Annotated in this window: 95 protein-coding genes and 1 tRNA gene (1 of these 96 running past the window's edge); 42 read left to right on the forward strand and 54 right to left on the reverse strand. The window is 68.3% G+C overall.

The features are described from left to right. From H7A85_RS14160 to H7A85_RS14170, 3 genes are all read right to left on the reverse strand, one after another. Window positions 1-344, reverse strand: a 344-nt coding sequence (locus H7A85_RS14160) for a DNA cytosine methyltransferase (protein WP_182086609.1), incomplete at its 3' end; no start/stop codon positions are given. 127 nt (window positions 345-471) lie between these two features. Continuing rightward, window positions 472-546 (reverse strand) — tRNA-Val (locus H7A85_RS14165). Window positions 547-618: 72 nt separating this feature from the next. Further along, window positions 619-987 carry a response regulator gene (locus tag H7A85_RS14170; protein WP_182086610.1) on the reverse strand — a complete coding sequence of 123 codons (369 nt, stop codon included), beginning with the start codon at window positions 985-987 and terminating at the stop codon, window positions 619-621. 164 nt (window positions 988-1,151) lie between these two features. Between H7A85_RS14170 and H7A85_RS14175 the strand changes: the two genes are divergently transcribed. Both H7A85_RS14175 and hisN read left to right on the forward strand, forming a co-directional pair. Further along, entirely contained in the window at window positions 1,152-2,054 is a 903-nt protein-coding gene (locus H7A85_RS14175) for an N-formylglutamate amidohydrolase (RefSeq protein ID WP_244631198.1), read from the forward strand. Between the two features lie 91 nt (window positions 2,055-2,145). Next, window positions 2,146-2,922: a histidinol-phosphatase gene (hisN, locus tag H7A85_RS14180; RefSeq protein WP_210270262.1), complete on the forward strand. Its 777-nt coding sequence runs from the start codon at window positions 2,146-2,148 to the stop codon at window positions 2,920-2,922. On the opposite strand, the gene H7A85_RS14185 is transcribed toward hisN, so the two are convergent. Further along, complete coding sequence (locus tag H7A85_RS14185; protein ID WP_182086613.1) at window positions 2,912-3,964, reverse strand: alpha/beta hydrolase; 1,053 nt, start codon at window positions 3,962-3,964, stop codon at window positions 2,912-2,914. The genes hisN and H7A85_RS14185 overlap by 11 nt on opposite strands. A gap of 569 nt (window positions 3,965-4,533) precedes the next feature. On the opposite strand from H7A85_RS14185, the gene H7A85_RS14190 reads away from it, so the two are divergent. Continuing rightward, window positions 4,534-4,998, forward strand: coding sequence for an Hsp20 family protein (locus H7A85_RS14190; RefSeq protein WP_182086614.1), 465 nt, complete (start codon window positions 4,534-4,536; stop codon window positions 4,996-4,998). A gap of 56 nt (window positions 4,999-5,054) precedes the next feature. Here H7A85_RS14190 and H7A85_RS14195 read toward each other — a convergent pair whose 3' ends face one another. Beyond that, a complete protein-coding gene (locus H7A85_RS14195; RefSeq protein ID WP_182086615.1) occupies window positions 5,055-6,104 on the reverse strand; it encodes a low specificity L-threonine aldolase in 1,050 nt (349 codons plus the stop codon). A gap of 327 nt (window positions 6,105-6,431) precedes the next feature. Between H7A85_RS14195 and gltB the strand changes: the two genes are divergently transcribed. The 3 genes from gltB (at window position 6,432) to H7A85_RS14210 (ending at window position 13,554) form a co-directional block, all read left to right on the forward strand. Further along, window positions 6,432-11,150 carry a glutamate synthase large subunit gene (gene gltB, locus H7A85_RS14200; protein ID WP_182086616.1) on the forward strand — a complete coding sequence of 1,573 codons (4,719 nt, stop codon included), beginning with the start codon at window positions 6,432-6,434 and terminating at the stop codon, window positions 11,148-11,150. Window positions 11,151-11,389: 239 nt separating this feature from the next. Then, a complete protein-coding gene (locus tag H7A85_RS14205; RefSeq protein ID WP_182086617.1) occupies window positions 11,390-12,844 on the forward strand; it encodes a glutamate synthase subunit beta in 1,455 nt (484 codons plus the stop codon). Window positions 12,845-12,903: 59 nt separating this feature from the next. After that, on the forward strand, window positions 12,904-13,554 hold the full coding sequence (locus H7A85_RS14210; protein ID WP_182086618.1) for a ceramidase domain-containing protein: 651 nt from the start codon (window positions 12,904-12,906) through the stop codon (window positions 13,552-13,554). Between the two features lie 75 nt (window positions 13,555-13,629). Here the strand turns inward: H7A85_RS14210 and H7A85_RS14215 are convergent, their stop codons facing one another. Then, window positions 13,630-14,400 carry a L,D-transpeptidase gene (locus H7A85_RS14215; RefSeq protein WP_182086619.1) on the reverse strand — a complete coding sequence of 257 codons (771 nt, stop codon included), beginning with the start codon at window positions 14,398-14,400 and terminating at the stop codon, window positions 13,630-13,632. Between the two features lie 242 nt (window positions 14,401-14,642). Here H7A85_RS14215 and H7A85_RS14220 point away from each other — a divergent pair, with 242 nt between their 5' ends. Together H7A85_RS14220 and H7A85_RS14225 are read left to right on the forward strand one after the other, a co-directional pair. Next, a complete protein-coding gene (locus tag H7A85_RS14220) occupies window positions 14,643-15,053 on the forward strand; it encodes a MerR family transcriptional regulator (RefSeq protein WP_182086620.1) in 411 nt (136 codons plus the stop codon). A 929-nt stretch (window positions 15,054-15,982) separates the two neighbouring features. Beyond that, window positions 15,983-16,480, forward strand: a complete 498-nt coding sequence (locus tag H7A85_RS14225) for an MmcB family DNA repair protein (RefSeq protein ID WP_182086621.1) — start codon at window positions 15,983-15,985, stop codon at window positions 16,478-16,480. 13 nt (window positions 16,481-16,493) lie between these two features. On the opposite strand, the gene H7A85_RS14230 is transcribed toward H7A85_RS14225, so the two are convergent. From H7A85_RS14230 to H7A85_RS14245, 4 genes are all read right to left on the reverse strand, one after another. Beyond that, the gene (locus H7A85_RS14230) at window positions 16,494-17,066 is read right to left on the reverse strand and encodes an ActR/PrrA/RegA family redox response regulator transcription factor (RefSeq protein WP_182086622.1); all 573 of its coding nucleotides are present in this window, start codon (window positions 17,064-17,066) and stop codon (window positions 16,494-16,496) included. Window positions 17,067-17,141: 75 nt separating this feature from the next. Beyond that, a complete protein-coding gene (locus H7A85_RS14235; protein ID WP_182086780.1) occupies window positions 17,142-18,530 on the reverse strand; it encodes an ActS/PrrB/RegB family redox-sensitive histidine kinase in 1,389 nt (462 codons plus the stop codon). A gap of 69 nt (window positions 18,531-18,599) precedes the next feature. Beyond that, window positions 18,600-21,080 (reverse strand): ATP-dependent helicase HrpB, encoded by a 2,481-nt coding sequence (gene hrpB / locus H7A85_RS14240; RefSeq protein WP_182086623.1) that lies wholly within the window; start codon window positions 21,078-21,080, stop codon window positions 18,600-18,602. A 39-nt stretch (window positions 21,081-21,119) separates the two neighbouring features. Continuing rightward, the gene (locus H7A85_RS14245) at window positions 21,120-21,794 is read right to left on the reverse strand and encodes a DUF1345 domain-containing protein (protein ID WP_182086624.1); all 675 of its coding nucleotides are present in this window, start codon (window positions 21,792-21,794) and stop codon (window positions 21,120-21,122) included. Window positions 21,795-21,956: 162 nt separating this feature from the next. On the opposite strand from H7A85_RS14245, the gene H7A85_RS14250 reads away from it, so the two are divergent. Next, window positions 21,957-22,745, forward strand: coding sequence for an SDR family oxidoreductase (locus tag H7A85_RS14250; protein WP_244631199.1), 789 nt, complete (start codon window positions 21,957-21,959; stop codon window positions 22,743-22,745). Window positions 22,746-22,770: 25 nt separating this feature from the next. Here the strand turns inward: H7A85_RS14250 and H7A85_RS14255 are convergent, their stop codons facing one another. The 6 genes from H7A85_RS14255 to dnaK form a co-directional block, all read right to left on the reverse strand. Beyond that, window positions 22,771-23,346, reverse strand: coding sequence for an NADPH-dependent FMN reductase (locus tag H7A85_RS14255; RefSeq protein WP_182086625.1), 576 nt, complete (start codon window positions 23,344-23,346; stop codon window positions 22,771-22,773). Beyond that, window positions 23,343-23,966, reverse strand: a complete 624-nt coding sequence (locus H7A85_RS14260) for a methyltransferase domain-containing protein (protein WP_182086626.1) — start codon at window positions 23,964-23,966, stop codon at window positions 23,343-23,345. Before H7A85_RS14260 ends, H7A85_RS14255 begins: the two co-directional genes overlap by 4 nt. Before the next feature lie 51 nt (window positions 23,967-24,017). Next, window positions 24,018-24,668, reverse strand: coding sequence for a phospholipid methyltransferase (locus H7A85_RS14265; RefSeq protein ID WP_244631200.1), 651 nt, complete (start codon window positions 24,666-24,668; stop codon window positions 24,018-24,020). A gap of 41 nt (window positions 24,669-24,709) precedes the next feature. After that, window positions 24,710-25,873, reverse strand: a complete 1,164-nt coding sequence (dnaJ, locus tag H7A85_RS14270; RefSeq protein WP_182086627.1) for a molecular chaperone DnaJ — start codon at window positions 25,871-25,873, stop codon at window positions 24,710-24,712. Window positions 25,874-26,240: 367 nt separating this feature from the next. Then, window positions 26,241-28,430 (reverse strand): methyl-accepting chemotaxis protein, encoded by a 2,190-nt coding sequence (locus H7A85_RS14275; protein ID WP_182086628.1) that lies wholly within the window; start codon window positions 28,428-28,430, stop codon window positions 26,241-26,243. 157 nt (window positions 28,431-28,587) lie between these two features. Then, the gene (gene dnaK, locus H7A85_RS14280; protein WP_182086629.1) at window positions 28,588-30,513 is read right to left on the reverse strand and encodes a molecular chaperone DnaK; all 1,926 of its coding nucleotides are present in this window, start codon (window positions 30,511-30,513) and stop codon (window positions 28,588-28,590) included. Window positions 30,514-30,990: 477 nt separating this feature from the next. Between dnaK and H7A85_RS14285 the strand changes: the two genes are divergently transcribed. The 3 genes from H7A85_RS14285 to H7A85_RS14295 are packed head-to-tail and all read left to right on the forward strand — an operon-like array spanning window position 30,991 to window position 33,415. After that, the gene (locus H7A85_RS14285; protein ID WP_182086630.1) at window positions 30,991-31,866 is read left to right on the forward strand and encodes a hypothetical protein; all 876 of its coding nucleotides are present in this window, start codon (window positions 30,991-30,993) and stop codon (window positions 31,864-31,866) included. Next, window positions 31,863-32,258, forward strand: coding sequence for a phage holin family protein (locus H7A85_RS14290; protein ID WP_182086631.1), 396 nt, complete (start codon window positions 31,863-31,865; stop codon window positions 32,256-32,258). The genes H7A85_RS14285 and H7A85_RS14290 overlap by 4 nt, the downstream gene beginning before the upstream one ends. Then, window positions 32,255-33,415, forward strand: a complete 1,161-nt coding sequence (locus H7A85_RS14295; RefSeq protein ID WP_182086632.1) for a DUF3618 domain-containing protein — start codon at window positions 32,255-32,257, stop codon at window positions 33,413-33,415. The genes H7A85_RS14290 and H7A85_RS14295 overlap by 4 nt, the downstream gene beginning before the upstream one ends. Before the next feature lie 104 nt (window positions 33,416-33,519). On the opposite strand, the gene H7A85_RS14300 is transcribed toward H7A85_RS14295, so the two are convergent. The 3 genes from H7A85_RS14300 to H7A85_RS14310 all read right to left on the reverse strand — a co-directional run bounded on the left by H7A85_RS14300 (window position 33,520) and on the right by H7A85_RS14310 (window position 38,148). Next, window positions 33,520-36,165 carry a transglycosylase domain-containing protein gene (locus H7A85_RS14300; protein ID WP_182086633.1) on the reverse strand — a complete coding sequence of 882 codons (2,646 nt, stop codon included), beginning with the start codon at window positions 36,163-36,165 and terminating at the stop codon, window positions 33,520-33,522. A gap of 194 nt (window positions 36,166-36,359) precedes the next feature. Then, entirely contained in the window at window positions 36,360-37,181 is an 822-nt protein-coding gene (locus tag H7A85_RS14305; RefSeq protein WP_182086634.1) for an alpha/beta hydrolase, read from the reverse strand. Window positions 37,182-37,317: 136 nt separating this feature from the next. Continuing rightward, window positions 37,318-38,148: a MipA/OmpV family protein gene (locus tag H7A85_RS14310; RefSeq protein ID WP_182086635.1), complete on the reverse strand. Its 831-nt coding sequence runs from the start codon at window positions 38,146-38,148 to the stop codon at window positions 37,318-37,320. Between the two features lie 228 nt (window positions 38,149-38,376). Here H7A85_RS14310 and H7A85_RS14315 point away from each other — a divergent pair, with 228 nt between their 5' ends. Both H7A85_RS14315 and H7A85_RS14320 read left to right on the forward strand, forming a co-directional pair. Continuing rightward, window positions 38,377-39,354 (forward strand): tripartite tricarboxylate transporter substrate binding protein, encoded by a 978-nt coding sequence (locus H7A85_RS14315; RefSeq protein WP_182086636.1) that lies wholly within the window; start codon window positions 38,377-38,379, stop codon window positions 39,352-39,354. Between the two features lie 70 nt (window positions 39,355-39,424). Beyond that, complete coding sequence (locus H7A85_RS14320; RefSeq protein ID WP_182086637.1) at window positions 39,425-39,772, forward strand: arsenate reductase; 348 nt, start codon at window positions 39,425-39,427, stop codon at window positions 39,770-39,772. Window positions 39,773-39,779: 7 nt separating this feature from the next. On the opposite strand, the gene H7A85_RS14325 is transcribed toward H7A85_RS14320, so the two are convergent. From H7A85_RS14325 to H7A85_RS14335, 3 genes are all read right to left on the reverse strand, one after another. Beyond that, window positions 39,780-40,520: a 16S rRNA pseudouridine(516) synthase gene (locus H7A85_RS14325; RefSeq protein WP_182086638.1), complete on the reverse strand. Its 741-nt coding sequence runs from the start codon at window positions 40,518-40,520 to the stop codon at window positions 39,780-39,782. Next, window positions 40,517-41,440 carry a methyltransferase gene (locus H7A85_RS14330; RefSeq protein ID WP_182086639.1) on the reverse strand — a complete coding sequence of 308 codons (924 nt, stop codon included), beginning with the start codon at window positions 41,438-41,440 and terminating at the stop codon, window positions 40,517-40,519. The genes H7A85_RS14325 and H7A85_RS14330 overlap by 4 nt, the downstream gene beginning before the upstream one ends. 238 nt (window positions 41,441-41,678) lie before the next feature. After that, on the reverse strand, window positions 41,679-43,067 hold the full coding sequence (locus tag H7A85_RS14335) for a dipeptidase (RefSeq protein ID WP_182086640.1): 1,389 nt from the start codon (window positions 43,065-43,067) through the stop codon (window positions 41,679-41,681). A 504-nt stretch (window positions 43,068-43,571) separates the two neighbouring features. Between H7A85_RS14335 and polA the strand changes: the two genes are divergently transcribed. From polA to H7A85_RS14405, 14 genes are all read left to right on the forward strand, one after another. Continuing rightward, complete coding sequence (polA, locus tag H7A85_RS14340) at window positions 43,572-46,481, forward strand: DNA polymerase I (protein WP_182086641.1); 2,910 nt, start codon at window positions 43,572-43,574, stop codon at window positions 46,479-46,481. Window positions 46,482-46,710: 229 nt separating this feature from the next. Further along, window positions 46,711-47,409, forward strand: coding sequence for an orotidine-5'-phosphate decarboxylase (gene pyrF / locus H7A85_RS14345; protein WP_182086642.1), 699 nt, complete (start codon window positions 46,711-46,713; stop codon window positions 47,407-47,409). A 27-nt stretch (window positions 47,410-47,436) separates the two neighbouring features. After that, window positions 47,437-47,733 carry a DUF1330 domain-containing protein gene (locus H7A85_RS14350; protein ID WP_182086643.1) on the forward strand — a complete coding sequence of 99 codons (297 nt, stop codon included), beginning with the start codon at window positions 47,437-47,439 and terminating at the stop codon, window positions 47,731-47,733. Next, the gene (locus tag H7A85_RS14355; protein WP_182086644.1) at window positions 47,730-48,299 is read left to right on the forward strand and encodes a GNAT family N-acetyltransferase; all 570 of its coding nucleotides are present in this window, start codon (window positions 47,730-47,732) and stop codon (window positions 48,297-48,299) included. Before H7A85_RS14350 ends, H7A85_RS14355 begins: the two co-directional genes overlap by 4 nt. Window positions 48,300-48,414: 115 nt before the next feature. Then, the gene (phaZ, locus tag H7A85_RS14360) at window positions 48,415-49,941 is read left to right on the forward strand and encodes a polyhydroxyalkanoate depolymerase (protein WP_182086645.1); all 1,527 of its coding nucleotides are present in this window, start codon (window positions 48,415-48,417) and stop codon (window positions 49,939-49,941) included. Between the two features lie 103 nt (window positions 49,942-50,044). Beyond that, complete coding sequence (locus tag H7A85_RS14365; protein ID WP_182086646.1) at window positions 50,045-50,476, forward strand: DUF2852 domain-containing protein; 432 nt, start codon at window positions 50,045-50,047, stop codon at window positions 50,474-50,476. 130 nt (window positions 50,477-50,606) lie between these two features. Then, window positions 50,607-51,374, forward strand: coding sequence for a SprT family zinc-dependent metalloprotease (locus H7A85_RS14370; RefSeq protein ID WP_182086647.1), 768 nt, complete (start codon window positions 50,607-50,609; stop codon window positions 51,372-51,374). 89 nt (window positions 51,375-51,463) lie between these two features. After that, window positions 51,464-52,153 (forward strand): phosphoribosylanthranilate isomerase, encoded by a 690-nt coding sequence (locus H7A85_RS14375; protein ID WP_182086648.1) that lies wholly within the window; start codon window positions 51,464-51,466, stop codon window positions 52,151-52,153. Continuing rightward, complete coding sequence (gene trpB, locus H7A85_RS14380; RefSeq protein WP_182086649.1) at window positions 52,150-53,373, forward strand: tryptophan synthase subunit beta; 1,224 nt, start codon at window positions 52,150-52,152, stop codon at window positions 53,371-53,373. Before H7A85_RS14375 ends, trpB begins: the two co-directional genes overlap by 4 nt. Beyond that, window positions 53,370-53,834 carry a hypothetical protein gene (locus tag H7A85_RS14385; RefSeq protein WP_182086650.1) on the forward strand — a complete coding sequence of 155 codons (465 nt, stop codon included), beginning with the start codon at window positions 53,370-53,372 and terminating at the stop codon, window positions 53,832-53,834. The genes trpB and H7A85_RS14385 overlap by 4 nt, the downstream gene beginning before the upstream one ends. Then, window positions 53,831-54,184, forward strand: a complete 354-nt coding sequence (gene cutA, locus H7A85_RS14390; protein WP_182086651.1) for a divalent-cation tolerance protein CutA — start codon at window positions 53,831-53,833, stop codon at window positions 54,182-54,184. Before H7A85_RS14385 ends, cutA begins: the two co-directional genes overlap by 4 nt. Continuing rightward, on the forward strand, window positions 54,181-55,008 hold the full coding sequence (gene trpA / locus H7A85_RS14395) for a tryptophan synthase subunit alpha (protein WP_182086652.1): 828 nt from the start codon (window positions 54,181-54,183) through the stop codon (window positions 55,006-55,008). Before cutA ends, trpA begins: the two co-directional genes overlap by 4 nt. A gap of 93 nt (window positions 55,009-55,101) precedes the next feature. Next, window positions 55,102-56,007 (forward strand): acetyl-CoA carboxylase, carboxyltransferase subunit beta, encoded by a 906-nt coding sequence (gene accD, locus H7A85_RS14400; RefSeq protein WP_182086653.1) that lies wholly within the window; start codon window positions 55,102-55,104, stop codon window positions 56,005-56,007. 8 nt (window positions 56,008-56,015) lie between these two features. Then, window positions 56,016-57,353, forward strand: coding sequence for a folylpolyglutamate synthase/dihydrofolate synthase family protein (locus tag H7A85_RS14405; RefSeq protein ID WP_182086654.1), 1,338 nt, complete (start codon window positions 56,016-56,018; stop codon window positions 57,351-57,353). Window positions 57,354-57,413: 60 nt separating this feature from the next. Here the strand turns inward: H7A85_RS14405 and trxA are convergent, their stop codons facing one another. The 13 genes from trxA to H7A85_RS14470 form a co-directional block, all read right to left on the reverse strand. Further along, window positions 57,414-57,737, reverse strand: coding sequence for a thioredoxin (gene trxA, locus H7A85_RS14410; protein ID WP_182086655.1), 324 nt, complete (start codon window positions 57,735-57,737; stop codon window positions 57,414-57,416). 145 nt (window positions 57,738-57,882) lie between these two features. Further along, window positions 57,883-61,509, reverse strand: coding sequence for a double-strand break repair helicase AddA (addA, locus tag H7A85_RS14415; RefSeq protein WP_182086656.1), 3,627 nt, complete (start codon window positions 61,507-61,509; stop codon window positions 57,883-57,885). Continuing rightward, window positions 61,506-64,595, reverse strand: coding sequence for a double-strand break repair protein AddB (addB, locus tag H7A85_RS14420; protein WP_244631201.1), 3,090 nt, complete (start codon window positions 64,593-64,595; stop codon window positions 61,506-61,508). The genes addA and addB overlap by 4 nt, the downstream gene beginning before the upstream one ends. Window positions 64,596-64,839: 244 nt before the next feature. Next, window positions 64,840-65,553: a nucleotidyltransferase family protein gene (locus H7A85_RS14425; RefSeq protein WP_182086658.1), complete on the reverse strand. Its 714-nt coding sequence runs from the start codon at window positions 65,551-65,553 to the stop codon at window positions 64,840-64,842. A gap of 68 nt (window positions 65,554-65,621) precedes the next feature. Then, a complete protein-coding gene (gene tsaE / locus H7A85_RS14430; protein ID WP_182086659.1) occupies window positions 65,622-67,175 on the reverse strand; it encodes a tRNA (adenosine(37)-N6)-threonylcarbamoyltransferase complex ATPase subunit type 1 TsaE in 1,554 nt (517 codons plus the stop codon). Then, window positions 67,172-69,604, reverse strand: coding sequence for a PAS domain-containing sensor histidine kinase (locus H7A85_RS14435; protein ID WP_244631202.1), 2,433 nt, complete (start codon window positions 69,602-69,604; stop codon window positions 67,172-67,174). Before H7A85_RS14435 ends, tsaE begins: the two co-directional genes overlap by 4 nt. A gap of 323 nt (window positions 69,605-69,927) precedes the next feature. Then, window positions 69,928-71,331, reverse strand: a complete 1,404-nt coding sequence (ahcY, locus tag H7A85_RS14440; protein ID WP_182086661.1) for an adenosylhomocysteinase — start codon at window positions 71,329-71,331, stop codon at window positions 69,928-69,930. Between the two features lie 152 nt (window positions 71,332-71,483). After that, on the reverse strand, window positions 71,484-71,783 hold the full coding sequence (locus H7A85_RS14445; RefSeq protein WP_244631217.1) for an HPr family phosphocarrier protein: 300 nt from the start codon (window positions 71,781-71,783) through the stop codon (window positions 71,484-71,486). 63 nt (window positions 71,784-71,846) lie between these two features. Next, entirely contained in the window at window positions 71,847-72,248 is a 402-nt protein-coding gene (locus tag H7A85_RS14450; protein WP_182086663.1) for a PTS sugar transporter subunit IIA, read from the reverse strand. 178 nt (window positions 72,249-72,426) lie between these two features. Next, a complete protein-coding gene (locus tag H7A85_RS14455; RefSeq protein ID WP_182086664.1) occupies window positions 72,427-72,891 on the reverse strand; it encodes an HPr kinase/phosphatase C-terminal domain-containing protein in 465 nt (154 codons plus the stop codon). Continuing rightward, window positions 72,888-74,627, reverse strand: a complete 1,740-nt coding sequence (locus tag H7A85_RS14460; protein WP_182086783.1) for a stimulus-sensing domain-containing protein — start codon at window positions 74,625-74,627, stop codon at window positions 72,888-72,890. Before H7A85_RS14460 ends, H7A85_RS14455 begins: the two co-directional genes overlap by 4 nt. A 70-nt stretch (window positions 74,628-74,697) precedes the next feature. Next, window positions 74,698-75,402, reverse strand: a complete 705-nt coding sequence (locus H7A85_RS14465; protein ID WP_182086665.1) for a response regulator transcription factor — start codon at window positions 75,400-75,402, stop codon at window positions 74,698-74,700. Between the two features lie 254 nt (window positions 75,403-75,656). Continuing rightward, complete coding sequence (locus H7A85_RS14470; RefSeq protein WP_182086666.1) at window positions 75,657-76,136, reverse strand: pyridoxamine 5'-phosphate oxidase family protein; 480 nt, start codon at window positions 76,134-76,136, stop codon at window positions 75,657-75,659. A gap of 312 nt (window positions 76,137-76,448) precedes the next feature. On the opposite strand from H7A85_RS14470, the gene H7A85_RS14475 reads away from it, so the two are divergent. Further along, window positions 76,449-78,059, forward strand: coding sequence for a phosphoenolpyruvate carboxykinase (locus tag H7A85_RS14475; RefSeq protein WP_182086667.1), 1,611 nt, complete (start codon window positions 76,449-76,451; stop codon window positions 78,057-78,059). Window positions 78,060-78,377: 318 nt separating this feature from the next. Beyond that, window positions 78,378-78,821, forward strand: coding sequence for an alternative ribosome rescue aminoacyl-tRNA hydrolase ArfB (gene arfB / locus H7A85_RS14480; protein ID WP_182086668.1), 444 nt, complete (start codon window positions 78,378-78,380; stop codon window positions 78,819-78,821). A gap of 25 nt (window positions 78,822-78,846) precedes the next feature. On the opposite strand, the gene H7A85_RS14485 is transcribed toward arfB, so the two are convergent. The 4 genes from H7A85_RS14485 to H7A85_RS14500 form a co-directional block, all read right to left on the reverse strand. Further along, window positions 78,847-79,809, reverse strand: a complete 963-nt coding sequence (locus H7A85_RS14485; RefSeq protein ID WP_244631203.1) for a cation diffusion facilitator family transporter — start codon at window positions 79,807-79,809, stop codon at window positions 78,847-78,849. 73 nt (window positions 79,810-79,882) lie between these two features. Next, entirely contained in the window at window positions 79,883-82,504 is a 2,622-nt protein-coding gene (locus tag H7A85_RS14490) for an AAA family ATPase (RefSeq protein ID WP_182086670.1), read from the reverse strand. Further along, complete coding sequence (locus H7A85_RS14495; protein ID WP_182086671.1) at window positions 82,501-83,625, reverse strand: DNA repair exonuclease; 1,125 nt, start codon at window positions 83,623-83,625, stop codon at window positions 82,501-82,503. Before H7A85_RS14495 ends, H7A85_RS14490 begins: the two co-directional genes overlap by 4 nt. Window positions 83,626-83,778: 153 nt before the next feature. After that, complete coding sequence (locus H7A85_RS14500; protein ID WP_244631204.1) at window positions 83,779-85,788, reverse strand: EAL domain-containing protein; 2,010 nt, start codon at window positions 85,786-85,788, stop codon at window positions 83,779-83,781. A gap of 348 nt (window positions 85,789-86,136) precedes the next feature. Between H7A85_RS14500 and H7A85_RS14505 the strand changes: the two genes are divergently transcribed. Beyond that, window positions 86,137-87,168 carry a class I SAM-dependent methyltransferase gene (locus tag H7A85_RS14505; RefSeq protein ID WP_182086672.1) on the forward strand — a complete coding sequence of 344 codons (1,032 nt, stop codon included), beginning with the start codon at window positions 86,137-86,139 and terminating at the stop codon, window positions 87,166-87,168. A 189-nt stretch (window positions 87,169-87,357) separates the two neighbouring features. Then, window positions 87,358-87,570 carry a hypothetical protein gene (locus H7A85_RS14510; RefSeq protein ID WP_182086673.1) on the forward strand — a complete coding sequence of 71 codons (213 nt, stop codon included), beginning with the start codon at window positions 87,358-87,360 and terminating at the stop codon, window positions 87,568-87,570. On the opposite strand, the gene H7A85_RS14515 is transcribed toward H7A85_RS14510, so the two are convergent. The 7 genes from H7A85_RS14515 to H7A85_RS14545 form a co-directional block, all read right to left on the reverse strand. After that, the gene (locus H7A85_RS14515) at window positions 87,567-88,097 is read right to left on the reverse strand and encodes a GNAT family N-acetyltransferase (protein ID WP_182086674.1); all 531 of its coding nucleotides are present in this window, start codon (window positions 88,095-88,097) and stop codon (window positions 87,567-87,569) included. The two genes, H7A85_RS14510 and H7A85_RS14515, sit on opposite strands and share 4 nt — an antisense overlap. After that, window positions 88,098-89,966 (reverse strand): sensor histidine kinase, encoded by a 1,869-nt coding sequence (locus H7A85_RS14520; RefSeq protein WP_182086675.1) that lies wholly within the window; start codon window positions 89,964-89,966, stop codon window positions 88,098-88,100. Between the two features lie 145 nt (window positions 89,967-90,111). Next, entirely contained in the window at window positions 90,112-90,924 is an 813-nt protein-coding gene (gene iolB / locus H7A85_RS14525) for a 5-deoxy-glucuronate isomerase (RefSeq protein WP_182086676.1), read from the reverse strand. A gap of 247 nt (window positions 90,925-91,171) precedes the next feature. Further along, window positions 91,172-92,032 (reverse strand): MurR/RpiR family transcriptional regulator, encoded by an 861-nt coding sequence (locus tag H7A85_RS14530; protein WP_182086677.1) that lies wholly within the window; start codon window positions 92,030-92,032, stop codon window positions 91,172-91,174. A 380-nt stretch (window positions 92,033-92,412) separates the two neighbouring features. Continuing rightward, entirely contained in the window at window positions 92,413-93,159 is a 747-nt protein-coding gene (locus H7A85_RS14535) for a superoxide dismutase (protein ID WP_244631205.1), read from the reverse strand. A gap of 98 nt (window positions 93,160-93,257) precedes the next feature. Further along, complete coding sequence (locus H7A85_RS14540; protein ID WP_182086678.1) at window positions 93,258-94,805, reverse strand: GMC family oxidoreductase; 1,548 nt, start codon at window positions 94,803-94,805, stop codon at window positions 93,258-93,260. Continuing rightward, on the reverse strand, window positions 94,802-96,178 hold the full coding sequence (locus H7A85_RS14545) for an alpha/beta hydrolase (RefSeq protein ID WP_182086679.1): 1,377 nt from the start codon (window positions 96,176-96,178) through the stop codon (window positions 94,802-94,804). Before H7A85_RS14545 ends, H7A85_RS14540 begins: the two co-directional genes overlap by 4 nt. A gap of 243 nt (window positions 96,179-96,421) precedes the next feature. Here H7A85_RS14545 and H7A85_RS14550 point away from each other — a divergent pair, with 243 nt between their 5' ends. The 7 genes from H7A85_RS14550 to H7A85_RS14580 all read left to right on the forward strand — a co-directional run bounded on the left by H7A85_RS14550 (window position 96,422) and on the right by H7A85_RS14580 (window position 103,387). Continuing rightward, window positions 96,422-97,309 (forward strand): dihydrodipicolinate synthase family protein, encoded by an 888-nt coding sequence (locus tag H7A85_RS14550; RefSeq protein WP_182086680.1) that lies wholly within the window; start codon window positions 96,422-96,424, stop codon window positions 97,307-97,309. A gap of 13 nt (window positions 97,310-97,322) precedes the next feature. Further along, window positions 97,323-98,006, forward strand: coding sequence for a GntR family transcriptional regulator (locus tag H7A85_RS14555; protein ID WP_182086681.1), 684 nt, complete (start codon window positions 97,323-97,325; stop codon window positions 98,004-98,006). A gap of 61 nt (window positions 98,007-98,067) precedes the next feature. Next, window positions 98,068-99,402, forward strand: coding sequence for an extracellular solute-binding protein (locus H7A85_RS14560; protein WP_182086682.1), 1,335 nt, complete (start codon window positions 98,068-98,070; stop codon window positions 99,400-99,402). Then, window positions 99,402-100,331, forward strand: a complete 930-nt coding sequence (locus H7A85_RS14565; protein WP_182086683.1) for a sugar ABC transporter permease — start codon at window positions 99,402-99,404, stop codon at window positions 100,329-100,331. Before H7A85_RS14560 ends, H7A85_RS14565 begins: the two co-directional genes overlap by 1 nt. Before the next feature lie 14 nt (window positions 100,332-100,345). Continuing rightward, window positions 100,346-101,164, forward strand: a complete 819-nt coding sequence (locus H7A85_RS14570) for a carbohydrate ABC transporter permease (RefSeq protein WP_182086684.1) — start codon at window positions 100,346-100,348, stop codon at window positions 101,162-101,164. A gap of 10 nt (window positions 101,165-101,174) precedes the next feature. After that, a complete protein-coding gene (ugpC, locus tag H7A85_RS14575; protein WP_182086685.1) occupies window positions 101,175-102,239 on the forward strand; it encodes a sn-glycerol-3-phosphate ABC transporter ATP-binding protein UgpC in 1,065 nt (354 codons plus the stop codon). Window positions 102,240-102,331: 92 nt separating this feature from the next. Further along, entirely contained in the window at window positions 102,332-103,387 is a 1,056-nt protein-coding gene (locus H7A85_RS14580; RefSeq protein WP_182086686.1) for an NAD(P)-dependent alcohol dehydrogenase, read from the forward strand. A gap of 69 nt (window positions 103,388-103,456) precedes the next feature. Here H7A85_RS14580 and H7A85_RS14585 read toward each other — a convergent pair whose 3' ends face one another. The 3 genes from H7A85_RS14585 to H7A85_RS14595 all read right to left on the reverse strand — a co-directional run bounded on the left by H7A85_RS14585 (window position 103,457) and on the right by H7A85_RS14595 (window position 106,608). After that, window positions 103,457-103,924, reverse strand: a complete 468-nt coding sequence (locus H7A85_RS14585) for a hypothetical protein (protein WP_182086687.1) — start codon at window positions 103,922-103,924, stop codon at window positions 103,457-103,459. Window positions 103,925-104,047: 123 nt separating this feature from the next. Next, a complete protein-coding gene (xseA, locus tag H7A85_RS14590; RefSeq protein ID WP_182086688.1) occupies window positions 104,048-105,661 on the reverse strand; it encodes an exodeoxyribonuclease VII large subunit in 1,614 nt (537 codons plus the stop codon). Then, complete coding sequence (locus tag H7A85_RS14595; protein WP_182086689.1) at window positions 105,655-106,608, reverse strand: LysR substrate-binding domain-containing protein; 954 nt, start codon at window positions 106,606-106,608, stop codon at window positions 105,655-105,657. The genes xseA and H7A85_RS14595 overlap by 7 nt, the downstream gene beginning before the upstream one ends. Before the next feature lie 186 nt (window positions 106,609-106,794). Between H7A85_RS14595 and H7A85_RS14600 the strand changes: the two genes are divergently transcribed. Next, window positions 106,795-107,073, forward strand: coding sequence for a DUF1127 domain-containing protein (locus H7A85_RS14600; protein WP_182086690.1), 279 nt, complete (start codon window positions 106,795-106,797; stop codon window positions 107,071-107,073). A gap of 84 nt (window positions 107,074-107,157) precedes the next feature. Here H7A85_RS14600 and H7A85_RS14605 read toward each other — a convergent pair whose 3' ends face one another. The 4 genes from H7A85_RS14605 to H7A85_RS14620 all read right to left on the reverse strand — a co-directional run bounded on the left by H7A85_RS14605 (window position 107,158) and on the right by H7A85_RS14620 (window position 111,815). Then, complete coding sequence (locus H7A85_RS14605; protein WP_182086691.1) at window positions 107,158-108,477, reverse strand: hemolysin family protein; 1,320 nt, start codon at window positions 108,475-108,477, stop codon at window positions 107,158-107,160. A gap of 127 nt (window positions 108,478-108,604) precedes the next feature. After that, window positions 108,605-109,462: a hypothetical protein gene (locus H7A85_RS14610; protein WP_182086692.1), complete on the reverse strand. Its 858-nt coding sequence runs from the start codon at window positions 109,460-109,462 to the stop codon at window positions 108,605-108,607. Window positions 109,463-109,574: 112 nt separating this feature from the next. After that, entirely contained in the window at window positions 109,575-110,948 is a 1,374-nt protein-coding gene (locus H7A85_RS14615) for a glutamate--cysteine ligase (RefSeq protein ID WP_182086693.1), read from the reverse strand. A 123-nt stretch (window positions 110,949-111,071) separates the two neighbouring features. Next, window positions 111,072-111,815, reverse strand: coding sequence for a 16S rRNA (uracil(1498)-N(3))-methyltransferase (locus H7A85_RS14620; RefSeq protein WP_182086694.1), 744 nt, complete (start codon window positions 111,813-111,815; stop codon window positions 111,072-111,074). Between the two features lie 172 nt (window positions 111,816-111,987). Between H7A85_RS14620 and H7A85_RS14625 the strand changes: the two genes are divergently transcribed. Further along, entirely contained in the window at window positions 111,988-112,785 is a 798-nt protein-coding gene (locus H7A85_RS14625) for an SDR family oxidoreductase (protein ID WP_182086695.1), read from the forward strand. Between the two features lie 7 nt (window positions 112,786-112,792). Here H7A85_RS14625 and H7A85_RS14630 read toward each other — a convergent pair whose 3' ends face one another. Next, complete coding sequence (locus H7A85_RS14630; protein WP_182086696.1) at window positions 112,793-113,326, reverse strand: O-acetyl-ADP-ribose deacetylase; 534 nt, start codon at window positions 113,324-113,326, stop codon at window positions 112,793-112,795. A gap of 133 nt (window positions 113,327-113,459) precedes the next feature. On the opposite strand from H7A85_RS14630, the gene H7A85_RS14635 reads away from it, so the two are divergent. After that, window positions 113,460-114,908, forward strand: partial view of an FAD-linked oxidase C-terminal domain-containing protein gene (locus H7A85_RS14635; protein ID WP_182086697.1) — the 5' portion only. 45 nt of this gene lie beyond the right edge of the window; 1,449 of the gene's 1,494 nt are visible here — the first part of the coding sequence; it begins with the start codon at window positions 113,460-113,462; the stop codon falls past the right edge of the window.

A 114,908-nucleotide genomic window follows, 5' to 3' on the forward strand; every position in this document is an offset into this window, starting at 1 on the left:
TTCTCGGCGATGACGTATTCGGGTCGCAGTTCTCCGACGACACGGTACATCTCGGGCCAGAAGTCGAAGGCGACGCGACGACCTCGAGATGCGGTGCTGAACGGCTGGCAGGGGAAGCCGCCGCATACGACATCCACGGTGATCCCGTCGCGAACAAGTCGAGTTGCCGTAAGGTCTCTGATGTCGGCATAGCGGGGCACCTCCGGCCAGTGCTTCTCAAGAACGCGGCGGGGGAAATCGGCCACCTCGCAGAAGGCTGCGGTCTTGAAGCCGCCGGTTCGTTCCAAGCCGAGAGCGAAGCCGCCAATCCCGCTGAACAGGTCTAGCGTGCGAAGGCCGCTCATGCTGCACCTCCAGCATAGAGGGCAGAGCCGAGGCCGAAGCAGGCAATTTGGCGTGGGATTGGTACGGTGTACCGAAAGACCCCTACGTTGCGAGCGTACCAAACGGCAGCGTTTGCAGGGGATCGAATGGTGGGCGTGACAGGGATTGAACCTGTGACCCCTACGATGTCAACGTAGTGCTCTCCCGCTGAGCTACACGCCCATTCGACGAAGCGGCATAGACCATAGGCGCATCGGGCGGTCAAGCCCGATGCGGGGCGGCCCCGTCAAAAAATCAGGCGGCGTCCTGAAGCATCTTGCCGACCTCTTCCACGAGCTCGCGCAGGTGGAAGGGCTTGGACAGGATCTTGGCGTCCTTCGGGGCCTTGGAGTCCGGGTTGAGCGCGACGGCCGCAAAGCCCGTGATGAACATCACCTTGAGATCGGGGTCGAGCTCGGTGGCGCGGCGCGCCAGCTCGATGCCGTCCATCTCCGGCATCACGATGTCGGTCAGGAGCAGCGAGAAGGGCTCCTCGCGCAGGCGCTCGTAGGCCGAGCCGCCGTTGTCGTAGGAGGTGACCTCGTAGCCCGCCTTTTCCAGCGCCTTGGCCAGGAAGCGGCGCATGTCGTTGTCGTCTTCGGCCAAAAGGATCTTGTACATCATCGCATCCGTCGAGCCGCGGCGCATCCGCCGGGCATGAAACCTTGTCCAAGACGATCCTTTTAGCAGATTGCTTAAGCAAGGGCTAAATGGAATGTTCAAGGGCGGATCGAGCCCGAATTGATCCCATCCTTGGTTTCGTAAACGTGGAAAAGGGGACGTGCATTTTGGCAGCCGGAGCACCGAGCCTCCAAACCGCGGCGGGCCCCTGTCCCGCCTTCGAGGTGTTCGAGCCGGCGCGCCAGACGACGCCCTTCGTGTTCTGCTCGCCCCATAGCGGGCGCGCCTATCCCGCGCCCTTCCTCGCCCAGACTCGGCTTTCCTCCTCCGCCATCCGGCGCTCGGAGGACCTCTTCGTCGATCAGCTCTTCGACTTCGTGCCTGCGCTCGGCGCTCCCATGCTCGTGGCGCGGTTTCCGCGCGCCTATCTCGACGTCAACCGCGAGCCCTACGAGCTCGACCCGGCCATGTTCGAGGGCGCGCTTCCGCCCCGCGTCAACTCGGCCTCCATGCGCGTGGCCGGCGGGCTTGGCACCATTCCGCGCATCGTCGCCGAGCGCGAGGAGATCTACGCCGGCAAGCTGCCGGCGGCGGAGGCGCTGGAGCGGATCGAGGGGATCTACATGCCCTTCCACGAGACGCTGGAAGCGCTGATCGAGACGACGCGTCGCCGCTTCGGCCTCGCGATCCTGATCGACTGCCATTCCATGCCGTCTTCCGTGCGCCCGCTTCCCGGCGGGCCGAAGGCCGACATCGTGGTCGGCGATCGCTTCGGCACCAGCGCCTCGCACCACTACGTTTCCATGGTGACGCACCGCCTCGCCGCGCTCGGTCTCGATGTGACGCGCAACAAGCCCTATGCCGGCGGCTTCATCACCGAGCGATACGGCCGGCCGCGCTCCGGGGTCCATGCGATCCAGCTCGAGATCAACCGGGCGCTCTATGCCGACGAGCGCAACTTCCTGCCGCACCAGGCCTTCGGCGATTTCCGGCGCGTCCTGTGGGAGTTCGTCGCCTGCTTCTCGGCCGAGGTCGAGGCCGAGCTCCAGCGCCCGGCCGCAGCCGAATAGGGCGCCCGGACGGGCATGGGGGCCTCGCCAAGCGGCGGGGCGGCGTTCATAGAAGGGTCCCGCGCTCACGGAGACCGCCCGCCCCATGTCCATGCTTCCCGATGCCGCCTTCCTGTTTCGTCTCGCCGAGGCCGCCGCCCGCGAAACGCTGCCGCGCTTCCGCACCGCGCTCCAGGTCGATTCCAAGCCCAAGGAGGGCGTTTCCTTCGACCCGGTGACGGAAGCCGACCGCGAGGCCGAGCGCGCGATCCGCGCTCTGATCGAGGCGGAATACCCGACCCACGCGATCCTCGGCGAAGAGTTCGGCCGCTCGGGCTCGGGCGACCATCTCTGGGTGATCGACCCGGTGGACGGCACGCGCCCCTTCATCTGCGGCCTTCCCGTCTGGGGTACGCTGATCGGGCTGACGGTGCGCGGGCGCGCCGAGATCGGCATCATGAGCCAGCCCTATACGCGCGAGCGGTTCTGGGCGACGGGCGAGGGGGCGTTTGCCGACGGGCCGATGGGCGAAACGCGCCTTCGGGTGCGCGACGTCGGCGCGCTGGCGCAGGCGACCGTGTTCTCCTCGGCGCCCGAGCTGTTCCGCGGATCCTTGAAGGAGCGCTTCCAGGCGCTCAGCGACCAGACGCGGCTGACGCGCTTCGGCGCCGACTGCTATGCCTTCGCGATGCTCGCGGCGGGCCATGTCGACCTGTGCGTCGAGCCGGGCCTCCAGCCCTACGACATCGTCGCCCTCACGCCGATCGTGGAGCGGGCGGGGGGCATCGTCACCACCTTCTCCGGCGATCGCCCGGAAAACGGCGGCGACATCGTCGCGGCCGCAACGCCTGCCCTGCACGAGGCGGCGCTGCGCATTCTCAACGGCTGAGGGGCTCGGTCGCGGGCGTTGCCTCGGCGGCGACCGCGCGCTCCAGCAGCGATTCGTCGACCCTCGGCAGAGGGTCGGCTTTCGGCAGCGCGCCGGCGAAGAAGGCCTCGATCGCCGCCAACGCCGGCTCGCGAAAGGCGTCCGCCTCCTGCAGGAGTTCGTGCCGGGCGCCGGGTAGACGGATGGAATGGCCCGATCGCATGCGCCAGGCGAGGCGCTCGGCCGCCGGCGTCGACACCACGCGGTCGTCGCCGGGCAGGAGAAACAGGGCGGGCAGGTCCAAGGCGGCGATCCGATCGGAATCGTCGAGGCGGCGCGAGGCCTTGAGGACGGCGCGCAGCCAGGAGGCCGACAGGGCGTCCACGAAGAGGTGGGGCGCGGCGTCCTGAAGCGCGCGGTTGCGCTCGAAGCGGCCGCCGTCGCTCGTCAGCGCGTTTCCGCCAAGGCTCGAACCGGGGCCGACGCGCCGGGCCCTGCGCACCGGCAGGAAGCCGAGGCCGCACCCGTGGAGAAGACCCGCCACCAGCCCTTGCGCACGCCGGAGGGCCGGGGAGCCGGGAAGGGCGACGAGCGGCGCGATCAGCGCCATGCGCTCCACATGCGGCGACAGGATGCGCGTTGCGGTGAGCGCCACGAGGCCTCCCATGGAATGGGCGAGCACGGCATAGGGGCCGGGGCAGCGGTCCAGCACCACGTCGGCGAGGAAGCGGTGAAGGTCGCCCTCCAGAAGGGCGAACCGCGGGAGATGCCCGACACGGGGCCAGGGTCCGAGCCGGCCCGATCCGCCCTGGCCGCGCCAGTCGAACGTGGCGACGGTGAAGCCCAACCGGTTGAGATCGCCGATCGTCTCGAAATACTTCTCGATCGCCTCGTTGCGCCCCTGAAGCAGGATCACGGTGCCCCGGCTCGTCATCTCGGCGGGCCCGCGGCCGACGGCGTAGCGCAGGCGCACGCCCCGGCCGAGATCGAGAAAGCCGGTTTCGAGGCCCGCCGGCATGGGGTTGGCCTCGATGGAGGCGAAGGCGTCAAGCGGATCGGGCACGGCGCCTCCGTGGGGCGGGCGAGGGGCACGAGCGTTCGCGCCGGACGGCTTTCGATCTAGCTCACAACGGCGGCGGGTTGAAGGCTTGGCAGGGGCGCTAAAGGAAGGGGTCGAGGTCGAGAGCCCCATATCGAGGCTCTCGACCCCAAGCGGCCGGGACGGAAGGGACGGGACGCCCTCGGCCGTTCGCGAGATGGGAAAGGGGCAAGCGCTCGCCCCTCCGGGAGAGGGCTCGGCGCCTTATCCCCATCGACGGGACGCCGCGACTGTCCGGTCGATGGGGCGAACCTACGGGGCGCCAGGTGAACGGCGGCGGAAGGGCGCGTTCATCTGCCGTTCAGACGAATCCCAGGCTGCAAGCCGTTGAGGGGCGAGGGCGAATATTTTGAGAAAGGATGCCGCGAGGATCGCTTGAAGCCACTCTTTGATGCACCCATCTCAGCCTTGCGATCGCCGCCTGGCGGGGTCGCTGGTCCGACCGGTCAAGGCCGCCGCTTGCTTGCGGGGTCACTCGAAAGCCCGGTCCGGCCAAACGCTGAAAACCGTTGCTTCTGATGGAGAACAAAACCATGCGTCAGTTCGATTTTGCCCCGCTTTACCGCTCCACCGTCGGCTTCGACCGGCTCTTCTCGATGCTGGATGCCGCCGGCACGGCCGAGAACGCGCAGAGCTACCCGCCCTACAATATCGAGCGCACCGGCGAGAACGCCTATCGCATCACCATGGCGGTGGCGGGCTTCTCGGAAACCGAGCTTTCGATCGAGTCGCGCGAGAACGCGCTGACCGTGAAGGGCGAGAAGGGCGAGGACGCGGCAGGGGCTTCCGAGTTCCTGTATCGCGGGATCGCGGGCCGCGCCTTCGAGCGCCGCTTCCAGCTGGCCGAGCATGTCGAGGTCAAGGGAGCGAGCCTGAAGAACGGGCTCCTTCACATCGACCTCCAGCGCGTCGTGCCCGAGGCCCTGAAGCCGCGCCGGATCGCGATCGCGACGGCCAATGGCAACGAAACCAAGACGATCGAGGCGAACGCCGCCTGATTTTCTGGGCCGTAGCCTGAATGAGAACGGCGCCCCTCGGGGCGCCGTTTTTCGTATCAGGCGATGAGATCGCAGAAGCGGCTGACATCTGCTTCCTCGCTCGACCAGGAGGTCACGAGGCGGATCAGCTGCTCGCCCTCGCCCACGAGGTCGGGCAGGTCGTGCGGCGCGTTCCAGTCGTAGAAGGTGGCCCCTTCCGCCCGCAGGCGCTCGGCCACCGGCACCTCCACCACGGCGAAGATCTCGTTGGAGCGCGTGTCCCAGGCTTCGCGCGCATGGCGCGAGCGGCGAAGACCCGCCCTCAGGTCGTCGGCCATCGCGTTGGCATGGGCGGCGAGCCGCAGCCACAGGCCGTCCTCCAGATAGGCGTCGAACTGCGCGGCCATGAAGCGCGTCTTGGAAAAGAGCTGGGCGCCGCGCTTGCGGATATAGGGAAACTGCTCGGCCTTGGCCGGATCGAAGAACACCACGGCCTCGGCGCACCAGCAGCCGTTCTTGGTGGCCCCGAAGCTCAGGATGTCGACGCCCGCGCGCCAGGTCATATCGGCGGGCGAGGCGTTCGTCGCCACCAGCGCGTTGGCGAAGCGCGCCCCGTCCATGTGGAAGGCGAGCCCGCGCTCGTGCGCGATCTCGCTCAAGGCGGCCACCTCGTCCAATGCGTAGAGCGTTCCCGCTTCCGTCGCCTGGCTGAGCGAGACCGCCATCGGCTGGCCGGCATGCACGAAGCCGGGGCGGAAGCGTTCGAGCTCGCGGCGAAGGGCTGCCGGCTCCATCCGCCCGAATGCGCCGTCCACCGGCACCATGCGCGCGCCATGCGTGAAGAATTCGGGCGCGCCGCACTCGTCCTGCGCCACATGCGCCTCGCGGTGGCACATGACGACGCCGCCCGGCCGGTTTACCGCCGCGAACGACAGGGAGTTGGCGGCCGTCCCCGTTCCCACGAAGTAGACGGCGACCTCGCGCTCGAAGATGGCGTTGAAGCGCGCCTCGACCGCCTTGTCGATGTCGCTCGCGCCGTAGGCGGCGGCCATGCCCGAGCCATGGCGGACGAGGGATTGCGTGACGGCGGGATGGGCGCCGGACCAGTTGTCGGAAGCGAAGATCATGAAGGTCCCTAACCCGGCGCGGGCGCGTGCGTCAAAGCCGCCGGCTTTGCGATCGGGACGGAGCCAAGTTAGAACGGGTCTTGCCGGTCGAAAGCAATTCTGTCATAAGCGGCGAAATAGGGCAGTAGTGCTGACCTATATGGGCTTCCGGGGTTCCCGGCGGCCGGAGGGATTGCCCGGCAGGGAGAGCCGGTCGGTCGAAACCAGAGTTTCGGGCATGCGCGGCGCGCGAGGGATCGACTTTCCGGTCGGACCCGCGCGCCAAAACCTTGCCCGCCATGTCATGCCGCCCTTCTCAGGGGCGACGTTCCGAAAGGGAGACGCGAAATGACGAACGAAACGCCATTCAGCATCGAGGGTGCGGCCATTACGACCGCGAACACCACGATCGGCGCCGTCAAACCGCGCCGCCTGCCGGAGGCACAGGGTCTCTACGACCCCGCACGCGAGCACGATGCCTGCGGCGTCGGCTTTATCGCGCATATGAAGAACCAGAAGTCCCACTCGATCGTCGAGAAGGGCCTGAAGATCCTTCATAACCTCGAGCATCGCGGGGCGGTGGGCGCCGACCCGCTGATGGGCGACGGCGCCGGCATGCTGGTGCAGATTCCGCACGCCTTCTTCGCCGAGGAAATGGCGGCACAGGGCATCGAGCTGCCCGAGCCCGATCACTACGGCGTCGGCTTCGTGTTCATGCCGCAGGACGAGGCGCGCCGGCTCCACTTCAAGGCGCTGTTCGAAGAGGCGGCGGCCGAGGAAGGCTGCGCGGTTCTGGGCTGGCGCGACGTGCCGGTCGACAATTCGTCGCTCTCCAAGGCGTCCGAAATCGCGGCCACCGAGCCGGCCCACCGGCAGGTCTTCATCGCGCGCCCAGCATCTGCCACCACGGACGACGATTTCGAGCGCAAGCTCTACATCATCCGCAAGGTGGTCTCGAACCGGGTCTATGCGGAAGCGCAGTCGGTCGATACCGACTTCTACGTCGTGTCGCTCTCGTCGCGCACGATCGTCTACAAGGGCATGTTCCTGAGCTATCAGGTCGGCGCCTACTACCGGGATCTGCGCGATCCGCGCTTCACCTCGGCCATCGCGCTCGTCCACCAGCGCTTTTCCACCAACACGTTCCCGTCCTGGCGCCTCGCCCACCCCTACCGGATGGTGGCGCACAACGGCGAGATCAACACGCTGCGCGGCAACGTCAACTGGATGGCGGCGCGCCAGGCCTCGGTCGATTCCGAGCTCTTCGGCAACGACATCTCCAAGCTCTGGCCGATCAGCTACGAGGGGCAGTCGGACACCGCCTGCTTCGACAACGCGCTCGAATTCCTGACGCAGGGCGGCTACCCGCTCGCCCACGCCATGATGATGCTGATCCCCGAGGCCTGGTCCGGCAATCGGGAGATGAGCCCGGAGCGGCGCGCCTTCTACGAGTACCACGCCGCCCTGATGGAGCCTTGGGACGGGCCGGCCTCCGTGTGCTTCACGGACGGGCGCCAGATCGGCGCGACGCTGGACCGCAACGGCCTGCGCCCCGCGCGCTACGTCGTCACATCGGACGATCTCGTGATCCTCGCCTCCGAGGCGGGAACGCTCGACGTTCCCGAGGAGACGATCGTCAAGAAGTGGCGCCTCCAGCCGGGCCGCATGCTCCTGATCGACCTCGAAAAGGGCCGGATCGTCTCGGACGAGGAGGTCAAGAACGAGATCGCGGGGGGCAACCCCTATCGCGATTGGCTGCGCTCGACCCAGCTGATTCTGGAGGACCTGAAGCCGGTGCAGCCGCGCGCATCGCGCGCCGACGTCTCGCTTCTGGATCGCCAGCAGGCCTTCGGCTACAGCCAGGAGGACACGCGTGTCCTGATGGCGCCGATGGCCACCACCGGCCAGGAAGCCATCGGCTCGATGGGCACCGACACGCCGATCTCGGCGATGTCCGAGAAGTCGAAGCTCCTCTACACCTATTTCAAGCAGAACTTCGCGCAGGTCACCAATCCGCCGATCGACCCGATCCGCGAGGAACTGGTGATGAGCCTCGTCTCGTTCATCGGCCCGCGTCCCAACATCCTCGACCTCGAAGGCACCTCGCGCCGCAAGCGGCTCGAAGTGCGCCAGCCGATCCTGACCAACGCGGACCTCGAAAAGATCCGCACGATCGGCCACACCGAGGACCGGTTCGACACCAAGACGCTGGACACGACCTATCCGTCGGAGCAGGGCGCGGCCGGGATGGCGGGCGCCGTCGAGCGCCTGTGCGAGCGCGCGGAAGCCGCCGTCGTCGGCGGCTACAACATCATCATCCTGTCCGATCGCCAGATGGGGCCTGACCGCATCCCGCTGCCTGCGCTGCTGGCGACGGCCGCCGTGCACCACCACCTGATCCGCAAGGGCCTGCGCACCGCCGCCGGCCTCGTGGTGGAATCGGGAGAGCCGCGCGAGGTGCATCATTTCGCGTGTCTCGCCGGCTACGGCGCGGAAGCGATCAACCCCTATCTCGCCTTCGATACGCTGATCGCCATGCATGCGCGCGGCGACTTTCCGCCGGAGGTCGACGCCAAGGAAGTGGTCGGCCGCTTCATCAAGTCGGTCGGCAAGGGGCTCCTCAAGGTCATGTCCAAGATGGGCATCTCGACCTATCAGAGCTATTGCGGCGCTCAGATCTTCGACGCGATCGGCCTCAAGTCCGAGTTCGTGAAGCAGTATTTCGCCGGCACCTCGACGACGATCGAAGGCGTCGGGCTGGACGAGGTCGCGCGCGAAACGGTGGAGCGGCACACGCTCGCCTTCTCCGACGATCCGGTGCTGGCGCGCTCGCTCGAAGTCGGCGGCGAATACGCCTACCGCATGCGCGGCGAAAGCCACATCTGGTCGCCGGACGCGGTGGCGACGCTCCAGCACGCCGTGCGCCTCGACAGTTACGACACCTACAAGGAATACGCCGCGCTCGTGAACGAGTCGGCCGTCGCCAACTCGACCATTCGCGGCCTGTTCAAGATCCGCCTCGCCGAAGACGTCGGCCTCTCGCCCGTTCCCCTCGACGAGGTCGAGCCGGCGGCCGAGATCGTCAAGCGCTTCTCGACCGGGGCGATGAGCTTCGGCTCGATCAGCCGCGAGGCGCATTCGACGCTGGCCGTCGCGATGAACCGGATCGGCGGCAAGTCGAACACGGGCGAGGGCGGTGAGGAGCCGGACCGCTACCTCCGGCTCGCCGACGGCTCTGCCAACCCGGAACGCTCGGCGATCAAGCAGGTGGCGAGCGGACGGTTCGGCGTGACGACGGAATATCTCGTCAACGCCGACATGCTGCAGATCAAGGTGGCGCAGGGTGCCAAGCCCGGCGAGGGCGGCCAGCTGCCGGGCCACAAGGTGGACGCGACGATCGCCAAGACGCGGCACTCGACGCCCGGCGTCGGCCTGATCTCGCCCCCGCCGCACCACGACATCTACTCGATCGAGGATCTGGCGCAGCTCATCTACGACCTGAAGAACGTCAATCCGGCGGCCGACATTTCGGTAAAGCTCGTCTCGGAAGTCGGCGTCGGCACGGTCGCGGCGGGCGTTGCCAAGGCGCGCGCCGACCACATCATCGTGTCGGGCTACGACGGGGGCACGGGCGCTTCGCCGCTCACCTCCATCAAGCATGCCGGTAGTCCTTGGGAGATGGGTCTTGCCGAAACGCAGCAGACGCTGGTGCTCAACGGCCTTCGCTCGCGCATCGCCCTCCAGGTCGACGGCGGGCTTCGGTCGGGCCGCGACGTCGTGATCGGCGCGCTGCTGGGCGCCGACGAGTTCGGATTCTCGACGGGCCCGCTGATCGCGGCCGGCTGCATCATGATGCGCAAGTGCCACCTCAACACCTGCCCCGTCGGCGTCGCCACGCAGGACCCGGTCCTTCGCAAGCGCTTCAAGGGCACGCCCGAGCACGTCATCAACTTCTTCTTCTTCGTTGCGGAAGAGGTGCGCGAGATTCTTGCCGCGATGGGCCTTCGCTCGGTGGCCGAACTCGTCGGGCGCTCCGAGCGCCTGGACAAGCGCGAGCTGATCGACCACTGGAAGGCCAAGGGCCTCGACTTCTCCAGAATGTTCTTCAAGCCGGAAGCGGCACCGGAGGAAACTTTCTGGACCAAGCGCCAGGAGCATCCGATCCACGACGTTCTCGACCGCCGCCTGATCGAAAAGGCCGAGGTCGCGCTCACCACGCGCCAGCAGGTCGAGATCGAGACCCCGATCGCCAGCGTCGACCGTTCGGCCGGCGCCATGCTGTCGGGCGAGGTCGCCAAGCGCTTCGGCCACAAGGGTCTGGCCGAGGACACGATACGGGTGAAGCTGACGGGCACCGCTGGCCAGAGCTTCGGCGCGTTCCTCGCCAAGGGCGTCACCTTCGATCTCGTCGGCGACGGCAACGACTATGTCGGCAAGGGCCTGTCGGGCGGCAAGATCATCGTGCGCCCGCGTCCCAACACGCGCATCGTCGCCGAAGAGTCGATCATCGTCGGCAACACGGTGCTCTACGGGGCGATCGGGGGCGAGTGCTACTTCCGGGGCGTGGCGGGCGAGCGCTTCGCCGTGCGCAACTCGGGCGCCATCGCCGTCGTCGAGGGCGTCGGCGACCATGGCTGCGAGTACATGACGGGCGGCATCGTCGTCATTCTCGGGCACACGGGCCGCAACTTCGCGGCCGGTATGTCCGGCGGCATCGCCTATGTCTACGACCCGGAAGGCAACTTCGCCAACCGCTGCAACATGGCCATGGTCGAGCTGGAGCCGGTGCCCGAGGAGGACGACCTCCTGGAGAAGCTGCACCACCACGGCGGCGACCTCCAGCACAAGGGGCGCGTCGACGTTTCGTCCAACATGACGGGGCACGACGACGAGCGGCTTTACCGTCTGATCTCCAACCATCTCGAACACACGGGCTCGACCCGGGCGAAGGAGATGCTGGAGCACTGGGAAACCTACCGGCCCAAATTCGTGAAGGTCATGCCGGTGGAATATCGCCGGGCGCTTCAGGAGATGGAGCGCATGCGCATGGGCGTCGCCGCCGAATAAGGCGACGGCGCGCCGACCCGGGGACGGTCGGCAGCGGACGGACTGCAGGCGAACGCCGGACACCCGGCGTGCGCTGACCCCGCCGCGCGAGCTCGCGAAGATTGGACGCGTTCTACTTTCGCGGAATTTGGTGTAAGGCGACGATGATCGCGACCGGGGCCATGGAGCGACCGGCCGACGTCGCGCCGCGGACGGACACGTCTCGTCTGGATAGGCGTGGACGGAAGACGGAGGGTGCTATGGGCAAGGTGACGGGCTTTCTCGAGATCGACCGCCAGACGGCGAAATATCAGCCGGCCTCCGACCGAATTCGCCATTTCCGCGAGTTCACCTTGCCGATGTCGGACGAGGAGGTCGGCAAGCAGGCGGCGCGCTGCATGGATTGCGGCATCCCCTTCTGCCACGGCCCGACCGGCTGCCCCGTCCACAACCAGATCCCGGACTGGAACGATCTCGTTTATTCCGGCGACTGGGAAGGGGCGATCCGCAACCTCCATTCCACCAACAACTTTCCCGAATTCACCGGCCGCATCTGCCCCGCCCCGTGCGAGGAAGCTTGCACCCTGAACCTCGAGGACGCGCCGGTCTCCATCAAGACGGTGGAACAGGCGATAGCCGACAAAGCCTACAAGCTCGGCCTTATCAAGCCGCAGCCGGCCGAGACGCAGACCGGCAAGCGCGTCGCCGTGATCGGCTCGGGCCCGGCCGGCCTTGCCGCCGCCCAGCAGCTCGGCCGCGCGGGCCATGAGGTCCATGTCTTCGAGCGCGAAAGCCGCGCTGGCGGCTTGCTGCGCTACGGCATTCCCGACTTCAAGATGGAAAAGCACTGGATCGACAAGCGCGTCGAACAGATGGAAGGCGAGGGCGTCACCTTCCATTACGGCGTCCATGTCGGCAAGGAAAAGCCGCTCGCCGAATTGCAGGACGAGTTCGACGCCGTTCTCTACTGCGGCGGCGCCGAGCGCCCGCGCGAGGCCGGCATTCCGACCAACGGCCTCGAAGGCATCCACGACGCGATGCCCTATCTCGTCCAGCAGAACCGGCGCGTCGGCGGCGAGCCGGTGGCGAGCGCCGGCTGGAACTCCGGCGAGATCTGGGCAGGCGCCAAGCATGTTGTCGTCGTCGGCGGCGGCGACACGGCGTCCGACTGCGTCGGCACGGCCTTCCGCCAGGGTGCCGTCAAGGTCACCCAGCTCGACATCCGCCCCCAGCCGCCCCGGACCGAGAACAAGCTTGAGGTCTGGCCCTATTGGGCGACCAAGATGCGCGTGTCCTCCTCCCAGGCCGAGGGCGCGGTGCGCGAGTTCCAGGTGGCGACGCTCGAATTCATCGGCGAGGACGGCCAGCTGACCGGCGTCAAATGCGCCGAGGTGGACGAGCGCCGCAAGCCGATCCCCGGCACCGAGTTCGTTATCCGCGCCGATCTCGCCTTCATCGCCATCGGCTTCGCCGGCCCGTTCACCGACGGCATTCTGGCGGAAGCCGGCGAGACCCTGGCGCTGAAGGCCGACTCGCGCGGCAACGTCTCGGTGAAGGCCGACGACAAGTCCTATGCGACCTCGATTGAGGGCGTCTACGCCGCCGGCGACGTGCGCCGCGGCCAGTCGCTCGTGGTCTGGGCGATCCGCGAAGGGCGCCAGGCCGCCCACGCCATCGATCTCGCCCTCACCGGGCAGACGACGCTGCCGCGCTGACATCTTTCGCGAGCGCTTCCGGGCGCTAGTTCGCCTCTCGTCTTGATGCGGGAGGCGATATGGACTGGTTCGGGACGATCGACGCCTATTGCGAGCGCGTGGATGCCGGCTTCTGGTCGGAGCCGGTCAACGCCGTCTCCAACCTCGCCTTTCTCGTCGGCGCCGCCCTGGCGTATCGAGAATGGCGCCGGCGGGGCGGGCACGACGGCGCCAGCCTCTTCCTGATCGCGCTCGTCGCGGTGATCGGGACCGGCTCCTTCCTCTTCCACACCTTTGCCAACGGCTGGTCGCTCATCGCCGACGTCCTGCCGATCGCCGTCTTCATCTATGGCTTCTTCGGCCTGGCGCTTTATCGCTTCCTCCGTCTGCATGCGGTGGCCACTATGGCCGGCACGATCCTCTTCGCCGCCCTGGCGCAAGGGGTGGAGCGTCTAGCCGAGCCGCTTCTCGGCTCCTCCGCATCCTATCTGCCGGCGCTTCTGGCGCTGGGTGGCATCGGCGCGTGGCTGGCATCGCGGGGGAGCGGTGCCGGGCGTCTGCTCCTCTTGGCGGCCGGCGTGTTCGCTGTCTCGCTCACCCTACGCACGCTAGACGGCCCGCTCTGCGCCGCTTGGCCGCTCGGCACCCATTTCCTCTGGCACATCCTCAACGCCGCGACGCTGACGCTCTGTCTTCTGGCCGCGATCCGCTTTCCCCGCATGAAGGCTTGAAGGCGCCAAGAAAAAGGGCCGGACGCTTCCCCCGAAGCATCCGGCCCTCAGCGGTCCCCCGCTGGAAGCAGTCGGTCAGCTCTGCGGTGCGTTGCGGCGGCGATCGGCCAGCCGTTCCTTGCCTTGGAGCACGACCACGCGCGCGTTCATCGGAACGCGCTCGTAGAGATCCATGATGTCCTGGTTCATCAGGCGGATGCAGCCGGACGACACGGACTTGCCAATCGACCACCATTCCGGCGTGCCGTGCAGGCGGTAGAGCGTGTCCTTGTTGCCCTGGTAGAGGTAGAGGGCGCGCGCGCCGAGCGGGTTCTGGAGGCCCGGATTCATGCCGACCTCGTTGCCGTAGGGCTTGAGCTCGGGGCGGCGCGCGATCATCTCGACCGGCGGAAACCACTTCGGCCAGTGCTGCTTGTCCTTGATCTCGGCCTCGCCGGCCCAGGAGAAGCCGGCCTTGCCGACGCCGATGCCGTAGCGCATCGCCGTGCCCTGCGGCTCGACAACGTAGAGGAAATGATTGGCGGTATCCACGACCACCGTGCCCGGCTCCATGCCTTCGGCGCTGTAGACGACGCGCTGGCGGCGGAACTTCTCGTCGACCTTGGAGATCGGGATCGCGGGCAGCTTGAAGCCGCCGTCCTCGACCGAATCGTAGGCCGTCAGTTCGACCGGGCCGAGCGGGCCGCCGGAGATCACGGTCTCCACCGGCGCGACATAGGCCTGCGCCATCGGAACCGCCGTCGGGCTGATCATGGCGCGCTGCTGCGACTGCGTGGTGCAGCCGGCGATGGCAGCCAGGGCGGCGAGCGAGACGCCGAGAAGAAAAGGATGCGAGCGGGTGTTCATGAAGCGTCCGGTGCGGCTGCGAGGGCAAGAACGGCCAGGCTGACGGGCTTCCGGGACAAGCATCCCCCGTCGGAGGCCTCCTGTCTCTGGTACGCCCATGCCCGAGGCGTGGCAACGGACCCGAGTAGACCCTCTTATGGTTAAGATCGGGTTTGTTGCCCACGCACCACAGTTGACGCTGGGCTCTGCCGCGACATGTCTGTCCCCAGCGGCAAAAATTCGAAGGATTACGGGGACTTCGGATGAATATCGGAGAAGCGGCAAGGCGGTCCGGACTGCCGGCGAAGACGATCCGGCACTACGAGGATCTCGGTCTCGTCGCGCCCGCGCGTAAGGCCAACGGCTACCGCGAATACGGGGAGCGGGACCTGCATGTCCTGCGCTTTCTCCAGCGCTCCTGCTCGCTCGGCTTCTCCATCGACGAGACGCGCCGCCTCCTGTCGTTCTACGGACCGGGCGCCCGGCGCGACGAGGCGCGCAAGGTCGCGCTGCGCCGCCTCGTCGAGATCGAGCGCAAGATGGAGGAGCTGGAAACCCTGAAGCGCGCCGTGGCAGCGCTCACCGACGAGGCGGGCGAGGGCGCCCGCCGGGAATGGCCGGTGCTGGACGAGGTGCGCAACGAAGGCGCCCGCATGCCGCGTCCGGCATTCTGACGAACCTTGCGAACGTGCGGAGGCAGGTTGAACCCTCTGCGCGCAAACCCTAAAGCGGCGAGGTGTCTCGGAATCCAGCGCTTTGGCCTCCACTGACGCCTGTGTGTGCGACGTGCTGACGTTCAGTGCTTGTCCACAACGGGAATCGCTCAAGGCTTGCCGTGCGCGGCGGCCCGCCGCCGGGCCGGAGCCCCGCCCCGAAGCAAAACCGACGCGAACGGCCAGTGATCCTGAATGAGTCAGGGTCGGACGGACCCTTGTGATGCCGAAGGCCGTTCGGACGATCTCGGAGATTGTTTCGAACGTCGGGCGCGCCGGCTGACCGGTTCTCTCCCGCCGCGTCGCTTCGGAGCGAGATACGGATCTCGTCCGTCCTCCGGACGTGTCGCCGATGCTTGCCTTGCATCGACTGCGTTCGACCCTCGGCGGTGCGGCGACGACTGCTCGCCGATCCTCCGTCGGGAACTCCCGAAACCGTCCTTGGGAACGCTGCGAAGACCAACGCGTCGATCAGGTCGGCGGCTTCGGTATCTCGCCGAGCTACGTCGGGGCAGGGTACCCATGTAGGCCGACTTTCGAACCTCCATCCGGTGCCCCTCGGATGACCGCCGCCGAAGCTTGAACCTGTATAGAGGCGCGGGGACCGGCATCCGACGCGGACCCGATCCGGACGCCTTCGAATATGCGCCGGCAAGGGCGAATTCGCCCCAAGGCCGAACACGGGATCATCGCAGGATCTGTCCCGAAGGAAACGGCCAAGGGCCTTCGGCCGACCCGCGCGGCGCTTGGAGCATGTGGGCTCGGTCCGGCATGGGTCGGTCAGCCCGCAAGTCCGACCCTGGCATTCGTGCCGCGACGGATCGGCGCGTTGCCGTTTTGTTTCTCACCCGAGCTTGATTCGGCTCCACTTTCTTGCTTTTCCGTACCCCATGCCTCTCGTTTCCCCCTTCCGCCGCGATCCGCTCGTCGACGGGCGCCAGTCCGAGCGCGCCATGCTGGTGCGCCGCGGTGTCCAGCGGCTGATGATCCAGATGCGCGTGTCGGTGCTGCCCGAGATCCCGCTCGTGTCGGGGCGGCGGGCCGATCTTCTCTGCCTGTCGGAAAAGGGCGAGTTCTCGATCGTCGAGATCAAGTCCTCGATCGAGGACTTCCGTGTCGATCGCAAGTGGCCGGAATACCGGCTCCACTGCGACCGTCTGTATTTCGCGACGCACCCGGGCGTCCCGCTCGACATCTTTCCCGAAGACTGCGGGCTGATCCTGTCGGACGGCTACGGCGCCGAAATCCTGCGCGAGGCGCCGGAGGAAAAGCTGGCCAGCGCTACGCGCAAGGCGCTGACGCTGCGCTTCGCGCGGCTGTCGGCCGACCGGCTTCTCCAGGCGGAATGGGTCGCCAACCCCTACCTGACCGGCGGGGACGGCGAATAGCCGAGCGTCTCGTTCAGCGCGGCGCGCGCTTGGCGAGAATGCGCTGCAGGGTGCGCCGGTGCATGGACAGGCGCCGAGCGGTTTCCGACACGTTGCGGTCGCACAGCTCGTAGATGCGCTGGATGTGCTCCCAACGGATGCGATCCGCCGACATCGGGTTTTCCGGCGGCTCGGCCTTGGTTTCGGGATCGCGCAGGAGCGCAGCCAGCACTTCGTCGGCGTCCGCAGGCTTGGCGAGATAATCGATCGCGCCTAGCTTCACGGCGTTCACCGCGGTCGCGATGTTGCCGTAGCCGGTCAGGACAACGGCGCGGGCGCTCGGACGCTGGCGCCGCAGGGCCTCGATCACGTCGAGCCCGTTGCCGAGGCCGAGGCGCAGGTCCACCACGGCATAGGCAGGCGCGCCCGAACGCAGCGCCGACAGGCCCTCGGCGACGCTTTCCGCCGTCTTGACCTCGAAGCCGCGCTGCTCGAAGGCGCGCGCCAGACGGCCGACGAACGGGCGGTCGTCGTCGACCAGCAGCATGGTACGGTCTTGCGAAGAGGAAGGCGCCCGCGTGGACGCATCGTGGGGATCGGCCAGCATGATGAATGTTCCTTCTTTGATCTCAAGATAAGTCGTTTCCCCGACTTATCAACCGACCGATCGGGTCGCGCCTCGCTATCCCAGCGGGGGCGGTGCGAGATCGAGGATTTCGGCTTCCGTCGCGGGTGCGATGGTGAGGCGGTCGAGGCTTTCGGTCGGCCAGGACACGGCGACGCGCGCACCCGGCCCGTCGGCCTCCGCCCGGTTGGAAAAGCGGATGCGCGCGCCCGAGCGCTCCAGCAGCGTCTTGGCGATGAAGAGCCCAAGCCCGAGGCCCCCGCCGGACTGGCGCTTGTCGCCCTCGCGCGTCGACATGTACGGGTCGCCGATCCGCGCCAGCACCTCCGGTGAGAAGCCGTTGCCGTCGTCGACGATGTCGATCTCGACGCGGTCCGGCCGCCAGGACATGCACACGACGACCTCGACGCTGGCGAAATCCACCGCGTTCTCGATCAGGTTGCCGAGCCCGTAGATCACCCCGGCATTGCGCTTGAGGACAGGTTCGGGGCCGATCGCCTCCAGCTTGCGCACGCGGATTGCGATGCCGAAGTCGCGGTGCGGGGCGACGGCTTCCTCCACCAGCGAGGACAGGGGAAGGCGCGCCAGATGCTCCTCTGACACGGAGGACAGGGACGCGAGCTGGCGCAGGATGCCCCGGCAGCGCTCCGACTGGGTGACGAGAAGGTCGATGTCCTCGCGCATCGGATGATCGAGCGGCACGGCGCGACCCATTTCCTTGGATACGAGGGCGATCGTGGCGAGCGGCGTGCCGAGCTCGTGGGCGGCGGCGGCCGCGAGGCCGTCGAGCGCCGACAGGTGCTGCTCGCGCTGGAGCATCAGTTCGGTCGCAGCCAGCGCGTCCGACAGGGTGCGCGCCTCGGCCGCGACGCGGTAGATGTAGAAGGTCGAGAAGATCAGCGTCGTGACCAGCGCGAACCACATGCCCCCCAGATAGGAGAAGGGCAGGACGAAGCTGGCTTCCGGCGGCCAGGGGATCGGCAGATGGACGAAAGCGAGAACGGTGGCGCAGGCGACCGCCAACGTTCCGAGACCCACCGAGACGCGGGCGGGCTGCGTCGCCGCCGCGATCATGGCGGGCACCACGAGAAACACCGCGAACGGGTTCTGGATGCCGCCGGTCAGGAACAGGAGGCCGCTCGGCTGAATGATGTCGAAGGCGAGGATCGCCGCCATCTGTCGTTCGGACAGCCGCTCGGCCTTGCGGAAGCGAAGGGTCAACCAGATGTTGAGGCAGACGGACACGCCGATCAGCGCGAAGCAGGCGAAGACCGGATAAGGGTACCACAGCCCCCAGGCGACGAAGACGCAGGCCGCCGTCTGGCCGGCTATCGACAGCCAGCGAAGGCGCGTCAGCGTCGCCAGACGCACCCTCTGCCCCTCGCGCGACAGCCGCCCTTCCAGCGGAAGGTCCGTATCCCAGTCCAGGCCTTGAGCGATCGTCATCATGTCAAGCGAATTAGGTGCGCCCGTGCTTTCGCATAGATGCGGCACCGCAACGCAGCGCCGTCCCCGCTAGCTCCGCGGCTTGGCGCGGCTCGTGGGGGCGGCGGTCGCGGGGTCCTCCGGCCAAGGGTGGCGGGGGTAGCGGCCGCGAAGGTCGGCGCGCACGTCGGCCCAGGAGCCCCGCCAGAAGCCCGGCAGGTCGCGGGTGATCTGGATCGGCCGGTGGGCGGGCGACAGGAGTTCCAGGATCAGCGGCAGACGGCCGTCGGCGATGCTCGGATGCCGGGCGAGGCCGAACAGTTCCTGGACGCGCACCGCCAGGACCGGGCCTTCCGCCTCGTAGCGGATCGGCAGGTGCGAGCCGGTCGGCGCGGTGAAGTGGGTGGGGGCGAGCGCGTCGAGGCGCCGTGCCTCGCCGGGCGGCAGGCGGGACAGGAGGGCCTGTCGCAGCACGTCCTCGCCGATCTGCGACAGGGCGCTCGCGCCCGGCACGAAGGGCAGGAGCCAGTCGTCGAGTTCGGCCAGAAGCGTTTCTTCGCTGAAATCCGGCCAGCCGGCCGAGGAGCCATAGGCGGGCCCGAGAAAGCGCAGGCGCGCCAGAAGGCGCTCGCCCTCCCGGCCCCAGGGCAGGGCGCGAAGGCCGAGGGTGCGAACGCCCGCCATCAGCGCGCGCACCGTCGCCTCGCCCGGCGGTGTCGGCAGGGGCGCCTCGGCCAGAACCGCGCGGCCGAGGCGGCGGACGCGCCGCGCGCGCACCGAACGGCTGGGCGGGTCGAAGAAAAGCGTGTCCTCCTCCACGATGCGGGCCTGGAGGAGCGCGTCGAGGCGTGCCCTGTCGATCGCCGCCGCGCTGCGGATGCGCCCGGTGCGCGGGCCGGGGCCCGCCGCAACGCCCTGAAGGTCGGCCACCACCAGCGCCGCCTCGCGCGACAGAGCGTGCTCGCGCTCCAGCGTCCCGCCCCGCCCGTTGGCGAGGACGAACGAGCCGGGGGCCCCTCGTGCCAGGGCCACCCGGTCGGGATAGGCGAGCGACAGAAGCGCGCCCGCGTCCTCGTCGTCCACCGCGTCGGACAGGGGAGGCGCCTGCGCCGCGATCCGATCGGCGAGCGCCAGCGCCGAACGGGCGCGAGGGCTCCGGTCGGCGCGCCACAGGCGCAGGCGCTCGGCGAGATCCACCGCCGGACCGCCGAGGCCCGGCTCGGTGAGGAGCACGGCGAGGCGCGCCGCCGCCTTTCTCGCCGGCCCGGGCCGGGCGCCCGCCACCATCCGCGCGAGGCGCGGGGGGAGGGGCAGGTCGCGCATCGCCTCGCCCGCCGGCGTCATCCGCCCGTCCGCGTCCAGCGCGCCGAGGTCGAGAAGGAGCGCGCGCGCTTCCGCGACGGCGGGGGCAGGGGGCGGATCGAGGAAGCGCAGCGAGGCCGGGTCGGACACGCCGAAGGCGAGCGCGTCGAGCACCAGGGCCGACAGGTCGCTCGACAGGATCTCGGGCCGGTCGAAGGCGTCCAGCGCCCCGGTCTGCTCCGGCCGCCACAGGCGGATCACCTCGCCCGGCGCGGTGCGCCCGGCGCGCCCGGCCCGCTGGTCGGCCGAAGCCCGGGACACGCGCACCGTTTCCAGGCGCTGGAGGCCGGTCGCCGGCTCGAACACCGGCTGACGCTTCAGGCCGGAATCGATCACCGTGGTCACCCCGTCGATGGTGATCGAGGTTTCCGCGATCGTGGTGGCGAGCACGACCTTGCGCTTTCCCGCTAGGGCGGGGCGGATCGCCAGATCCTGCGCGGCGCCCTCCAGCCTGCCGTAGAGCGGGGCAAGGAGGACATCGGCCGGCAGTCGCCCGTCCAGGCGCTCCAATGTGCGCTCGATCTCGCGCTGCCCCGGCAGAAAGGCGAGGATCGAGCCGGAGCCCGCCCCGATCTCTTCGCGCACCGCGCGCGCCACGGCATCCTCCACCGGCTCGTCCGGCGTCCGGTCGCGGTAGCGCACGGCGACGGGAAAGGCCCGGCCCCGGCTTTCCACCACCGGCGCGTCGCCGAGCAGCGATGCGACCCGCGCCCCGTCGAGCGTCGCGGACATGACGAGGAGCTTGAGGTCGGGGCGCAGCGCCTCGCGCACGTCGAGGGCCAGCGCCAGCGCGAAGTCGCCGTCGAGCGAGCGTTCGTGGAACTCGTCGAAGAGGATGGCGGCGATGCCGGCCAACTCGGGGTCCGAGAGGATCATGCGCGTCGCCACGCCTTCCGTGACGACCTCGATGCGGGTGCGGGCCGAGACGCGCGTGTCGAGGCGCATGCGCCAGCCGACCGTTTCGCCGGGTTTCTCGCCGAGGATGTCGGCCATGCGCGCGGCGGCGGCGCGCGCGGCGAGCCGGCGCGGCTCGACCAGGATGATGCGTCCTTGGCTCAGAACCGACAGGAGATGGAGCGGCACCAGCGTCGTCTTGCCGGCGCCCGGCGGGGCGACGAGGACCGCCGCCCCGTTCGCCGCCAGCGCTCGGCCCAGCGGCTCGAGCACTTCGGAAACGGGCAGCATGGGAAGGACGGGCGCGCGGGTCATCGTCCGCTTATGGCTCCGAGCCCCGAGCCCGTCCACCGCTCAGATCGCGCTCGCCCCGACATTGACGGCGAGCGCCAGGACCGTGGTGTTGAACAGGAAGGCAAGGATCGTGTGGGCCAGCACCAGTTCGCGCATCGCCCGGCTCGTCACCGCGACGTCCGAGGTCTGGCAGGCGGCGCCCATGGTGAAGGCGAAGTAGAGGAAGTCGAGATAGTTCGGGGAGCGCTTGTCGCCGGGAAAGTCCAGCCCGCCCTCGTCGTCGGGCACGCGAAAGAAGGCGCCGGCATAGTGCAGCGCCATCATCACCTGCGTCACCGTCCAGGACAGGAGGATGGTGGCGCCGCTGAGGGCCAGCCGCCAGACATTGGGATTGTGCTCGTCGAGCCCGTGCAGCTCGATCGCGATCGCGCCGAAGGAGGCGAAGATGGCGAGCCCCGTGAGGACAAGGATCGTGCGCCGCCCTTCGTCTTGGCGCCGCGCTCGGCGGCGGATATCGCCGGTGTCGGAGCGGCGCATCATCAGGGCGACCGAGACCAGATAGAACAGGACGCCGCAGTCCCAGCCGACAAGGATGCGCGTCGAAAGCCTCAAGGCCGAGGGCAGGAGAAGCGCGACGCCGACCGTCAGCGCCACGGCGATCAGAAGGCGCGGGCGCGCCCTGACGCCTCGGATCAGCGCGCGGTGAAACGTGTGGGTGCCGGGCTTGGGCGCCATCGCCGGAACGTCCTTCCCAATTTACCCCGGTTTCCCGAACATCCGGGCGTTCGCTTGGGGGAAAGGATCGGCTAAAGGAAAGGATGCGTCTCGGCAACCAGCCGGGCGCCCCATGCCGTCCCCGCGCCTGCAGCCCCACCCGCAGCCCCAAGGTCCCGCCCCATGTCGAACGCTCCCGCCGTCGATGCGCCCATCCCGCCCGCCAGCGGTCGCGACGCCCGCCCGACCCTGGTCCTGACCGGCGCCTCGCGCGGCATCGGGCATGCCACGGTGAAGCGCTTCTCGCGCGAGGGCTGGCGCGTCATCACATGCTCGCGGCAGGACTTCGCGGCCGACTGCCCCTGGCCGGCGGGGCCGGAGGACCACATCAAGGTGGATCTGTCGGACCCGGAGGACGTCGGCTACGCCGTGTCCGAGATCCGCCAGCGCCTCCAGGCCAACGGCGGGCGCTTAAGCGCCCTCGTCAACAACGCCGCGATCAGCCCCAAGGCGGAAAAGGGCGCGCGCATGGATTCCATCCGAACGCCCATGCATGTCTGGCGCGACGTGTTCCAGGTCAACTTCTTCGCGCCGATCATGCTGGCGCGGGGCCTCCATACCGAGCTTTCCACCGCCAAGGGTTCGATCGTCAACGTCACCTCGATCGTCGGCAGCCGGGTCCACCCGTTCGCCGGCACCGCCTATGCGACCTCGAAGGCGGCGCTGGCTTCGCTGACGCGCGAGATGGCGGCCGACTTCGGGCCGGACGGCATCCGCGTCAACGCCATCGCGCCGGGCGAGATCGACACGGCCATCCTGTCGCCGGGCACGGAAAAGATCGTCGAGCAGATCCCGATGCGCCGCCTCGGCAAAACGGCGGAGGTTGCCGACATCATCTATTTCCTGTGCTCGGACCAGTCATCCTACGTCAACGGTGCCGAGATCCACATCAACGGCGGCCAGCACGTCTAGCCGGGCCGCCTTGGCCTTCCAGCGCTCAAGGCTGGCGGGCGAGCGCCCGCGCGTGGTCGAGAAGCCGGTCGACGAAGGCGTCGAGGCGCTCGCCGTCCGCCGGGTCGGCAAAGCGCCCCTTGGCGTCGAAGCCGGGCTCGCCGCTCGTCAGATGGAACTCCAGCGTCATCACCTCGGCGCCGAGCGCGCCAAGCGTCGCGCGAAGCTGGCTCGCCGCCTGGGGGCTGCGGCGCGCGTCGCCACCGATCGCCAGCGCCACAACGAGACGGGCGAAGGGCTGCCCGATCCGCTCGGCGGCGCCCGCCGCATGCGCGATCCAGTCGATCGCGTTGACGAGGGCCGGCGGCGGCGCGGCGTGGATTTCCGGGCAGACGAGCAGCACCGCGTCCTGAAGCGCGAGGCGCTGGGCGAGGAGCTTGGCGTTCTGCGGGATGTCGCCGGCCAGCCCGTCCTCGAAGAAGGGCAGGGGATAGTCGGCAAGATCGGCCGCGGTGAGCGCGACATCGCTGACGCCGAGCGCACGCGTCGCTTCGCCCGACAAACGGGCGGCGGGGCGGCCCGGCGCGGCGCCGCTCAAGAGAACCAGGATGCGAGGGGTCAATGGCGCGGCGCGGGGCTCGGCGCGCCGGCCTGCGAATAGATCCAGACGCGCGCCGGGGGAATGTTGTCCCAGACGATCGGCGAGGCCGACACGTCGAAGAGTTCGGGCACCGCCTTCACCGGCGGCTTCCAGAGATAGGACAGCTGCGTGAGGTTGCCGCCCGGCCGGAGCCGCTCGAAATAGCGGCGGAACAGGGCCTGACGTTCCTCTTGCGCAAAATTGACGATCGGAATGGCGAAGAGGATCGCGGCGAACTTCGTCGCGCCGCCGTCGCCCAAGGTCTTGTCGAGGTCGAACCCGTCGCCCTGGATGACGTTGACGGCGGGGAAGCGTTCTTTCAGGAGGCGCGCGAACTCCGCGTCGTACTCGATCGAGGTGATGCGCGCGGGCTCGACGCCGGCATCCAGAAGCGCGCGTGTGACGCAGCCGAGGCCCGGCCCGAGCTCCAGGATCGGCCCGTCCAACCCGGTCGTGGCCGAGGCCACCATGGTCGCGCAGTAGCGGGCGGAGGAGGGGGCGACGGCCCCCATCTTCACCGGGCTGCGCATCCAGGTTCCGAAGAAGCGGGCGAGGTCGCGCCGCTTCTCGCCGGCCTTCGCGTGTGTCGCCTGGTTCGTCATGGCGTGTCGCCTTCCTCGTCGGTTTGGTCGTGGCCGCGTCGGTCTAGCGCGTCATTTTGGCAAGGAGGTGAAGGCCGGCAACCCCGGTGCCGCGATCGTGCGGGGCTCGAAGCGTCGATAGGTCAGGACGCGGGCCGGCGGCAGGTTGCGCTTGATCCAGGGGGAGATGGCGACGAGCGCGCCCACCCGTTCGGGCCGCACCGGCGGCGCGAAGGCATAGGAAAACTGGATGAAGGGCGCACCCGGTGGAAGCCGTTCGAGATAACGCGAAACGGCATGGCTCCGCTCCCCCTCCGGCCGCGTCATCAGCGGCAGGGAGGACACCACGGCGCGGATCGGCCGTTCGCCGACGAGGCGCCAGAGTGCTTCCGGCGGATCGTAGGCGTCCCCTTGCAGGACGTGGATGCCGGGAAAGCGGGCTCGCAGGAGCGTGCAGAATTCGGGTGCGTATTCCAGGCACACGAGATCGTCCGGCTCGATCCTGCGCTGGAGGAGACAGGCGGTGACGGCGCCCGTCCCGGGGCCGAGTTCCACCACCACGCCATTCGACGGCCCGTCCGGCACCGCTTCGGCCATGTGGCGGCCGAGCGCGCGGGAGGAGGGCGACACGGCCCCCACCTTCAACGGGTTCCGCAGCCAGTTGCGCAGGAAGGCCGCTTCGCCGGGCTCGCGGCAAAAGGGTTTCTCCTGGTGTCGACCCATGCCGTCCTCCCGTCAGCTTGGCCCTCGGATGCCTCGGACCCCTAGTCGCTGAGGCCTTCGAAGAAGTCCTTCATGCGGGAAAAGAAGCCGGTCGACTGCGGCGAGTTTTCCGAGGAGGAAATGTCCTCGAACTCCTGCAGAAGCTCGCGCTGGCGGCGCGACAGGCTTTGCGGCGTCTCGATCGAGATCTGGATGAAGAGATCGCCGGTCTGGGTGGAGCGCAGGACCGGCATGCCCTTGCCCTTGACGCGGAACTGCTTTCCGAACTGCGTGCCCTCGGGCACCTTCACGCGCGACTTCGCCCCGTCCAGCGTCGTCACCTCGAACGAGCCGCCCAGCGCCGCCGTCGTCATCGAGATCGGCACCTTGCAGAAGAGGTCCGCCCCGTCGCGCTGGAAGAACTCGTGCGGCTTCACCGAGAGGAAGATGTAGAGATCGCCCGCCGGTCCGCCGCGAAGCCCGGCCTCGCCTTCGCCGGCGAGGCGGATGCGCGTTCCGTCCTCGATGCCGGCCGGGATCGAGACCGACAGGTTGCGCTCCTCGGGCAGGCGCCCGTCGCCGCCGCACTTGCCGCACGGGTCGGCGATGATCTCGCCGCGCCCCTGGCAGGTCGGGCAGGTGCGCTCGATGGAGAAGAAGCCCTGCGCCGCGCGCACGCGCCCGATGCCGCCGCAGGTCGGGCAGGTCTTGGGCGCGGTGCCCGCCTTGGCGCCCGTGCCCTGGCACTGGTCGCACTGGATCGTGGTGGGAACGCCGATCTCGGCGGTCTTGCCGAGAAACGCCTCTTCCAGGCTGATTTCCATGTTGTAGCGCAGGTCCGATCCGCGCTCGCGCCCGCCCCCGGCACCCGCACGGCGCCCGGCACCGGCCGCGCCGCCGCCTGCGCGCCCGCCCATCATCTCGCCGAAGATGTCGTCGAAGATATCGGCCATGGAGGAGGCGAAGTCGCCGCGCCCGGCGCCTGCGCCCGCCCCGTTCTGAAAGGCGGCATGTCCGAAGCGGTCGTAGGCGGCGCGCTTCTGCGGGTCCTTGAGGACCTCGTAGGCTTCGCCGATTTCCTTGAACTTGATCTCGGCCGTGTGATCGCCGGGATTCTTGTCCGGGTGATACTGCATGGCGAGCTTGCGGAACGCGACTTTCAGGGTCTTGTCGTCGCAACCCTTCACGACGCCGAGCGTCTCGTAGTAATCGACCTTGACGGACACGGGTTCTGGAACTCGTTTCTTCGGGTGTCTCTTGAGAACGGGCGATAGGAGCCGCGTGGCGAACGCGCCCGATATGGGAACGGCTGTGCGCGGTTACCATAGGCGGCCCGCGCGCGAAAGATCGGGCCGGTCGGGCTTGCCAGGGGTCGGCACAATTCGAGAAACGGCTTCGGACCTCCCTCAATGGACGGTCGACGGCGGATCCCGGTCCTTCCTGGCGGCCGATGATGCGCCGAGGTCGTGTCTTGCGCCGGATCGGAAGGACGGACGGCCGAGCGGACCCCGACGCAGCTCTGGTCGCGTCTTTTGGAAACGCGAAAAGGTCCGGCGTCGCCGCCGGGCCTTGGATCGCATAGGTTTTCAGGGATCAGGCGGCGCGTCGATTCGTGCGTACCGGGGCGGAAACGGCGGTGTTGCCCGTATCGAAGTGCGATACCAGCGAGCGAAGCTCGCCCGCCTCGTTGCGCAGCGCCTCGGCCGCCGCCGCCGCTTCCTCCAGCATCGCCGCGTTCTGCTGGGTCACCTGGTCGATATGGCCGACCGCGGTGTTGATCTCCTTGATGCCGGTGGACTGCTCGCCCGCGCCGCGCGCGATGGCGACCACCTTCTCGTCGATCTCCAGGACCTGCGCCGCGATCTTCTTCAAAGATTCGCCCGCGCGCTCCACGAAGTCGACCCCTTCCTCCACCTCGCGCGAGGCGTTGGAGATGAGGTCCTTGATCTGGCGCGCGGCGTCGGCCGAGCGCTGGGCGAGCCCGCGCACTTCGGTGGCCACCACGGCGAAGCCGCGTCCCGCCTCGCCGGCGCGCGCCGCCTCGACGCCGGCGTTGAGCGCCAGGAGGTTGGTCTGGAAGGCGATCTCGTCGATCACCCCGATGATCTTGCCGATCTGCGAGGAGGAGCGCTCGATCGCGCGCATCGCCTCGATCGCCTGGCGCACCACCTCGTCGGAAGCCTGCGCGTCGCGGCAGGCGGACTTGACGGTCGTGGCGGCCGACGAGGCGAAGGAGGCGCTCTGGTTGACGCGCGCGGTGATCTCGCCGAGCGCGGCCGAGGTTTCCTCGAGGCTTGCCGCCTGTCCCTCGATGCGGCGCGCCATTTCCTGCGCGGCGTGGGAAATCTCGCCGGTGCCCGTGTCGATGCTGGCGACCGATTCCATCACGGAGCGGATGGTGGACTGGAGCGTTCCCACCGCCGAGTTGAAGTCCTCGCGGATCTGGCCGTAGGAACCGGTGATCTCGTTCGAAAGCGAGCAGGTCAGGTCGCCCGAGGACAGGCGGGCCAGATTGGCGCCGAGCGCCTGGACGACACGAGCCTGCACGGCGGCGCTCGTCTGCCGCTCCGTTTCCGTCTCGACGCGGGCGGCTTCCGCCTTCACGCGTTCCTGCGCGGCCACCGCCTCGGCATGCCGGCCGGAGGCGAGCGCATGGCGGAAGCCTTCCAGCGACACGGCGAGCGCGCCGATCTCGTCGCGGCTGTCCTGCCCCTCCACCGGCTGGCCGTAGTCGCCCGCGCTCAAGTGCTCCACGTCGTCCAGGAGACGCTGCATCGGCTTGCGGATCACGAAGCGCGCCGTTGCGGCGAGCGCCCCCAGAACCGCGAGAAGGAGAACCACGCCCCCGCCCAGGAGCAGCGTGAGCTGCTCGTTGACCGGACCCGTCACCACGGCGGCCGGCACGTCGATCAACGTCGCCCAGACCGTGTCGAAGCCGGTCACCTTGAAGGGAAGGACGAGGCGCATCGCGCCGTCGGGAAGGGTGCCGAGAACGTGCGGCTGCATGTCGGCCACCGCCTTGACCAGCTCCGACGCACCGACGTCCTCATAGGGCTTGGTACGCAGCTGCGCATCGGGCGCCACCAGCCAGTTTCCGTCGCCCGACACCAGAAGCGCCCGGCCCGAACCGAAGGGTTTCAGGAGCGCAACGCTTTCGGCCAGATCGTTCATGCCGATGTCGATGCCGGCCACACCGACGAGCTTGCCGTCGGCCACCACGGGAAAGCCGACGGAGGACATGAGGACCCCGGTTTCCGACAGGTAGGGCGCCGTCAGGTAGCCTTTGCCGGTGGCAACCGGAATCTTGTACCAATCCGCGTCGTACTTCGCGGTGAAGGTGCTGTATTTCGGGGGGCCGCCCGCCGTCTTGGTCCAGTAGGGCGTGAAGACGCCCGTCCCGTTGGCGCCGACCGCGTTCGGGTCGGTCGTGCCGTCGATGCCGCCGGGCGCCTCGGCGATCCACGAGCCGAAGATGTTGGGATAGGAGCCGATCGCCGGCTTCAAAAGCTCCACATAGGCCTGCCGGTCGCGCAAGCCCACCGAATGGAGGGCGGCGATCGTGCCGGTCATCGTGCTCGCCGTGGCCGTGGACTGGGCAAGGCCGATGCCGATCGAGTTCGAGACCGCCTCGGCCTCGGTCTTGGCCTGATCCAGCACCATGGATTCGATCCGGCTGGTGGTGGCCAGCGAGGAAAGGGTGATGGCACCGGCCAGAATCAGGGCGATCGTGCCGCCGGCGGCCAGGATCAGCTTGGCGGATAGGGATGCGGGGAAAGGCTTCATGTCGCTCGCGGGAGAACGGAGGAATTCTCGGGGGATGCCTGCTGCCTCCCGTTGTAGCCACGACCCGATAAGAAACCGTTCGCGCACATGGTGTGGAACGAAAAAAGCCCCGGCGGTGGTCCCGCCGGGGCTTTTCAGTTTCGAAGGATCGAAAGGATCAGGCCGACTTCTTGCGCTCGTCGTCCTGAACTTCCTCGAAATCGGCGTCCACCACGTCGTCGCGCGAGGAAGCGCGTGCGTCGGCAGCCGCATCGGCTTCCGCTTCCGCGCCCTGGCTCGCCTCGTACATCGCCTGACCGAGCTTCATCGAAGCTTCGGCCAGCTTGTCCGACTTCGCCTTGATGGCGTCGGCATCGGCGTCCGCCTTGTCGAGCTCGGTGCGCAGCTCCGCGATCGCATCCTCGATCGCCTTGCGGTCGCCTTCCGAGACCTTGTCGCCGTAGTCCTTGAGGGACTTCTCGGCCGAGTGAAGGAGCGATTCGCCCTGGTTCTTGGCTTCCACGGCGGCGCGGCGCTTCTTGTCGGTGTCGGCGTTGGCTTCGGCTTCCTTGACCATCTTCTCGATGTCGGCATCCGACAGACCACCCGAAGCCTGGATCGTGATCCGCTGCTCCTTGTTGGTGCCCTTGTCCTTGGCCGACACGTTGACGATGCCGTTGGCGTCGATGTCGAACGTCACCTCGATCTGCGGCACGCCGCGGGGAGCGGGCGGAATGCCCTCGAGGTTGAAGCGGCCGAGCGACTTGTTGTCGGCGGCCATCTCGCGCTCACCCTGGTAGACCTGGATGGTCACGGCGTTCTGAGAGTCCTCGGCGGTCGAGAAGACCTGGCTCTTCTTGGTCGGGATCGTCGTGTTGCGATCGATGAGGCGCGTGAACACGCCGCCCAGCGTCTCGATGCCGAGCGAAAGCGGAGTCACATCGAGAAGGAGAACGTCCTTCACGTCGCCCTGGAGAACGCCGGCCTGGATCGCGGCGCCCATGGCGACGACTTCATCCGGGTTGACGCCCTTGTGCGGCTCCTTGCCGAAGAAGCCCTTCACGACTTCCTGGACCTTGGGCATGCGCGTCATGCCGCCGACGAGCACCACCTCGTCGATGTCGCTCGGCGACAGGCCGGCATCTTTGAGGGCCGCCTTCATCGGGCCGACCGTGCGCTGCACGAGATCGTCCACCAGCGCCTCGAACTTGGAGCGCGTGAGCTTCAAGGTCAGATGCTTCGGGCCCGATGCATCGGCGGTGATGAAGGGCAGGTTGATCTCGGTCTGCGAAGCGGACGAGAGCTCGATCTTGGCCTTTTCGGCGGCTTCCTTCAGGCGCTGAAGAGCGAGCTTGTCGTTCTTCAGGTCGATGCCCTGGTCCTTCTTGAACTCGGAGGCCAGGTAGTCGACGAGGCGCATGTCGAAGTCCTCGCCGCCGAGGAACGTGTCGCCGTTGGTCGACTTCACCTCGAACACGCCGTCGCCGATCTCCAACACCGACACGTCGAACGTGCCGCCGCCCAGATCGTAGACCGCGATCGTCTTGCCGTCGTTCTTCTCAAGCCCGTAGGCGAGGGCGGCCGCCGTCGGCTCGTTGATGATGCGCAGGACTTCGAGGCCCGCGATCTTACCGGCGTCCTTGGTGGCCTGGCGCTGGGCGTCGTTGAAGTAGGCGGGAACGGTGATGACCGCCTTCTCGACCTTCTCGCCGAGGTAGGCTTCCGCCGTTTCCTTCATCTTCTGAAGGATCATCGCCGAAACCTGGCTCGGCGAATACTTCTCGCCGTGCGCCTCGACCCAGGCGTCGCCGTTGGAGGCGTTGACGATCTTGTAGGGGACGAGAGCCTTGTCCTTGGCCACGGTCGGGTCGTCGTAGCGGCGGCCGATCAGGCGCTTGACGGCGAACAGCGTGTTCTCGGGGTTGGTCACCGCCTGACGCTTGGCCGGCTGGCCGACGAGGCGCTCGTCGTCGTTCGAAAAGGCGACGATGGAGGGCGTGGTGCGCGCGCCTTCCGCGTTCTCGATCACCTTGGCGTTCTTGCCGTCCATAACGGCGACGCAGGAATTGGTGGTTCCGAGATCGATACCGATCACCTTCGCCATAGTGCATCTCTCCTTCTTGAGCGTGAGGCCCGGACCCTCGAACGAGGCGTTCCGTATGGCATCACCTTGCGGGTCTGAAATTCGGGTCGCCGGCAGGCCTCTCCTTCGGCCGTCCCGGCGGGCTGAGGGCTATATATGAATGGGCTTTCGGGGGCGCAAGACGGCAAGCGGCGCCCGTGCTTTCGATCCCTCGCCGATCCTTTCGAGGTCGCCGGACGCGTGGGCTCCCAAACGCAAAAGCGGCAACCCTGTGGCGAAATCGGGAACCCTGCGGCCCGATCGCGGTTGAGACCCCACGAACGGCGCAAAGGTCAGGATGTCGCATGGCGTACCGGCCCGCCCGCCCGAACCGAAGCTCGAGACGAACCGAACGCAAGAAGGCGGATCCATGCACAGTATCATCTATCTCATCGGCTTGATCGTGGTCGTTCTCGCCATTCTGTCGTTTCTCGGTCTGAACTGAAGGAGGCCCCTCGCATGTCTTCCACCACGACCCCGACGGGGGGCGCGTCCAGCCCCACCGAGGACCGCAAGGCGGTCGAACAGACGGTGAGCCGTGAGGCTGGCTCGGCCCGCGCCGAGGCCGGCAAGGCAGCCGAGACGGTCAAGGACGAGGCGGCGGGCCTTGCCGCCACCGCCAAGCAGAAGGCGATCGAGGGCGTCGAGCAGGGCAAGTCGGTCGCCGCCTCCAGCCTGTCGGATTTCACCGCCGCGATCCGCAAGGCATCCGACGAGCTCGGCGAGCGCGATCAGTCGCTGGCCGCCGGTCTCGCGCGTCAGGCGGCATCCGGCCTCGAGCAGGCCGCCGATGCGATCAGCGGGCAGAGCGTCCAGGATCTGACGCGTTCCGTCGCCGATTTCGCCCGCCGCCAGCCGACGGCGTTTCTTCTTGGCGCCGCGCTTGCGGGCGTCGCGCTCGGGCGTTTCGCCCGCGCGTCCAGCGACCACGCCGATCCGTTCCGCTCGGGCGACCGATACCGGGACGAAGACTGGCGCCGCGAGAATGTCGGGGGCGGGGCTCCCCGCTCCAACGCAGATCGCCCGGTGGGGGCTTCGGATCGCGGCTACACCTCTTATGGCGGTTTCGAGGGCCGGTCTGGTGCATCCTCGACCGGCTCCTCCTCGCCCAGCGGCTCCTCGCTGAACCGGGCCGGCGCATCCGGCTCCACCGACACGAGCGGTCTCAGCCGTTCCAACCCAGCGGCCGGTTCCTCTCAAGGTGACGCGCTGGGCGGCCAGCGCACCACGACCGGCAGCGCCTCGCCGATCGATTCGGCCTTGAACAAGCCCGGCGCTTCGGGCTCCAGCACGCCGTCCACCTCCGGTTCCTCCACCTCGGGAGAGCGTCCATGAGCGTCGATCCGCAACCCAGCCGCTCGGTTCCCGATCTTCTCGGCGACCTCCTGCGGGAAACCACCGAACTCTTCCGAACCGAAGGCCGCCTGATCCGCGCCGAAATCTCGGAAAAGATCACGCAGGTCCAGATCGGCGGCGGCTCGATCGCCGCCGGCGCGATCTGCCTTCTCGTCGCGCTGATCGTGCTGGCCCAGGCTTTGGTGATCGCGCTCGCCCATGTGGTCGGGGCCGGATGGTCGGCACTGATCGTCGGCATCCTCGTCGCCGTGGTCGGCGTTCTCCTGCTCGCCAAGGGCAAGAAGGACCTCGAAGTCGTCAATCTCGCGCCCGATCGCACGCTGGACCAGCTGCAGAAGGACGGCCGTCTCGTGAAGGAGCAGACACGATGAGCACTGAAACCGACCGTCTCGCTCGCGAAGCCGAGCAGCGCCGTTCCAGCCTCGATCAGACGCTGGAGAACCTGAAGGGCAAGCTCTCCGTCGGCCAGATCGTCGACGAGCTTTCCGACTATGTCCGCGAGGGGCAGGGCGCCGACATGGTCCGCAACCTCAACAACCAGGTGCGCGACAACCCGCTCGCCCTCGGGCTGATCGGGGCGGGCGCCGCATGGCTCCTGCTCGGTCAGGGCGTTCGCGACAACGCACGATCCGCGACGCGCCGCGTGTCGGAGCGCTACGACGACTGGCGCGGCGAGAACACCCGCGACTGGGATACCGGCGGCTGGGCCGAGGACGATCGCGACAACCGCTTCGAGGGCGCCGGCTCGGCTGCACGCTTCGAGGGTGACCGCACGCGCGGCGTGACGTCGGGCGGCTATCCCGGCTCGGCCGGCGGCTCCTCCTCGTCCAGCATCGGCTCCAGCCTGTCGGGCGCGGCCTCTTCGGTTCGCTCGGGCGCTTCCAGCGCGGCCTCCGGCGTCGGGTCGGCGGCCTCGAACGCCGCGTCCTCGGTCGGCTCCGCCGCTTCGGGCGCGGCTTCCAGCGTGGGCTCGGCCGCATCCAACGCGGCGGGCGCCGTGTCGGACGCCGCCTCGCGCGCCGGATCGGCGATCTCGGACGCCGCGTCGTCGGCTTCCGACCGCGCCAACCAGCTTTCGCACGATGCGCGCGATGCCGCCTACCGCGCGGGCGATGCGTCCTATCGCACTCTGTCGCAGGCGGGCGACCGCGCGGCCTATTATGGCCGGCGCGCGCGCCGCACCTTCCTTGACACGCTGCAGGACGAACCGCTGGTGCTCGGCGCCGTCGCGGTTGCCATCGGCGCGGCGATCGGGGCGGCCCTGCCGTCCACCCGCACGGAGGACGAATGGCTCGGCGAAACGCGTGACCGCCTGCGTGACGAAGCGGTCGGTTACGGCCGCGAGGCTTTGGACAAGGCTGGTACCGTCGCGCAGAAGGCCTACGAGGCCGGCAGCGCCGAGGCCGAGGCCAAGGGGCTGAAGCCGGAAGGCGGCAGCGGCGAGACGTTGGCCGAAAAGGTGTCTTCCGTCGCGCAGGCCGCCTACGGCACCGCCAAGGAGGAAGCCAAGAAGGAAAGCAAGTCCTAAGGGACCGACGCCACTTTCATGAATGCGAAAAGGCCGCCGGTGCGAACCGGCGGCCTTTTGGTTTGAAGCGTCGACGTCAGCTCAACCGAAGCGTCGAGGTCGGCTCAGCCGCCGAAGAGGCCGCGAAACAGCGAACGGTCGCTTTCCCGCCCGCCCCCGGCCGGCCCTTCCAGGACGGCGTCCGGCGGCAGCTGGTCCGGGCGGACGCGGATCGCCGGGCCTTCCAGCACCGCGTCGGGCGGAAGCTGGCCCCGCGCCACGGTGCGTGGCGGGCCGATATCGGCGGGCGGCCGCATGCGGGCGGGCTCGCCGTAGTCGTATTCGGGCGGTGCCCCGCCATAGCGCTCGTCGCCATAGGGATCCTCGTCCGCCGGGTCCGGACGGCGGGCATAGGCGGGTTCTTCATCGGCAGGCGGCAGGCGGTAGCCCGGCGTGCGGCGATAGCCAGGCTCGACGCCTTGCGGCGAGCGGGGCGGCTGCGAGGCATAGTTGTCGTTGCCCGGCACGATACCGCCGGGCGCGGCCATCGGCGGAAGGCTGCCGTCCTGCGTTGTCGCCGGCTGGCCGCCGTCGGAGCCGGGGCCCGGCAGCTCGTTGCTCTCGTAGACCGGGTTGCCGTCGGCGTCGTAGCCGATGATCCGGTCGCCGTAGCCCGAAGCCATCGGCTGGTTGCCGGGGTCGCCGATCGTGTAGTTGCCCGGCAGCGGCATCGCCGGCAGGCCTTCGTGGGCGGCGGTCATGAAGTCCTTCCAGGCGTCGGCCGGCAGCGAGCCGCCGGTCACCTGTCGCATCGGCTTGCCGTTGTCGTTGCCGAGCCACACGCCGGTGGTCAGGTTGGCGGTGAAACCGACGAACCAGGCGTCCTTGAAGTCCTGCGTCGTGCCGCTCTTGCCCGCCACCTGCCAGCCCTTCAGCGCCGCGCGGCGCCCGGTGCCGGACGAGACGACCCGCGTCATCATCGCGTCCATCATGCCGACGATGTCCGAGGTGACGATGATCGGCGGCACCGCGTCGTCGCGCTCGTAGAGCACCTTGCCGGACGCGGTGGTGACCTTGTTCACGAGATGGGGCGTCGCCTGATACCCGCCGTTGGCGAAGGGCGCGTAGGCGCCCGTCAGCTCCAGAAGCGAGACCTCGGACGTGCCGAGCGCGATCGAGGCGTTGTCGGCGAGCGGCGACTGGATGCCCATGCGCTTGGCCGTCTCGATCACGGCGGCGGGACCGACCTGCGCGGTCAGCTGCGCGGCGATCGTGTTGAGCGAGCGCATCAGGGCGTCGGCCACCGTGACGGGGCCGCGGAAGCGGTTGTCGTAGTTCGACGGCGACCAGTTGCCGATGCGCACGGGCGCGTCGTTCATCACGGTTTCGGGCCGGACGCCGAATTCCAGCGCCGTCTGGTAGACGAAGGGCTTGAACGACGAGCCCGGCTGGCGCTTGGCGTCCACGGCCCGGTTGAACTGCGAGGTCGCATAGTCTCGCCCGCCAACGATGGCGCGGATCGCGCCCGTCCCGTCGATGGAGACCAGCGCGCCTTGCGTGACGTTCTGCGTCGCGCGGTCGATCGTCTTGGCGATCGCGTCCTGCGCCTTCTTTTCCAGCCCGAGGTCGATCGTGGTTTCCACCACGACGTCCTCCTTGATCTCGCCGCCGACGAGAAGCGGCAGGTCGCGCATCACCATGTCGGCGGCGTAGTGCTCGGCGCCCGTCCAGAAGCTCTTGGCCTTGGTCGGCTTGGAAGCGAGCGCGTCGTCGAACTCGGCCTTGGTGATCTTGCCCTCGTCCAGCATGGCCTGGAGGACGACGCCGGCCCGGCCGCGCGCCGCCTCCGGGTCGCGCACCGGCGACAGTCGCGAGGGCGCCTTCAGGAGGCCGGCGAGCGTCGCCGATTCGATGAGGTTCAATTCGTCGGCGTTCTTGTCGTAGTAGCGCCGCGCGGCGGCCTGGATGCCGGTCGCGCCCGAGCCGAAATAAACGCGGTTGAGATACATCTCCAGGATCTGGTCCTTGGAGAACTTGGTCTCCAGCCAGAGCGCCAGGATCGCCTCCTGCACCTTGCGCTGCAGGGTCTGGTCGGGGGTGAGGAAGATGTTCTTGGCGAGCTGCTGGGTCAGCGTCGAGCCGCCCTGCACCGTGTCGCCGGCCGAGAGGTTCTGCGTCGCCGCGCGGATGATGCCGACGGGGTCGACGCCCCAGTGCGAATAGAAGCGCCGGTCCTCGATCGCCATCACGGCCTGGGGCACGTAGGGGCTGATGCGGTCGAGCGCGACCGCCTCGCCGCCCGTGGTGCCCCGGTCGGCCAGAAGGTCGCCCGACACCGACACGATCTTGACGTTGGGCGGCCGGTCCGGGATCGCCCAGGCCTCCTGCGGCAGCTTCACCGCGAAATAGCCGATGACCCCGAGACCTGCGATCCCGCCCCAGAACACGAGAAGGAAGGCGAGGCGGAACAGGTGTCCGATGAAGGAGCGCCGCCGGCGCGGACGGCGCCGGCCGAAGAAGCCGCCGCCACCGCCGTTATCGTTGCCGTCGCCACCGCCGTTGCGCCCGCCGCCACGCCGGTCGCTGCCGAGATCGCGCGAAGCGGAGGAGCGCCGAACGGCCTCGCCGTCGATGTCCTTGGTCTTTCGGCGCGTGCGCGAGTTCGAGACGGCAACGGGGCGGTCGTCGGCCGACACGCGGATCTCGCTGTCGTCCCGATCGGACCCGCCGAAGCTCGGCTCGATTCGCTCGCCCTTGCGCCTCGCGGCCATTGCGATCGTCCCCTCGTTTCCAGAACCCGCGCCGGGAGCCCTAATGCCCGCCGGCTGAACGCGCGCTGAATTCCGCGCGGGCGGAATCGGTTCGCGGGTCGCTCAATCCCGACCATCGCCTGAACAGTAAATACGGCGATTTAACGGGGCGTTAACGAAGGCTGACGATGGATTAAGGGGCTGGTAACGACCCCTTAGGAGCGCGCGAAGGCGACGAGATCGTCGAGGAGGCGATCCTGCTCGGTGTAGTGGAGACCGTGCGGCGCGCCCTCGTAGATCTTGAGCTCGGCACCCGCGATCGCCTCCGCCGACTTCGCACCCGAAACGTCCAGCGGGACGGTCTGGTCGGACGAGCCGTGGATCACCAGCGCGGGCACCCGCACGGCGGCGACATCCGCCCGGAAGTCGGTTTCCGAAAACGCGCGCACGCAGGCGAGCGTCGAGCGCAGCGAGGCCTGGAGCGCCAGATCGCTCGTGTATTCGAGATACTCGGAGGACACCGCGAAGTTGAGAAGGCCGGCGCCGTAGAACTTCTTGCCGAAGGAGGCGAGGAAGCTCGGCCGGTCCGACTTCAGCTGCTCGACGAACTCGTCGAAGGTCGAGCGGTCGACGCCGTCCGGGTTCGAGGCGTCCTTGAGGAGATAGGGCGGGACGGCCGAGACGAGGACCGCCTTGGCGACGCGCTCCGAGCCGAAGCGCGAGAGGTAGCGCACCACTTCGCCCCCGCCCATGGAAAAGCCGACCAGAACCACGTCGCGAAGGTCGAGCTTATCCAGAAGGGACGCCAGATCGGCGGCGAACGTGTCGTAGTCGTAGCCCGAGCCCGGCTGATCGGAGCGGCCGAACCCGCGCCGGTCGTAGGAGATGGCGCGAAAGCCTTTGTCGGCCAGCGCGTTGGCGTGGAAGTCCCACATGTCGGCGTTGAGCGGCCAGCCGTGGATGAGGACTACGGGGCGGCCCTGGCCCCAGTCCTTGTAGAATAGCTTGGTTCCGTCCTGGGCTTCGAAGGTGCTCACGGAGGCTTTTCCCTTGACCGTTGCGTCTCCCGGCAATGGACCGCGCGCCGGGAATGTTCCCGGGAAGCCCAGACAAAAAAGGCCCCGGCTGCGCGGGGCAGCCGGGGCCTTGAAGCGTTCATGGAGCCGGTTCGGCCTAGAACAGGTCGAACGAGAAGCGCTTGGACAGGCCGATGCCGGCGAAGAACTGGTCGCGCGATCCGACCTTGGCGATCGGGGACTCCTCGGCATCGCCCACCAGCCGCTCGTAGGTGGCGTTGGCGTTGAGGAACCAGTCCGGGCGGAACTCGTAGCGCGCCGAAGCGTCGACGCCGACCGACTTGAAGCCGCCGCCCGCCTGGAAGGCGGCGAGGCGACCGCTGGAGCCGAGCGATTCCAGCGGGGTGATGCCGAAATAGGTGCTCATGTAGTCGGAATCGGCAAAGGTGGTGCGGGGGCCGAGCTTCAACTCCCAGGGCTCGCTCGGGCGCGAGATGAAGTCGATGCCGGCTTCGCCCACGAAGCCCTCGCCCTCGTTGAACGCATAGCGCGCCGCGCCGTAGACCTCGGCGTTCAGCGTGTCGTAGAGCGGGAACTCGTAGCCGACGCGAAGGCCGACCTGATAGCTCTCGTCCAGCGGCAGCGTGCCCGTGAGTTCCTCGTACTTGGCGGCGTTGCGCTTATCCATGAACTGGAGCGAGGGCGCGATGCGCAGGCCGCCTTGGCTTTCGTCCGGCGAGCCGATCGTGAAGAGGCCGGGAATGTTGAGGTACTGGAGCGAGAAGATCGGGAAGCCCGAAACGTCGTAGTCCTTGGCGCCCTCGTAGGACGGCTCCACGGACACGCCGCCGCCGAGTTCGATGATGATGTCGGCGTTGTTGACGACGGCGACCTCGCTCGTGTCCACAGTCGGATAGTCGGCCGCCAGCGCGGGAAGGCTGAACAGCGTGCCGGCGGCGAAAAGGCCGGCGAGAAGGCGATGCGACATGACGTGAACTCCAGCCGGCGGTCTCGAGGCCGCCTTTCATGTTCCCATGTTTCGCAGGGCGCCTTCCATTTCAATCGTTCGCGAGGCTTCGGGAATGCTTCGCCGGCCTACCGTTGCCAAAGCAACACAAAGGCGTGAGGCACCTGCCGAGCCCCGGTCGCTTCCGTCCGGGCGATTGCGTGGGCATCCGGCGGCGTCCATTCTTCCGCGGAAACGGAGGAGGACATCATGAACGCTTTCACCAACGCCCTGAGCGCGCTCGGCGCGCTGGCCCTTGCGGCCGGTGCCGTGCCGGCCGGCGCCCAAACCTTTCCCGAGCGCCCGGTGACGCTGGTCGTGCCGTTCGCGGCCGGCGGCTCCACCGATCTCGTGGCGCGCACGATCGCCCAGAAGATGAGCGAGACGCTCGGCCAGCAGGTGCTCGTCGACAACAAGGGCGGGGCGGGCGGAAACCTCGGGGCGACCTTCGTCGCCCAGGCGCCGGCCGACGGCTACACGATCCTGATGGGCACGATCGCGACCCATGCGCTCTCGGCCTCGCTCTATGCGACGCCCCCCTTCGACCCGGTGGAGGACTTCGCGCCCATCACCTGGCTCGTCACCGTCCCCAACGTCCTCACCGTCAACAAGGACTATCCGGCGAAGGACGTGAAGGAGCTGATCGCGCGGCTGAAGGAGAAACCCGGCGAGGAAATCTACTCGTCCTCCGGCAACGGCACGCCGCTGCACCTGTCGGGCGAGCTCTTCAAGTCGATGACCGGCACCGACATGGTGCACGTGCCCTATCAGGGTTCGGGCCCGGCGCTGGTGGACGCCATCTCGGGCGCGGTGCCGATCAACTTCGACAATCTCCCGAGCTCCACCGAGTTCATCAAGTCCGGCGCCTTGCGCGCGCTCGCCGTGACCACCAAGGAGCGGGCCGCGAACTTCCCCGACATTCCGACCATGGAAGAGGCGGGCGTGCCGGGCTACGAGACCAACACCTGGAACGCCTTCTTCGCGCCCGCCGGAACGCCGCCGGAGATCGTCGCCATCCTCAACAAGTCAGCCAACGAGGCGATCAGCGACGAGGCGGTGAAGGCGCGCCTCGCCGAGGTCGGGGCGGCCGTCGTCGGCGGCACGCCGGAGGAACTGGCGGCGCACGTGAAGAGCGAGGTCGCCCGCTGGAAGCCGGTGATCGAGCAGGCGGGCGCCAAGATCGAGTAGAGCGCACGCGTCCAGGACGATAGGAAGGGCGCAAGCGATTCGCCCTTTCCCTTGCTTCGGGACGCCCCCCATGACCACGACGCTCTACGGCATCCGCAACTGCGACACGGTGAAGAAGGCGAGGAACTGGCTGGACGGACGGGGCATCCCTTACGCGTTCCACGACTTCAAGACCCAAGGGGTCGGCCGCGAGCAACTGGCCGCCTGGTGCGAGGCGGTCGGCTGGGAGGTGCTTCTCAACCGCGCCGGCACGACGTTCCGCAAGCTGCCGGAGGCGGACAAGGCGGACCTCGATCGGGAGAAGGCGATCGCGCTGATGCTGGCCAACCCATCCGCCATCAAGCGCCCGGTGGTGGAGACCGGCGGCACGGTCTCGGTCGGCTTCAAGCCGGAAGCGTTCGAGAAGGCCTTCGGCTGACGAGGCGTCAGGGGGCCGCGAAGATCGCGTCGAGATCGGCCGCCGTGAGGCGTCGGATCGCGCCGGGTTCGAGATCGGGCGGCAGGGCAAGGCCGCCGACCGCCTCGCGGTGCAACGCCTCCACGTGATTGCCGGCGGCTGCGAACATCCGGCGCACCTGATGGTAGCGCCCTTCGTGGACCGTCAGCCGCGCCTCGCGCTCGCCTGCGACCTCGAGCTCGGCCGGGGCCAGCGGCTTGTCTTCGCCGTCCAGCATCAGCGTTCCGCTGGCAAACAGCGCGCCCTCGTCGCCCGAAAGCGGGCGGGCCAGATGGGCGCGGTAGACCTTCGGCACGTGGCGGCTCGGCGCGATGATGCGGTGGAGCAGCGCGCCGTCGTCGGTCAGGAGAAGCAGCCCCGAGGTTTCCTTGTCGAGCCGGCCGACCGTCGAGATCGCCGGCTCGCGCCGCCGCCAGCGGGACGGCAGGAGATCGTAGACGAGGGCGCCGGCTTCCTTGCGCGAGCACGTCACCCCCAGCGGCTTGTTCAGCATCAAGGCAAAGCCGGGCAGAGGGTCCAGCGCCTCGCCGTCCACCACCAGCCTCGTTTCGAGATCGGGCGTCAGCGCGATGCGCTCGTCCGCCCCCTTCATCGGCGCCCCGTCGAGCCGGATGCGCCCGGCTTTCGCCAGGAATTGGATCTCACGCCGCGAGGCATAGCCCATGTTGGCGAGAAGCTTGTCGAGGCGGGACGTCGGCACCTTGGTCACTTGCGCGCCTCGAAGATCTTGTAGCCCGCTTCCTCGGCGACGGTCTTCATGGATCGGAACTCGGCGCGCAGCACCTCCTCGTAGGGCATGTGCCGGTTGGCGACGAGAAGAAGCGTGCCCGAGCGGCGCAGCATGCGCGCCGCCGCCTTGATGAAGCTCTGGCCGAGCCCACGATCCTCGATCCCTTCCGCATGGAAGGGCGGGTTCGACACCGCGAAGTCGAGATCGACGAGCCCCGTTTCGCGCGCGTCCGCCCAGAGAAAACGCGCGCGGCTGTCCGATACGTTGTGCTGGGATGCCTCCACGGCGCGCCGGTCGATTTCCACCAGCGTCAGCGCCTCCACTTGGGGGCTGGTGAGAACCGCCCGCGACAGGATGCCGAGCCCGGAGCCGAGATCGGCGCCCCTTCCTGAAAACGCCGGGAGATGGCGCAGGAGAAGGGCGCTTCCCGGATCCACCCGGTTCCACGAGAAGATGCCCGGCTGCGAGCGCAACCCCGCATCCTCCAGCGTGACCGGAGCCCCCTCGTCGATCGCCGTCTGAACACCCTGCACCTCGTCCGGCCGCCGGACCGTGCAGATGCGCTGGCGCGCCTTGAAGCGCTCCGCCACCTCGCAGCCGAACGCTTCGAGCTCCGCCCGCAGCCGCTGCCCGCCCCGGTCCTTCGCCGCCGACACGACGGCGACGCCCCCTGGCGCCAAGGCCCGCAACGCATGCGCCAGCACGAACCGCCGCTCGATCGACCCCGCCGGCGCCGCCACCACGATCGCCCGGAGCGACCCGTCACCCAACGCTTCCAACGCCTCCGCCCCCGGCCGCAACGGCGAAAGCTGCACGGCCCCCTCCGGCACCTCCACGAGGTCGTCGGGCGGAACGCCGTAAACGGCGGAGCGAAGCGAAAGCGGATCGATCTCAAACACGCCCGCTCATAGCAGCATCGGCCCGGGCGCTGGAAGCTCCGGGTCGGACGGAAAGACGCAGGGGCGCTGCCCCTGCACCCCGCCAGGGACATGATGTCCCTGGACCCTCCTCATTTGGGGATGTGTCCCAACAGAAAGGGGGCCAGCGGCCCCCTTTCTGTTGGGAAAAGCCTTCAAACGAAAAGAAGGGTTCGGGAATTCATTCCCGAGCGGGGACCGGGGCGGCAGCCCCGCCGTCTCACCGAGCGCCCAAAGCCGCCAGCACGCGGGCCCAGGAGCGTTGGCCTTTGGCGAAGGAGGTGAGTTCGTATTTTTCGTTGGGCGAATGGATGCGGTCGTCGCCGAGGCCGAAGCCAATGAGGAGGGAGGGCATGCCGAGGCGTCGCTTGAACTCGCCGACGACGGGGATGGAGCCGCCCATGCCGATCATCACGGCGGGCTTGGGCCATTCGTCGGAGAGGGCCTGTTTGGCGGCTTGGAGGACAGGGGAATCGAAGGGAAGCTGGATGGCGGGGGAGCCGCCGTGCTCGTGGAACTCGGCCTCGCAGTCGGCGGGCAGGCGTTCACGCACGAAGGCGCGGAAGGCTTCGCGGATTTGCGATGGGTCCTGGTCGAAGACGAGGCGGAAGGAGACCTTGGCATGGGCTTCGGCCGCGATCACGGTCTTGAAGCCCTTGCCGGTGTAGCCGCCTTCGATCCCGTTGACCTCGGCTGTGGGGCGCGACCAGGTCTGCTCGAGGACGGAGCGGCCCTTTTCGCCGGCCGGCACCGAGAGGCCGACGGCGCCGAGGAATTCCTTCTCGGAGAAGGGGAGTTCGCTCCAGACCTTGCGGATGTCGTCGGGGAGTTCGGGGACGCCGTCGTAGAAGCCGGGCAGGGTGACGCGGCCGGTTTCGTCGTGGAGGTCGGCTAGGATTTTGGCGAGGACGTGGATCGGGTTGGCGGCGGCGCCGCCGAAATAGCCGGAATGGAGGTCCATGGAGGCGGCGCGGATGGTGACCTGTTCACCGACGAGGCCGCGCAGGCCGGTGGAAATCGCGGGCGTTTCGCGGTCCCACATGTTGGTGTCGCAGATCAGCGCGACGTCGGCGGAGAGTTCCTCGCGGTTGGCGTCGAGGAAGGGCAGGAGCGAGGGCGAGCCAGACTCTTCCTCGCCTTCCAGGAAGATGGTGACGGTGCAGGGCAGGCCGCCGGTTTCGGCGATGAAGGCGCGGCAGGCCTCCACGAAGGTCATCAACTGACCCTTGTCGTCCGAGGTGCCGCGCCCGGTCAGGCGGCGCGAGCCGTCGCCTTGCGTCGCGACCTTGGGGTCGAAGGGGTCGGCGTCCCAGAGCTCCAGCGGATCGACCGGCTGGACGTCGTAGTGGCCGTAGAAGAGGACGTGCGGGGATCCGGCAGGGCCTTCGCGGCGCGCGATCACCATCGGGTGGCCGGCGGTCTCGGCGACGCGCGCTTCGAAGCCGATGGCCGACAGATCGCCCTGCAGCCATTCGGCGGCGCGCCGGCAGTCGCTCGCATAGGCGGGGTCAGTGGAGATCGAGGGAATGCGCAGGAGATCGAAGAGCCGCTCCACCGAACGGTCGAGGTTGAGATCGAGACAGGCGAGCACGCTGTCGAGTTCGGCCATGGGAGCATCCTTCGGTCGCAGAGGGGCGAGGCACATGCCGCCCGTTGCGCTCTGCGATAGCGCGGAGCGCGCGCGGACGCAAAATCGTTCGTTGCCCGAACCGATCTGTCGCTGGAAGGACACAGAGTTTGGAAGGATGGAAAAGGGGAGAGTGAAAAGAGCCGTCGCGGACTGGAGGGGGGTTGTCGCGACGGCTCCTTCTCAGTAGAGCGGGATCCCGTGAGGGGGGATGGGATCGTCCGCTCCGGACATTCGGCTTAAAGCGGGGGACGAGCTTTTGGGCCGAACACGACGTCATCGTGTGCGTCGTTGTCGAGAAAATGCGCTTTGCCAGCTTTGAGTTCAATGGGTTTCGATCACGAAAGCGTGATTGGACGCATTAAACCTTTGTAAGGTGGGCTCGAGCGAAGGCCAGCCCCGATTTCATCGCGAAATCCCTGGCGAAAACGAGCCGCCTGTCGGCTTCCATGGACAGGACGCGCGGCCCGCGATACCACCCTTTCCATGCAAAAGGGCGATCATCTCTTTCTCGTCGACGGCTCGGCCTACATCTTCCGAGCCTATCATGCGCTTCCCCCTCTCACGCGCAAGTCGGACGGGATGCCGGTGGGCGCCGTGTCGGGCTTCTGCAACATGTTGTGGAAGCTGGTGGAGGAATCGCGCGACACCTCGGTCGGCGTCGCGCCGACGCATTTCGCCGTCATCTTCGACCATTCCTCGACGACCTTCCGCAACGCCCTCTACGACCAGTACAAGGCGAACCGGCAGGCGCCACCTGAGGACCTGAAGCCGCAGTTCGCGCTGATCCGCGAAGCGGTGCGCGCCTTCGACCTCGCTTGCGTCGAAAAGGAAGGCTTCGAAGCGGACGACCTGATCGCGACCTATACGCGGCTGGCGCGCGAGGCCGGCGGCGACGTCACCATCGTCTCCTCCGACAAGGACCTGATGCAGCTCGTCGGGCCGGGCGTCATCCTCTACGATCAGATGAAGGACAAGCGCCTCGGGCCGGAGGAGGTGCGCGAGAAGTTCGGCGTCCTCCCCGAAAAGATGATCGACCTCCAGGCGCTGGTCGGCGATAGTTCCGACAACGTGCCCGGCATTCCCGGCATCGGGCCGAAGACGGCGGCCGAGCTTCTGGAAACCTTCGGAACGCTCGACGCTCTTCTGGAACGTGCCGGCGAGATCAAGCAGGCCAAGCGCCGCGAGAACATCATCGCCCATGCCGATCAGGCCCGCCTGTCGCGCCAGCTCGTCACGCTCGACCAGAACACGCCGCTCGACGTCTCCCTCGACGATCTCTTCATCCACGAGCCGGATGGCGAGAAGCTCGTCGCCTACCTCAAGGCGATGGAGTTCACCACGCTGACGCGCCGCGTCGCCGCCAAGCTCGGCACCGACGCCTCGGAGGTGGAAGCCGCCAAGGTTGATACCAAGGCGCCGGCACGTGGGCCCGATCTCGACGCCAGTCAGACGTCGGGCGAGGACGCGCCGGCCGGCACGCCGCAGGCGCTGGCCGCTGCGCGGTTGGCGGAGGCGTCGGGCCAGGCCGTGGACCGGACGAAATATGAGACGGTCCGCGAGGAGGCGCATCTTCAGCGCTGGATCGCGCGCGCCTACGAGACCGGCATCCTCGCCTTCGACACCGAGACCAATTCGCTCGACGCGATGAAGGCCGATCTCGTCGGCCTGTCCTTCGCCGTCGCGCCGAACGAGGCCGCCTATGTCCCGATCGCCCATGTCGGCGAAGGGGCGGGCGATCTCCTGTCCGGCAGCGACGCGAAGGAAGGCGTCGGCGAGCAGATCCCGCTCGGGTGCGTTCTCGACCTTCTGAAGCCGGTCCTCACCGACCCCTCGATCCTCAAGATCGGGCAGAACGTCAAATACGACTATCTCGTCATGCTCCGGCACGACATCGCGCTTCAGCCCTTCGACGACACGATGCTGATCTCCTACGTGCTCGACGCCTCGTCGTCGCTCGAAGGCCACGGCATGGACGAGTTGTCGGAGCGCTTCCTCGGGCACAAGCCGATCAGCTACAAGGAGCTGACCGGCACCGGCAAGGCGGCCCGGCCCATCGCCGCCTGCCCGATCGACAAGGTCACCGAATACGCCGCCGAGGACGCCGACGTGACGCTGCGTCTCTGGCGCGTGCTGAAACCCCGGCTCGCCGCCGAAGGGATGACCGCCGTCTACGAGCGGCTGGAGCGCCCGCTGGTGCCCGTGCTCGCCCGCATGGAAGAACGCGGCATCCGCGCCGACCGGCAGATCCTGTCGCGCCTGTCCGGCCGTTTCGCCCAGAAGGCGGCCGGCCTCGAGGCCGACATCCACGTCATGGCCGGCGAGCCGTTCAACATCGGCTCGCCCAAGCAGCTCGGCGAAATCCTCTTCGGCAAGCTCGGCCTGCCCGGCGCCAAGAAAACCAAGACCGGGCAATGGGCGACCGACGCCAAGCTCCTCGAAGACCTCGCCACGCAAGGCCACGACCTGCCGCGCCGCATCGTCGACTGGCGCCAGATCACCAAGCTCAAGGGCACCTATACCGACGCGCTCCCGACCTACATGGACGGGCACGAGCGCATCCACACGTCCTATTCCATGGCGTCCACCACCACCGGGCGCCTGTCCTCCTCCGAGCCGAACCTCCAGAACATCCCGGTCCGCACGCAGGAGGGCCGCGAAATCCGCACCGCCTTCGTGGCACCCTCCGGCCACAAGCTCCTGTCGGCCGACTACTCACAGATCGAGCTGCGCCTTCTCGCCCACATGGCCGAGATCCCGCAGCTTGTGGAAGCCTTCCAGGCCGGCCAGGATATCCACGCCACGACGGCCTCCGAAATGTTCGGCGTGCCCGTCGAAGGGATGCCCGCCGACGTGCGACGCCGCGCCAAGGCGATCAACTTCGGCATCGTCTACGGCATCTCCGCCTTCGGCCTCGCCGCCCAGCTCGCCATCCCACAAGGCGAGGCCGCCAGCTACATCAAGCGCTACTTCGAGCGCTTCCCCGGCATCCGCGACTTCATGGACCGCACCAAGGCCTTCGCCAAGGAAACCGGCTACGTCGAAACTCTCTTCGGCCGCCGCGCCCACTATCCCGACATCAAGTCCTCCAACCCCCAGGTGCGCGCCGCCGTCGAGCGCGCCGCTCTCAACGCCCCCATCCAGGGCACCGCCGCCGACATCATCCGCCGCGCCATGATCCGCATGGAAGACGCGCTTCAGGCCGAGCGCCTCTCCGCCCGCATGCTCCTCCAGGTCCACGACGAACTCGTCTTCGAAGTCCCCGACGAGGAAATCGACGCCACCATCCCCATCATCCGCCACGTCATGGAAACCGCAGCCGACCCGGTCGTCGACCTCGTCGTGCCGCTGGTCGTCGACGCGCGCGCGGCGGGCAACTGGGACGAGGCGCATTGAGGCTCGGGCGGGCAGGGCAGGGGCGCTGCCCCTGCACCCCGCCAGGGGAAATGATTTCCCCTGGACCCCTCGTCACTTGAAGTGTGTCCGAGATCGGAGAGGGCCAACGGCCCTCTCCGATCTCGGAAAAACAGTCCAAACGAAAAGAAGGGTTCGGGAATTCATTCCCGAGCGGGGACCGGGGCGGCAGCCCCGCTCCTGCACCACCCGCCCAAGGAGCCACGACCCGATGACCCATCTCGAAGCGCGTGACCGGCTGATCGTCGGGCTGGACGTGTCCAGCCGGGGGGAGGCGGAGGCGATCGTGGCGGAGCTCGGGGATGCGATCGACTTTTATAAGGTCGGGTATCAGCTGGGGTTTGCGGGGGGGCTGGACTTCGTCCGGGAGCTGTCAGGGATGGGCAAGAGGGTGTTTCTGGACCTGAAGCTGCACGACATCGCCAACACGGTGGAGCGGGGGATCGAGAGCATCGCGAAGCTCGGCGTGGCGATGACGACGGTGCATGCCTATCCGCAGGTGATGCGGGCGGCAGCGAAGGGTGCACAAGGATCGGGGCTGACGGTTCTGGGCGTCACGGTGCTGACGTCGCTGGGGGACGAGGATCTCGGCGAGGCGGGCTATGGCGGGTCGGTGTCCGATCTCGTCGAGCTTCGGGCGCGGCAGGCGTCGGAGATCGGGATCGGAGGCATCGTGGCTTCGGCGCAGGAAGCGGCGCTGGTGGCCGAGATCCTGATGCCCGGCATGGCGCTGGTGACACCGGGTATCCGGCCGAGCGGGGCGGATGCGGGAGACCAGAAGCGCGTGGTGACGCCGGGGGAGGCGCTTCGCAATGGAGCGACGCATCTGGTGGTGGCGCGCCCGATCATCGGGGCGAAGGATCGCCTCGGCGCGGCGCGCGCCATTCTGGCAGAAATGGAAGCCGCCTGAACGGCGGATGGAGAAGGACGGATCGAAATGCCCAAGGCCTATTGGATCGCCCGCGTCGATGTGCGCGACCCCGAGCGCTACCCGGACTATGTGACGACGGCCGCGCCCGCGATGCAGCGCTACGGCGCGCGCTTTCTGGCGCGGGGCGGGCCGTTTCAGGCGTTGGAGGGCTCCTCGCGCACTCGCAACGTGGTGATCGAGTTCGCCAGCATGGAGGACGCGCTCGCCTGCTACAACTCGCCCGAATACCAGGAGGCCAAGGCGATCCGCGAAGGGGTGTCGGAGGCCGATATCGTGATCGTCGAGGGCTACGAACCCGGTTGAACGGGCGCAAGGCGTTCAAGGGCATGGCGCCGGACGGCATCCACATCCGCATGATGGAGCCGGGCGAGGCGGAAGCCTTGCGCGCGATCGACGGGCGGGCGGGGCGGCTTTTGGCGGAAGCAGGTCATCTCTTCGACGCCGAGCCGGCTTCCATCCCCGAGTTCGTCGCCTTTCTGCTGCGCCACGAGGTGTTCGTGGCGGAGGAAAAGGGTGGCGGGCCGGTGGGTTTTGCCGCCGCTGCGGATCTCGGCTCGCTGACGGACGATCCTGCAGGGAGCGGCTGCTATTGGTTGTCCGGATTGTCGGTGGACCCGGCGCATGGGCGGCGTGGCATCGGCTCGGCGCTGCTCGGGGCGGTGGTGAAACGCGCCGGGTGGTTCTTTCACCGCGCGGTCGGCTTGTCGACCGCGAGGGATATTCCCTTCAACGAGGGCTTCTATGCCGCGCGGGGCTTCCTTCGGGTGGAGGCGGCGGACTGGACGCCGCCGCTGGCCGCCCGCTTTGCGGCCGAAGTGCCGCGCGGCGTCGATCCGGCGCGGCGCGTCGTCATGGTGCGCTGGATTTGATGGCGCGGCGCAACATCTCTTGTAGGACAATTAACGGAAAGACGCGCATCCTCAAGCCGTGTTCCGAACGGCTGACGGCGCCGGCTCCGTTCCGCGACCCCTGAAACGGGAGTGCATGTTGTACGAACTCTACGAGTGGAACCACGCGGTTCTCGCCCCCTTCCGCGCCGTCGCCGACGCGACGAAGGCGCTCTACCAGAACCCCTTGAACCCGATCGCCCATACCGAGATGGGGCGCACCGTGGCGGCGATGGCCGAGCTCTTCGAGCGCACGACGCGCGTCTACGGCAAGCCCGCCTTCGACATCCACGACACGTTCGTGGACGGGATGCGCGTGCCGGTAGTGGACAAGCCGGTCTGGGAAAAGCCCTTCGCGACGCTCCTTCATTTCGAGCGCGAGCTGCGAAAGGGGCGCGCGAGCGACCCGACGTTCCTGATCGTCGCGCCGATGTCGGGCCACTACGCCACGCTCCTGCGCGGCACGGTGGAGGCGCTCCTGCCCTATGGCGAGGTCTACATCACCGATTGGCACGACGCGCGCACCGTGCCGCTCAGCGAAGGGCGCTTCGACCTCGACACCTATGTCGACTACGTCATCGAGATGCTGCGCTTCCTGGGGCCGAGCGTGAACGTCGTCGGCGTCTGCCAGCCGGCAGTGCCGGTGATGATGGCGACCGCCCGCATGGAGGAGGACGAGGACCCCTGCGCGCCGGCCACGATGACGCTGATGGGCGGCCCGATCGACACGCGCGTCAACCCGACCGCGGTCAACAAGCTGGCCGAGGATCGCGGGATCGACTGGTTCCGCGACAACGTCATCATGAAGGTACCGTTTCCCCAACCCGGCTTCATGCGCGAGGTCTATCCCGGCTTCCTGCAACTCACCGGCTTCATGTCGATGAACCTCGACCGGCACCTGATCGCGCACAAGGACTTCTTCTGGCACCTCGTGAAGAACGACGGCGACGGGGCCGAGAAGCACCGTGCCTTCTACGACGAATACAACGCGGTGATGGACCTCACGGCCGAGTTCTACCTCCAGACGGTGGAGGAGGTGTTCATCAAGCACTCGCTGCCGAAGGGCACGATCACCCATCACGGCCACCGGCTGGACATGGGAAAGATCCGCCGCACCGCGCTTCTGACGGTGGAAGGCGAGAACGACGACATTTCTGGCGTCGGCCAGACGCGCGCGGCGCACGACCTTTGCCGCAACATTCCGGACGAGAAGCGCGTCCACTATCTCCAGCCTAAGGTCGGCCATTACGGCGTCTTCAACGGCTCGCGCTTCCGCGCCGAGATCGCGCCGCGCATCGTCGACTTCGCCCTGACGCACGGGCACCGGGCGGAGGCGCGGGCACCGGTCGCGGCCGAGGCGAAGGGCGAGCAAACCTTGGTGCCGCCGGAGGCGCTGGAGGGCGCGCCGCTCGGGGAGGAGGCGGCCGCCTCCGCCCTGGCGCTCGCAGGCGCCTCGGTGAGCGAAGGCCATGCGGCGACGCACGGACCCCACGATCTGCCGGCCACCGATGTTCTGTCGGCCGGCGTCGTGCTGCCGGCGCCCGCCGAGGGCGAGGCGACCGGCAAGCCTGCGGGCGCGTCCATCCTCACCAAAGCCCTGTCCAAGGTGAAGCGACCGAGTTGACGCGCTCGTCACCGGAATCTCGTTGAACGCGCGTTCGGCCGTTCCCATCTGTGATTCGGGATCCTCGCCCGCTTCCCATGGGCTCTGGTTGATGGACACCGACATGACGTCTCAAGCTTTGATCCGCCCGGCCTGGACGCCGGCGACGATTGCCCTGATGGTTCTGGGCTTCATGGCCTATTGGCCGCTGGGCCTCGCCGTTCTGGCCTATATCCTGTGGGGCGACCGGCTCGAGGTCTTCCGCCGCGACGTCGGCCGGGCGACGGACCGCGTCGCCGCCGGCTTCCGCCGCTCGGGCGCGCGCATGCCGTTTGCGGCCGAGCGCACCGGCAACGTCGCGTTCGACGATTGGCGCGAGGCCGAGCTGAAGCGCCTCGACGAGGAGCGCGCCCGCCTGCAGGAGATGAGCGCCGAGTTCGAGACCTATGCGCGCGAGCTTCGCCGCGCCAAGGACCAGGAAGACTTCGACCGCTTCATGTCGCACCGCAAGCGTCGGGGCGACGTGGTGGACGCCGAGTTCGTCGACGCCAACTGATCGGGCGGACGGGTATCTTCGAGGCCGCCGGCATCCGTGCCGGCGGCCTTTTTCGTGAAGGCCGCGTTGCCTGCGCGCCCGGGCGGGGCGTATGGGAAACGGCAAGGGGCGAAGCTTTGCGGCGGGGCGCATGATCGAATCCATCCTGGAGCGCTGGTCGGGGCGCAAACGGGCCGCGCCGACGCCCGCCTGGCCGGCGAGCGTTTCCATCGCCGATCGCGCGGTGCCGCTCGAAGTGCGCGAGCATCCGACGGCCCGGCGCATCGTGATGCGCCTTGCCCCCGGCGGCACGGCGCTCCGCCTCACCGTTCCCCGCAAGACCCCGCCGCGCATCGTTCTGGCCTTTCTGGAGCGCCATCGCAGCTGGGCGGAGGAGCGTTTGGCCGGCGCGACGGGGCGCATCGTGGTGGGGGCGGGAACCTGCCTTCCTCTGAGGGGCGAACCCTGGCGCATCCTCCACGACCCGTCCGCCCGCAGCGCCCGCCTGGAGCGGGACGAAAGCGGGAATGCCCTTCGGCTCGGCGGGGACGGGGCGCATCTCGCCCGCCGCGCGGCGGACTTCCTGAAGCGCGAGGCGCGGCGCGACCTTCAGGCGGCGGTGGACCGCCATGCCGGCGCGGTTGGGCTCGGGCCCCGCTCGCTCGCGCTCAAGGACACGGTGAGCCGCTGGGGCTCGTGCACGGTCGATCGCCGCCTCGCCTTTTCCTGGCGGGTCGTCATGGCGCCGCCCTTCGTGCTCGACTATCTCGCTGCCCACGAGGTCGCCCACTTCCGGGAGATGAACCACGGGCCGGCCTTCTGGGCGCTGTGCCGGGAGCTTTGCCCCGACATGGATCGCGGACGCCAGTGGCTGAAGCGCGAGGGCGCATCGCTCCACGCCTACGACTTCGGCGCCTGACCGTTTGCCTTGAGGGGCTTCGCCTTTACAGCGGCCCCGCTTCGGCGCGATAAGACCGCTTCCATTCTTTCAAGGCTTTGCGAACCATCGTGAACCGCCCGCATATCAAGATCTGCGGCCTCAAGACCGAAGGCCATATCGACACGGTGCTGGACCGCGGCGGCGCCGAGATCGGGTTCGTGCATTTCGAGAAGAGCCCCCGGCACCTTTCGATCGAGGACATGATCCGCTTGCGCGCCCATGTCGGCGGCCGTGCGCTGGTGACGCTCGTCCTGGTGGATGCGGACGACGACCTTCTGAAGCGTTTGAGCGCAAGGGTGCGGCCCGACGTCCTGCAATTGCATGGAAGCGAGAGTGTCGCGCGGGTCGCCGAGATTTCGGCGCTGACGGGCGTGACGGTGATGAAGGCGATTCCCGTCGCGACAGGCGCGGATCTCACCGAGATCGATCGCTTTCGCCCGGTGGCCGATCGCATTCTTCTGGACGCGCGTGCTCCAAAGAACGCGAAACTTCCCGGCGGCAACGGCGTTTCCTTCGACTGGGGCATCCTCGATGCCCTGCCGGAGCGGGACTTCATCCTGTCCGGCGGCATCAACCCGTCCACGGTGGAGATGGCGGTGCGCCGCGTGCAGCCCTACGGCCTCGATATTTCCTCCGGCGTCGAGGTGTCGCCCGGCGTCAAGGACGACGGGCTGATCCACCACCTGTTCGACGCCTTCGAAGCGGCCGTGGACGCCGGCCCCCTCCCGCAAACCATTGAAGCCCGCAGGTTCGCATGACCGAGATCCCGACCCCCAACTCCTTCCGCCTGGGGCCCGACGAAAGCGGTCTGTTCGGCCAGTTCGGCGGGCGCTTCGTCGCCGAAACGCTGATGCCGATCATCCTCGATCTGGAGGAAGCCTACACGACCGCCAAGGGCGATCCGGCGTTCCGCGCCGAACTGGACGGCCTCCAGACGCACTACACCGGCCGCCCGAGCCCGCTCTACTTCGCCGAGCGCCTGACCGAGCACTTCGGCGGCGCGCGGGTGTATCTGAAGCGTGAGGAGCTGAACCACACTGGCTCGCACAAGATCAACAATTGTCTCGGGCAGATCCTCCTCGCCCGGCGCATGGGCAAGACGCGCATCATCGCCGAAACCGGCGCCGGCCAACACGGCGTCGCCACCGCCACCGTTTGCGCGCGCTTCGGCATGCCCTGCGTCGTCTTCATGGGCGCGACGGACGTGGAGCGCCAGAAGCCCAACGTCTTCCGCATGAAGCTGCTCGGCGCCGAGGTGCGCGCCGTGACGGCAGGCGCAGGTACGCTGAAGGACGCGATGAACGAGGCGCTGCGCGACTGGGTCACCAACGTTTCCGACACCTACTACCTGATCGGCACCGCCGCCGGGCCGCACCCCTATCCCGCCATGGTGCGCGACTTCCAGCAGGTAATCGGCGACGAGACGCGGGCGCAGATGCTGGAGGAAACGGGCGCACTGCCCGATGCCGTCGTCGCGTGCGTCGGCGGCGGGTCCAACGCCATCGGCATGTTCCGCGCCTTCCTGGACGATCCCACCGTCGCGATCTACGGCGCGGAAGCGGGCGGCCACGGATTGTCGATCGAGAACGGCCATGCCGCTTCCATGAGCGGTGGGCGGCCGGGCGTTCTTCACGGCAACCGCACCTATCTCCTGCAGGACGCGAACGGGCAGATCCTGGAAGGCCACTCGATCTCGGCCGGCCTCGACTATCCCGGCGTCGGCCCCGAGCATTCCTGGCTGCGCGACACCGGCCGCGTCTCCTACGTGCCCGTCACCGACGACGAGGCGGTGGACGCGTTCCACCTCTGCACTCGCCTCGAAGGCATCATCCCGGCGCTGGAGTCGGCCCACGGCCTCGCTCACGTCGCCAAGATCGCGCCGACCATGGGACGCGAACAGTCCATCGTCCTCTGCCTGTCCGGCCGAGGCGACAAGGACGTCCACACGATCGCCGGGCGCATGGGAATGGAGCTTTGAGCGCCTGCGCGCGAGCGGCGGATCCGGCACCGGAGACGTTTCGCCCGCGCGCCTTCGCCTTCCACGGCCTTTGGCGCCCGCGCGGTGCGGCGCTGAAGCTCTATTCGATCCGGGCCGGCGAGGGCCCGATCGATCCCGTGCTCTTCGATGACGCCGAACGGGTCGTCTCGGGTAGCGCACCCACCGATGCTCCCGTCGGCTCCGTCGTCCTCCATCGCGGCGAGGAAGCCGTCTGGCTGCTCCTCCTCTGGTGGATGCCGGGCGGCATCCTGGCCGAGCGCCTGTGGCGCCGCCCGCTGGACGGGGCGACCGGTTTCGAGCCGGTTGAGCGTCCGCTGATGGCCTGCGTCTGGGAACTGTCGGTGATCGGTTTCGAGCGCGACGCCTATGTCGCGACGGTCATGGCGGGCGGAACGCAAAATGCCTATCTCGACCGAACCCTGCCGGAGGGTGAGTATTGACGGCGGCGAGCGTGCTCGATGTTTGGGTCTCCTGCCCCGACGGGGCGACGGCGCGAGAGATCGCCGACGCCCTTCTGGGTAAGCGCCTTGCAGCCTGCTGCCAGATCGGCGCGCCGATCGAAAGCCGGTACCGCTGGAACGGGGCGATCGAGCGGGCCGGCGAAGTGCCGCTCCTAGTGAAGACGTGGCCCGAACTCTTCGGCGCGGTGGCGGAGACCATCCGCCTCCTGCACCCCTACGAGACCCCCGCGATTACGGGAACGCAAGTCCTGTGCGACGCTGCCACCTTGAGATGGATCGAGGAGGCCTGTATCGCATCGGCTGAACCAGAGGCCGGGGCGGAACCATGACCACACGCATCGAAACGCGCTTTGCCGAATTGAGAAGCCAAGAGCGCCCCGCGCTCGTCACCTTCGTCATGGCGGGCGACCCGGACGCCGAGACGACGCTCGCCGTCCTCAAAGCCCTGCCGGAAGCCGGCGCCGACCTCATCGAGCTCGGCATGCCGTTTTCCGACCCGATGGCGGACGGCCCCGCGATCCAGCGTGCCGGCCTGCGCGCGCTGGAAGCGGGCGAAACGCTGGCGCGAACGCTGGACACGGTGCGCGCCTTCCGCTCGGGCGACGGGGCGACGCCCATCATTCTGATGGGCTACTACAACCCAGTCTTCATCTACGGTGTCGAGCGTTTCGTGGCCGATGCGAAGGCGGCCGGCGTCGATGGGCTCATCGTCGTCGACCTGCCGCCCGAGATGGACGGCGAACTTTGTCTGCCGGCGCTCGCCGGGGGCTTGAACTTCGTGCGTCTGGCGACGCCCACCACCGACGAGAAGCGCCTGCCGGCCGTTCTCTCCAACACGTCGGGCTTCGTCTACTACGTTTCGGTCAACGGCATCACCGGCTCGGCCGCGCCCGACACCACGGCCGTCGCTGCCGCCGTCACCCGCATCAAGGCCAAGACCGACCTGCCGGTCTGCGTCGGCTTCGGCGTGCGCACGGCCGAACAGGCGGCCGCGATCGGGCGCCACGCCGACGGCGTCGTGGTCGGCTCGGCGCTGGTGTCCGCCATCGAAGGCGCACAGGGCCAGGGAACGGCGGCGGCCGTCGAGGCGGTGTCCTCTCTGGTGCGCGAACTCGCCCAAGGGCTGCGCGAGGCCAGGCTTGCGGCGGCCTGAGGGCGCCGCCATCTCTTCCATCACGTCCGTCGGCTTCGGTCGCTCTCCCAGCGCCGCCGTCGGTCCATCACTCCTCGAGAACGAGACCCGCCCGTGAACTGGATCACCAACTACGTTCGCCCGAAGATCACGAGCCTTCTCGGCCAGCAGCCGCGCGAGGTGCCCGAGAATCTCTGGATCAAGTGCCCGGAAACGGGCGAGATGGTGTTCCACAAGGATCTCGAAGCCAATCAGTTCGTCATCCCGTCCTCGAACTTCCACATGCGCATCGGCGCGCGCGACCGGCTGACCAGCTTCTTCGACGGCGGCCTGTTCGAGGAAGTGGCGCTGGAAAAGGTGCCGGTGGACCCGTTGAAGTTCCGCGACGAGCGGCGCTATGTCGACCGCCTCAAGGATTCGCGCGCCAAGACCGGCATGGAGGATTCGGTTCTCGTCGCCTGCGGCGAGATCGAGACGCTGCCGATCGTCGCCGCCGTGCAGGACTTCGCCTTCATGGGCGGCTCGCTCGGCATGGCGGCGGGTGAGGCGATCGTGACGGCCGCCGAAACCGCGGTGGAGCGGCATCGCCCGCTCGTTCTCTTCGCCTCGTCGGGCGGCGCTCGCATGCAGGAGGGCATCTTGTCGCTGATGCAGCTGCCGCGCACCACGGTCGCGGTGGACATGGTGAAGGAAGCGGGGCTTCCCTACGTCGTCGTCCTCACCAACCCGACGACGGGCGGTGTCACCGCGTCCTACGCGATGCTGGGCGATGTCCACATCGCCGAACCTGGCGCTTTGATCGGCTTTGCCGGCCCGCGCGTCATCGAGCAGACGATCCGCGAAAAGCTGCCCGAGGGCTTCCAGCGCTCCGAATACCTGATGGAGCATGGTATGGTGGACATGGTGGTCCACCGGCACGAGCTGAAGGCCACCATCGCCAAGCTCCTCAAGGTTCTGACCAAGGCGCCGCTGCCGGCCTTGCCCGCGCCCGAAAGCGCGCCGGCCGAAGCCGCCGCTTAGATCCCGCCGTGAACGCGCCCAGCCTTGCGAGCGTCGAGATCGACCGGCTGCTCGACCGCTTTCCCAAGGGTTTCGATCTGAAGCTCGACCGGATCACCCGGCTCCTCGGCGCCTTGAGCGATCCGCACCGGCGCCTCGCGCCGGTGATCCATGTCGCGGGCACCAACGGCAAGGGCTCCACCGTCGCCTTCTCGCGCGCCATCCTGGAAGCGATGGGCCGGGGCGTTCATGTCCACACCTCGCCCCATCTCGTGGACTGGCACGAACGCTATCGGCTTGCCGGCACGGGGGGCGCGGCCGGGGCGCTCGTCGGCGACGAGGCACTGGCGGAGGCCGTCGCGCGAGCGCTCGCGGCGAACGGCGAGAACGCGATCACCGTGTTCGAGCTCCTGACCGCCGTCGCCTTTCTCCTGTTCGCCGAGCATCCGGCCGACGCGGTGCTGCTCGAGGTGGGCCTCGGTGGGCGCTTCGACGCCACCAATGTCGTGGAAAAGCCGGCGGTGACCGCCGTCACCTCGATCTCGCTCGACCATCAGGCCTATCTCGGCGACCGGGTGGAACTGATCGCGGCCGAGAAAGCCGGCATCTTCAAGCGCGGCACGCCGGTCGTGATCGGGCCGCAGACGGAGAGCGGCGCGCTGGAGGTCCTGAAGACGCAAGGCGCACGCACGGGCGCCAGGGTCTCGACCTATGGCGAGGACTTCTTCGCCTTTTCCGAACACGGCCGCTTCGTCTACCAGGACGAGAGCGGGCTTCTCGACCTGACCCTGCCGCGCCTGCCGGGACGCCACCAGATCGGCAATGCGGCGACCGCGATCGCGGCGCTTCGCGCCGGCGGCTTCGCGCCGACGAACGCGGAGATCGAGCGCGGCATCCAGGCCGCCGAATGGCCGGGCCGCCTCCAGCGCATCACCTCCGGCCCGCTGGTGGAACTGGCTGCGCCGGGATCCGAAATCTGGCTCGACGGCGGGCATAATCCGGGCGCCGGCCTCGTCGTCGCGGAAAGCCTCGCCGACATGGAGGACCGGGTGTCCCGGCCCTTGTTCCTGATCTCGGGCATGTTGAACACCAAGGAGCCGGTCGGCTTCTTCGAAGCCTTCGCCGGCATGGCGCGCCATGTCTTCACCGTGCCGATCCGCTCGTCGGACGCCGGCGTCAGCCCAGTCGATCTGGCTGACGCCGCGATGGAGGCCGGGCTCGACGCCGAACCGGCGGAGAGCGTGGAAGCCGCCATCCGCCGGGTTTCGGCGGGCTGGGCCGGCGGCCCCGCGCCGCGCTTCCTGATCTGCGGCTCGCTCTATCTCGTCGGCGACGTTCTCAAGGCGAGCGGTCTGGCGCCGCGCTGAATATGAAAAGGCCCGCGACCGTTCTCGGTGCGGGCCTTTCTTGTCGAAATCCGAAAAGGATCAGGCGGCGACGTTCGAGTTGATCCAGGCGAGGAGCTTGGACTTCGGTGCCGCGCCGACCTGGACGCTCGCCTGCTGACCATCCTTGAACAGCATCAGCGTCGGGATCGAGCGCACGCCGAACTGGGCGGCGAGGTCCGGGTTCTCGTCGATATTGACCTTGACGATCTCCACGGCATCCGACTCCTCGGAAATCTCCTCGAGGCTCGGCGCGATCATCTTGCACGGGCCGCACCACTCGGCCCAGAAATCGACGACCACGGGCTTGGACGCTTGGAGGACATCGGCCTGGAACGAGGCGTTGTCGGTTTTCTTGGTGGCCATGGGGCGCTCCGCTGGCACGGCGCCGGCTGGGGTGGACCCCCGGGCGGAACGCCGCGTGTTGGTTCGACAAGGGGAACAGGTCAGCGGGGAATCGCCCGCCCGCCCTGTCCGGTTGCACCATAGGTAGATGGGAGGGGGGACGGGTTCAAGCCGCCCCGCCCGCCGCCAGCGCTCGCGCTTCCCGCTCGGCCAGTGCGGCACGCAGCGCATCGTCCGGAATCTCGACGAGGCGCGGACCCTCGCTATAGAGAAGCGCCGCCCGGATGCGGCGCTCGGGAAACAGCGGGCGGATCAGCTCGGCATAAAGCGCCATCTGGAGGACGTGCCCGCCCGGTACGTCGCTCAAGTCCTGCGGGCAGGGCCGCGTCGTCTTGTAGTCGAGGATGTGGACGGTGTCGGCCGAAAGGGCGAGCCGGTCGATCGCGCCGTTCACCGCGTATCGGCGGCCGGCAAACGCGATCTCGCCGGACACCGCGACCTCGGCGCGATTGCCGGGCGCGAAATAGGCGGCAAAGGCCGGGTCCTCCAGGATGGCGAGCGCCTGCGCGGCGATAGCGTCCGCCTCGGTCTCGCCCAGCGCTTCGCCCGAGCGCGCGGCAAAGGCGTAGGCTGCGGCCTCGCGCTCGGGAGGGGGGAGATCGGGCAACGCCTGGAGCAGGCGGTGCAGGAGTACGCCGCGACGGATGCCGGTGCCGGGACGCGCACCGGCCCCCAGCACGGGCGAGACGATGCGCGCGCCCGTTTCGTCCTCCGCGATCACCTCGATCCGGTTGCCGCCAGCGGCCGTCGAGGGCTGGAGCGGGCGGGGCGGAAGCTCTTCGGGGGGGAGGGGCGACAGGTCGATCTCGCGAAAGCGGGGGGCCGCCGGCGCGTCTTCGCCCTCCATACGCTCCGCCACAGGATCGACCCCGAGGCGCCAGCTCAGCGTTTCGCCCGTTTCCGGGTCGCGGATCTCGCGCGCGGCGGGCTTCAGGGCGGCTTCCACGCGGCTCAGCCAGGAGTTCTCGTCCGGCCCGCGCAGGCCCGACAGGCCGCACACGACGAGGCGGTCGGCAGCGCGCGTCAGCCCGACATAAAGGAGCCGGCGATACTCGTCCTCGGCGCGCGCGCGCTCGGTTTCGCGCAGCGCGGCGATCGCCTCGCCCTTGGTGGCCGTGTCCGGGCACCAGAGAAAGCCCGGCGGCGTATCGGGGGGCAGGCCCGGCATGTCGGTCCATTCCATCAGCTTGGCGCCGTGGGAATGGCTGAACGGGGCGGAGCCGGGATCGACCAGAAACACGACAGGCGCTTCGAGGCCCTTGGAGGCGTGCGTCGTCATGATGCGGACCTCGCCGCGCCCGTGCTCCATCTCGCGCTTGATCTCCGGCGGCGAGGCGGCGAGATCGGCGAGGAACGCTTCCAGCCCGCCGCGCCCGGCCTCTTCCTCGGCGAGCGCCAGATCGAGGAACGCGTCCACCACGTCGCCGGCATCACGCCCGAGCCGGGCGACGAGCTTTTCGCGGCCCCCTTCCGGGCCGAGGATGCGGGCGAAGAAGGTGAACACGGTCTCGAAACCGGCGCGGCGGCGCAACTCCTCCAGCCGGTCGAACGCCTTCGCGGCCTTCTCGCGCAAAGTCTCTCGCGCCGCGCCCTCGACGAAGGGGGGGATGCGCTCCTCCCCGCCGGGGCGGGCGAGGCGGCGGAGCGCGAAGTAGAGCGCTTCCGGTCGGCGCAGGTTTTTCCGCGACAGGGCGAGGGCCAGGAGGTCGTCGTCGGAAAAGCCGAAGAGCGGGCTTTTCAGGACGGCGGCGAGCGACAGCTCGTCCTCGGCGTTGGAGACCGTGCGGCCGAGCGCCATCAGGTCCTCGGCGGCGATATGCTGGGTGATCACCAGGCGGTCGGCGCCCGCCACGCGAATGCCGGCCTCGCGCAGCGCCGAGCCCATGGCCGCGACGAAGCCGGAGCGCTTGCGCACGAGAACGATGACGTCGCCGGCGTTCAACGGGCGCAGTACGCCCTTGACGCGGATCGGCTGGCCGAGCCAACCGCGAATGGTGGCGGCGATGCGGCGAGCCAGACGGTTGGCGGGCGAGAACTCGGGCTGGTGGTCGATCGGCTCCAGCCAGTCCTCGTTCTGCGGGACGGCGGCCGGCGTCACCACGGGCCAGACCTCGATCAGGCCGGGGTCGCGCCCGCGCGCCGAAACGTGCACCGGCGGCTCGTCGCCGGACTGGAGGCCGCGCCGGTCCGCCGGCTCGGCGAAGACACGGTCCACCGCCTCCAGGATGTCAGGCACGGAGCGGAAGGACTGGTGCAGCTCGACGCGCGAGAAGGGGCGCTCGCCGCCTTCCGCGATCCGTTGCAGATGGTCTCGCTCGCGCGCGAACATTTCGGGCGAGGCGCCTTGGAAGGAATAGATCGACTGCTTCTCGTCGCCGACCGCGAAGACGGTGCGCGGACGAACGGAGGCCGAGGCGCCGGCGAAGAACTCCTCCACCAACTGGCGCACCACCTGCCACTGACGCGGGCTCGTGTCCTGCGCCTCGTCGACGAGAACGTGGTCGATGCCCCGGTCGAGCTTGTAGTGGACCCAAGCCGACGCGTCCGAGCGCAGAAGCAGATCGGCGGTGCGCACGATCAGATCCTCGAAATCGAGCCGGCCGCGACGGCGCTTGAGCGCGGCGTAGTCGGCCTCGAGCTTTTCGGCGATGGTCAGCGCGGCGGCGCTGGCGCGCGCGAGGCGCACGGTGGCGAGGCGCTCGCGCCGCTCCTCGACGAAGGCGGCGAGGTCTTCCAGCCGCTCGGCGAAGTCGGGGAAGCCGTCGCTCACCGCCTTGGTGGCGACGCTGGAGGATTTGTAGCGACCGCCGTCCGCCTTGATGACGATCGAGGACAGGGCCTCGAAGCGCGCCTCCGGCGTCCCGGACGCTTCCACGAGGGCGAGCTTGGCGGCGAGCTTGGCGTCGGTCGCCTTGCCCGAGCGCTCGGCGGCTTCCGCCAGCACTTCGCGGAACGAGTCCTCGAAGCCCGGCGGGTCTATGGCTTCCCTGAGAACGCTCACTTCGTCCTCGCCCGGCCGCAGGCCGAGGGCGCGGCGAAGACGCGCTTCGGCTTTCTCTCGGCCGCCCATCGCATCCAGATGGCGGCGCAGGCGGTCGCGACGCTGAACGATCTCGCCGAGCAGCGCGTCGAGCCCCCATTCCCCGGCCATCGACAGGGCGTCGGCGAAGGCTTTCGCCAATGCTGCGTCTTCCGCGTCCTGGCCGCCGAGGGCGGTCGGGGTGGTGCGCGCGCCCGAGATCAGCATGCGCCTCGCCTCGGCCAGAAGGAGCGCGCTTTCCGTCTCGTCCATCACCTCGAAATGGCCGGGAATGTTGGCTTCCAGCGGGAACTGGTGGAGCACCGCCTCGCAGAAGGCGTGGATCGTCTGGATCTTGAGCCCGCCCGGCGTTTCCAGCGCGCTGGCGAAGAGGCGCCGGGCCTGGGCGAGGCGCTCCGTCGAGGGCCGGCGCCGGTCCAGCGCCTCGATCGCCTTTCGCAACTCCGCCTCGTCCATCATTGCCCAGGCCGACAGACGGGCGAAGACGCGGGCCTGCATCTCGGCGGCGGCCGCCTTGGTGTAGGTGAGGCAAAGGATCTTGGACGGCTCGGCGCCCGCCAGAAGCAGGCGCACCACGCGCTCGGTGAGGACATGGGTCTTGCCCGAGCCCGCGTTGGCGGCGACGAACACCGAGCGCTCGGGGTCGGAGGCGATGCGCTGCGCGTCGATCGTGGCCGGCAGGACTTCGCTCATTCCGAACCCTCCTCACCGACGCCCGCCACCGCCCATTCGCGGGCCCGGGCGAGATGGTCGTAGGGGCCGGAAAAGTCGCCGGCGAGAAACGGCCGCGCGCGAGACAGGTAGCCCCTTGTAGGCACGCGATACGCCGCCGCCAGCCGTCGGAAGGCACCGAGCGCCCCGTCCGACAGGTCGTCTCCCGTTTGCGGCTCGCCGGTGCGCCCGCCGCCGTGGGCGAGGCGCTCCTCGTAGAAGTCGCGCTCGCGCAGTCGGACATAGACGAGGTCGCGCACCGTGCCGACGCGCCCCAGCCCTTCGAAGCCGCCGAGACGCGCCATCGCTCCTTCCAGCGGCAGCTGCGGGCTGAGAAGCGTGCGCGCCTGTTTTACCGACGGCGTGGTGCCGGTCTTGTAGTCGATGATCTCCACCGAGCCGTCGCGCATTCGATCGATGCGATCGGCATAGCCGTGGAAGCCGACGCCGATGTCGGGCAGGTCGTAGGCACCCTTCACCTCCGTCAGGCGTTCGGCGACGTCCGGCCAGCGTTCGACCTCCCAGGCGATCATGTTGGTGGCCAGCGTTTCCATGCGCGGCCACCACACCGCTTCGATCTCGGGCGGCAGGGACGCCTCGTCGAACGCCTCGCGTGCGATGGCAAGAAGCGCGTCGCGGGCGTCCGGCGCGTTCGGGTCGATCCCGGCGTCCACGAAGCGATGGAGGATCGCGTGGTAGAGATCGCCGCGCTCGGGCGCGCCGGGGGCGCGGATGATCTCGGGCAGCGGATCGAGCCGCAGGATGCGCCGGGCGTGGACGGCATAGGGGTCGCGCACCAGGGTTTCGACCTCGGTGAAGGAATGGCGCACCGGGCGCACCTCCACCGGGGGCCTCGGCTCCGGACGGCGCGCGGCCGGCACCATCGGCGCCTCGTCGAGGCGGCGGGCGTGGTGGAGATAGGTTTCGCCGCGCTCGCGCAGCGCCCGCGTGCCGTCCGGGCCGGCGAGCGTCAGGATGCGCTGCAGCCAGCGCGAGGCGATGGCGGGCGCCCCGCCCGCGCGGTGCGAGCGCGCGAGAACCACGCGTCGGCACCCCATCGCCATCCAGATGTCGTGGGCGGCGAGGCCGATGCGCCGCTCCGGCGGGTCGAGGTCGAGGTCGGCGCGCATCAGGCGCGACAGGAACGCGTCGGAGCGCGCCGTGCTCGGCCAGGTTCCCTCGTTCATGCCGCCCAAGATCATCACGTCGACGCTCTGGAGCCGCGCTTCCAGGGCGCCCCAGACGAAGACGCGCTGCGACAGGCCGCCGCGCGGGCGAACGTCCGTGCCGCTCATCAAGGCGCGCGCGACGTCCGGAAGCTCTTCCGGCACGAAGGCGAAGCCGGTTTCGGGAGCGGCCACCCAAGACCGCAGGAGATCGCGCAGCGCCGCGCCCGCTTCCTCGGCATAGAGCGCGGTCGGCGCGCCGTCCTCGTCCGCCGCCAAGGCTTCCAGGACACGGGTCAGGGCCTCGGCATAGGGCGCGAGCTCGCCTTCGCCCGCCCCGCGCAATTGGCCGAGCGGGCGGAGCGCCGCTTCCAGCCGCTCGGCGAGGACGCCCGCCCGGTCGCGGTCCTCCGCCTCGATCAGCTGGATCGGGCGGGGCACGCGCGCGCCCTCCGCCTCCGAGGCCGCGCGCCGCACCCGGAAAAGCTCGTGCAGCGTCGCCCCGTCGGCGACGCCGGTGCCGCCGCGAAGAGCGATCAGTTCGATCGTGCGCGCGCCCTCGCGCGCTTCGCCCGGCCGGAACCCCAGCCGCAGGAGCGGGTGCTTGAGGAGCGACAGGAGCGCGATCGGGTCGCTCGGCAGGAGCGCGACCTCCAGCGCCAAAGCCATGAACGTGCCGGGCGCCGTCGCATGCAGCGGACGGCCGGCGGAATCGTTGGCCGAAACGCCGAAGCGTTCCAGCTCGGCGACGACGCGCCGGGCGAGGTTGCGGTCGGGCGTCGTCAACGCCACCGTGGCCCCCGGCTCGCTCAGGGCATCGCGGATCGCCACCGTGATCGCCAGCGCCTCCTCGCGCTCGTCCGCCGCCTCGATCAGCTCCAGCCCGTCCAGCGCCTCGCCGCCGTGGCGCCGGCTGGCCTCCGGCCAGACGTCGGTCGTCTCGGACGGGCGCAGCGCATCCGACAGGAAGCGCTCGCGCGCGAGCAACGGGTCGCCTTCGCCCGGGCCAAGCTGTTCGATGCCGCCACGATCCACCAGCAGCCCTTGCAGAATGCGTTTCAGCCCATGCTGCGGGTGGCCGGGCGCGGCGATCGAGCGCGAGCGGTCGATCGCGTCGAAGCTTAGGCTGTCGAGATGGCAATCCACCCCCGGCAGCACCACCGCGCCGTTGGAGAGACCCGCCACCGCGCGCAGGAAGCGCAGCGTCGAGGGCGCCGTCGCCGTCGAGCCCGCGACCAGGATCGGCTCGACCGATCCCATTGCCCGCAGCCGGTCGGCCTCCGCGTCGAACCACGCGCGGCGCAGCACCGCGCGATCTTCCAGCCCACGTTCCCGCAGGATAGCCGGCCACTGATCGGACAGGATGTTCAGGAAGGTCAGCGTCAGCTGCCACCATTCGGCCAGACGATCCGGCGCGAGCTTGGCGAGATCATGAAGCTTGGCTTCCTCCGTCGCCGCCTCGTCCAGAAACGCGCACAGATCCTCCGCCGAATACAGGGCATCCGCCGCCGAAGCCGGCAGCACGATCTCCTCCGAGGCCATCACCCGCAGCGCCTGCCGGTTCAACCCCTCCTTCCAGAAGCGCACGAGCCGCGCCAAGAGCAGCTGCCGCTCCAGCGCATCCATCTCCGGCTTCAGCTCGCCTTCGAGCCTGAGAAACGCCGAGGCTTCGTCCGCATCGCCCAGCGTGCGAATCGAGGGCAGGATCGCTGACCCGCCCCCCAGCGCCCGCCCGAACTCCCCCGCCAGCGCCCGCACCGCACGACGCGTCGGCACAAGGATCGTCAGCCCCGCCAGCGCCAGCGGATCCCCCCCGAAATCCCGCTCGGGAAAGAACCGCCCCCCAAGCACCCCGCGCGTCAGCGTCGGCAAGAAGGGAAGACCGGGAGAAATCGAGAACACACGAGACCGCATCGCGCCAGTCTAGCCGAGGGCGCGGCGGGTGCGAAGGGCGGAGGTGGCGGGGCTATCGCCCCGGGCTCCATCCGGGAAGGAATTCCCGGACCCTTCTTTTCTTTTGAGGACTTTTCCCAATCGGAAGGGGGCCAGGGGCCCCCTTCCGATTGGGACACTCTTCAACAGATGAGGGGTCCAGGGGAAATCATTTCCCCTGGCGGGGTTTGGGGCGGAGCCCCATCAGCAACACCTACGCGCGCTGCGCCCGTGTGGCGCTGGCGGTGAAGGCGGCTTCGGCTTCACCGATGGCTCCGGGAGTGCCGACGGTGATCCAGAGGCCGTCGAGGCGGGCGCCGAAGAGGCGTTCGGCTTCCAGGGCGGTGTCGAAGACGCGGTTGAGGGAGAAGGTTTCTTCCGGCAAGCCGCGGAAGAGGTCGGGCTTGAGGATGCCGGCGCCGGCATAGATGAAGGGGCTCATGTCGCGCTCGGCGACGCGTTGGAGGCGGCCTTCCCGGTCCATGACGAAGTCGCCACGCCCGTCGTAGCCGGTGGCCTGTCGCATTTCGGCGATCAGGAGGAGCATGTCGGCGGAGGCCGGGTTCCAGAGGTCGGCGAGGAGATCGAGGTTGTCGCGGTATCCGTCGATCCAGAACGTGTCGGAATTGATGAGGTAGAAGGGCTCGTGCCCTAGATGGGGCAGGGCGCGCACGATGCCGCCGCCCGATTCGAGAAGCCGGTCGGTCTCGTCGGAGACGATGACTTCCATGTCGCGACGCTTGCGCAGGTGGGCGCGCATGAGGTCGGCCATGTAGTGGACGTTGACGACGACGCGCTCGACGCCGTTGCGCTTGAGCGCATCGAGCCCGTAGTCGATCAGCGCCTTGCCGCGGATTTCGACGAGGGGCTTGGGAATGGTGGAGGTGATCGGGCGCATCCGCTTGCCGAGGCCCGCCGCTAGGATCATGGCGGTCTTCGGCTTGGGGGTGCGGGGCGTGCGAGGGGCGATGGGGGAAGCGGCGTTCACGGGAGTCTCTAGGGTCTCGGGGGTGCCGGCTCGGCGAGAACGCCCCAGCTGTCGTAAAGACGGGCGAGGTCGCGAAGGGCCGGATGGGTCAGCGTTCGGGTCAGGTAGTCTTTGATCCTGGGAATGTGACGCAGGTATTGCGGCTTTCCGTCCCTTTCGAGAAGGCGCACGAAGATGCCGAGAATCTTGGTCAGGCGCTGCGTCGCCATGATCGCGTAGGCCGTTTCGAAGGCGGCCGTGTCGAAGGCGGGATCGGCGGCTTGCCTTGCCTTTACATAGGCGGCGAAGAGGTGGCGTTCCAGCGCGGGCTCGACCGTGACGCGCGGGTCGTGGGCGAGCGCGGCGATGTCGTAGGCGGCGGGGCCGACCATCGCGTCCTGGAAGTCGAGGAAGGCGATGCGCTCGAGGCCCGTCCGCTCTGCGCGCCAGACGAGGTTCGGGGACTGGACGTCGCGCTGGACGAGGTGGGTCTCGGCGGCGTCGAGCGTGGTGAAGAGGGCTTCCCAGATGCGCTCGAAGTCCGCCCGCTCCGCCTGGCTGACGGGTGCGCCGCGCCCGTGCGGCATGTACCAGTCGGGCAGGAGGCTCGCTTCGATCGCCATCGCGCCGTGGTCGAAGGGCGGGACCTCGTAGGCCGTACCGTCCGGCAGGGACAAGCGGCGATCGAAGGGCGTGGCGTGGAGATGGGCTAGGGCCTCGGCAGCCGCTTCGTAGCGCTCGGGGATCGGGCGGCCGGTTGCATCGAGGACGCCGTCGCGGCCGAGATCCTCCATGAGGACGAAGCCGCGGTCGAGATCGAAGGCGTCGATGCGGGGCGCGGCGAGGCCGCGCGCCCGGAGCGCATGCGCCACGGCGACGAAGGGTGTGACGTTCTCAGCCGTGTGGGCGATGCGGGCGTAGGGCAGGCCGTTCTTCACCGGGGGGCCGAGCACGAGCGGGGGCGAATCCATCAGGATCAGGTTTTCGCCGCCGGCCGTCGTCAGCGTGTCGTAGGTGCGCGCCGAAGCGTCGCCGGGAAAGGGCGCGCGGATGGCGTCGGCGTGCCCCGCGCGGGCGAGAAAGGCGAGCATGGCGAGCTGGCGCTCGATGCGACGTGCGGCTTCCGGCAGAGCGCGGATCGCGGCGCGGCGGCCCCCGCCGGGGGCATCCTCCAGTGTCAGGTGGAGGTTGGCGAGGCGTAGAATGTCCGGCGCCTGTTCGGGCCATTCGGCGAGGACGATGCCGGTTTCCGCCGCTTCTTCGAAGCCGAGTTCCTCCAGTTCGCCGGGATCGCCGATCCGGTAGAGGTCGAAATGGGTGACGCGCGGGCGCGTCGGGTAGATCTGGACCAGCGTGTAGGTGGGGGAGGGGACTTCGAGTTCCGGGTCGCCCGCGACGGCCCTCAGGAGCGCGCGGGCAAAGGTGGTCTTGCCGGCGCCGAGCGGACCCGACAAGGCTAGAATGTCGCCCGGTCCGAGATGCGGGGCGAGGGCGGCGGCCAGGCGCTGCGTCGCCCCTTCGTCGGGCAGGTCCAGCGTGAACAGGCCGGTCGGAGGCGCCGGCTCCGGGGGTGCACCGCTCATTCGGCGGCGAGATCCCGGCGGTCGCGCTCCAGCGGGAAACGGCACTGCACCGTGGTGCCGCCCTTCGGCCCGGACAGGATCTCGACCTTGCCGCCGTGCAGCTCGACGAAGGAGCGCACGATCGACAGGCCGAGGCCGGCGCCCGACTGGCGCCCGCCCGACGGGTTGGTCTCGAAGCGCTCGAACAGGCGGGCGACCTCGGTGGGCGCGATCCCCGGGCCCTGGTCGGCGACGGAGAAGATCATCTCGCCGTCGCGCCGCACCGCCTTGAGGCGCACGGTGGAGCCGCCGGGCGCGAAGTTCGCGGCGTTGGACAGGAGATTGAAGAGGATTTGCGTGACGCGGTGCCCATCGGCGCGGAAGGTCGAGCCGGCCTGGCTAAGATCGATGTTGAGGGCGATGTCGTTTTCACGGAACCGGTCGCGCACCGCGTCCGCGGCATGGCCGACCGTGCCGGCGACGTCGACGTCGGTCAGGTCGAGATCCATGATGCCGGCGTCGATCGTCGCCAGATCCAGGATGTCGTTGACGATGGTGAGGAGCGAGGAGGTCGAGGTGCCGATATAGTCGAGATATTCCGACTGCCGGTCGTTGAGTGGGCCCGTCTCGGGTGAACGGAGGAGGGCGGAGAAGCCGATGATGTTGGTCAGCGGCGAGCGGAGCTCGTAGTTCACGTGCTGGACGAAGTCGCTTTTCAGGCGCGCGGCGTTTTCCAGCGCCTCGTTGCGCTCGCGCAGCATGCGCTCGGCCTCGCGCGCGTCGGAAATGTCGGTGAAGGTCAGCATGGTCTGGCCGGCCGGCAGCGGCACGATGCCATAGGCCTGGACGCGGCCATCGGACAGTTCGAACTCGCCCGATTCCGCCTCGCGCGGTCCCTCGTCGAAGGCGGTCACGGCGTGGGAGAAAGTCGACCATGTCGGCGAAGCCGCGCCGCCCGCCTCGCCCGCGCGGATGGAAACGGAGGCGGTCGCGGGGAAGGCGCGGATATGGGGCTTGGCGGCGAGGAACTCCTCCGACAGGCCCCAAAGCTCGGCGAAGATCGGGTTCGACAGGCGCAGGCGCCCGTCCTGGCCGAACACGGCGACGCCCTCGCGCAAGAAGTCGAGCGTTTCGCCTTGGAGGCGGACCAGCGCATTGAGGCGCGATTCGAGCTGTAGCTTTTCCGTCAGGTCCTCGAACACCCAGGTCGCGCCGCCGCGCGGCTCGGGGCTGGCGAAGACGCGCAGCGTGCGCCCGTCCGTCAGGTGCCACAGCGCCTCGGTCGGCTGCGTGGCGCGGTGGGCGGCGAGGATGTCGGCCTTCACGTCGCGTAGAGGGCGATCGTCCGGCAGGATTCCGCGCGAGCGCAGCTGGTCGAGGATGCCGCCATGGTCGGGCGCGGTCTCGAGATAGGCACTCGCAAGGTCGAACAGCCGTGCGAAGGCGGCGTTGTGGTAGAGAAGGCGGGTCTTCTCGTCGAAGCGCGCGATCGCGGTGGTGAGCTGGTCCAGCGTTTCGGAATGCGAGCGCACGGTCTCGTCGAACTCGCGCCGGATGGTCTCGGTGTCCGAAATGTCGATCGCAAGGCCCGCCGTGCCGAAGGGTCCGGCGGCGTCGACGACGCGGAAGTTGCGCCGATCGGCCTCGACCACGGCGTTGAGCTTGTCGGAAAAGCGGCCGGACTGGCGCGTCGTCGCCGCGATGCGCGCCCGGTCCTGCTCGTTCAGGAACTCGGTCTGGTCTTCCACCGCCGAGGTGACGCCGCGCGCGTCGACGGCCTTCGCATAGGCCTCATTGACCCAGATCAGGCGCCCTTCCTCGCTGCGCACCCACATCGGGATAGGCGCGGCATCGAATAGGGCCTGCATGGTTTCGATCATGCCGTTGGCCCGGTCGTGCTCGACCTTGAGGGCGCCAAGCTCCTCGCGCAGGCCCGACAGGGCAGAAAAGCGCACTGCGGCGAGTGCGCCGACCGTGCGTCCGACCACCTCGACGAGGCGCCCGTCCGGCTGCTCGATCTCCAGCCGGAACGGCTCGGCGCGCGAGCGCAGGCGCGAGATGGCGTCCAAGAGCTTCGCGCTCGCTTCCGCGCTCATCCATGAGGGAAAGTCGAGGAAGGCGATCGGGTCCGCCGGCAGGCCGAGCCCCTTGGGCAGAGCGCCGATGAGGTCCGGCGCGCCGCTTCCCGAGTAGACCAGAAGGCGCTGCCCGTCCTCGGCGAGCAGGCTGCCGCGCCGGTCGGCCTCGTTGAGCGCGTCGGCGAGTTCGGCCCGCAGCCGGGCGTTTTCGTCGGCGGTCGCTGCCTGCTGGCGGATCAGCCAGACGGCGGCGATCATCGCCGCGCCGATCGTCAGGCCGATCATCGCGAGATAAAGGAGGGACTCCGGGCCCATCGGGTTGGCGACGGCCTCCTGCGCGAGCGCCGCGCCCGGCCAGGCGACGAGCGCCACGCCAAGGCAGGCCGCCCCGCGCGGCGCGCGGCCGGAGCAGGGCGTCCAACGGGTTGAGCTTCGGCCGATCCCCCGATCCGCCGCCTGATGTGATTCGCGCGTCCGCATCCCGTCCTTCTCAGCGGCCGCTTCCTAGCGAACGACCGTCCCCGTCTCGCCATCCGTTCCCCAACGGGAAGGCGAGCCGCGAATCTAAACGGTGGATAACCTCCCGCAAAGCGCTTGGGGTAACCAAGACGCAAAAAAGAAAAGGCGCCGAGGGGGTTGCCATCGGCGCCTTTGTCCTATCCCGGCCACGCTTCGCGCGCGGATCGAAACGCGTTCTAGTAGCGGTAATGCTCGGCCTTGAAGGGTCCCTGCGGCGTCACGCCGATATAGGCCGCCTGTTCGTTCGACAGGGTCGAGAGCCTTGCGCCAAGCTTGTCGAGATGAAGACGCGCGACCTTCTCGTCGAGATGCTTGGGCAGGACATAGACCTGGTTGGCGTACTGGCCGCCCTTGGTGAAGAGCTCGATCTGGGCCAGCGTCTGGTTGGTGAACGAGGCCGACATCACGAAGCTCGGGTGGCCGGTCGCGTTGCCGAGGTTGAGGAGGCGCCCTTCGGACAGGAGCAGCATGCGCTTGCCGTCCGGGAAGGTCACCATGTCGACCTGCGGCTTGATGTTGGTCCAGGTCAGGTTCTTGAGCGCGGCGACCTGAATCTCGTTGTCGAAATGGCCGATATTGCCGACGATGCACATGTCCTTGACCGTGCGCATCGTGTCCAGCGTCACGACGTCCTTGTTGCCGGTCGTGGTGATGATGATGTCGGCGGTGGGGGCGGCATCCTCGAGGGTGACGACCTCGAACCCGTCCATCGCCGCCTGGAGCGCGCAGATAGGGTCGACCTCGGTCACCTTGACGCGCGCGCCCGCGCCCTGGAGCGAGGCGGCCGAGCCCTTGCCGACGTCGCCGTAGCCGCAGACGACCGCGACCTTGCCGGCCATCATCACGTCCGTGGCGCGGCGGATACCGTCGACGAGCGATTCCTTGCAGCCGTACTTGTTGTCGAACTTCGACTTCGTCACGCTGTCGTTGACGTTGATCGCGGGGAAGGGAAGAAGCCCCTTCTTCTGCAGCTGATAGAGCCGGTTGACGCCCGTCGTCGTTTCCTCGGTCACGCCCTTGATGGCGTCGCGCTGGCGCGCGAAGAAGCCGGGGGTCTGGCCCATGCGCTTTCGGATCTGCGCGAAGAGAACCTCTTCCTCCTCCGAACTCGGATTGGACAGAACGTCCTCGCCGGCTTCGGCGCGCGCGCCGAGGAGGATGTACATCGTGGCGTCGCCGCCGTCGTCGAGGATCATATTGGAGGGCTGGTTGTCCGGCCACTGGAAGATGCGGTCGGTGTAGTCCCAGTACTCCGTCAGGCTTTCGCCCTTGACCGCGAAGACAGGCGTGCCGGTCGCCGCGATCGCGGCCGCCGCGTGGTCCTGCGTGGAGAAGATGTTGCAGGAGGCCCAGCGGACCTCCGCGCCAAGCGCCTGCAGCGTCTCGATCAGGACGGCGGTCTGGATCGTCATGTGGAGCGAGCCGGTGATGCGCGCGCCCTTCAAGGGCTGTTCGGCCCCGAACTCCTCGCGGCAGGCCATGAGGCCCGGCATCTCGGTTTCGGCGATGTCGAGTTCCTTGCGGCCCCAGTCGGCCAGCGACAGATCCTTGACGACGAAATCACCGTTGGCGGCAGTCATGATGTCTACTCCTTGGCGCTCCGGTTCCCCGACGCGATGGGGAGAGCAGGGCCGCTTGAACCCCCGGAGCTTGCGGGGCGCGGCCGATCGGCCGCTTCCTTAGCAGGCAGCGGGGAGGAATGATATAAGGAAATCCTTATACGTTTATCTCGTCAGCAATCCTCGCCGAAGCGATTGGCGACGAGATCGGCGATGGCCCGCATCGCGTCGTCGGCGTCCGGCCCTTCGGCACGCACGTCGATCGTGGTTCCCTGGCCGGCGGCCAGCATCATCAGGCCCATGATCGACTGGCCGCCCACCGACAGCCCGTCGCGCGAGATGGTGATCGCGGCGGAGAACCCTTCCGCGAGCTGCACGAACTTGGCCGAAGCGCGGGCGTGGAGACCCTTGCGGTTGACGATCGTCAGCGTCCGCTCGACGGCCGGGTCCCCGCTGGCGCTGACCCCCGGCATCGACTGGGAAACGGGCTCTGTCTTGCTCATGTCGGGGCCAGCGGGGGTTCGAGCTCGGGACAACTACTTGCCGCTGAGGATGCGGCTGGCGACGGCGATATACTTGCGGCCCGCATCCTGGGCGGCGACCAGGGCCTCGTCCATCGGCTTCTCGCCCCGGACGCTCGCGAGCTTGATCAGCATGGGCAGATTGACGCCGGCCAGAACGTCGATGGCGCCCTCGTCCATGACGGAAATGGCCAGATTGGACGGCGTCCCGCCGAACATGTCGGTCAGGATGATCACGCCCTTGCCGCGCTCGGCATCGCGAACCGCCTGGAGGATGTCGAGCCGGCGCTGCTCCATGTCGTCGTCCGGACCGATGCAGATCGTCTCGAACGCTTCCTGGCGACCCACCACATGCTCGACGGCAAGCTTGAATTCACGCGCGAGCTGGCCATGCGTCACCAGCACCAGTCCAATCATACGTCGTTCACTCCGGGCACTGCCCCCTGGTTGAGCATCCGATTGTGCGCCTGCGATCAAATTGCTGCAAGGCGCGTCAAGTCACACCACCCGGAATCTTTCCAGAAAGCGCCAACCCCTGAATGCGTGGGGCGGCAGGCGCCGATCCCGGACGACGTGACCTTGCTGCATTGCAAAATCACGAGGTCGGTCGAACGTTCCAGAAGGCGGCGTTTCGAGCGAGGGTGAGGAGAATATCGGCGCCGAAGCCCGGGTCGCGTTCGGGCAGCCGGATGCGGCGCAGGCGGGCGCTCCCGAGCGTCTCGAACTCAGGCTCGGGCATGCGCGCGACGGTCTCGCGCGGCACGAGGTCCACCACGAGATCGAGGCGGACGGGAGACGCGAAGGTCTCCGGGAGAAGGCCGATACCACGCACCTCGATCAGCCCCCGGATCGCGTCGGGCGCTTCGGCGAGGACGTCGTCGCCCTCTTGCGTCACGAAGATCTGATCGTCGGATACGAGGCAGGCGTCGAGGCCCGCCGCTTCGCCACGCCGGAGCGCGGACAGCGCCAGCGAGGACTTGCCGCTGCCCGAAGGCCCGCGAAGAAGGATGCCGCGCCCGCCGAGCCGGATCGCCGTGCCATGAAGTTGGATCCGCCTCACGCGTCGCAGGGAAGCTGGACGGTGAAGCGCGCGCCCGCGATGCCGCCGGGCGCCTTCGGGTCGAGGATGTTCTCGGCCCGGATCTCGCCGCCGTGCGCTTCCACGATCTGGCGCGAGATCGACAGGCCGAGGCCGGAATTCTGGCCGAAGGATTCCGCGCCCGGCCGGTCGGTGTAGAAGCGCTCGAAGATGCGCTCGATCTTCTCGGCTTGAATGCCGGGTCCGTTGTCCTCGATCGTCACCGTGCAGGAGCGTGTGCGCCGTTGGAGGCGAACGCCGATGCGCCCCGCATCGTCGGGCACGAAGGAACGCGCGTTGTCGATGAGATTGGTGAAGACCTGGCTGAGGCGAAGGTCGTGGCCGGAGATCCGATAGGTCTTGGGCGTCGGGGGCGCTGCGACGGAAAGCTCGATCGCCACCGTCTGCCCCGGCTTCACATGGGCCCGAGCCCCATCCACCACGGATTCGACGAGGGCCGCCAGGTCGACCTCGCCCGCGACCTCGCGCGCCAGTTCCGCGTCGAGGCGCGAGGCGTCGGAAATGTCGGTGATCAGCCGGTCGAGCCGCTTCACGTCGTGCTGGATCACCGCCAGCAGCCGCTCGCGCGAATGCTCGTTGCGCGCCAAGGGCAGGGTTTCCACCGCCGAGCGGAGCGAGGTCAGCGGGTTCTTCAACTCGTGGCTGACATCGGCCGCGAAACTCTCGATCGCATCCATTCGCGCATAAAGCGCCACCGTCATGTCGCGGATGGAGGAGGCGAGGTGGCCGACCTCGTCGGCGCGGTCGCCGAAGTCGGGGATCTCCTCGCGCGCGTTGATGCCGCGCCGGACGCGCACGGCGGCGGCCGACAGGCGGCGAAGCGGCGTCGCGATCGTGGAGGCGAGAAGGATCGACAGGATCACGGTGACGAGGGCGGCGACCGCGAAGGTGCGCACGATCGCCATGCGCTCGGCCTGGACGATCCGGTCGATGTCGCCCCCTTGCGTCGAGAGAAGCAGAACGCCGAGGACGGCGCGAAAGCGCTGGATCGGCACGGCGACGGAGACGATCATCTCGCCGTTCTCGGTGGAGCGGACGAGGGCGCGCGGCCCCCCGGTGAGCGCGCTCATGACTTCCGGATAGGTCGAACCCGAGCCGCCCGGCGTTTCCTTATAGATCGGCAGGTCGCCGTGGCCGAGGAAGCGGCCGGTCTCGCGGCTGATCCAGGCGAAGACGCCGGTTTCCTCTTCCTGCTCCACCGGGGGCAGGTCGTAGCGCAGGATTTGGCCGCGCGAATAAAGATGACGCGAATCGAGGATCAGGTTGGCGTCGCGGTCGTAGAGACGCGCGCGCGTGCGTGTCGGCGAGATCAGACGGCGCAGGAGCGGGGCGACACGTTCGGGATTGATCGGGAAGTCGAGGGATTCCGACAGGTCCGGATTGGGCTGGAGCGTCGCCCCCGCCTGGAGTTCGAGAAGGCGCTCGGGATCGAGGGTGATCGAGTTGGTCTCGACCGTCGCCGACGCCGCGATGGCGCTCGCGATGATCTCGCCCTGCGTCAGCAGGCTTTCGACGCGCGCGTCGATCAGCCCTTCGCGGAACTGGTTGAGGTAGAGGATGCCCGAAACCAGAACTACGAGCGCAACCAGGTTCAGGAAGACGATGCGCCGGGTCAGCGAGGAGAAGATCGAGTGGCCGAGGAGGCGCCGGACGCGGATCACCAGCCGGCGCACGAAGGGGGCGCGCCGCCAGCGCATGCGCGCGGCGCGCCGGCGAGCAGGCGTTTCCGTCGTCGTGTGGCTGGCGATCCCCAAGCGAGACTCCCCCTCAGATCTCGCGGAAGCGGTAGCCCACTCCGTAAAGCGTCTCGATCATGTCGAAGTCGTCGTCGATCGCCTTGAACTTCTTGCGCAGCCGCTTGATGTGGCTGTCGATCGTCCGGTCGTCGACATAGACCTGCTCGTCGTAGGCGGCGTCCATCAGCGCGTCGCGGCTCTTCACGACGCCAGGCCGCTGGGCAAGCGAATGCAGGATCAGGAACTCGGTGACGGTGAGCGTCACCGGCTGGCCCATCCAGGTGCAGGTGTGGCGCTCCTGGTCCATCACCAGCTGGCCGCGCTCCAGCGAAGATTCCGGGCTCGGGCCCGTCTTGCCCGCGCCCCCTTCGCGCGGGGCGCCGCGCCGGAGGATGGCACGCACGCGCTCCACCAGGAGACGTTGGCTGAACGGTTTGCGGATATAATCGTCGGCGCCCATCTTGAGGCCGAAAAGCTCATCGATCTCCTCGTCCTTGGAGGTCAGGAAGATCACCGGCAGGTCGCTCTTCTGACGAAGGCGGCGCAAAAGCTCCATGCCGTCCATGCGCGGCATCTTGATGTCGAAGATGGCGAGCTGCGGCGGGCGGGCCGACAGGCCTTCCAGCGCGGATGCGCCGTCCGTGTAGGTTTCGACGCGGTAGCCTTCGTTCTCCAGGGCGATCGACACCGATGTCAGGATGTTGCGATCATCATCCACCAGCGCGATCGTGGGCATCGTGTTCGAACTCCTGTCCTGGCCCGCCGATACGAGGCAGGCCTTCCAAAATCTGCGGCGCCCACCGCGGTCGCTTGCGTGCGATCGGGCGTGTCCGCTTGATTCGTTGTGACAGGCAAATGTGGCAGGGGTGGCGCTTTTGCAACGGTTTTGCCGCAAAAGCGAAGGGAAACCGCGCGTCCGACCGCAAAAAGCGTGAGCGTTTCGGGTTTGGGCGCTGCCAGGCGTCCGGCTCGGCAGCGCCCGGCACGTTCTTAAAGATCGACCTTGACGTTCTCCGTCGTGTCGGGGCGCGGCTTGTCGCCGACATAGGCCTTGGCGAATTCCCAGGCCTGCGTGATCTTGTTGGACGTCACGTCCCAGATCTCGGCCTGGCTGGGGCGGATCACCAGAACCGCCGTGTTCGGGCCGTCCTTGCCGCCCGGCATCCAGGCTTCCGCCTGCGGGTCCCAGGCTTCGTCGATCCGGGCGCGGTCGGTGGACAGGCTAGCCGTGCCCGAGACCGCCACGTATTCTTCCTTCTGGACAAAGGAGCAGGCGACCTGCGCGTCGGCTTCGATCTCGTCCACCTTGTGCGAGTTCTTGTCGGTGATGAAGAGGATCTCGCCGCGCTCGCGCGAGATGCGGGGCGCCATCGGGCGCGAGCGCAGCTTGCCCCCGTCGCGCGTCGTCACCATGCAGGTCTGGAAATCCTCGACCATGTCCCAGAACTTCTCGGCCGGCTGCTCGCTCATCGTGCGTCCTTTCGCGTATCGCGTTGGCATTCGAGCGACAACGCGCGTCGGCCCCAAAAGTGCCGGACGAGAACGAAGCCAAGCGGGTTGGTCCGCTATCCGCGGCGCCCGCGCCAAAAATATTTCGTGGTGATTTAACCCGATTAGAGTTCTCGATCTAACCGATTTAGAGTGCTATTCCCCAATTTAAATCGTTTTATTCGCCTGGTTCTAAGTATTGTCGGAGTTTTCGAACAGTTGCCGACTTCGAGAGTCCACGATATTTGCTTGCGCTACCCGGGTGTTCCGGTGACGGTGTAGGGAACGAGCGACATGGAAGAAATCGGGATCCGCAACCCGACGAGCGGGATCGAGACGACGGGTCTCTCCGGGCTGTCCTCCCTGCGCTGGAACCTCGGCGAAGGCGAACTCGTGGAAACCGCGATCCGCCGAGGCGAGGCGAAGCTGACGTCGCACGGCGCGCTTCTCGTCACCACGGGTCAGCACACCGGCCGCAGTCCGAAGGACAAGTTCGTCGTGCGCGACGAGACCACCGAGGACCGGATCTGGTGGGACAACAACAAGCCGATGTCGCGCGAGGCGTTCGAGCGCCTTTACGCCGACTTCCAGGCGCATGCGCAGGGGCGCGACCTGTTCGTTCAAGATCTCGTCGGCGGCGCCGACAAGGCCAATGCGATCCGGGCTCGCGTCGTCACCGAGTTCGCCTGGCACTCGCTGTTCATCCGCAACCTCCTGATCCGCCCGAGCCGCGAGGAGCTCGCGAGCTTCGTGCCGGAGCTGACGATCATCGACCTGCCGTCCTTCCGGGCCGATCCCGAGCGCCACGGCTGCCGCACCGAGACGGTGATCGCCTGCGATTTTTCGCGCAACATCATCCTGATCGGCGGCACGACCTATGCCGGCGAGATGAAGAAGTCGGTGTTCACCGTCCTGAACTACCGTTTGCCGGAAACCGGCGTGATGCCGATGCACTGCTCGGCCAATGTGGGCGCTGCGGGTGACGCGGCCGTGTTCTTCGGCTTGTCCGGCACCGGCAAGACGACGCTCTCGGCCGACCCGTCGCGCACGCTGGTCGGCGACGACGAGCACGGCTGGGGTGAAAACGGCATCTTCAACTTCGAGGGCGGCTGCTACGCCAAGACGATCCGCCTGTCGGCCGAGGCCGAGCCGGAAATCTTCGCCACGACCCGCATGTTCGGAACGGTCCTGGAAAACGTCGTTCTCGACGAGAACCGCGTGCCCGACTTCGACGACGCCTCGCTCACCGAGAACACGCGCGCCGCCTATCCCCTGCACTTCATCCCGAACGCCAGCGACACGGGACTTGCCGCCCATCCGAAGAACATCATCATGCTGACGGCGGACGCCTTCGGCGTGATGCCCCCGATCGCCAAGCTGACGCCGGATCAGGCGATGTACCACTTCCTGTCCGGCTACACGGCCAAGGTGGCGGGCACCGAAAAGGGTGTGACGGAGCCCGAAGCCACGTTCTCGACCTGCTTCGGCGCGCCCTTCATGCCGCGCCATCCCGCCGAATACGGCAACCTCCTGCGCGATCTCATCGCCCGCCACGGCGTCGACTGCTGGCTGGTCTCGACGGGCTGGACCGGGGGCGCCTACGGCACGGGTAAGCGCATGCCGATCAGGGCGACGCGCGCGCTCCTGGCCGCCGCCCTCGACGGATCGCTGAAAGGCGCCGAGTTCCGCACCGATCCGCATTTCGGCTTCCAGGTGCCGGTCGCGGTGCCGGGCGTCGAGGCGGCGATCCTCGACCCGCGCTCGACTTGGGCCGACCCCGCCGCCTACGACGCGCAGGCCCGCAAGCTCGCCTCCATGTTCCGGGCGAACTTCGAGAAGTTCGAGGACCACGTGGAAGCGGGCGTGATCGACGCCTCGCCGACCGTGGCGCTCGCCGCCGAGTAAGGCGTCCGCCGCATCGTCTCCTGGGGAGGAGGCCAAGGGGCTCGCGATCCTTAAGGGGTCGCGGGCCTCTTTCCGTTTGGATGCGCCCGCTCCAGCCTCGGTTGCGGCCTGCGTCGGCCGGCCGGGGAGCGGCTCGCCGATGCCGTTTCGGCCGGAAGCGGTCTTCGTCCATTCGTCTTCTCGGCCCGGCCGCACTTCGGCGGGTAGGCGATCCTCGCGATCCAACGCGTTATGCGCGTGGACGTCGTTCGAAGGGTGATTGCGGGCTCTCCAACTGGCCCTGTATGTCTGGCACCTGGAACGAGAGGCGGTGAAGACATGAGCGAGATTGCCTCGGAGCGAGGTCTTAAGGTGAGTGCTCGCGTTCTGATCCCGGACGACGAGCTTTCGGAAACCTTCATCCGCTCCGCCGGGCCCGGCGGCCAGAACGTCAACAAGGTCGCGACGAGCGTTCAGCTTCGCTTCACGGCGGGTGCGTCCTCGGTTCTATCGGACGAGGTGAAGGCGCGCCTCCTGAAGCTCGCCGGTCAGCGCGCGACGAAGGAGGGCGAGGTCCTGATCGAGGCCTCGCGCTTTCGCACGCAGGAGCGCAACCGGGCCGATGCGCGCGAGCGCCTCGTCGAACTGGTGCGGGCGGCTCTCGTGCCGCCGCCCCCGCCGCGGCGCAAGACGAAGCCGTCCAAGGGATCGATCGAGCGCCGTCTTCAGGCCAAGAAGGGGCGCGGCGGCATCAAGCGCATGCGGGGCAGGGTCGAAGACTGAGGCGAGCGGGTGCCGCCGGCAGCTCTCAGCCGTGCGCCAGGGGGGCGTCTCCTTGCGAGATCGCGCGGGCGCGGCTGGCCCAGGTTCCGGCGGTCTGCGGCTTGATGAAGAGGGTCGTCACATCCGGCACTTCCGTCTTCAGGCGGTTCTCGATGCGCCCGACGCAGGCCTCGATCTCGGGCGCGCTCATATGGTCCTCGAACTCGGCGCTGAGCGCGGCGACGATCTGCCGGGGGCCGAGATGGGTCGTCACCACGCCGTTGGCGCTGCGCACCGCCGGGTCGGCCTCGGCGATGCGCAGGATCGCCTCCTGAACGGCCGGCAGTGCCGGCTCGCCGATCAGGAGCCCCTTGCTTTCGCGCGCCAGGAAGATCGCGACGCCCGTCAGAACCAGTCCGATGCCGATCGAGGCGACGCCATCGAGCGCCGGCTCGCCCAGCCATTCGGCTAGGAAGATGCCAAGAAAGGCGATCGCCAGTCCGATCAACGCCGCCGTGTCTTCCAGAAGAACGGTGAAGGTCGTCGGATCCTTGCTGCGCCGGATCGCTTCGAGATAGCCGAGCGTGCCCTTTTCGCGGTTGAGCTCGCGCAGCGCGACGATCCAGGAAAAGCCCTCGAACAGGAACGAGGCGCCGAGCACGGCATAGTTCCAGCCTGCGTTCTCGATCGGCTCCGGGTTCGCGATGTGGTGGATGCCCTGGTAGATCGAAACGCCGGCCCCCAGCGCGAAGACCAGAAGCGCGACGATGAAGCTCCAGAAGTAGAGTTCGCGCCCGTGCCCCAGCGGATGCGTCCGGTCCGCCGGCCTTTCGGCCCGGCGCATGCCGTAGAGGAGGAGGACCTCGTTGCCCGTGTCGACGAGGGAGTGGACGCCTTCGCTGAGCATGGCCGAGGAGCCGGTGAAGAACGCCGCGCCGAACTTGGTCAGCGCGATCAGGAAGTTTCCGCCAAGCGCGGCGTAGACCACCGTCTTCGATCCATCCGCCACGCGCCGTCTCCCCATCCGAATGACAGGGGATATGGCGTGGAAGCGCATAAGGTCGATGGAGCTCGGCCGCCGTTCACGGCTGCCAGTCGCGCATCTCCAAGGCATGCCCGCCGAGCTTCTGAAACGCGCGCTGCCGGCAGGAGAAGACGATGATCTGCTGGTCGCGCGACTGGCGGTGGAGGGCGTCGAACATCCGCTCGATCCGGTCGTCGTCGGAATACACGAGCGCGTCGTCGAGGATGACAGGTGCCGGCTGTCCGTCGCGCGCCAGGAGCCGGGCGAAGGCAAGACGCGTCAGGACCGACAATTGCTCGCGCATGCCCCCGCTCAAGCGCTCCACCTCCTCGTCCAGCCCGTTGCGGCGGATCGTCTGGGGCAGGAGCGTCCGGTCGTCGAAGACGATGGAGGCGTCGTCGAAGAGAAGGCCGAGAAGCGGCTTCAGTTCGGCCATCACGGGTTTCAGATAGAGTTCGCGCGCCTCTGCGCGCGCTCTCTCCAGCGCTCCCCCGAGCGTTTGGAGAACGGCGACCTCGCGCTCGAAGGCGGCCACCTGCGCGTCGGCCGCCGACAGCGCCTCGGCGGTTTCGCGCCAGGCTTCCTCCACCGCGTCCTCCGAACGGGCGCGAATTTCCGCGCCGAGTTCGGACAGTTGCAGTTCGAGCTTCTGGATCTCCTTCTCCGCGCTTTCCGCCACCGAGCGCGCCCGCCGGACGGTGGCCTCTAGGGAGGCGAGGTCGGCAGCGGCGGCGCGCAGGTCGCCGGCGCGCCGGCTCGCATCCTCGAAGGCCTCGTCGAGGGTGCGCCGCTCGGCTTCGAGCGCCGCGCGGCGATCCTCGCGCTCGTCCTCGCGTCCGAGGATCGCCTCCATGTGGACCTTGTCGGCGTTCAAGGCGGCCAGCGCCGTATGCGCTTCCAGAATGGCCTCCTCGGCGCGCTGGCGCATCGGCTCCGCTTCACGGGCGGCCTCGCGCGCGTGCTGGCGGCGTGTGTCGGCTTCTACCAGAAGCGCGCGCAGCGCGGCCGGATCGCCGTCCGGCTCCGGCGCGGCGTCGCCCGTCGGCGTATGCGCGGCGACCTCGGCGCGCAGCTTGGCCAAGCCTTCGGGCGCGAGAAGCGCGAGGCGGGCGCGCAGCCCTTCCGCCTCGCGTCCCGCCCGCTCGGCCTCCGCCTGACGCGCACGCGCGGAGGCGAGGTCCGGCACCGCGAGCGCCGCCAGCGCCGCGCGCCGCCGCTCCCGGCACTTCGTCAGCTGCTCGTCGCCGGCGGCCGCCCGGTTGGAGCGCAGCGTGATCGTGCCGACGCCCGCCACATGAAGGCTCGCCTGCGAGCCGTAGCTGCGCGTTTCTCCCTCAGTGAGCGGGGCGCCGTCGAGGGTCGCGCGAATATCGCCGTTCGCCTCGTAGGCGATCGAGACGCTCGGGCGCGCGGCTTCCGCGACCGCTTCCAGCCGGGCGATCTCGATTTCCAGCGCCTGGAGGTCGTCGATCGCGCGTGGGCTGATCCGCAAGGGCTCGAGGCCGGCCTCGCAGGCTTCCAGCGCTTGACGCGTCGTCTCCGCTTGGCGCATGCGGTCCCGGAGTCCGGCGAAGCGCGCGGCGGCGTCGCGCGCGCGCGTCGCCGCATCCAGGCGGGCGAGCCCGTTGCGAGCCTCCGCCTGCGCCGCTTCCGCCGCCTCGCCGTTCCGGCGCGCCGCTTCCAAAACGGCGGCCGCTTCGTCGCGCCTCCGGGTGGCCTCAAGGCGCCGGCTCTCGGTTTCGCCCAGCTTGGCTCGGAGATCGCCGGCCTTGATCCGAGCTCCCTGAAACGCCTCAAGGGTCCGGCGGGCGCTCTCGCTGCGCTCGCGCGCCAGGCGAAGCTCGGCCTCGGCGGCCTTCAGTCTTTCGGCATGCGCCCGGGCGAGGTCGAAGGCGGCCTCCGCCCGCTCGATCGCCGCCCGGCGCGAAAGACGGTCGTCCTCCCGGTCGAGCTCGGCGAGACGCCGGGCGGCCAGAGCCCGCTTGTCCAGCGCCTCGCGCAGCTGCGCGACCTCGGCGGAAAGCTTCGCCTCGCGCGCGGCCAGCGCCTTTTGCTCCTCGATCGCGGCGGCGTATCGCCCGCCGGCCTTCGGGCCTCGCTTGGTCACGAGCCGGTCGAGCTCGTCCGCCACCCTCGCCATGATCTCGGCCATGCGCCGGCCGCCGGTCACGGCTTCCACCTCGCCCTGCACCGATTCCAGAAGCGTCGCGCGGGTTTGCCGCTCGCCGTCCTCCTCGGACTTGGAACGGCGCTCGAGACCGGTGACGCCCTGGCGCACCCAGAGAAGACCGGCCGGGCCGCCCGTTCCGCCCTTCACGAGGCCGGAGATGAAGTTCTCCGCCTCGTCGGCCTGATGGAGAATGCGCCCGGTTCCTAAGTCGCTGACGCGGGCGTTCTTGCCGGCGTAATACTGCTTGGCGATGCGAAAGCGCCCCGCCGCCGTCTCGATGTCCACCTCGACGAGCGGGCTGCCGCCGCTGTAGGGGCGCAGGCGCTGAACCTCGCCGGGCGTTCCCGAATAGGGCTGGAAGAACAGGGCGTGCAGCGCCTCGAAGCTCGTGGACTTGCCGAACTCGTTGGCCGCGCAAAGGACGTTGACGCCGTCGCCGAAACCCTCGATCGCGACCCCTCGTCCGGCGAAGCGCCGGACGTTGTGAAGGCGAAGCGCGTGGATCCTCATGCCGCCACCGTCTGCGACAGGGCATAAAGGCGAGCCAGCGCGGCGCGCGCGATCTCGCGCTCCGAACCGGCGAGTCCGGCGTCCTCCGATCGGCGCAGGAGTGCGTCCGCCGCCTCGCGCAGCGCCCCCGCGCGGTCGATCCGGTCGAGGTCCTCGACCTCGCACTCGCTGATCAGCCCTTCCGCGTCGAGTGCGAGATGGGCGAACTCGGGCACCGCATGCGCCACCGCTTCGAGAAGCGCCGTTCGATCGGCCAAGCGCACCGTTCCGGTGACGCTGAGCTGAACCAGCGTCTGTCGCCGCGCGTCGGGGGGTGGGAGACGGGAGGCAAGGGTGCCCACGGCATCCTCGCCGTTCATCAGGTGCAGCTCCAGGACGCGCCAGGAAAAGCTCGCGGTCGGCAGCGACGCGGCCTCGGGCAGGGCACCCGGGGCGTCGAGCCGGATCAGGAGCGCTTCGCCCGGCCGGTCGTGCTTGAAGCGGTCGGGCTCGGGCGCGCCGCTGTAGCGCGTGCGCGGATCCACCGTCATCGCCCCGTGCCAGTCGCCGAGCGCCAGATAGTCGAGCCCGGCGCGGCGCGCCCGGTCGGGCGCCAGGATGTCGGCGCCCGAACCTTCCTCCGAGAAGCTCTGGATCGGACCGTGAGCAAGCCCGATGCGCAGCGTGCCTTCGGGCGTGGCGGCAGCGTCCATCCATTCCGTCAGGTCCCGGCCCGGGCGACGGGTGGTGCAAGGGGCCGGCAGAAGAACGGCTCGGCCCCCGAGTTCGATCGGGCGCGCTTCGACGGCGAGGATCACGTTGGGCGGCGCCTCGGCCTTGAGGCTGGCCCAGAGTTGCGAAGCCTGGAGCGAATCGTGGTTGCCCGGCAGGATCACCCAGCGGATCGGCGCGTGGCGCGCCATTTCGACCAGCGCCTGACGGCGGATGTCAGGGGCGGGGGTTTCGGTGTCGAACGTGTCGCCCGCCAGAAGGATCGTCTCGGCACCGGTGTCGCGCGCGTGGCCAGCAAGGCGAGACAGGACGCCGTGGCGCGCTTCGCGCAGGCGGCCGGGCAGATCTCCACCGAGATGGCCGAAGCGCTTGCCCAGATGCAGGTCGCTCGAATGGATGAAACGGATCATGCGGGACCTTGCGGGTTCGAAACGCGGCCGGCGAGCGGTGCGTTCGAACGCCCCTTCGGTTTCGGGAGGCGGTTTCGATGCCGAATGCTGTAGCCGGGGGGCGAAGACGAGGGCAAGCCGCGATCGGACGCGAAGCGGGACGGCGGGCGGGTCTCAGGCCGAGCGCAGCGCGGTCCTGCCTTCCGGGCGTCGAAGCGTGGGCGGTCGGATTTTCTCGGGCGAGGTCGGGCGGCCGATGAGGTAGCCCTGGATCTGGTCGATCCGGTATTCGCGCATCAGGGCGAGCTGCCAGGGGTGCTCCACACCCTCCACCAGGATCTGCTTGGAGCGGTTGCGAACGAGCGCGATGATGTCCTGCATCATCGCCGCCCCTTGCGGGGTGGCACAGTCGGCCAGGAACGAGCGGTCGATCTTGACCGTGTCGAAGTCGATCAGCCGCAGCCAGGACAGGCCGGCGAACCCGGTGCCGAAGTCGTCGAGCCAGATGCGGATGCCGAGCTGCTTCAACTCGGCGATGCAGCGCAGGACGCCCGAGTTGATCTCGAGTTCCAGCCCTTCGGTGATCTCGAAGGCGAGCCGGTTGCCCTCGACGTTGGTTTCCCCGAGGATCGCGGCGATCGACGCCGAGAAGCCGGGCGCCCGCAGCTGAACGGCCGATACGTTGACGCTGACCACCGGAATGCGATCGTCGCACAGGATCTCGCGGCAGACGGTGCGCACCGCCCAGCGACCGAGTTCCAGGATGGCGCCCGTGCGCTCCGCGATCGGGATGAAGACGCTGGGCGGAACGCTGGTCCCGTCGAGCATGCGCAGGCGCATCAGCGCCTCGGCCGCGTCCATGCGCCCCGTCGCCACGTTCTGGATCGGCTGGTAGGCGAGCGACACGAGGTCCTGCGCCACCGCGATGCGCAGGAGCGCGGCGATGTTCTCGCTGTCGTCGTTGCCCTGCGGGTCGCCGGGGTCGAACAGGCGCACGCAGTTCCGCCCGCTCGCCTTGGCGGCGTAGAGCGCCCGGTCGGCCTCGTTGATCAGGCGCTCGAGCTTCGCCCCGTTCTGCGGGCGGGTCAGCGAAGCGCCGACGCTCGCGGTCACCACATCCTCGCCGTCGCGCCGGTGCTGGTGGGGAAGCGCGAGCGTCACCACCGCCAGCCGGATCAGCTCGGCCAAGGCGTCGAGTTCGTCCGTGTTGGCGACGCGGGCGAGAACGATGAACTCCTCGCCGCCGTAGCGGCCGAGCGAAGCGCCGTAGGGCTTGATCGTGCCGGCCAGGGTCTCGCCCACGCGCAGAAGGCAGCGATCCCCCTCCTGGTGCCCGTAGTAGTCGTTGTAGCTCTTGAAGAAGTCGATATCGATCAGGATGGCGGAGAACGGTGCTCCGTGGGTCTTCCAATCGTTCCAGAGGTGGCGCAGCTTCTCGTCGATCGAGCGGCGGTTCTCCAGCCCCGTCAGGGGATCGGTGTTGGACAGGCGGAAAAGCTCCCGGCTGCGCTGGAGCACCTCGTCTTCGCGGATCTCGGCCTTCAGCGCGTTGAGGAACACGTTGTAGCGCTCGATGTTGAGCTTCATGTTCACATAGGCGTTCAAGGCGAAGCACGAGACGTAGAAGGTCCCGAAGGCCATCACGTAGGGGATGGAAACGGTGGTGAGCGAGAAGATCGCGGCGAAGAAGGCGAGGACCATCAGGATCGAGGCCGTGTTCGCCGTCCGCGGCTTGAAGTTGAAGAACAGGCAGGCGACCATGACGAAGATCGTGCCGAAGATCATGTAGTAGGAAACGCTGAGCGCCTGCGCACTCGAGATCGCCACGCCCAGCCATCCGAGATAGCAGACGACCACGATCCCGGCGCACACCGCGTCGAAGCGCTCGGCGTCGACCCGCAAGCGCCACATGCCCTCCACCGTCGCCAGCGCGAGAAGGCCGAGCCCGACGCGCACGAACAATGTCAGACCTGCGACGTCGGGAAGAAGGACAGCGTCCAGACCGAGAAACAGGACGTAGATGACGACCGCCGCCCACATGCTGAAGCGGGCGTCGCGGCGGCGATGCAAGGTGCGGCGCTTGTTGTAGAGGTGGCGCAACTGGGGGGAGGCCGCGGCCCACCACGGCCTTGCCAGTTCGCTGTCCACCAGGTTGGCCAGATCGGCGTCCGATGCCATCGTCATCGCCCCTGGCATGTCCGCATCACACGCGAACGCGGCTTCGAGCGAAGCGGGCCTCTCATGTGAAGGGCGTTGGTCATCACGTTCCTACTCCGACATCCCTATCCGGGAGCATCGTGCACCCCGTCGGCGAAAGGCCAGCTTCGAATCGTCAGTCCTAAAGGACAAATCCTAAACCCCTGTTTTCGGCACCAGCAGACGCACGCGAAATCGCGCCACACCCTCTCCGACCCCTTAATGCGGTGGAGTTGTGGGAAGCTCCATCCTCATAACCGGAAGTTCTAATCCGGTGGAGACAGAAGCCGATTCGATGGCTTATGGTTAACAAGTCATTAACCTTGAAGTATCGATATGAGCCAAGTTCAATTCGACATCGACGGCGAAACCCTCATCACGCGCGAGCAGATCGCCGGTGCGACGTCCGCGACCCTGCCGAGCGATATGCTGGCTCAGGCCGAGGCGCAGCTGGCTCTTCTCCTCGGCATTACGCAAGGTCGCCTCGCGAGCGGGACGCAGGCCGGGGCGGCGGTCGGCTACCTCTTCGCCGAGCTGCACAAGCTGCGCGCGGCGGTTGCACCCGAGAACTGGCAGGCTCTGGTGCCGCAGGCGCAGCGGCATCCGGTCGCCGAGCTCCTCCACCAGGATCCGTTCACCGCCTGGTCCTTCGACAAGCCGCGCGGCTATTCCGGCGACGCACGCCTTCTCGACTTCATCTATCGCCATCCGAGCGTCGAGACGCTCGTGGCGGACGCGACGCCGCTCGGCCGTGCGATCTACGACTACACGAGCAGCGCGCCTGCGGCGGCGGCCGTTCGCGAGCGGCGCGAGATCCTGGCGCAGACTGTCGACAGGACGGCGGAGCGGGCCCCGGGCGCCGAAATCCTGACGATCGCGGGCGGCCATCTGCGCGAGGCCGGGCTGACGGCGGCGCTCGAGGCGGGGCGCATCGGCCGTTGGATCGTCCTCGACCAGGACCCGATGAGCGTCGGCTCCATGGTTCGCGACTTTTCGGGAAGCGTGGTCGAGGCCCGCGACGGCTCGGTGAAGGGGCTTCTGGGCAAGACCTATTCGCTCGGCACGTTCGACTGCGTGTATGCCGCGGGCCTCTACGACTATCTGCCGGAGAACGCCGCCATCCGGCTGACGCGCGTCTGCCTCGACCTCCTGAAGCCGGGCGGCGAGTTCCTGTTCGCTAACTTCAACCGGGAGATCGACGACGACGGCTACATGGAAACCTTCATGAACTGGCCGTTGCTCCTGCGTTCGGAGGCGGAAATGCGCGAGATCGCCGATGCCAGCATGCAGGGCGTCGAGGGAACGAGCGAGATCTTCTACGGCGCCAATCGCAACATCATCTACGGCATCTGCCGCAAGGCGAACTGAGGCGGCCACACCGCCCGTTCCCCCCGGCCGCGCAGACGCGCCGCCGGGGGGGCGAGATGAGACAGTGAGGCGAGGGCGTCACACCAAGCCCGAGACACGGCCGGTCCTGCAGAAAATATGGAACCACTTCGGCCCGCCAGTCTTGAATCGAGCCGGTGCCCCTATCCCGGCCATGCATCCGAGGCTGTCATGACCCCACTCGCCCGATCCGTCACGAGCTCGCACCTCCAGGGTGCGGTGCGTCGGGCTATGGCGCACACCTCGTCGTTTCGCATCGACTCCGAACTGCCCGATGCCTTTCGGCGCCGTCTGGAAGAACTCGACCGCGTGACGTCCGACCAGGACCGAGGCGAAGCGAGACCGTTCGGCAAAGCCGTGTCCGTGTCGTCGTCTGCGCGCTAGGAGCGACTGTCTCCGGTTCGAGGGGCACTCTCGTCGGCCTCGCGCGTCATTTCCACCATCGACGGGCGAAAACCGGCCTTTTCGAAAAAGGCGCGCGCCCGCTCGTTGCGATACGCGGTGGATAGAACGATCCGCGGCGCCCTCCGGGTTCGAAACTTGGCCAGCACCGCGTCGAGGAGGCGCCATCCGGCGCCCTGTCCCCGATGCGCCGGGTCCACCATCAGATCGTGGATCACGCCGGCGGGGCCGCGCAGCGACATGTAGTCGGTCCCTTCCATCGCGGCATAGACGTATCCGATCACCGCGTCGCCCGAGTGGGCCGCCAGGATGACGACATCCGGGCGCTCGAGTTCGCCGAGCAGATAGTCGGCATAGCCCTGCGGCGTGGCGGAATCGGGGGAAATGAAGCGTTCGGGGTCGAAGTCGTGATGCAGGCGCACGAGCATCGCGCCGAGCCGTCCGATAGCCGCCATGTCGGCCGGGCGCGCGGGCTCCACGCGCAAGGGGAGGGGCGAGGTCGCCTTCATTCAACGCTCGTCCGCTGGCCGGTGCGGGATCCCGGAACCCTTGTTCGCCGCGCGCCAGCGCGCGGCGAAAGGCTCATCGGGCAGGCCGATGCCGGTCAGGAAGCGCATCGGCAGGCTGGCGCGAAGACCCGACGCGTCCAGCCGCTCGATACGTCCGAACAGCTGCCGCTCGAGGCACAGGTGGACGAGCCGCAGTCCGAAGTCCGAAGGGGGCGCCGAGGCGCCGGCGCCCGGCGGCGAGATCCATTCGAGACGAAGGCTTTCCCCCTCGATCGCGGTGCGTAGAACCACCGGCTGCGGGCCCCCCAAGCCGCCGTGAAGGCGTTGGTTCACGGCGAGTTCGTGCAGCGCCTGCGCCATCGGCGCGACCGCTTCCGCCCGCATCGCGATCTCCGGTCCCTCGCAGCGGATCGGCACCCGCTCTTCCTCGGCCGTGCGCGCCGCAAGCTTCGACAGGGCGGTGGCGGACCATTCGGAATGCGACAAGAGGTCGTGGGCGCGCGACAGGGCCATGATCCGGCCCGACGCTCTATCCGCAAGCGCCTCGTCGCTTCCGGGACTGCGAAGGGTATGGTTGACGACCGACAGGAGAACCGAGAGCGTGTTGCGGACGCGGTGGTTCAGTTCGGCGAGAAGAAGGTCCTTCTGGCGGTCGCGCTCGCGAAGGGAGCGGTCGGACGCTTCCAGTGCGCCGGCAATGGCTTCCAACTCGCCCACCCGGCCCTGCCGACGGGCCCCGCCGGTTCCGGTGCCGGTGGCCGCTGCCATGGCCTGAAGCGAGACGACCTCGCGCACCAGTCGGCGGGAGTAAAGACGCGCCAGAGCGACGGATGTCGCCAGCGTCAGGAGAATAACGGCACCCACACCGAGAGCCAGCCACCGGACCGGAGCATCGAGCGCGGAACGCGGCACTGCCACCACCACGCGCCAGTCGCTGGTGTCGAGCTTGTCGAAGGCTGCGAAGACCGGGGCTCCACTGAGCGAAGTGGTTTCGGGGATGGTGCCCGACCGGACGCCGTCGATCGCCTCCAGAAACTGGGCCGGGGCCGCTTGCCCGATGAACCGATCCTGCGCCAGCGAGCGCGCGATCACGCGGCCTCTGCCGTCCAGTACCGTCGCGATCCAGTCCGCAGGGAGCCCGGCATTCGAGGGGATTTCGCCGATCATGTCCGGCGAGATCGCCATGTTCATCGCGTATCGCACCGCGCCGCCCACTTCGAGCGGGACATCGACGAGAATGTAGCTTTGATGGGTAAGAGCGCCGGTATAAAGGTCCGAAACGGTGGGCTGGCCTTGCGAGAAGACGCGCGCATCCGCTTCCAGGAGCGCCGGGTCGTAGCTCGTGGGCAGCGGCGACCCGGCCGGCAGGAGCGTGTTCATCACTTGCCTGTGCGCCCGGTCGCGTACGGAGATCAACGTTCCGCGCGTTTCCAGGAGCTTGAGCGCCTGCGTGCGCAGGGCGGTGAAATCCTCACGCTCCACGTTCGGCGAGGTGGCGAGCGCCTGGAGGGCGGCCTTCATGGCTTCGAGCTCGCGGTCGAGCTGGCTTCGGATCGCCGCCGCCGCGTCCGCGGCGGATTCCTCGACCCGCTGGTGTTCGGAAGCCGCGTACCACCAGCCGAGACCGGCACACAGCACCAGCTGAGGCAGGAGAATCAGCGCGGCGAAGATCAGAAGATGCCATCGGATCGGCAGCGTGCGGCGCGCAGCGCGGGTGTCTGCGTCGCCCTCGCACTCCCCTTCCGAGCCGCGGCAGGGTGGCGAGGGCGACCCGCGCTCGCCCGCAAGGAAGCGGCGTCGAGCCGAAGGCCGACCAAGCAGCCGGACAGGGGTCTCCTTGCAGGATCGAGCCGGATCGGGAACGCGCATGGGAACTTCGGACGACGACCTTCGACGACGGGACGGGGCCCGCTTCTGTCGCCGCACAGATAGGAGTGCGATCCACCATGGAAAGCCGCCGGAAACCACGAGGGCGACGAGGCACCCTCAAGGCCCACGGCCGGGCCTGCATTCCCTAGCCCTTCAGGAGCCACTCGTGCTCGGGCGCATTGTGGAAACGCCAGGTGCGGCGAGGACCTGCCATCACGTTGAGATAATAAAGATCGTACCCGTGCACGGTCGCGCAGGGGTGGTAGCCCTTGGGAACCAGCGTCACGTCGCCGTCCTCCACGGCCATGGCCTCGTCGATCTCGCGCACACCCCGCTCGTCCCGGTCGGTGTAGACGCGCTGGAACGCGAACCCTTGAGGCGGGTTCAAGCGGTGGTAGTAGGTTTCCTCCAGCGCCGATTCGCGCGGCAGGTCGTCCTGGTCGTGGCGGTGCGGCGGGTAGCTTGACGTGTTGCCGGCGGGGGTGACGACCTCCACCACGAGAAGACTGTCGGCTTCGGCGGTTTCTGGCAGGATGTTGGCGACATGGCGGACATTGGCGCCGCGTCCGCGAACCTCCTGACCGACTTCGTCCTCGCCGATCAAGCGGGCGGGGCGCGCGCCGGGCGTTCCCGGTGCGGTGCACACGGCAAGTTCCACCGCCGTCTCGGCCACCACCTGCCAAGGGGCGCCGGCCGGCGCATAAACCGAGGCAGGCTTGCCCTCGAAGGGCGACATACGTCGTCCGACGGCGCCGAAGTCTTCGCCTCCCGCCGCGATCCGTGCCCGGCCCGAAACGAGAACGAGGCAGACTTCGCGGCTGTCCTCGCCGCCTGAAAGCGTCTCTCCCGGTTTCAGCTTGTGAAGCGCGAAGCCGACATAGGTCCAGCCGGCGTTTCGGGGCGTGATCTCCATAACCTTGCCGGCTTCGGCACCGGGTTTCACGAGTAGCTTCGGCATCGTCGCCTCTTCCTCAGTGCCGCCACCCGACCGATAGCAAATGCCGGCGAGGTTGCGATTTGTCATTGCCATATAAGCCGCGAGACGCCCTCTGACGGCGGGCCGGCGCTTTCGGTGCGCGAGGCTCCACCGGATCAAGGGCCCAGCTTCCGCGACCGTCACCTTTGAAGCATACGGTCGGACCACCCACAATATGGAACCTATTTTCCATATCGATCCCGTATGGTCCCTCCCACCCGCTGTGCCGTCACGAGGGGCCGTTCTGCCGCCGGTCGGCCACCGCTACGACCAAGGTCATCGCGAGGGCAAGGCTTGCGGACAGGGAGCGGAAGCCTTGAAAGTCGGCTTCCACGATCTCGAACCAAGCGCTGGCGTGGGCGCAAAGCGGGCTGAACGGGCTATCGGTGAACGCGACCAGGGGAATGCCGGCCTCCCCGGCCGTCTGCGCATGCGCGATCGTGGATGCGGCATAGGGCGTGAAGGATACCGCGAGAACCGCGTCCTCTGTCGTGGCGAAAGACATGGTTTCCGTGTCGGTGCCCAGCGGCGAGCCGATCAGGGTGTTGCGGATGCCGAGCGTGCCGAAGGCGTAGCTCAGATAGGACGACACCGGAAAGGAGCGTCGCTGACCCAGGAGATAGATGGTCTCGGCCCCGGCGAGGATCGTGGCTGCCCGGTCGAGGACGGAGAGATCGGTGCGCTCGTGAACCGCGGAAATCGAGCGCGAGGCGGCTTCGCACAGGCCGTCGAGGAAGCCGGCCGTCTTGGCCGCGTCGTGCCCGCGCGCGCGAAGAGACAGCATCCGCTCGTCATAGTTCGACACATGGTTACGCAGCCGCTCGCGAAACACGGCCTGGAGATCGGTGAAGCCGGCAAAGCCGAGGGCCTGGCCGAAGCGCACCAGCGTCGAAGGTTGGACGCCGGCGTCTTCTGCGATCTTGGCGACGGTACCGAGCGCGATTTCGTCGGGCTGCGCCAGCGCGAAGGCGGCCACCTGTTTCAGCCGCTTGGGCAGGCGGATGTCGCCGTTCGCCAGACGCTCCCGAAGCTCGGCGAAGGTTTCGGGCGGTGCGTTCGGCGGGAGATCGGGAATCGGGTCGTCCGTCATTCGTCACAAGGGTCCTCGGTGGGGCAACTCCTTGTCTAGCGCGGATCGGGGTGGGCATGACACCCGGGCAGGCCACGAGAATACAAGTTCCCTCATGGTGGGATGTCGAGCGCAGCGTTCCATTCATCCCGTCGGCGCAGCCGCGATCCGCCCGAACGCGTCTGGCGCTTCATCGCCGAGGATGAGCCCATGCCTGTGGTCGCCTCGCGAGCTTTGGCTCGCAACGATCCGGGACGCATCGCCGGACGCGGCGTGTCTGCCGCGCGAATGCCGGATGATGCCGGCTTGCCGGAATCTCCACCCGAGACGGGTCGGGGCAGGTTGCCCGCGCGCCCAGGAAGGCAGCGCGCGGGTGTCGGCCGATGGCCAACCGCCGAGGGCTACTTCGCCAGTGCGATGGCGTAGTTTTCCGACACCTTCGTCCAGTTCACCGTGTCCCACCAGCCCTTGAGGTAGTCGGCGCGGCGGTTGTTGTGCTTGAGATAGTAGGCGTGTTCCCACACGTCGTTGCCGATCACCGGTGTGCCGCGCGTGTCCGCCACGTCCATCAGCGGATTGTCCTGGTTCGGCGTCGAGGTGATGGCGAGCTGTTTGTTCTCGTCGACGATCAGCCAGGCCCAGCCGGAGCCGAAGCGATCCGTGCCGGCCTTGTTGAAAGCCTCCTTGAAGGCGTCCATCGAGCCGAACACGCTGGTGATCGCGGCCGAAAGCTCGGGCGAGGGTTCGCCGCGCCCGGCCTCCGGCGCCATGATCTGCCAGAAGAACGTGTGGTTCCAGTGGCCGCCGGCATTGTTGCGGACGGTCGCGGAGCGCTGGCCGGCGGTGGCGACGAGTTCCTCCAGGGACAGGCCGGCGAGCTGCGCATCGCCCTCCACCGCCGTGTTCAGCGCGGTGACATAGGCTTGATGGTGCTTGGAATGGTGGAGTTCCATCGTCTGCGCGTCGATCACCGGATCCAGCGCATCATAGGCGTAGCCAAGCTCGGGCAGGGTGAAGGGGGCGCTCGTTCGTGCTTCCGTGCTGGCGGCGGGCGCGGCCGTCTGGGCGAAGGCGGGCGCCATGAACGTGCCGGCAGAGGCACTGATGGCGAGCGCGAGAAGGGCGGTCTTGAGGCGGGATCGTTGCATCGGGGGAAAAGCTCCGGCGTTCGAGACGAGATCGTGTCGCTCGGCCAACGGTCGCCTTTCCCCACGCGTTGCAAAAACAAGTCGTGATCGGTCCGCCCCTACCGCCCGGCGAGGAACCGGTCGGCGGTGCGCAGCGACAGCGCCATGATGGTCAGCGCCGGATTGGCGATCACCGCGCTCGGAAACACCGAATTGTCCGAGATCCAAAGGTTGTGGATCTCGAATGAGCGCCCGTCCGGATCGACCACGGCCCGGTCCTTGTCGGTTCCCATGCGGCAGGTGCCGATCGTGTGCGCGGTGCGGGCGAGAACGCGGATGTCGCGCCCGCCCGATGCTTCCATCAGGGCCCTCATCACGCGAACGGCATGGCGGTCGATCGCCTGCTCGTTGTCGCCGAGCCCGAACGTGATCTTCGCCTTGGGAACGCCGAACTCGTCCACCTCGTCGGCAAGCTCCAGTCGGTTCTCGTCCGAGGGAAGGCATTCGGTGTTGATACCGACGCCCGCCATGAAGCGATAATCGTCCATCGCGCGCACCAGCTCGGCGCCCCAAAGGCCCCCGCCGCGAACCATCGTCGTGGCGAGCGTCAGCGGCATGACGCCGAGGCTCTGGATGAGATAACCCCCGGCGAAATCGGCATCCTTCGGGCGGACGAAATCCTCGGTGAGGATCGAGGAGGGATAGCCGCGATGGCCGCGCATTTCCTCGTCAAACCGACCCCAGACCTGCGTCGCCCCGTGCGCCATGAAGTTGCGCCCGACCTGCCCGTTGCTGTTAAGAAGGCCGCAGTGCAGGAGAAGGCGCGGCGTTTCCACGCCGCCCGCCGCCAGAAGAAGGTTGGCGCAGCGCTGGCGATAGTCCCGGCCCTCGTGCCGATACACTACGGCGGTGACGCGGCCCTCGCGGTCGCGCTCGATGCCGTGGACGCGGCAATCGGGCCGGATCTCGGCGCCGTGGCGCACGGCCAAAGGCAGATAGGTCGTGTCCATGCTTGCCTTGGAGGCATTGCGGCAGCCCTGGTGGCAGGAGCCGCAATTGACGCAGGCCTGGCGAAGGTCGCCCCCTTCCTGGTTCCAGTCCTGGGACACGAGGGCCGCCGGCGCGTCGGTCGCGCGGATGCCGAGAGCCTGCGCGCCGCGCATCATCGCGTCGGCCGGCGCGTTGCGTTTGGCCGCCGGCAGGGGGTAGCGACGCGCGGGATCCCAGGGATAATCGGTCGGGCCGGAAACGCCGATGAACCGCTCCACCCGCTCGATATAGCCGGTCAGCTCGGCGTGCTCGATCGGCCAGTCTTCGCCCATGCCGGTTTCGGAGCGAAGGTGGAAGTCGTGGATGCTTGGGCGTGGCGTGAAGGCGCCCCAGTGGAGCGTCGAGCCCCCGACGCCCATGCCGCTGTTGTTGGGGCCGAAGGCGGTCGGCGTCGCGCCGCCCGACAGGCGTTCCTCCATCCAGTTGATGTCGGCACCCTCGATCTCGTCGGGCGTATGCTCGCCCGGCTCGAAATTGCGGCCCGCCTCCAGCGCGACGACGCGAAGGCCCTTGGCGGCAAGCTTTGCCAGCAGCGGAGCGCCGCCGGCGCCGGTGCCGACGACCACGAGATCCACCACCTCGTCGAGGCCGTGGCGGCGCATGACATCGAGCTTCATCGCGCGGCCTCCATCGCGGGTTCCCACGCTTCGCGCTCGCCCGCACCCAAGAGGTCGAAGCCCTGCTTGCGCGCGCCGTCGCCGCCATTGGCGAAGCCGTCGAAGCCGATCCGCGCCATGGTGGCGGGGTGCGCCAACCATTGTCGCACGAGGTCGGTGCGCGCGTCCTCGAACCAGCCCGTCATCTGCTCTGCCTTCAAGGTGCCCCAGGGCGGGGCGAAGCTGCCGTCCGCCACCGCTCGGAGCCGGGCGTCCTGCTCGGTTTCGCTGGAGGTCTCCAAGCCCGCCAGGGCGTCGAGCCCGGCGCGGTAGGCTTCGAGGTCGGGGGGCAGGGTGGCGAGACGCCAACCGTCGCCGGCGCCCTTCGCCAACTGCGCCGCCACTCGTTCGGCCAGATCGATCTGGGGCTCGTCCTGCGGCACGACCCGGGCTGCGAGCGCGCGCAGCGTCTTCATCTGCGCGCCGGAAAGGACGGAGGCGCCTTCGCCGGAAGGGCAAGCCAGATAGCGATAGGCGAGGATCGAGCGCGTCCGGGCGCTGACGCGCTCCGAGGCGATCACGGCGGCAAAGTCGGCCGGAACCGCGGGTCCGACCCCGGCACGTTCGTTCCAGAAGCGCCGGATGGCGTCCGCGACCTCGTCCGGGCGCTCCAGCGGCAGGAGATGACCGGCGCCGTCCAGCACCTCGAGTTCGGCGCCGGGATAGACGGTTCCGTTGGTTCGGCGCTGCCCGTCCGGTCCGAGGTCGCCGTCCGCGCCGCCGGCGAGGATCAGCGCGGGAAGCGGCAGGGTGCCGACCGTTGCCGACCAGTCCTCGCGGCTGCCCCGCTCCAGCCAGGCGGCCCAGGCGCGCGGGTCGGCGCGCCGGAGATCGGCCCGCATCAAGGCGTCGTCCCGTTCGGAAAGGGGAGAGCCCACGTTGGCGTCGATGAAGCGGCGCGCGGCGGCCTCGTCGAGGTGCTGCCCACCCTGCACCCAGGACAGCATGTCCTCGCGCCGCTCCTCGTCCATCGGCTCGGGGCTCGGCGGCGAGCCGGCGAGAAGAACGACGCCGGCAAGACCGAACAGGCCGGGTTCGCCTGCCAAGGCTCGCGCGGCCAGGATCGTCGCGATCTTGCCGCCCATGCTGTGGCCGAGAAGCATCCAGCGCGGTGCGGCGCGGCCGGCGACGATGCCAGCCACGTGGCGGACCATCTCTTCGACCGAGGTGCCGAGGCTTGCCGGCGCGTCGCCGAAACCCGGCAGGTCGATCGCGATCGTTTCGAACATGTCGCCGAGGCGCGCGTCGAGAGTCGAAAACTCGGCCCGGCTGGCGCCGAGCGCATGGAGGCAGAACAGCACCGGCCGGTCCGATGCGGGCAGATCAAATGACATTCACATCCACGCGAGGCAGTTTGTAGCGTGTCTAAGTTTAGGCGGGAAAGCGCTTCCACACAGGTCTTGCAACAAACTGTCGCGATTCGGCTGGCGCCGGCAGGCAGCGAGGCCGCTTGCGCATCCCCCTTCATCACCTGAACCGGTCGACCGACCGCACCGTCTCCATCTCTGATCATTCAGAAAATACCCGTTGACCATTTTCTGACATGTCAGCTATTGATGCTCCGGGAGGATCGTTCCATGACCAAGCAACCCTTCGGCCTGTCTGCCGCCCTCGTGACCGCGTTCGACGACGTGAACCGTGTCGATGCCGAGGCCATGGTGCGCCATGCCGCCTGGTGCCTTGGGCAAGGCTGCGGCAGTGTCACCCTGTTCGGCACCACGGGCGAAGGGGCCTCGATCTCGGCGCCCGAGCGCAGCGCCGTCCTGTCCGCCTTCGCGGCGGGCGGCATCGCTCCGTCGAGCGTCATCGGCTGCGTCATGGCGAACGCGGCAGGCGATGCGATTGCGCAAGCGAGCGAGTTGCTTCGCTGGGGCGCGCGCGGCGTTCTCCTGGCGCCGCCGTCCTATTTCAAGGGCGTTTCGGACGACGGAATCTTCGGCTGGTTCGCGGAAGTGCTTTCGGGCCTTGGTGCATCGGCGCGCGGCATCATCCTCTACAACATCCCCTCGGTCACCGCGGTGGAGCTGTCGGTCTCGCTGATCGGGCGCCTGAGGGCGGCCTTTCCGGATGCCATCGTCGGGGTCAAGGACTCGTCGGGCAACTGGTCCTATACCGAGCGCCTCCTGGCCGAACACAAGGACATCGCGATCCTGATCGGCGACGAGCGGAGCCTAGCGGCCGGCGTCCGGCAGGGCGCCGAGGGCGCGATCTCGGGGATGGCCAACGTTTTCCCTGATCGGCTCCTGTCGCTGGTCCGACAGGGTCAGGGCGATGCCGGCGTGGACGAACTGGTGAATGCCGTTCTTGCCCATCCGGTGACGCCCGCCGTCAAGGCGCTGGTGGCCCATCGCACCGGCGATCCCGCCTGGGCGCGCGTGCGCAGCCCCCTGGTGCCGACGCCGGAGGCGGCGCGATCCGGGCTCGGCGCCCTTCTCGACCGCCTCGGCGCGGCGAAGGCCGCCTGAGGGAGCGGCTCTGATGGACGCGGAAGCCGACGGCGCCAAGGCCAGGAGCGGCGATGCGCTGAAGCTGCGCGAGCGCGCCTATGAGAGCATCATCGAGAAGCTCATGGCGCGCGATTTCGTGCCCGGCGAGTTCGTCTCGCAGCGCCAGCTCGTCCAGCGCACCGGCCTGCCGCTCGGTGCTATCCGCGAGATCATTCCGCGCCTGGAATCGGAAGGGCTCCTCGTCACCGTTCCCCAGCGCGGCATCCAGATCGCGCATGTCGATCTGAACCTCATTCGCGAGGCCTTCCAGTTCCGCCTGTTCCTGGAAAAGGAAGCGGTCGCGACCTTCACGCGCTCCGCCCCGGACCGGGCGATCGCGGCCTTGCGCCGCGAGCACGAGGAGATGCTCGCGCTCGCCCAGTCGCGCGACCTCGCGCCGGACGAGGAGGAGCGCGCGCAGGCGATCGACTGGCGCCTGCACGACACGTTCATCGACGCGCTCGGCAATTCCATCATCTCGATGGCCTACCGCGTCAATTCGGTGAAGCTGCGCCTGATCCACCAAGAGCGCTACCGGATCGACGGGCGCGTGGTGCCGGTGATGCGCGAGCATCTCGGCGTCATCGCCGCGATCGAAAGCCGCGACCCCGAGCGGGCCGCCCAGGCGATCGGCGCCCATATCGACAATGCCAGGAGGCTGGCGCTCGACCTGTGACCGAACGGCCGAAATCGAGCGTTGGAGGACGCTCCGGCCACCCCAAGGGAGGAGAATCCGCATGTCCGATCATACGCTCACGCTGTCGCGCCGCCGCTTTCTGGCCGGCACCGCCGCGCTCGGTGCCCTGGCGCTCGCCGGGGTCCGGCCGAGCTTCGCCGCCGGTGTCGACTGGAAGAAACACGCCGGCACGACGATCGAGGTGAACCTCACCAAGAACCCGCGCGGCGAGCTCTTGCGCAAGTACCAGTCCGAGTTCGAGGCGCTGACCGGCATCAAGGTCAATTCCGAGGCGACGCCCGAGCAGCAGCAGCGCCAGAAGGCGGTGATCGAGCTGACCTCCGGCCGCCCGAGCTTCGACGTCATCCACATCTCGTTCCACGCCCAGAAGCGGCAATACGAGAAGGCCGGCTGGCTGGCCGACCTTTCGCCCTTCATGGCCGATGCGAACCTCACCGAGGCAACGCTGAACGAGGGTGACTTCGCGCCCGCCGGCCTGTCCTACGCCAAGGACGCGGAAGGTCGCATCCGTGCTCTGCCCTTCTCGGTCGACTACTGGATCGTCTACTGGAACAAGGAGCTCTTCGCGGCCAAGAACATCGCCTACCCCGAAACGTTCGAAGCCATGCTGGCAGCGGCCGAGGCGCTCACCGACAAGGACGCCGGCACGTCGGGCTTCGTCGCGCGCGGCATGAAGAACGCCAACACTCCGGTCTGGACCTCGCTGATGCTCGGCTACGGCCAGCAGGCGATCGGGCCGGACGGCGCGATCCTGGCTGACAACGACAAGGGCGTCGAGGCGGCCAAGCTCTATCAGGCGCTGATGACGAAGACCGCGCCGCGCGGCGTCACCGGCTTCAACTGGGCCGAATGCCAGTCCGCGTTCCTGCAGGGCAAGGTCGGCATGTGGTTCGACGGCGTCGGCTTCGCCGCGCCGCTCGAGAACCCCGAGCTTTCGCGCGTCGTCGGCAAGGTCGGCTACGGCGTCGTGCCGGCGGGGCCGGCCGGCCGCGCTGCCCCGACGCTCGGCGACGGGATCGCGGTGGCGGAGGCCTCGGCCAACAAGGAAGCGGCCTATCTCTACTGCCAGTGGGCCGTGTCGAAGGAGATGGGCGCGCGCCTCTTCCAGGCCGGTGCCGGCGTTCCCTTCCGCACCTCGGTGATCGAGGATGTGGAGGTCCGCAAGGGCGTCACCATGCCGGCCGAATGGGCCGATGCGGTGGCGGCGTCCGCCAAGGTCAGCCAGATCGCGCTGCCCGTCGTGATCCCGGTCACCGAGTTCCGCGACATCTACGGCGTCGCCCTCACCAACCTTCTGGGCGGCGCCGACCCGGCGGCCGAGCTGAAGGCGGCGAGCGAGCAGTTCAAGCCCATCCTGGCGCGAAGCGAGGCCTGATGAGCGTTCTGACGACCGAGGCGGGCAAATCCGGGGCGGCGACGCGCGCCCCGGGGCGGCGGCGGGGCCGGCTTCGCGCGAGCTACTGGCCCTTCGTCATTCCGGCGCTCGCCGTGGTGGTGGCGGTGATCGTGTTCCCCTGGGCGTTCACGCTCTGGATGAGCGTCAACGCCTGGCGGCTGGGCGGCGAGGTCTCGTTCGTCGGCCTCGAGAACTATGCCCGGCTCGCCACCGACGTCCGCTTCTGGGAATCCATGGGGCACGCCCTGGTCTACACCGCGCTTTCGGTCGTCGCGCCCTTGATCCTCGGAACGCTGGCCGCCGTCCTGTTCGATTCGAAGATGCCGATGAAGGGCGTCCTCCGGGCGATCTTCGTCATGCCGATGATGGCGACGCCGGTGGCCGTCGCCCTCGTCTGGACGATGATGTTCAACCCCTCGCTCGGCGTCCTGAACTACCTCCTGTCGCGCGTCGGCCTGCCCGAGCAGTCCTGGATCTACGACCAGTCCACCGTGATCCCGTCGCTGGTGCTCGTGGAAACCTGGCAGTGGACGCCGCTCGTCATGCTGATCGTGCTCGGCGGTCTCGCCTCGCTTCCGCGCGAGCCCTACGAGGGCGCCGAGATCGACGGGGCGAACGGCTGGCAGCGGTTCCGCTACATCACCTTGCCGCTGATCGCGCCCTTCATGATGGTGGCCGTCATCATCCGCTCGATCGACGCCCTGAAAAGCTTCGACATCATCTTCGCGATGACGCAAGGGGGACCGGGCACGGCGTCGGAGACGATCAACCTCTACCTCTACAACGTCGCCTTCTCCTACTACGACATCGGCTACGGCTCGGCGATCGCCGTGGTCTTCTTCATCGTCATCATCGCCCTGTCGCTTGTCATGCTGCACCTGAAGCAGCGGGCGAAGTGGAACGGGTGAGGGGGGAAGGATCCATGAAGCTCCGCCGTGTCCTCGACCGCGCAGGCCTCCTGTTTCTCGGGGTGGTCTTCGTTTCGCCCGCCCTGTTCTTCTTCGTGTGGATGCTGTCCCTGTCGCTGAAGTTCGAGATCGACAACGGCGCCTATCCGCCGATCCTGATCCCGGAACGGGTGGCCTGGACGAACTATACGCGCATCTTCGCCGAGAACGACTTCCTCCTGTATTTCTGGAACTCGATCCTCGTCACCGGCACGGCGACGCTGCTGGCGCTTCTCGTCGGCGTGCCGGCCGGCTACGGCATCGCCCGGCTGAAGGCCGACAAGGCGGCGATCGTCATCATGATCGCGCGCATGACGCCCGGCCTGTCGTTCCTGATCCCCTTGTTCCTGCTGTTCCAGACGATCGGCCTTCTCGGCACGCTCATGCCGCAGATCGTGATCCATCTCGTGGTCACCGTGCCGATCGTGATCTGGGTGATGATCGGCTATTTCGAAACGACGCCGCTGGAGCTGGAAGAGGCCGCCGTGATCGACGGGGCCAGCGGCTGGCAGGTATTCTGGCGCGTCGCCGTTCCGATCGCGCGGCCCGGCATCGTCGTGTCGCTGATTCTGGCCGTCATCTTCTCCTGGAACAACTTCGTCTTCGGGATCGTGCTAGCCAGCCGCGAAACACGCACGCTCCCCGTCGCGGTCTACAACATGTTGTCCTTCGAGCAGGTGTCCTGGGGGCCGCTGGCGGCCGCCGCCCTCGTGGTCACGCTTCCCGTTCTCATCCTCACCGTCGTCGCCCAGCGCCAGATCGTGGCGGGCCTGACCGCCGGCGCCGTCAAGTAAGGAACCATCCATGGCTCCCGTCACCATCCGCAACGTCCAGAAGAGCTACGGCTCGGTCGCCACGATCCACGGCGTGTCCGTCGATATCGCGGACGGCGAGTTCGTGGTCCTGGTCGGCCCGTCGGGCTGCGGCAAGTCCACGCTCCTGCGCATGCTGGCGGGGCTGGAGGAGATATCGGACGGCGAGATCCTGATCGGCGGCCGGGTGGTCAACGACTTAGCTGCCAAGGAACGCGACATCGCCATGGTGTTCCAGAACTACGCGCTCTACCCGCACATGTCGGTGGCAGACAACATGGGTTTCGCGCTGAAGCTGAAGAACGCCGCCAAGGCCGAGATCGAGAAGCGCGTGAGGCCGGCCGCCGAGATTCTCGGCCTCACCCCGCTCCTCGACCGGTTCCCGCGCCAGCTTTCCGGCGGCCAGCGCCAGCGCGTCGCCATGGGCCGCGCCATCGTGCGCGATCCGCAGGTGTTTCTGTTCGACGAGCCGCTGTCCAACCTCGACGCCAAGCTGCGCGTCTCGATGCGGGCCGAAATCAAGAACCTTCATCAAAGGCTCGGCACGACGGTGGTCTACGTCACGCACGACCAGATCGAGGCGATGACCATGGCCGACAAGATCGTCGTCATGCGCGATGGGCGGGTGGAGCAGATCGGCGCCCCGCTCGACCTCTACGACCGGCCGGCCAACACGTTCGTCGCGGGCTTCATCGGCTCGCCCGCGATGAACTTCGTGGAAGGGCGCGTCGAGGAGGGCGCGTTCGTCACCGCCGACGGGCACCGCCTGGACTTGCCCGCGACCGCATGCTCGGCCCGCCCGGGCCCGGCGACCTACGGGGTGCGGCCCGAGCATGCCCGCATCGCCGACGGCGGCGTGCCGATCCGGGTCGAGGTGGTGGAGCCGACCGGCTCGGAGGTGATGGTCGGCGCGCGGCTGGGAGACCAGCCGATCTCCTGCCTCTTCCGCGAACGGCTGTCGCTGCGCCCGGGTGAAACGGTGCCCGTCGTTTTCGAGGCGAAGACCAGCCATCTCTTCGATGCAGGGACGGGCCTCCGGCTGGCCGGCGCTGCCTGAAAGCCGGCTTGACGATCCTTCGGGAGGAAGACCCTTTGCGCGCGACCGATCGGCTCTAGTTGGTCGCCCGAATCCCCAAAGGAGATATGCCCATGTTCGTCTGCGAAGGCTTCGCCACGAATTCCGCCCAGGAGCCCTTGAGCCGCACCTCGTTCGAGCGCCGCGACGTCGGCGAGCGGGACGTGAAGATCGACATCCTGTTCTGCGGCGTCTGCCATTCCGACCTGCATCAGGCCCGCGACGAATGGCACAACACCACCTATCCCTGCCTTCCCGGCCACGAGATCGTCGGCCGCGTGTCGGCGGTCGGCTCGGCCGTTTCGAAATTCAAGGTCGGGGATCTGGCCGGCGTCGGCTGCATGGTCGGCTCGTGCCAGGATTGCGCGAGCTGTTCCGACGGCCTGGAGCAGTATTGCCTGAACGGCTTCGTCGGCACCTATAACGGAATCGAGAAGGAAACCGGCAAGGTCACCATGGGCGGCTATTCCGACGCCGTCGTGGTGGACGAGGGCTTCGTGCTGCGCATCCCCGAAAACCTGGAGCTTGCCGCCGTCGCCCCGCTTCTTTGCGCGGGCATCACCACCTATTCGCCGCTGCGGCGCTGGAAGGTCGGCCCCGGCCAGAAGGTCGGCATCGTCGGCCTTGGTGGTCTCGGCCACATGGGCGTCAAGCTGGCGCACGCGATGGGCGCCCATGTCGTCCTCTTCACCACCTCGCCCGGCAAGGCCGAGGACGCCAAGCGGCTCGGGGCCGACGAGGTGATCGTCTCGACCGATCCGAAGCAGATGGAAGCGCACGGGGACAGCTTCGACTTCATCCTCGATTGCGTGGCCGCCGACCACGACGTCAACGCCTACCTGAACCTTCTGAAGCGCGACGGCACGATGTGTCAGGTCGGCGCGCCGGAAAAGCCGCTCTCGGTTGCGGCCTTCGCCGTGATCTGGCGCCGCCGGTCCTTTGCCGGCTCCTTGATCGGCGGCATCGCGGAAACGCAGGAAATGCTCGACTTCTGCGCCGAGCACGGCATCGTCTCCGACATCGAGACGATCCGCATCCAGGACATCGAGGCGGCCTACGGGCGCATGCTGAAGAGCGACGTCAAGTATCGCTTCGTGATCGACATGGCCTCCTTGAAGGAAGCCGCCTGATCGCACGACCTTTGCCTGCCGCCCGGATTTAGCGGGCGGCAGGCGATCGGCGAATGTCCCTGTTGGCCCTCAGTCGTTGCGCCGATCGCGCCAGACCCGTTGCAGCATGGAATCGAGTTCGCCGCGATAGGACGGGTCGCCGTGCTTCTCGGCAAGGAAGCGCAGGTCGATCAGCCGCTCCACGAACTCGTCGTCGAGTTCGTTGCGCGAATGGCCGGTCAGTTCCTCGATCGTGGAGACGAGGCGAGCGGGCGTTCCTCCGTTGTCGGTTTCCCAGAGGCTCTGGCTTCTCACCTGCGCGGTGCCGCCGCTCGCCAGCTTCAATGTATAAAGGTTGACCGTTGGCTCCGTGCTCTGGAAGCTGCGGGCCAGCCGCTCGTAGACCGTGTCTCGGTTGGGAGAGACGATCTGGTTGCGATAGTCCAGGATGTCCACCGCCGCCGGATCCGGGGATGCGAGGGGCAGGCGACGGGCGAACTCGGGCGTCAGGGCCATGGTCCGACTGCCGAATTCCCAGATCAGCGTTCCCTTCAGCATGCGATTCCCACTTCAACCTGCCCCTGCGTGATATGCAAGCTGGGGTGGTGGCCGTCCAGCGTTGCGCACGCGGAAACGAGGAAGTTTTGAGGCTTCGGCCGAGAGGCCGTCGGCTCTGGGCTTCTAAAACAGGTCGCCCTGGGAAACTTCGTCCGAGGACGACTTGCTCCGTCGCGCCGGTTTCGGCGCGCGGCTGGCGAGCGCGCCCTCGCCGCTGGTGGCGAGCGCCGAGCGGCGATGGCCTTGCGCGAATTCCAGCTCGAACGCGGTTCCCGGCGGCAGATCCTCGGCGCGGGTGATCGGCACGTTGCCCGGACCGCGCACGATCGCATAGCCCCGTTCCAGGACCTGGCGCGGATCGAGGCTTTCGGCGAGCCGCCAGGCGCCAGCGAGCGCTGCGCGCTGGCGCTGGAGGCGATCGCGGAACGCGCGGTCGAGCCGCTCGCCCGCCGTCAGGACGCGGTGCCGCGCCTGGTCGGAGCGCGCCGCCACGATGTGGGGCCGGAGCGCCGCATCCAGCCGTTCCAGCCGGTTCCGTTTGGCCGAAAGTGCATTGGAGAGGGCGTGGCGCGCCTGCGCTTCGGCATGGCGAAGATTGCCCCGCCGGTCGCGAAGCGCCGCTTCGAGGCGCGTCGGCGTCAGAAGTGCGCCGGCCTCGCCCAGCATCCGCCGCCGCTCGCCGACATGGAAGCGCAACGCTCGCCCGAGCCCGCTGTCGGCCTCGTCGAGGCGACGGCGGGGAAGGGACAGGAGAAGGTCCGGCGAGGGGAGAGCGCGGGCGAGCCCCGCGACGGCCCGCCGCTCGCCCTGGAGCGTGCGCGACACGGCCGCGGCCGAGCGCGCCGAAAGGGCGGCGAGCGCGGCCACGAGATCGGCGCGTACGGGAACCGCCATCTCGGCGGCGCCCGTCGGCGTCGGCGCCCGCCGGTCCGCCGCGTGGTCGATCAGCGTCCAGTCGGTTTCGTGCCCGACGGCCGAGATCAGCGGAATGGCGGAGCCGGCGGCTGCGCGCACCACGGCCTCGTCGTTGAAGCCCCAAAGGTCCTCGAGGCTTCCCCCGCCGCGCGCCACGATGATGAGGTCGGGCCGGGGAACCGCCCCGCCCGGCTCCAGCGCGTTGAAGCCCTCGATCGCGGCCGCGACCTCGGCCCCGCACGTGTCGCCCTGGACGCGCACGGGCCAGACCAGGAGATGGAGCGGAAAGCGATCGGCGATGCGGTGGCGAATGTCGCGGATCACCGCGCCGGTCGGCGAGGTGACGACGCCGACGACGCGCGGCATGAAGGGCAGGGAGCGTTTGCGCTCCGCGGCGAACAGCCCTTCGGCTTCGAGCTTCAGCCGGCGCTCGTTGAGAAGCGCCATGAGGGCGCCCGCGCCCGCCGGCTGCATCGCCTCCACCACGATCTGATACTTGGATGAGCCGGGAAAGGTCGTCAGCTTGCCGGTGACGACGACTTCGAGCCCTTCCTCCGGCTTGAAGGCGAGCTGCGCAAAGGTGCCGCGCCAGACCACGGCTTCCAGGCGCGAGCGCTCGTCCTTCAGCGCGAAATAGGCGTGGCCGGACGAATGGGGCCCGCGATAGCCCGAGATTTCGCCGCGCACGCGCACATGGCCGAAGCGATCCTCGACGGTGCGCTTCAGCTCGCCCGAAATCTCGGAGACCGTGTATTCCGCGACGTTGCTGACGGCGTCCCCGGCATTGTCGAGCGGCAGTGCGTTGGCGGCGCGCCTCACCATCCGGCGAGCCCGACGCTCGGGCGCAGGCGCTGCGAGCGGATCACGCGCGTTTCGGGAATGCGCGAGGTGATCGTGTTCGGCGGCGTTTGCGGCAGGTTCTGAAGGCTTTCGCGGATATGGTCGACGAGGGCGGCGACGGCCGGAGACTGGCTGTTGCGCCCGCGCATGACCGCGATCTGCGCGTCGGGCAGCCGCGGAAAGCCGTCCGCTTCGCCCAGCACCCGCATGCCCGGGCGCAGAGCGCATTCGGGCAGGACGCTGACCGCCAGACCTGCCAGAACGGCGGAGGTGACGATCTGCGCCGACCAGCTCGTGAACAGGACGCGGTGCTCGCGCCCGACGCGGCGAAGCGCGTCGATGCCCTGCTGGCGCCACTGGCAGTCCGAGCGGCCGATCGCCAGCGGCAGCACCTTCTCCTCGTGGATCGAATGCGCCGCCGAGGTCACGAAATGCAACGGTTCGGTCCGCACGATCTCCGACCAGCCATGTGTCTTGCTGGGACAGACCAAGGCGACGTCGAGATGGTTCTTCTCGATGTCGTCGATCAGGCAGGACGTCGTCTCGCAGGCGATCTGCAACTCGACCCGCGGGTTGGATCGCACGAAGCGCGCCATGATCTCGGGCAGGAAGCGCTCGGCATAGTCGTCCGGCAAGCCGATGCGCACATGGCCCTCGATCGTTTCCTCGTCGAAGGCGAGAAGCGTTTCCTGGCTGAGCGAGAGCATGCGCCGGGCGTAGTTCAGGAGGCGCGCGCCCGCGTCCGTCAGCTTCACCGCCCGTCCGTTGCGCTCGAAGAGGTCGGTTCCCAGCCGCTCCTCCAGGCGCCGAACCTGCATGGAGACGGCCGACTGCGTCTTGAACACCTCCTCCGCCGCGCGGGTGAAGCTGCCGGTGTCGACGATGGCGACGAAGGTGCGAAGCTGATCGAGATCGAGGGGTGTGGCCATGGTGGCATCCATCACGTTCGATGATGACGACCATAAGAAACATTCGTTGGCTTGATCCGTCAAGCCGGCCTATCTCCCAATCTGTCAACAACGCGGACGCCGCTTCGAACCTCCGGACACCCCGTCCGGCGGAACGGCCCCTGCTTGCCCGACACCACCGTATGGCCCTCGAAAGGAGACACCGCCATGACGCTCGCTGCGAAGACGCCCCGGTTCCGCCTCGCGGACATTCTCGCCCCCGTCCAGGGTCCGGCGATCCCCGCCCTTCGCGCGATCGTCCGCACTCTCCTCAATCGCCGTGCGGCCTACCGCGTGTCCGAGCTGCCCGACCATCTCCTCAAGGATATCGGGCTGAAGCGCGACGACGTGCACGAGGCGCTGCATGCGGACTGGCGCGAGGACCCGACCTTCAAGATGGCGCTGGCCGCCGCCCGTCGGCGGCGCATCGGCCCCGACCGCGACTGACGGGTCGGATCGACCGACGCCCAACCAAAAGGCCGCCGCGAAGGATCGCGGCGGCCTTTTTCATTCGGAGAGACTTCGACAGCTTCAGGAAGCTGCGTCCTCGCGCACGGCGCCCAACAGTTCGCCGGTCTGGATCGCCAGGACCTTGTCCACCCGGCGCCCGTCGAGATCCACGACCTCGAAGCGCCAGGCGCCGTGCTGGATCGATTCGCCGACTTCCGGAATGTGGCCGAACTGGTCGAGGATGAAGCCGGCCAGCGTCTCGTAGTCGCGCTCCTTGGGCATCTGCGCGGTGCCGAGCGTGCGCTCCACGTCGTCGATCGGCATGCCGGCGTCGATCAGGACCGAGCCGTCCTCGCGCCGGACCGCGGCGTAGTCCTCCTCCGCGCCTTCCGGGAGGGAGCCGGCGATCGCGGCCAGAATGTCGGTCGGCGTCACGACGCCTTCGAACGAGCCGTATTCGTCGAGTACGATCGCCATGTGGATGTTGACGGTGCGGAAGCGGTCGAGAAGCTTCAAAACCGGCATGGTCTCGTTGACGTAGAGCGGCTCGCGCACGGCGCTCTTCACATCGATCGAGCCGGTCTTGCGATATTGCTCCAGAAGTTCCTTGGCCTGCACGACGCCGACCAGATCATCGACGTCCTCGGAGGCGACGGGAAAGCGCGAATGGCCGCTGGAATGGATCTCGTCGAGGATCGTGTCGGGCGCGTCGGCCAGCGAGATCCAGGCGACGTCGGGCCTCGGCACCATGATGGAGCGCACGGACCGATCGGCGATGCGCAGCACCCCCTCGATCATCTCGCGCTCCTTTTCCTCGAAGACCCCCGATTCGGTGCCCTCGGCGATCATCGCCTTGACTTCCTCCTCGGTGACCGCGTTCTCGCTCTTCTCGTTGGCGCCGACGATCTTGCCGACCGTCTCGGTCGAGATGCGCAGGAACCAGACGATCGGCGCGCCGATCGTGGCCAGCGCGCGCATCGGGCGCGACACGAAGCAGGCGATCCCCTCGGGATGGGCGAGCGCGAAGCGCTTCGGGACCAGTTCGCCGAGGATCAGCGAGAAATAGGTGATCAGAACCACGACGAGGCCGAAGGCGAAGCCTTCCGAATAGGGTCCGACGACCGGCAGCGGCTGGAGGAACTGGGCCAGCGGGCCGGCGAACGCGGACGCGCCGTAGGCGCCGGCGAAGATGCCGACCAGCGTGATGCCGATCTGAACGGTGGACAGGAAGCTCGTCGGGTCGTCGATGAGCTTCAACGCCCCTTCCGCCCCTCGCTTTCCGTTCTGGGCCATCTGTTGCAGTCGGGCGCGCCGGGATGAAACCACGGCCAATTCCGACATTGCAAAGAACCCGTTGAGTAGAATCAAGAAAACGACGATCAGAAAGTTTACGACAAGCATCCGGTATCCGTGAGGGCGCGATGGTCCCTCTGTTGAAGATTGGGCGATTATAGGGGGCAAGCCGCCCCTATTCCAAGAGCGGGCTCACGCATTCTTACCGTCGCCGGCGCAAGGAAACGAGCGGGGCCTACCGGGAAGCGCGGGAAGGGGCTCCCATAGTCGATCCGTGCCGCTCGAAGAGCGCCATCATCTCCCGGATGTAATCGGCCTGCCGGGCTTGGGCGTCGGCGAGGAAGCCGGCCAGCGGGAACGGGCCGGGGACGCCGTCCCCGCCCGGGGCCCCGGACGGCTTTCGCTCGGTCGGGGCCGCTCCTTGCACCATGCGCGCCCAGCCCTCGCTCCACAGGGTGAGATAGCCGAACGGGTCGGCCGGAACGCCGGGCGCCGGCTGCGGCAGGCCTCCCATCCACGGGAAGCCGCGCAGGGCGTCGGCGAAGAGGTTCTGCATCGGCTGTCCGGTGTGTCGGTCGCCGCCGGAGGGGCGATGGAAGGCTTCCACCGCGTTGGCCGAGCGACGCATGGTTTCGGCCAGCGCTTGGCCCGCCCAGTCGCCGGGATAGCCGGCCGTGCCGCCGGGAGCGGCGGTCGCCATCGTCTGGAGCATGGACTGGAACGTCAGGGCGCCGAGCGCGGGCATCATCTTGGCGAGGACGTCGGGGGCGAGCCCGGTGAGAAGCGAGGCCTGGCGCGCGATGGCGGCGGACAGGTCGGAGCCGAAAAGACTGTGCGTGAAGGCCTCGCCCGGGCCCTTCGGGGGCAGGTGCGCCGCGCCAGCGCCGGTCGGCAGCCAGGGCGCCGCGTTCGCCACGAGGCGGGCGAAGGCGTCGGCGTCGCCCATGGCGCGCTGGAAGCCGAGGAGAAACGCGGGCAGCAGCGCATCGGCGGTGCGGCGCATCTCCTCCTGGCTGAGGCGGAACTCGGTGGCCAGCCGCTCCGTCAGCGCGCCGGCATCGGTGGCGGACAGCCAATCGAAGAAGTCGGTCATGCACGAGGCCCTCCCGGCCGGCGCGGGGCGCGTTCGCACCGCCGCCTGGCCCGAGGATGACGCGCGCCGGGCCCGATGCCAAGCGGCGATTGGGCGTGTGGCCTGTTCGGCCTCAGTAGGCGAGGTGCGAGAACAAGGGTTCGATCCGCCCGTCCCAGGGGCCGGCATGGAGCTGGAGGAGCTCCTCGGCCGCCGTTCGCCCACGCGCGGCGATGTCGTCCAGCGGTGACAGGAAGATCGTCTCGTCGAGCCCGTCCTCGTTGCGGCGCGCCCGGGCGGCGAGCCCGCGATGGGCGATGCGAAGCGTTTCGCGCGCCAGATCCAGGACGGTTCCATCCCGGAAGCGCGTCGCCAGCCCCTCGCGCGGGACGCTGGCGCGCAGCACGGATGCTTCTTCGAAGGAAATGTCGCGCGTCAGCGCGTGAACCTCACCGAGCGCTCCCGGGTCGTAGAGGAGGCCGGTCCAGTAGGCCGGCAGCGCGCAGATGCCGCGCCACGGGCCCCCGTCCGCCCCGCGCATCTCGATGAAGCGTTTCAGCCGGACGTCCGGAAACAGCGTCGACAGATGGTTCGCCCAGTCGCCCATGTTGGGCTCGGGCGCCTCGACGCGGCCCTTGAGCGCGCCGTCGAGGCACTGGCGGAAGGTGATGTCGGTGGCGTCGTGGTAGCGCCCGTCGCGCATCACGAAATACATCGGCACGTCCAGCGCCCATTCGACGTAGTCGCGGTAGCCGAACCCGTCCTCGAACACGAAGGGCAGGAGGCCGGAGCGCTGGTTGTCGACGTCGGACCACACGTCCGAGCGCCAGGACAGGAGGCCGTTCGCATGCCCTTCGGTGAAGGGCGAGTTGGCGAACAGGGCGGAGGCCACGGCCTGGAGGCGCATGCCGACCTGCATCTTGGCGCGCATGTCGGCTTCGGTGGAGAAGTCGAGATTGACCTGGATGGTCGAGGTGCGGAACATCATGTCGAGGCCGCGCGTGCCGACTTTCGGCATGTATCGCGCCATGATCTCGTAGCGCGACTTCGGCATGACCGGCGTCTCGTCCAGCCGCCAGAGCGGGCTCGAGCCGATCCCGAGGAACCCGATGCCGAGCGGATCGGCGATCGCGCGAAGATCGGCCAGATGCGCACCGGTTTCCCGGCAGGTCTGGTGGAGGTTTTCCAGCGCCGCGCCCGACAGTTCGAACTGGCCGCCGGGCTCCAGCGAGATCGCGCCCCCGCCGTTCGTGCCGGCGAGGCCAATGATGCGCCCGTCGTCGACGATCGGCTCCCAGCCGGACGTGGCGCCGAGCTCCTCCAGAAGGCGGCGGATGCCCCGATCGCCCTCGTAGGGGACGGGCGACAGGTCGGCCGTGTAGAAGCCGAACTTCTCGTGCTCGGTGCCGATGCGGAAATCCCGCTCCGGCTTTTCGCCTCCCCGGATGTGGTCCACCAGCTCGTCCACGGAGCGGATCGGGGTGAGGTCGGTGGTGTCGCGCGCCATTCTAGAGGCTCCGGCCAGGATACGGGAGCACCCGCCGACCGGCCGGCGGGCGAGAGTCTGCGCTGTCTGTCCGCTTTCGCGCCCGCAGGCAAGGGGGGTGCCCGAAAGGGGCTGGGCGCGCCGTCACACCGACCAGTCTCCCGCGCACGCCTGAATCACCGCAAGGGCCGCCACTGCCGCCGTGTCGGCCCGCAGGATGCGGGGGCCGAGCGACAGGCGCCTGACGAAGGGAAGGGCGCGCAGCGTTTCGCGCTCGGGCGCGGAGAAGCCGCCCTCCGGGCCGATCAAAAGTGCGAGCGGGACGCCCTTCAAGGACCGGAGCTCGTCTAGCGGGCTCGCGGCCTCGGCGCGCTCGTCGCAGAACAGGAGAAGTCGATTCGGATCCCAATCCGCCACCATCCGGTCGAAGCGGACGGGCTCGCGGCATTCGGGCACGGTCAAGATGCCGCATTGCTCGGCCGCCTCCACCGCGTTGGCGCGCATCCGCTCGATGTTGAGGCGCGGCGCCTGCACGTGCTGCGTCAGGACCGGACGAAGGACACCGGCGCCCATCTCCACCGCCTTCTGCACGGTGTAGTCGAGGCGCGCGCTCTTCAGGGGCGCGAAGAGGTAGTGGAGGTCGGACGGGGCGGTTTGGGCGCGGGAGCGTTCGGAAGGCGTCAGGACGAGCCGCTTCTTGCCCTCGCGCCGGAGCCTTGCCGCCCATTCCCCGTCTCGGCCGTTGAACAGGAGGACGCGGTCCGCGTCGCCGAGGCGCAGGACGTTCAGGAGATAGTTCGCCTGCGCGGGCTCGGCTTCGAAGCCTTCGCCTGCCGCCAGGGCCACGTCGACGAAGAGGCGCGGGCCGGTGAAGTCGTAGTCGGGCATCTTATGTCCTCGAAGCGCGAGGCGGGAGCCAAAACGGGTCCTGCCTCGTTGGATGCGACCGGCCGGCTCCGATCTCACCGCGTGTTCTAGCGAACCCGGCGCCGGTTTCCACCTCATCCGCGCGCCGATGACACGAGCGCCGAACCTTTCACAAAACGGGAGACGTCACGACATGGATCTTCAGATCAGGGACCGCGTCGCCATCATCACGGGCGCGAGCGGCGGCATGGGCTGGGCCACCGCGCAGATCCTGGCGGGCGAGGGCGTCAAGCTCGTCCTGTCCGACATCAAGACCGGCGAGCTGAAGCGGGAGGCCGAGAAGCTCGGGATCGACGCGATCGCGGTGAAAGCCGACATGACGAAGCAGTCCGACGTCGATGCGCTCGTCGCCGAGGCTGTGGGGCGCTTCGGCAAGGTCGACATCGTGGTCCACACGTCTGGCATCACGGGTGCCAAGGGCGACCCTTTGGAAATGACGGACGAGGACTACGAGGAAGCCTTCCGCGTCGATTTCCTGTCGGCGGTCCACATCGCGCGCGCGGCCATTCCCCTGATGAAGAAAGGCGGCTGGGGGCGCTTCGTGGCGGTGGCCAGCGAGAACACCGTCCAGCCCTATTGGGAGGAGGCGACCTACAACACCGCCAAGGCCGCGCTCGCCGCCTTCATGAAGGGCGTGTCCTACAAGGCGGCGGCCGACGGCGTTCTCGTCAACACCGTGGCCCCCGCCTTCATCGCCACGCCGATGACCGACGAAATGATGGAAAAGCGCGCGAAGGAGCGGGGCGAAAGCTTCGACGAGGCGATCCAAAGCTTCCTGCGCGAGGAGCGCCCCGGCATCGTCCAGCAGCGCCGCGGCAAGGCCGAGGAGGTCGCCGCCGTGATCGCGCTTCTGGTGTCGGAGCGCGCCTCCTTCGTCAACGGCGCCAACTACCGGGTGGACGGCGGCTCGGTCCAGGCGGTGGGGAACTGAGGCTGCCTCAAGCGGCGGCCTCCGCCAGCGCCGCGGCGTAGATCGCGGCATCCTCGCGCGAGAAGCAGCACAGGACGATGCGTCGGAAGCCGCCCTCTCCGGCCGCCGTCAGCGTTTCGCGCGCGGCGATGGCGGCGGCGCGCGCCTTCGGGAAGCCGTAGACGCCCGTCGAGATGGCGGGAAAGGCGATCGAATGAAGGCCGTTGTCGCGCGCCAGCGCGAAGGACGAGCGGTAGGCGCTCGCCAGAAGCTCGTCCTCGCCCTTTGTGCCGCCGTGCCAGACCGGGCCGACCGTGTGGACCACGCGGTGCGCGGGCAGGTCGTAGCCGAAGGTGATGCGCGCTTCGCCCGTCGGACAGCCGCCGATCGTGCGGCATTCCTCCAAGAGTTCGGGGCCTGCCGCGCGGTGGATCGCCCCGTCCACGCCGCCCCCGCCGAGCAGGCTCGAATTGGCGGCGTTGACGATCGCATCCACCTCGAGGCGGGTGATGTCGCCCGTCTCCACCTCGATCGAAGCACCGTTTCGCTCCCAGCGCGTCATGTGCGTCTCCTTGGCGCTTCACTCCCTCGAATCCGTCCGGCTCCCTCTTATTCGGGCAGCGCGGGTTTCACGGCGGATCGGAATTGCTCTAACCTGGATCCCGCAAGCACAAGAATAAGACGGGAGGCACTCGATGACCATCGCCATGCCGCGCCCAAGCGCGGCCATTCTCGCGCGCCGTGCCGCGATCGTCGCCGCGCTCCGGCGCATCGTGCCGGGCGAAGGCGTGGTCGACGCTTCGGTCGAGATGCGCGTCTTCGAGACCGACGCCTTGACCGCCTATCGCCAGTTGCCGCTCGTCGTGGTGCTGCCCGAAACGGTGGCTCAGGTCGCCGAGATCCTGGCGTACTGCCACCGGAACGAGGTGCCCGTCGTGCCGCGCGGAGCCGGCACGTCCCTGTCGGGCGGCTCGCTTCCGCTGGAGGACGGTGTGCTCCTCGTCCTATCGCGCTTCAACCGCATCCTGGAAGTCGATTTCGACAATCGCTGCGCCGTGGTTCAGCCGGGCGTCACCAATCTCGGCATCACCAAGGCGGTCGAGCATGCCGGCTTCTACTACGCGCCCGACCCGTCCTCGCAGATCGCCTGCTCGATCGGGGGCAACGTCGCGGAGAATTCGGGCGGCGTCCACTGCCTGAAATACGGGTTGACGGCCAACAACGTCTTAGGCGTCGAGTTCGTGACGATCGAGGGCGAGGTGATCCGCCTCGGCGGCAAGCACCTGGACGCCGAGGGCTACGACCTTCTCGGCCTTCTCACCGGCTCGGAAGGGCTGCTCGGCGTCGTCACCGAGGTGACGGTGCGCATTCTCCAGAAGCCGGAAACGGCGCGCGCCGTCCTCCTCGGCTTCCCGACCTCGGAACAAGCGGGCGCCTGCGTCGCCGAGATCATCGCGCGCGGCATCATTCCCGGCGGCATGGAGATGATGGACGCGCCCGCCATCCGCGCGGCGGAGGACTTCGTCCATGCCGGCTACCCGCTGGACGTTGAGGCGCTTCTGATCGTCGAACTCGACGGGCCGGGCGCGGAGGTCGATCATCTCCTCGGCGAAGTCGAGGCGATCGCGGGCACGAACGGCGCCACCACCGCGCGCGTGTCGCAGTCCGACGCCGAGCGCATGAGCTTCTGGGCGGGGCGCAAGGCCGCTTTTCCGGCGGTCGGCCGCATTTCGCCCGACTATCTCTGCATGGACGGCACGATCCCACGAAAGGAACTGCCGCGGGTCCTGGCCGGAATGCGCGCTCTGTCGGAAAAGCATCGCTTGGGCGTCGCCAACGTGTTCCACGCCGGCGACGGCAATCTCCATCCGCTGATCCTCTACGATGCGGCCAAAGACGACGAGTTGCAGCGCGCCGAGGACTTCGGCGCCGATATCCTGCGCCTTTGCGTCGCGGTCGGCGGCGTCCTGACGGGCGAGCACGGCGTCGGCATCGAGAAGCGCGACCTGATGCCCGAAATGTTCGGCGAGGACGACTTGCGTCACCAGCAGCGCGTCAAATGCGCCTTCGACGATAAGCATCTCCTGAACCCCGGCAAGATGTTTCCGGTGCTGCATCGCTGCGCCGAACTCGGCCGGCTCCAT

The sequence above is a fragment of the Aureimonas sp. ME7 genome, from assembly GCF_903970965.1.
GTDB lineage: Bacteria > Pseudomonadota > Alphaproteobacteria > Rhizobiales > Rhizobiaceae > Aureimonas.

Excerpts from the sequence above, each read along its gene's own strand:
- H7A85_RS14260 (WP_182086626.1), bottom strand. The coding sequence starts at position 23,966 with ATGACGAACCAGGCGACACACGCGAAGGCCGGCGAGAAGCGGCGCGAC.
- H7A85_RS14445 (WP_244631217.1), bottom strand. The coding sequence starts at position 71,783 with ATGCCGGGGGTCAGCGCCAGCGGGGACCCGGCCGTCGAGCGGACGCTG.
- H7A85_RS14295 (WP_182086632.1), top strand. The coding sequence starts at position 32,255 with ATGAGCACTGAAACCGACCGTCTCGCTCGCGAAGCCGAGCAGCGCCGT.
- H7A85_RS14495 (WP_182086671.1), bottom strand. The coding sequence starts at position 83,625 with ATGATCCGTTTCATCCATTCGAGCGACCTGCATCTGGGCAAGCGCTTC.
- H7A85_RS14350 (WP_182086643.1), top strand. The coding sequence starts at position 47,437 with ATGCCCAAGGCCTATTGGATCGCCCGCGTCGATGTGCGCGACCCCGAG.
- H7A85_RS14315 (WP_182086636.1), top strand. The coding sequence starts at position 38,377 with ATGAACGCTTTCACCAACGCCCTGAGCGCGCTCGGCGCGCTGGCCCTT.
- H7A85_RS14580 (WP_182086686.1), top strand. The coding sequence starts at position 102,332 with ATGTTCGTCTGCGAAGGCTTCGCCACGAATTCCGCCCAGGAGCCCTTG.
- trpA (WP_182086652.1), top strand. The coding sequence starts at position 54,181 with ATGACCACACGCATCGAAACGCGCTTTGCCGAATTGAGAAGCCAAGAG.
- H7A85_RS14370 (WP_182086647.1), top strand. The coding sequence starts at position 50,607 with ATGATCGAATCCATCCTGGAGCGCTGGTCGGGGCGCAAACGGGCCGCG.
- H7A85_RS14215 (WP_182086619.1), bottom strand. The coding sequence starts at position 14,400 with ATGAACACCCGCTCGCATCCTTTTCTTCTCGGCGTCTCGCTCGCCGCC.
- H7A85_RS14465 (WP_182086665.1), bottom strand. The coding sequence starts at position 75,402 with ATGCCCACGATCGCGCTGGTGGATGATGATCGCAACATCCTGACATCG.
- polA (WP_182086641.1), top strand. The coding sequence starts at position 43,572 with ATGCAAAAGGGCGATCATCTCTTTCTCGTCGACGGCTCGGCCTACATC.
- dnaK (WP_182086629.1), bottom strand. The coding sequence starts at position 30,513 with ATGGCGAAGGTGATCGGTATCGATCTCGGAACCACCAATTCCTGCGTC.
- H7A85_RS14290 (WP_182086631.1), top strand. The coding sequence starts at position 31,863 with ATGAGCGTCGATCCGCAACCCAGCCGCTCGGTTCCCGATCTTCTCGGC.
- H7A85_RS14515 (WP_182086674.1), bottom strand. The coding sequence starts at position 88,097 with ATGAAGGCGACCTCGCCCCTCCCCTTGCGCGTGGAGCCCGCGCGCCCG.
- H7A85_RS14615 (WP_182086693.1), bottom strand. The coding sequence starts at position 110,948 with ATGGCGCGCGACACCACCGACCTCACCCCGATCCGCTCCGTGGACGAG.
- H7A85_RS14285 (WP_182086630.1), top strand. The coding sequence starts at position 30,991 with ATGTCTTCCACCACGACCCCGACGGGGGGCGCGTCCAGCCCCACCGAG.
- H7A85_RS14245 (WP_182086624.1), bottom strand. The coding sequence starts at position 21,794 with ATGGCGCCCAAGCCCGGCACCCACACGTTTCACCGCGCGCTGATCCGA.
- H7A85_RS14225 (WP_182086621.1), top strand. The coding sequence starts at position 15,983 with ATGCCTCTCGTTTCCCCCTTCCGCCGCGATCCGCTCGTCGACGGGCGC.
- H7A85_RS14500 (WP_244631204.1), bottom strand. The coding sequence starts at position 85,788 with ATGACGATGGCATCGGACGCCGATCTGGCCAACCTGGTGGACAGCGAA.
- tsaE (WP_182086659.1), bottom strand. The coding sequence starts at position 67,175 with ATGAGCGGTGCACCCCCGGAGCCGGCGCCTCCGACCGGCCTGTTCACG.
- ugpC (WP_182086685.1), top strand. The coding sequence starts at position 101,175 with ATGGCTCCCGTCACCATCCGCAACGTCCAGAAGAGCTACGGCTCGGTC.
- H7A85_RS14275 (WP_182086628.1), bottom strand. The coding sequence starts at position 28,430 with ATGAAGCCTTTCCCCGCATCCCTATCCGCCAAGCTGATCCTGGCCGCC.
- H7A85_RS14475 (WP_182086667.1), top strand. The coding sequence starts at position 76,449 with ATGGAAGAAATCGGGATCCGCAACCCGACGAGCGGGATCGAGACGACG.
- trxA (WP_182086655.1), bottom strand. The coding sequence starts at position 57,737 with ATGGCCACCAAGAAAACCGACAACGCCTCGTTCCAGGCCGATGTCCTC.
- H7A85_RS14520 (WP_182086675.1), bottom strand. The coding sequence starts at position 89,966 with ATGCGCGTTCCCGATCCGGCTCGATCCTGCAAGGAGACCCCTGTCCGG.
- H7A85_RS14600 (WP_182086690.1), top strand. The coding sequence starts at position 106,795 with ATGACGCTCGCTGCGAAGACGCCCCGGTTCCGCCTCGCGGACATTCTC.
- hrpB (WP_182086623.1), bottom strand. The coding sequence starts at position 21,080 with ATGACCCGCGCGCCCGTCCTTCCCATGCTGCCCGTTTCCGAAGTGCTC.
- H7A85_RS14470 (WP_182086666.1), bottom strand. The coding sequence starts at position 76,136 with ATGAGCGAGCAGCCGGCCGAGAAGTTCTGGGACATGGTCGAGGATTTC.
- H7A85_RS14625 (WP_182086695.1), top strand. The coding sequence starts at position 111,988 with ATGGATCTTCAGATCAGGGACCGCGTCGCCATCATCACGGGCGCGAGC.
- H7A85_RS14205 (WP_182086617.1), top strand. The coding sequence starts at position 11,390 with ATGGGCAAGGTGACGGGCTTTCTCGAGATCGACCGCCAGACGGCGAAA.
- H7A85_RS14610 (WP_182086692.1), bottom strand. The coding sequence starts at position 109,462 with ATGACCGACTTCTTCGATTGGCTGTCCGCCACCGATGCCGGCGCGCTG.
- H7A85_RS14540 (WP_182086678.1), bottom strand. The coding sequence starts at position 94,805 with ATGAAGCTCGATGTCATGCGCCGCCACGGCCTCGACGAGGTGGTGGAT.
- pyrF (WP_182086642.1), top strand. The coding sequence starts at position 46,711 with ATGACCCATCTCGAAGCGCGTGACCGGCTGATCGTCGGGCTGGACGTG.
- H7A85_RS14320 (WP_182086637.1), top strand. The coding sequence starts at position 39,425 with ATGACCACGACGCTCTACGGCATCCGCAACTGCGACACGGTGAAGAAG.
- H7A85_RS14530 (WP_182086677.1), bottom strand. The coding sequence starts at position 92,032 with ATGACGGACGACCCGATTCCCGATCTCCCGCCGAACGCACCGCCCGAA.
- H7A85_RS14250 (WP_244631199.1), top strand. The coding sequence starts at position 21,957 with ATGTCGAACGCTCCCGCCGTCGATGCGCCCATCCCGCCCGCCAGCGGT.
- H7A85_RS14595 (WP_182086689.1), bottom strand. The coding sequence starts at position 106,608 with ATGGCCACACCCCTCGATCTCGATCAGCTTCGCACCTTCGTCGCCATC.
- addA (WP_182086656.1), bottom strand. The coding sequence starts at position 61,509 with ATGAGCGAAGTCCTGCCGGCCACGATCGACGCGCAGCGCATCGCCTCC.
- phaZ (WP_182086645.1), top strand. The coding sequence starts at position 48,415 with ATGTTGTACGAACTCTACGAGTGGAACCACGCGGTTCTCGCCCCCTTC.
- ahcY (WP_182086661.1), bottom strand. The coding sequence starts at position 71,331 with ATGACTGCCGCCAACGGTGATTTCGTCGTCAAGGATCTGTCGCTGGCC.
- H7A85_RS14555 (WP_182086681.1), top strand. The coding sequence starts at position 97,323 with ATGGACGCGGAAGCCGACGGCGCCAAGGCCAGGAGCGGCGATGCGCTG.
- H7A85_RS14490 (WP_182086670.1), bottom strand. The coding sequence starts at position 82,504 with ATGAGGATCCACGCGCTTCGCCTTCACAACGTCCGGCGCTTCGCCGGA.
- H7A85_RS14230 (WP_182086622.1), bottom strand. The coding sequence starts at position 17,066 with ATGCTGGCCGATCCCCACGATGCGTCCACGCGGGCGCCTTCCTCTTCG.
- trpB (WP_182086649.1), top strand. The coding sequence starts at position 52,150 with ATGACCGAGATCCCGACCCCCAACTCCTTCCGCCTGGGGCCCGACGAA.
- H7A85_RS14335 (WP_182086640.1), bottom strand. The coding sequence starts at position 43,067 with ATGGCCGAACTCGACAGCGTGCTCGCCTGTCTCGATCTCAACCTCGAC.
- H7A85_RS14235 (WP_182086780.1), bottom strand. The coding sequence starts at position 18,530 with ATGACGATCGCTCAAGGCCTGGACTGGGATACGGACCTTCCGCTGGAA.
- H7A85_RS14565 (WP_182086683.1), top strand. The coding sequence starts at position 99,402 with ATGAGCGTTCTGACGACCGAGGCGGGCAAATCCGGGGCGGCGACGCGC.
- H7A85_RS14265 (WP_244631200.1), bottom strand. The coding sequence starts at position 24,668 with ATGGGTCGACACCAGGAGAAACCCTTTTGCCGCGAGCCCGGCGAAGCG.
- H7A85_RS14170 (WP_182086610.1), bottom strand. The coding sequence starts at position 987 with ATGATGTACAAGATCCTTTTGGCCGAAGACGACAACGACATGCGCCGC.
- H7A85_RS14535 (WP_244631205.1), bottom strand. The coding sequence starts at position 93,159 with ATGCAACGATCCCGCCTCAAGACCGCCCTTCTCGCGCTCGCCATCAGT.
- H7A85_RS14605 (WP_182086691.1), bottom strand. The coding sequence starts at position 108,477 with ATGCTTGTCGTAAACTTTCTGATCGTCGTTTTCTTGATTCTACTCAAC.
- H7A85_RS14545 (WP_182086679.1), bottom strand. The coding sequence starts at position 96,178 with ATGTCATTTGATCTGCCCGCATCGGACCGGCCGGTGCTGTTCTGCCTC.
- H7A85_RS14300 (WP_182086633.1), bottom strand. The coding sequence starts at position 36,165 with ATGGCCGCGAGGCGCAAGGGCGAGCGAATCGAGCCGAGCTTCGGCGGG.
- H7A85_RS14450 (WP_182086663.1), bottom strand. The coding sequence starts at position 72,248 with ATGATTGGACTGGTGCTGGTGACGCATGGCCAGCTCGCGCGTGAATTC.
- hisN (WP_210270262.1), top strand. The coding sequence starts at position 2,146 with ATGCTTCCCGATGCCGCCTTCCTGTTTCGTCTCGCCGAGGCCGCCGCC.
- xseA (WP_182086688.1), bottom strand. The coding sequence starts at position 105,661 with ATGGTGAGGCGCGCCGCCAACGCACTGCCGCTCGACAATGCCGGGGAC.
- iolB (WP_182086676.1), bottom strand. The coding sequence starts at position 90,924 with ATGCCGAAGCTACTCGTGAAACCCGGTGCCGAAGCCGGCAAGGTTATG.
- H7A85_RS14630 (WP_182086696.1), bottom strand. The coding sequence starts at position 113,326 with ATGACGCGCTGGGAGCGAAACGGTGCTTCGATCGAGGTGGAGACGGGC.
- H7A85_RS14510 (WP_182086673.1), top strand. The coding sequence starts at position 87,358 with ATGACCCCACTCGCCCGATCCGTCACGAGCTCGCACCTCCAGGGTGCG.
- H7A85_RS14620 (WP_182086694.1), bottom strand. The coding sequence starts at position 111,815 with ATGCCCGACTACGACTTCACCGGCCCGCGCCTCTTCGTCGACGTGGCC.
- H7A85_RS14195 (WP_182086615.1), bottom strand. The coding sequence starts at position 6,104 with ATGATCTTCGCTTCCGACAACTGGTCCGGCGCCCATCCCGCCGTCACG.
- H7A85_RS14425 (WP_182086658.1), bottom strand. The coding sequence starts at position 65,553 with ATGATCCTAGCGGCGGGCCTCGGCAAGCGGATGCGCCCGATCACCTCC.
- H7A85_RS14190 (WP_182086614.1), top strand. The coding sequence starts at position 4,534 with ATGCGTCAGTTCGATTTTGCCCCGCTTTACCGCTCCACCGTCGGCTTC.
- H7A85_RS14220 (WP_182086620.1), top strand. The coding sequence starts at position 14,643 with ATGAATATCGGAGAAGCGGCAAGGCGGTCCGGACTGCCGGCGAAGACG.
- arfB (WP_182086668.1), top strand. The coding sequence starts at position 78,378 with ATGAGCGAGATTGCCTCGGAGCGAGGTCTTAAGGTGAGTGCTCGCGTT.
- H7A85_RS14570 (WP_182086684.1), top strand. The coding sequence starts at position 100,346 with ATGAAGCTCCGCCGTGTCCTCGACCGCGCAGGCCTCCTGTTTCTCGGG.
- H7A85_RS14310 (WP_182086635.1), bottom strand. The coding sequence starts at position 38,148 with ATGTCGCATCGCCTTCTCGCCGGCCTTTTCGCCGCCGGCACGCTGTTC.
- gltB (WP_182086616.1), top strand. The coding sequence starts at position 6,432 with ATGACGAACGAAACGCCATTCAGCATCGAGGGTGCGGCCATTACGACC.
- H7A85_RS14560 (WP_182086682.1), top strand. The coding sequence starts at position 98,068 with ATGTCCGATCATACGCTCACGCTGTCGCGCCGCCGCTTTCTGGCCGGC.
- H7A85_RS14585 (WP_182086687.1), bottom strand. The coding sequence starts at position 103,924 with ATGCTGAAGGGAACGCTGATCTGGGAATTCGGCAGTCGGACCATGGCC.
- H7A85_RS14210 (WP_182086618.1), top strand. The coding sequence starts at position 12,904 with ATGGACTGGTTCGGGACGATCGACGCCTATTGCGAGCGCGTGGATGCC.
- H7A85_RS14550 (WP_182086680.1), top strand. The coding sequence starts at position 96,422 with ATGACCAAGCAACCCTTCGGCCTGTCTGCCGCCCTCGTGACCGCGTTC.
- H7A85_RS14460 (WP_182086783.1), bottom strand. The coding sequence starts at position 74,627 with ATGCGCTGGCGGCGCGCCCCCTTCGTGCGCCGGCTGGTGATCCGCGTC.
- H7A85_RS14505 (WP_182086672.1), top strand. The coding sequence starts at position 86,137 with ATGAGCCAAGTTCAATTCGACATCGACGGCGAAACCCTCATCACGCGC.
- H7A85_RS14365 (WP_182086646.1), top strand. The coding sequence starts at position 50,045 with ATGACGTCTCAAGCTTTGATCCGCCCGGCCTGGACGCCGGCGACGATT.